The organism is Mesorhizobium sp. M6A.T.Cr.TU.014.01.1.1 (genome assembly GCF_004022765.1).
Taxonomy (GTDB): Bacteria; Pseudomonadota; Alphaproteobacteria; order Rhizobiales; family Rhizobiaceae; genus Mesorhizobium; species Mesorhizobium mediterraneum.
On the sequence record NZ_RZPG01000028.1, the window covers coordinates 1 to 95,454 of the forward strand.

At 62.3% G+C, this 95,454-nt stretch carries 101 protein-coding genes; 38 read left to right on the forward strand and 63 right to left on the reverse strand.

Annotated features, from left to right (window positions below; all coding sequences use genetic code 11):
* Positions 1-167: 167 nt before the first annotated feature.
* Positions 168-848, reverse strand: coding sequence for a response regulator transcription factor (locus tag EN885_RS26120; RefSeq protein ID WP_348627328.1), 681 nt, complete (start codon positions 846-848; stop codon positions 168-170).
* Positions 826-2,430, reverse strand: coding sequence for a HAMP domain-containing sensor histidine kinase (locus EN885_RS26125; RefSeq protein WP_128243226.1), 1,605 nt, complete (start codon positions 2,428-2,430; stop codon positions 826-828). Before EN885_RS26125 ends, EN885_RS26120 begins: the two co-directional genes overlap by 23 nt.
* Positions 2,431-2,708: 278 nt before the next feature.
* On the opposite strand from EN885_RS26125, the gene EN885_RS26130 reads away from it, so the two are divergent.
* Entirely contained in the window at positions 2,709-4,079 is a 1,371-nt protein-coding gene (locus tag EN885_RS26130; RefSeq protein WP_128243227.1) for an SLC13 family permease, read from the forward strand.
* 1 nt (position 4,080) lies between these two features.
* Entirely contained in the window at positions 4,081-5,271 is a 1,191-nt protein-coding gene (locus EN885_RS26135; protein ID WP_128243228.1) for a glycerate kinase, read from the forward strand.
* A 225-nt stretch (positions 5,272-5,496) separates the two neighbouring features.
* Here the strand turns inward: EN885_RS26135 and EN885_RS26140 are convergent, their stop codons facing one another.
* The 5 genes from EN885_RS26140 to EN885_RS26160 form a co-directional block, all read right to left on the reverse strand.
* Entirely contained in the window at positions 5,497-6,537 is a 1,041-nt protein-coding gene (locus tag EN885_RS26140) for an ABC transporter substrate-binding protein (protein ID WP_128243229.1), read from the reverse strand.
* 11 nt (positions 6,538-6,548) lie between these two features.
* On the reverse strand, positions 6,549-7,286 hold the full coding sequence (locus tag EN885_RS26145; protein ID WP_128243298.1) for an ABC transporter ATP-binding protein: 738 nt from the start codon (positions 7,284-7,286) through the stop codon (positions 6,549-6,551).
* The gene (locus tag EN885_RS26150; RefSeq protein ID WP_128243230.1) at positions 7,283-8,131 is read right to left on the reverse strand and encodes an ABC transporter permease; all 849 of its coding nucleotides are present in this window, start codon (positions 8,129-8,131) and stop codon (positions 7,283-7,285) included. The genes EN885_RS26145 and EN885_RS26150 overlap by 4 nt, the downstream gene beginning before the upstream one ends.
* Entirely contained in the window at positions 8,128-9,465 is a 1,338-nt protein-coding gene (locus EN885_RS26155; protein WP_128243231.1) for an LLM class flavin-dependent oxidoreductase, read from the reverse strand. The genes EN885_RS26150 and EN885_RS26155 overlap by 4 nt, the downstream gene beginning before the upstream one ends.
* 296 nt (positions 9,466-9,761) lie before the next feature.
* Positions 9,762-10,106, reverse strand: a complete 345-nt coding sequence (locus tag EN885_RS26160) for an anthrone oxygenase family protein (protein ID WP_348627605.1) — start codon at positions 10,104-10,106, stop codon at positions 9,762-9,764.
* A 266-nt stretch (positions 10,107-10,372) separates the two neighbouring features.
* On the opposite strand from EN885_RS26160, the gene EN885_RS26165 reads away from it, so the two are divergent.
* Positions 10,373-10,972 carry a TetR/AcrR family transcriptional regulator gene (locus EN885_RS26165; RefSeq protein WP_128243233.1) on the forward strand — a complete coding sequence of 200 codons (600 nt, stop codon included), beginning with the start codon at positions 10,373-10,375 and terminating at the stop codon, positions 10,970-10,972.
* Positions 10,973-11,054: 82 nt separating this feature from the next.
* Here EN885_RS26165 and EN885_RS26170 read toward each other — a convergent pair whose 3' ends face one another.
* Both EN885_RS26170 and EN885_RS26175 read right to left on the reverse strand, forming a co-directional pair.
* A complete protein-coding gene (locus tag EN885_RS26170) occupies positions 11,055-12,221 on the reverse strand; it encodes an FAD-dependent monooxygenase (RefSeq protein WP_128243234.1) in 1,167 nt (388 codons plus the stop codon).
* A gap of 171 nt (positions 12,222-12,392) precedes the next feature.
* On the reverse strand, positions 12,393-13,622 hold the full coding sequence (locus EN885_RS26175; protein ID WP_164897917.1) for an MFS transporter: 1,230 nt from the start codon (positions 13,620-13,622) through the stop codon (positions 12,393-12,395).
* 123 nt (positions 13,623-13,745) lie between these two features.
* Between EN885_RS26175 and EN885_RS26180 the strand changes: the two genes are divergently transcribed.
* The gene (locus EN885_RS26180; RefSeq protein WP_128243236.1) at positions 13,746-14,618 is read left to right on the forward strand and encodes a helix-turn-helix transcriptional regulator; all 873 of its coding nucleotides are present in this window, start codon (positions 13,746-13,748) and stop codon (positions 14,616-14,618) included.
* A gap of 86 nt (positions 14,619-14,704) precedes the next feature.
* On the opposite strand, the gene EN885_RS26185 is transcribed toward EN885_RS26180, so the two are convergent.
* From EN885_RS26185 to lgt, 6 genes are all read right to left on the reverse strand, one after another.
* Positions 14,705-15,640 carry a ribose-phosphate pyrophosphokinase gene (locus EN885_RS26185; protein ID WP_065011960.1) on the reverse strand — a complete coding sequence of 312 codons (936 nt, stop codon included), beginning with the start codon at positions 15,638-15,640 and terminating at the stop codon, positions 14,705-14,707.
* 155 nt (positions 15,641-15,795) lie between these two features.
* A complete protein-coding gene (locus EN885_RS26190; RefSeq protein WP_095488842.1) occupies positions 15,796-16,398 on the reverse strand; it encodes a hypothetical protein in 603 nt (200 codons plus the stop codon).
* A 55-nt stretch (positions 16,399-16,453) separates the two neighbouring features.
* Entirely contained in the window at positions 16,454-17,605 is a 1,152-nt protein-coding gene (locus EN885_RS26195; RefSeq protein WP_095488843.1) for a Xaa-Pro peptidase family protein, read from the reverse strand.
* Entirely contained in the window at positions 17,605-18,399 is a 795-nt protein-coding gene (pgeF, locus tag EN885_RS26200; protein WP_095488844.1) for a peptidoglycan editing factor PgeF, read from the reverse strand. Before pgeF ends, EN885_RS26195 begins: the two co-directional genes overlap by 1 nt.
* Entirely contained in the window at positions 18,393-19,604 is a 1,212-nt protein-coding gene (locus EN885_RS26205; protein WP_128243237.1) for a class I SAM-dependent methyltransferase, read from the reverse strand. The genes pgeF and EN885_RS26205 overlap by 7 nt, the downstream gene beginning before the upstream one ends.
* The gene (lgt, locus tag EN885_RS26210) at positions 19,601-20,455 is read right to left on the reverse strand and encodes a prolipoprotein diacylglyceryl transferase (protein ID WP_128243238.1); all 855 of its coding nucleotides are present in this window, start codon (positions 20,453-20,455) and stop codon (positions 19,601-19,603) included. Before lgt ends, EN885_RS26205 begins: the two co-directional genes overlap by 4 nt.
* A gap of 131 nt (positions 20,456-20,586) precedes the next feature.
* Here lgt and EN885_RS26215 point away from each other — a divergent pair, with 131 nt between their 5' ends.
* From EN885_RS26215 to EN885_RS26225, 3 genes are all read left to right on the forward strand, one after another.
* Positions 20,587-20,889, forward strand: a complete 303-nt coding sequence (locus tag EN885_RS26215) for an accessory factor UbiK family protein (protein ID WP_128243299.1) — start codon at positions 20,587-20,589, stop codon at positions 20,887-20,889.
* A 419-nt stretch (positions 20,890-21,308) separates the two neighbouring features.
* On the forward strand, positions 21,309-21,809 hold the full coding sequence (locus EN885_RS26220) for a YbjN domain-containing protein (protein ID WP_095488847.1): 501 nt from the start codon (positions 21,309-21,311) through the stop codon (positions 21,807-21,809).
* An 18-nt stretch (positions 21,810-21,827) separates the two neighbouring features.
* Entirely contained in the window at positions 21,828-22,187 is a 360-nt protein-coding gene (locus EN885_RS26225) for a tRNA-binding protein (RefSeq protein WP_095488848.1), read from the forward strand.
* 168 nt (positions 22,188-22,355) lie between these two features.
* Here EN885_RS26225 and EN885_RS26230 read toward each other — a convergent pair whose 3' ends face one another.
* The 4 genes from EN885_RS26230 to EN885_RS26245 form a co-directional block, all read right to left on the reverse strand.
* Positions 22,356-23,441 carry a glycosyltransferase family 1 protein gene (locus EN885_RS26230; RefSeq protein WP_245465667.1) on the reverse strand — a complete coding sequence of 362 codons (1,086 nt, stop codon included), beginning with the start codon at positions 23,439-23,441 and terminating at the stop codon, positions 22,356-22,358.
* Positions 23,442-23,722: 281 nt separating this feature from the next.
* Positions 23,723-25,135, reverse strand: a complete 1,413-nt coding sequence (locus tag EN885_RS26235; RefSeq protein WP_126105281.1) for an ATP-binding protein — start codon at positions 25,133-25,135, stop codon at positions 23,723-23,725.
* 131 nt (positions 25,136-25,266) lie between these two features.
* The gene (locus EN885_RS26240; protein ID WP_036261013.1) at positions 25,267-25,986 is read right to left on the reverse strand and encodes a response regulator transcription factor; all 720 of its coding nucleotides are present in this window, start codon (positions 25,984-25,986) and stop codon (positions 25,267-25,269) included.
* Positions 25,973-26,506, reverse strand: a complete 534-nt coding sequence (locus EN885_RS26245) for a MarR family transcriptional regulator (RefSeq protein WP_164547134.1) — start codon at positions 26,504-26,506, stop codon at positions 25,973-25,975. The genes EN885_RS26240 and EN885_RS26245 overlap by 14 nt, the downstream gene beginning before the upstream one ends.
* 248 nt (positions 26,507-26,754) lie before the next feature.
* Here EN885_RS26245 and EN885_RS26250 point away from each other — a divergent pair, with 248 nt between their 5' ends.
* The 3 genes from EN885_RS26250 (at position 26,755) to EN885_RS26260 (ending at position 28,876) form a co-directional block, all read left to right on the forward strand.
* Positions 26,755-27,648 carry a branched-chain amino acid aminotransferase gene (locus tag EN885_RS26250; protein ID WP_095488851.1) on the forward strand — a complete coding sequence of 298 codons (894 nt, stop codon included), beginning with the start codon at positions 26,755-26,757 and terminating at the stop codon, positions 27,646-27,648.
* A gap of 145 nt (positions 27,649-27,793) precedes the next feature.
* Positions 27,794-28,111: a hypothetical protein gene (locus tag EN885_RS26255; RefSeq protein ID WP_095488852.1), complete on the forward strand. Its 318-nt coding sequence runs from the start codon at positions 27,794-27,796 to the stop codon at positions 28,109-28,111.
* A gap of 123 nt (positions 28,112-28,234) precedes the next feature.
* Entirely contained in the window at positions 28,235-28,876 is a 642-nt protein-coding gene (locus EN885_RS26260) for an MBL fold metallo-hydrolase (RefSeq protein ID WP_095488853.1), read from the forward strand.
* A 222-nt stretch (positions 28,877-29,098) separates the two neighbouring features.
* Here EN885_RS26260 and EN885_RS26265 read toward each other — a convergent pair whose 3' ends face one another.
* From EN885_RS26265 to EN885_RS26275, 3 genes are all read right to left on the reverse strand, one after another.
* The gene (locus EN885_RS26265; RefSeq protein ID WP_095488854.1) at positions 29,099-29,521 is read right to left on the reverse strand and encodes a BA14K family protein; all 423 of its coding nucleotides are present in this window, start codon (positions 29,519-29,521) and stop codon (positions 29,099-29,101) included.
* 217 nt (positions 29,522-29,738) lie between these two features.
* Positions 29,739-29,951: a cold-shock protein gene (locus EN885_RS26270; RefSeq protein ID WP_006202521.1), complete on the reverse strand. Its 213-nt coding sequence runs from the start codon at positions 29,949-29,951 to the stop codon at positions 29,739-29,741.
* 255 nt (positions 29,952-30,206) lie between these two features.
* Entirely contained in the window at positions 30,207-30,419 is a 213-nt protein-coding gene (locus tag EN885_RS26275; RefSeq protein ID WP_023799871.1) for a cold-shock protein, read from the reverse strand.
* A gap of 526 nt (positions 30,420-30,945) precedes the next feature.
* Here EN885_RS26275 and EN885_RS26280 point away from each other — a divergent pair.
* On the forward strand, positions 30,946-31,350 hold the full coding sequence (locus EN885_RS26280) for a Kazal-type serine protease inhibitor (RefSeq protein ID WP_126105283.1): 405 nt from the start codon (positions 30,946-30,948) through the stop codon (positions 31,348-31,350).
* Positions 31,351-31,439: 89 nt separating this feature from the next.
* On the opposite strand, the gene EN885_RS26285 is transcribed toward EN885_RS26280, so the two are convergent.
* From EN885_RS26285 to EN885_RS26300, 5 genes are all read right to left on the reverse strand, one after another.
* Positions 31,440-32,993 (reverse strand): EAL domain-containing protein, encoded by a 1,554-nt coding sequence (locus EN885_RS26285; RefSeq protein WP_127294693.1) that lies wholly within the window; start codon positions 32,991-32,993, stop codon positions 31,440-31,442.
* Positions 32,994-33,275: 282 nt separating this feature from the next.
* Complete coding sequence (locus EN885_RS26290) at positions 33,276-33,500, reverse strand: hypothetical protein (protein ID WP_126105285.1); 225 nt, start codon at positions 33,498-33,500, stop codon at positions 33,276-33,278.
* Between the two features lie 94 nt (positions 33,501-33,594).
* Positions 33,595-33,732, reverse strand: a complete 138-nt coding sequence (locus EN885_RS33680; protein ID WP_164547135.1) for a hypothetical protein — start codon at positions 33,730-33,732, stop codon at positions 33,595-33,597.
* Positions 33,733-33,781: 49 nt separating this feature from the next.
* A complete protein-coding gene (locus tag EN885_RS26295; protein ID WP_095488858.1) occupies positions 33,782-34,030 on the reverse strand; it encodes a hypothetical protein in 249 nt (82 codons plus the stop codon).
* Complete coding sequence (locus EN885_RS26300) at positions 34,027-34,293, reverse strand: hypothetical protein (RefSeq protein WP_126105286.1); 267 nt, start codon at positions 34,291-34,293, stop codon at positions 34,027-34,029. Before EN885_RS26300 ends, EN885_RS26295 begins: the two co-directional genes overlap by 4 nt.
* A 377-nt stretch (positions 34,294-34,670) precedes the next feature.
* Here EN885_RS26300 and EN885_RS26305 point away from each other — a divergent pair, with 377 nt between their 5' ends.
* From EN885_RS26305 to EN885_RS26315, 3 genes are all read left to right on the forward strand, one after another.
* Positions 34,671-34,853: a hypothetical protein gene (locus tag EN885_RS26305; protein ID WP_095488860.1), complete on the forward strand. Its 183-nt coding sequence runs from the start codon at positions 34,671-34,673 to the stop codon at positions 34,851-34,853.
* A 36-nt stretch (positions 34,854-34,889) separates the two neighbouring features.
* A complete protein-coding gene (locus tag EN885_RS26310) occupies positions 34,890-35,153 on the forward strand; it encodes a DUF1488 domain-containing protein (RefSeq protein WP_095488861.1) in 264 nt (87 codons plus the stop codon).
* Between the two features lie 212 nt (positions 35,154-35,365).
* A complete protein-coding gene (locus EN885_RS26315) occupies positions 35,366-36,949 on the forward strand; it encodes a sulfotransferase (protein WP_245461495.1) in 1,584 nt (527 codons plus the stop codon).
* Positions 36,950-36,961: 12 nt separating this feature from the next.
* On the opposite strand, the gene EN885_RS26320 is transcribed toward EN885_RS26315, so the two are convergent.
* From EN885_RS26320 to EN885_RS26340, 6 genes are all read right to left on the reverse strand, one after another.
* Positions 36,962-37,315 (reverse strand): DUF1428 family protein, encoded by a 354-nt coding sequence (locus EN885_RS26320; protein WP_095488863.1) that lies wholly within the window; start codon positions 37,313-37,315, stop codon positions 36,962-36,964.
* Between the two features lie 64 nt (positions 37,316-37,379).
* Positions 37,380-37,808 carry a glyoxalase/bleomycin resistance/extradiol dioxygenase family protein gene (locus EN885_RS26325; RefSeq protein ID WP_095488864.1) on the reverse strand — a complete coding sequence of 143 codons (429 nt, stop codon included), beginning with the start codon at positions 37,806-37,808 and terminating at the stop codon, positions 37,380-37,382.
* Positions 37,809-37,935: 127 nt separating this feature from the next.
* A complete protein-coding gene (locus tag EN885_RS33685) occupies positions 37,936-38,109 on the reverse strand; it encodes a hypothetical protein (protein WP_164547136.1) in 174 nt (57 codons plus the stop codon).
* Between the two features lie 105 nt (positions 38,110-38,214).
* Positions 38,215-39,744: an ABC-F family ATP-binding cassette domain-containing protein gene (locus EN885_RS26330; protein WP_128243240.1), complete on the reverse strand. Its 1,530-nt coding sequence runs from the start codon at positions 39,742-39,744 to the stop codon at positions 38,215-38,217.
* Between the two features lie 463 nt (positions 39,745-40,207).
* A complete protein-coding gene (uvrB, locus tag EN885_RS26335; protein WP_128243241.1) occupies positions 40,208-43,465 on the reverse strand; it encodes an excinuclease ABC subunit UvrB in 3,258 nt (1,085 codons plus the stop codon).
* A 112-nt stretch (positions 43,466-43,577) separates the two neighbouring features.
* Complete coding sequence (locus tag EN885_RS26340; RefSeq protein WP_128243242.1) at positions 43,578-44,831, reverse strand: hypothetical protein; 1,254 nt, start codon at positions 44,829-44,831, stop codon at positions 43,578-43,580.
* A gap of 150 nt (positions 44,832-44,981) precedes the next feature.
* On the opposite strand from EN885_RS26340, the gene EN885_RS26345 reads away from it, so the two are divergent.
* Together EN885_RS26345 and EN885_RS26350 are read left to right on the forward strand one after the other, a co-directional pair.
* Complete coding sequence (locus EN885_RS26345) at positions 44,982-46,022, forward strand: CapA family protein (RefSeq protein ID WP_128243243.1); 1,041 nt, start codon at positions 44,982-44,984, stop codon at positions 46,020-46,022.
* Between the two features lie 126 nt (positions 46,023-46,148).
* Positions 46,149-47,120: a DUF3137 domain-containing protein gene (locus EN885_RS26350; protein ID WP_128243244.1), complete on the forward strand. Its 972-nt coding sequence runs from the start codon at positions 46,149-46,151 to the stop codon at positions 47,118-47,120.
* Here the strand turns inward: EN885_RS26350 and EN885_RS26355 are convergent.
* Positions 47,117-47,626 (reverse strand): hypothetical protein, encoded by a 510-nt coding sequence (locus EN885_RS26355; RefSeq protein ID WP_126105295.1) that lies wholly within the window; start codon positions 47,624-47,626, stop codon positions 47,117-47,119. The genes EN885_RS26350 and EN885_RS26355 overlap by 4 nt on opposite strands.
* 892 nt (positions 47,627-48,518) lie before the next feature.
* On the opposite strand from EN885_RS26355, the gene EN885_RS26360 reads away from it, so the two are divergent.
* The gene (locus EN885_RS26360; protein ID WP_128243245.1) at positions 48,519-49,457 is read left to right on the forward strand and encodes a diacylglycerol kinase family protein; all 939 of its coding nucleotides are present in this window, start codon (positions 48,519-48,521) and stop codon (positions 49,455-49,457) included.
* Positions 49,458-49,606: 149 nt separating this feature from the next.
* Here the strand turns inward: EN885_RS26360 and EN885_RS26365 are convergent, their stop codons facing one another.
* The 4 genes from EN885_RS26365 to EN885_RS26380 form a co-directional block, all read right to left on the reverse strand.
* Positions 49,607-50,818 carry a mandelate racemase/muconate lactonizing enzyme family protein gene (locus tag EN885_RS26365; RefSeq protein WP_095488872.1) on the reverse strand — a complete coding sequence of 404 codons (1,212 nt, stop codon included), beginning with the start codon at positions 50,816-50,818 and terminating at the stop codon, positions 49,607-49,609.
* Complete coding sequence (locus EN885_RS26370) at positions 50,815-52,431, reverse strand: GMC family oxidoreductase N-terminal domain-containing protein (protein ID WP_128243300.1); 1,617 nt, start codon at positions 52,429-52,431, stop codon at positions 50,815-50,817. Before EN885_RS26370 ends, EN885_RS26365 begins: the two co-directional genes overlap by 4 nt.
* A gap of 176 nt (positions 52,432-52,607) precedes the next feature.
* A complete protein-coding gene (locus EN885_RS26375) occupies positions 52,608-53,168 on the reverse strand; it encodes a GNAT family N-acetyltransferase (protein WP_206616850.1) in 561 nt (186 codons plus the stop codon).
* Between the two features lie 208 nt (positions 53,169-53,376).
* Positions 53,377-53,805 (reverse strand): nuclear transport factor 2 family protein, encoded by a 429-nt coding sequence (locus tag EN885_RS26380; protein WP_164759289.1) that lies wholly within the window; start codon positions 53,803-53,805, stop codon positions 53,377-53,379.
* 329 nt (positions 53,806-54,134) lie between these two features.
* Between EN885_RS26380 and EN885_RS26385 the strand changes: the two genes are divergently transcribed.
* Positions 54,135-54,530: an acyl-CoA thioesterase gene (locus EN885_RS26385; RefSeq protein ID WP_023761257.1), complete on the forward strand. Its 396-nt coding sequence runs from the start codon at positions 54,135-54,137 to the stop codon at positions 54,528-54,530.
* A gap of 484 nt (positions 54,531-55,014) precedes the next feature.
* On the opposite strand, the gene EN885_RS26395 is transcribed toward EN885_RS26385, so the two are convergent.
* Positions 55,015-55,383 carry a helix-turn-helix domain-containing protein gene (locus EN885_RS26395; protein ID WP_029350030.1) on the reverse strand — a complete coding sequence of 123 codons (369 nt, stop codon included), beginning with the start codon at positions 55,381-55,383 and terminating at the stop codon, positions 55,015-55,017.
* A 92-nt stretch (positions 55,384-55,475) separates the two neighbouring features.
* Here EN885_RS26395 and EN885_RS26400 point away from each other — a divergent pair, with 92 nt between their 5' ends.
* Entirely contained in the window at positions 55,476-56,081 is a 606-nt protein-coding gene (locus tag EN885_RS26400; protein ID WP_127294715.1) for an NADPH-dependent FMN reductase, read from the forward strand.
* A 62-nt stretch (positions 56,082-56,143) separates the two neighbouring features.
* On the opposite strand, the gene EN885_RS26405 is transcribed toward EN885_RS26400, so the two are convergent.
* Entirely contained in the window at positions 56,144-56,551 is a 408-nt protein-coding gene (locus EN885_RS26405; RefSeq protein WP_128243246.1) for a helix-turn-helix domain-containing protein, read from the reverse strand.
* Between the two features lie 97 nt (positions 56,552-56,648).
* Here EN885_RS26405 and EN885_RS26410 point away from each other — a divergent pair, with 97 nt between their 5' ends.
* The gene (locus EN885_RS26410; protein ID WP_126105304.1) at positions 56,649-57,629 is read left to right on the forward strand and encodes a zinc-binding dehydrogenase; all 981 of its coding nucleotides are present in this window, start codon (positions 56,649-56,651) and stop codon (positions 57,627-57,629) included.
* A 141-nt stretch (positions 57,630-57,770) separates the two neighbouring features.
* Here EN885_RS26410 and EN885_RS26415 read toward each other — a convergent pair whose 3' ends face one another.
* The 9 genes from EN885_RS26415 to EN885_RS26455 all read right to left on the reverse strand — a co-directional run bounded on the left by EN885_RS26415 (position 57,771) and on the right by EN885_RS26455 (position 65,812).
* Positions 57,771-58,412 carry a hypothetical protein gene (locus EN885_RS26415; RefSeq protein WP_128243247.1) on the reverse strand — a complete coding sequence of 214 codons (642 nt, stop codon included), beginning with the start codon at positions 58,410-58,412 and terminating at the stop codon, positions 57,771-57,773.
* Positions 58,413-58,533: 121 nt separating this feature from the next.
* Positions 58,534-58,974, reverse strand: coding sequence for a 4-oxalocrotonate tautomerase (locus tag EN885_RS26420; protein WP_348631651.1), 441 nt, complete (start codon positions 58,972-58,974; stop codon positions 58,534-58,536).
* Positions 58,975-59,032: 58 nt separating this feature from the next.
* Positions 59,033-59,635, reverse strand: a complete 603-nt coding sequence (locus tag EN885_RS26425) for a histidine phosphatase family protein (RefSeq protein ID WP_095488881.1) — start codon at positions 59,633-59,635, stop codon at positions 59,033-59,035.
* A gap of 219 nt (positions 59,636-59,854) precedes the next feature.
* Positions 59,855-60,511: a DUF1579 family protein gene (locus EN885_RS26430; protein ID WP_128243248.1), complete on the reverse strand. Its 657-nt coding sequence runs from the start codon at positions 60,509-60,511 to the stop codon at positions 59,855-59,857.
* Between the two features lie 122 nt (positions 60,512-60,633).
* Positions 60,634-61,377, reverse strand: coding sequence for an SDR family oxidoreductase (locus EN885_RS26435; protein ID WP_095488883.1), 744 nt, complete (start codon positions 61,375-61,377; stop codon positions 60,634-60,636).
* Positions 61,374-61,739 carry a putative quinol monooxygenase gene (locus tag EN885_RS26440; RefSeq protein ID WP_128243249.1) on the reverse strand — a complete coding sequence of 122 codons (366 nt, stop codon included), beginning with the start codon at positions 61,737-61,739 and terminating at the stop codon, positions 61,374-61,376. Before EN885_RS26440 ends, EN885_RS26435 begins: the two co-directional genes overlap by 4 nt.
* 282 nt (positions 61,740-62,021) lie before the next feature.
* A complete protein-coding gene (locus EN885_RS26445) occupies positions 62,022-62,963 on the reverse strand; it encodes an AraC family transcriptional regulator (RefSeq protein ID WP_206616851.1) in 942 nt (313 codons plus the stop codon).
* A 547-nt stretch (positions 62,964-63,510) separates the two neighbouring features.
* Positions 63,511-64,821, reverse strand: a complete 1,311-nt coding sequence (locus tag EN885_RS26450; protein ID WP_128243250.1) for a hemolysin family protein — start codon at positions 64,819-64,821, stop codon at positions 63,511-63,513.
* A gap of 76 nt (positions 64,822-64,897) precedes the next feature.
* A complete protein-coding gene (locus EN885_RS26455) occupies positions 64,898-65,812 on the reverse strand; it encodes a LysR family transcriptional regulator (protein ID WP_128243251.1) in 915 nt (304 codons plus the stop codon).
* A gap of 281 nt (positions 65,813-66,093) precedes the next feature.
* Here EN885_RS26455 and EN885_RS26460 point away from each other — a divergent pair, with 281 nt between their 5' ends.
* Entirely contained in the window at positions 66,094-67,206 is a 1,113-nt protein-coding gene (locus tag EN885_RS26460) for a Gfo/Idh/MocA family oxidoreductase (RefSeq protein ID WP_128243252.1), read from the forward strand.
* A 31-nt stretch (positions 67,207-67,237) separates the two neighbouring features.
* Here EN885_RS26460 and EN885_RS26465 read toward each other — a convergent pair whose 3' ends face one another.
* The 4 genes from EN885_RS26465 to EN885_RS26480 form a co-directional block, all read right to left on the reverse strand.
* The gene (locus tag EN885_RS26465) at positions 67,238-67,945 is read right to left on the reverse strand and encodes an LssY C-terminal domain-containing protein (RefSeq protein WP_128243253.1); all 708 of its coding nucleotides are present in this window, start codon (positions 67,943-67,945) and stop codon (positions 67,238-67,240) included.
* Between the two features lie 149 nt (positions 67,946-68,094).
* Complete coding sequence (locus tag EN885_RS26470; protein WP_128243254.1) at positions 68,095-68,895, reverse strand: extensin family protein; 801 nt, start codon at positions 68,893-68,895, stop codon at positions 68,095-68,097.
* 203 nt (positions 68,896-69,098) lie between these two features.
* Entirely contained in the window at positions 69,099-70,049 is a 951-nt protein-coding gene (locus EN885_RS26475; RefSeq protein WP_128243255.1) for an extensin family protein, read from the reverse strand.
* Positions 70,050-70,124: 75 nt separating this feature from the next.
* On the reverse strand, positions 70,125-70,550 hold the full coding sequence (locus EN885_RS26480; protein WP_128243256.1) for a DUF3775 domain-containing protein: 426 nt from the start codon (positions 70,548-70,550) through the stop codon (positions 70,125-70,127).
* Positions 70,551-70,755: 205 nt separating this feature from the next.
* On the opposite strand from EN885_RS26480, the gene EN885_RS26485 reads away from it, so the two are divergent.
* Together EN885_RS26485 and greA are read left to right on the forward strand one after the other, a co-directional pair.
* Entirely contained in the window at positions 70,756-71,286 is a 531-nt protein-coding gene (locus tag EN885_RS26485; protein ID WP_128243257.1) for a tetratricopeptide repeat protein, read from the forward strand.
* Between the two features lie 283 nt (positions 71,287-71,569).
* Positions 71,570-72,043, forward strand: a complete 474-nt coding sequence (gene greA, locus EN885_RS26490) for a transcription elongation factor GreA (protein ID WP_065012064.1) — start codon at positions 71,570-71,572, stop codon at positions 72,041-72,043.
* Positions 72,044-72,061: 18 nt separating this feature from the next.
* Here the strand turns inward: greA and waaC are convergent, their stop codons facing one another.
* Genes waaC through rfaD form a run of 3 tightly spaced genes read right to left on the reverse strand, consistent with a single transcriptional unit; the run spans position 72,062 to position 74,963 of the window.
* Complete coding sequence (waaC, locus tag EN885_RS26495) at positions 72,062-73,036, reverse strand: lipopolysaccharide heptosyltransferase I (RefSeq protein ID WP_128243258.1); 975 nt, start codon at positions 73,034-73,036, stop codon at positions 72,062-72,064.
* A complete protein-coding gene (gene waaF, locus EN885_RS26500) occupies positions 73,033-74,040 on the reverse strand; it encodes a lipopolysaccharide heptosyltransferase II (RefSeq protein ID WP_128243259.1) in 1,008 nt (335 codons plus the stop codon). The genes waaC and waaF overlap by 4 nt, the downstream gene beginning before the upstream one ends.
* The gene (rfaD, locus tag EN885_RS26505) at positions 74,013-74,963 is read right to left on the reverse strand and encodes an ADP-glyceromanno-heptose 6-epimerase (RefSeq protein WP_128243260.1); all 951 of its coding nucleotides are present in this window, start codon (positions 74,961-74,963) and stop codon (positions 74,013-74,015) included. The genes waaF and rfaD overlap by 28 nt, the downstream gene beginning before the upstream one ends.
* A gap of 165 nt (positions 74,964-75,128) precedes the next feature.
* Here rfaD and EN885_RS26510 point away from each other — a divergent pair, with 165 nt between their 5' ends.
* The 4 genes from EN885_RS26510 (at position 75,129) to EN885_RS26525 (ending at position 78,641) form a co-directional block, all read left to right on the forward strand.
* Positions 75,129-75,761 carry a LysE family translocator gene (locus tag EN885_RS26510; protein WP_128243261.1) on the forward strand — a complete coding sequence of 211 codons (633 nt, stop codon included), beginning with the start codon at positions 75,129-75,131 and terminating at the stop codon, positions 75,759-75,761.
* A gap of 151 nt (positions 75,762-75,912) precedes the next feature.
* Entirely contained in the window at positions 75,913-77,403 is a 1,491-nt protein-coding gene (gene rfaE1 / locus EN885_RS26515; protein WP_128243262.1) for a D-glycero-beta-D-manno-heptose-7-phosphate kinase, read from the forward strand.
* Between the two features lie 7 nt (positions 77,404-77,410).
* Positions 77,411-77,983 (forward strand): SIS domain-containing protein, encoded by a 573-nt coding sequence (locus tag EN885_RS26520; RefSeq protein WP_095488895.1) that lies wholly within the window; start codon positions 77,411-77,413, stop codon positions 77,981-77,983.
* Entirely contained in the window at positions 77,976-78,641 is a 666-nt protein-coding gene (locus EN885_RS26525) for an HAD family hydrolase (protein ID WP_128243263.1), read from the forward strand. The genes EN885_RS26520 and EN885_RS26525 overlap by 8 nt, the downstream gene beginning before the upstream one ends.
* On the opposite strand, the gene EN885_RS26530 is transcribed toward EN885_RS26525, so the two are convergent.
* Positions 78,638-79,123, reverse strand: a complete 486-nt coding sequence (locus tag EN885_RS26530) for an Lrp/AsnC family transcriptional regulator (RefSeq protein WP_127206373.1) — start codon at positions 79,121-79,123, stop codon at positions 78,638-78,640. The two genes, EN885_RS26525 and EN885_RS26530, sit on opposite strands and share 4 nt — an antisense overlap.
* Positions 79,124-79,382: 259 nt before the next feature.
* On the opposite strand from EN885_RS26530, the gene trxB reads away from it, so the two are divergent.
* Together trxB and EN885_RS26540 are read left to right on the forward strand one after the other, a co-directional pair.
* Positions 79,383-80,357, forward strand: a complete 975-nt coding sequence (trxB, locus tag EN885_RS26535; RefSeq protein ID WP_128243264.1) for a thioredoxin-disulfide reductase — start codon at positions 79,383-79,385, stop codon at positions 80,355-80,357.
* A gap of 73 nt (positions 80,358-80,430) precedes the next feature.
* The gene (locus EN885_RS26540) at positions 80,431-81,327 is read left to right on the forward strand and encodes a LysR family transcriptional regulator (RefSeq protein ID WP_126105318.1); all 897 of its coding nucleotides are present in this window, start codon (positions 80,431-80,433) and stop codon (positions 81,325-81,327) included.
* 46 nt (positions 81,328-81,373) lie between these two features.
* Here the strand turns inward: EN885_RS26540 and EN885_RS26545 are convergent, their stop codons facing one another.
* Both EN885_RS26545 and EN885_RS26550 read right to left on the reverse strand, forming a co-directional pair.
* Positions 81,374-81,874, reverse strand: coding sequence for an isoprenylcysteine carboxylmethyltransferase family protein (locus tag EN885_RS26545; protein WP_128243265.1), 501 nt, complete (start codon positions 81,872-81,874; stop codon positions 81,374-81,376).
* A gap of 834 nt (positions 81,875-82,708) precedes the next feature.
* On the reverse strand, positions 82,709-84,760 hold the full coding sequence (locus tag EN885_RS26550) for an elongation factor G (RefSeq protein ID WP_128243266.1): 2,052 nt from the start codon (positions 84,758-84,760) through the stop codon (positions 82,709-82,711).
* A 335-nt stretch (positions 84,761-85,095) separates the two neighbouring features.
* Here EN885_RS26550 and EN885_RS26555 point away from each other — a divergent pair, with 335 nt between their 5' ends.
* Positions 85,096-85,491, forward strand: a complete 396-nt coding sequence (locus tag EN885_RS26555; RefSeq protein WP_128243267.1) for a cupin domain-containing protein — start codon at positions 85,096-85,098, stop codon at positions 85,489-85,491.
* Between the two features lie 81 nt (positions 85,492-85,572).
* Positions 85,573-87,090 carry an MFS transporter gene (locus EN885_RS26560; protein WP_128243268.1) on the forward strand — a complete coding sequence of 506 codons (1,518 nt, stop codon included), beginning with the start codon at positions 85,573-85,575 and terminating at the stop codon, positions 87,088-87,090.
* A gap of 55 nt (positions 87,091-87,145) precedes the next feature.
* Here the strand turns inward: EN885_RS26560 and EN885_RS26565 are convergent, their stop codons facing one another.
* Positions 87,146-88,348 carry a pyridoxal phosphate-dependent aminotransferase gene (locus EN885_RS26565; protein ID WP_128243269.1) on the reverse strand — a complete coding sequence of 401 codons (1,203 nt, stop codon included), beginning with the start codon at positions 88,346-88,348 and terminating at the stop codon, positions 87,146-87,148.
* A gap of 205 nt (positions 88,349-88,553) precedes the next feature.
* Here EN885_RS26565 and EN885_RS26570 point away from each other — a divergent pair, with 205 nt between their 5' ends.
* From EN885_RS26570 to EN885_RS26580, 3 genes are all read left to right on the forward strand, one after another.
* Positions 88,554-89,447 carry an EAL domain-containing protein gene (locus tag EN885_RS26570; protein ID WP_128243270.1) on the forward strand — a complete coding sequence of 298 codons (894 nt, stop codon included), beginning with the start codon at positions 88,554-88,556 and terminating at the stop codon, positions 89,445-89,447.
* A complete protein-coding gene (locus EN885_RS26575; protein ID WP_128243271.1) occupies positions 89,444-90,298 on the forward strand; it encodes an EAL domain-containing protein in 855 nt (284 codons plus the stop codon). The genes EN885_RS26570 and EN885_RS26575 overlap by 4 nt, the downstream gene beginning before the upstream one ends.
* Before the next feature lie 103 nt (positions 90,299-90,401).
* A complete protein-coding gene (locus EN885_RS26580; RefSeq protein ID WP_128243272.1) occupies positions 90,402-91,013 on the forward strand; it encodes a glutathione S-transferase family protein in 612 nt (203 codons plus the stop codon).
* A gap of 355 nt (positions 91,014-91,368) precedes the next feature.
* On the opposite strand, the gene EN885_RS26585 is transcribed toward EN885_RS26580, so the two are convergent.
* Positions 91,369-91,581, reverse strand: coding sequence for a cold-shock protein (locus EN885_RS26585; protein WP_023678332.1), 213 nt, complete (start codon positions 91,579-91,581; stop codon positions 91,369-91,371).
* A gap of 331 nt (positions 91,582-91,912) precedes the next feature.
* Between EN885_RS26585 and EN885_RS26590 the strand changes: the two genes are divergently transcribed.
* A complete protein-coding gene (locus EN885_RS26590) occupies positions 91,913-92,239 on the forward strand; it encodes a hypothetical protein (protein WP_128243273.1) in 327 nt (108 codons plus the stop codon).
* 4 nt (positions 92,240-92,243) lie between these two features.
* On the opposite strand, the gene EN885_RS26595 is transcribed toward EN885_RS26590, so the two are convergent.
* Positions 92,244-92,813, reverse strand: a complete 570-nt coding sequence (locus tag EN885_RS26595) for a methylated-DNA--[protein]-cysteine S-methyltransferase (protein WP_128243274.1) — start codon at positions 92,811-92,813, stop codon at positions 92,244-92,246.
* Positions 92,814-92,993: 180 nt separating this feature from the next.
* Here EN885_RS26595 and EN885_RS26600 point away from each other — a divergent pair, with 180 nt between their 5' ends.
* Both EN885_RS26600 and EN885_RS26605 read left to right on the forward strand, forming a co-directional pair.
* Complete coding sequence (locus EN885_RS26600) at positions 92,994-93,851, forward strand: lytic transglycosylase domain-containing protein (RefSeq protein ID WP_128243275.1); 858 nt, start codon at positions 92,994-92,996, stop codon at positions 93,849-93,851.
* Positions 93,852-93,856: 5 nt separating this feature from the next.
* Positions 93,857-94,345: a GNAT family N-acetyltransferase gene (locus EN885_RS26605; RefSeq protein WP_127294772.1), complete on the forward strand. Its 489-nt coding sequence runs from the start codon at positions 93,857-93,859 to the stop codon at positions 94,343-94,345.
* A 30-nt stretch (positions 94,346-94,375) separates the two neighbouring features.
* Here EN885_RS26605 and EN885_RS26610 read toward each other — a convergent pair whose 3' ends face one another.
* The gene (locus EN885_RS26610; protein ID WP_095489224.1) at positions 94,376-94,720 is read right to left on the reverse strand and encodes a hypothetical protein; all 345 of its coding nucleotides are present in this window, start codon (positions 94,718-94,720) and stop codon (positions 94,376-94,378) included.
* Between the two features lie 199 nt (positions 94,721-94,919).
* On the opposite strand from EN885_RS26610, the gene EN885_RS26615 reads away from it, so the two are divergent.
* Complete coding sequence (locus EN885_RS26615) at positions 94,920-95,357, forward strand: lysozyme inhibitor LprI family protein (protein WP_127294774.1); 438 nt, start codon at positions 94,920-94,922, stop codon at positions 95,355-95,357.
* Positions 95,358-95,454 lie beyond the last annotated feature (97 nt).

Below are 95,454 nucleotides of genomic sequence, written 5' to 3' on the forward strand. Positions count from 1 at the left end.
GGTGCAAGCCGTTGGGGGTGGGCAGTCTCACCTGAACTTCGGCTTGGCACCAACTGCGGATATGCAAGCACTGACGAACCTGGCAGGTCGAGGCTGAAGGCCACGAACGAGGAGGCGGCGCAATGAAATTTCCGGCTTGGGCGGGCGAAAGAGGTTCGCTCTACCTTCTATGGCTTCCGCTCGACCAGCATGTAGCCGATCCCACGGACCGTCTGAATGCTAGCCGATGCATCCGGTCCGAGCTTGGCACGCAGATAGCGAATGTATACCTCCACGATCTTGGTCCCAGGTTCGAAGCTGTATGACCAGACGTTGTTGAGGATGCGCTGGCGGCTGACCACCTTCCCCGCATTGAGCATCAGGAAATGCAGAAGGTCGAATTCACGTCGGGTAAGGCGGATTTCCCGGTCGCCGTCCGTAGAACGGCGAGCACTCGTGTCGAGGTCGAGGCTGCCTACTCGAAGCAACTGCCCCTCCACTGCGCCCGGACGGCGTCGGCGTAGGGCGTCAATCCTGGCCACCAGCTCATCAAAGGCAAACGGTTTCGTCAGGTAATCGTCGGCGCCGCCCTTGAGCCCATCTACGCGATCTTGAATTGTCTCCTTGGCGGTCAGCATCAGGATGAGAACCGGCCACTGCTCCAATCGCACGATCCGGCACAGCTCAAGGCCGTCCAGATAGGGAAGCAGACGGTCCAGGATCACGAGATCGAATGGGTCCGTGCGAATAACGGCCAGCCCCTCGCGGCCGTCCTCCGCGATACTCACGTGAAAGCCTTCGGCCTCCAGCCCCCGGCGGAGAAAGTCGGAGACACGCCGGTCGTCTTCAACGATCAGGATTCGAATCATCGGTGTGTTTTACCAGCGGCAGTCTGATTCTGAGGAGGGTTCCTGAAGGCTCCATTCCTTCAAGGCCGATAGTGCCATCGTGCCTGTCTATGATCTCCTTGGCGATCGCGAGGCCAACACCAAGCCCCTCGGCCGTGGATCTCCCGCTGCCACGCCCGCGATAATAACGGTCGAACACGAAGGGGAGATCGTTGGCATCGATCCCTGAGCCGCTGTCGCTGATAACGATCTCAAGCATTCCATGGCGCTCAGTCATCTCGACTGCAATCGCCTGGTATGGCTTTGAATACTTTATGGCGTTATCGAAGCCGATCAGCAGCGCTTGCTTTAGGCGCTGCGCGTCACCCCGAATGAGGAGATGGTCTGGGTTGAGCGACAGATCGACGGATATCTGCTTGGGACCGGCGAGTACGGAAGCCTCCTGAACGGCCGCCTTCACAACCTCACCGGAATCGATGTTGTGCAAGGAAAACCGGAAATCTTCGGCTTCGGAGCGGGCGAATGCCAGAAGGTCCCCCAGGTTGCGAGCCATGTCTTCAGCATGATTGCGGATTCGGCTCAGAGCTTCGCGATAAGGTCCAACACGCGGTTGGCCGCGAAGGGCAACGTCCGCCTCTCCGCGGAGGATCGTCAGCGGCGTGCGGAGCTCGTGGCTTGCCTCCGCAAAGAATTGTGTGCGTCGGCTATTGAGAGCCCTCAGTTGCTCATTGGCTTTCCGCAGTTCGCTCGTGCGCAGCTGAACTTCCGCCTCCAGGCGGTCCTTTACCGAAATCAGAGCGGCACGTTCGATCTCAAGGGCCTCGGCCATGCTGTTGAAACTTCGCGACAAGGAAGCGAACTCGTCGCGTCCGGTCGCAGAGATGCGATGGTCGAGCTTACCTGCAGCGATGGCCTTGGCGCTCTCATTCAGCTCACGCATAGGTGTGGCGATTGACCGTCGCAGGACGAGGCCGGAGCCGAGACTGCCCAGCATGAGCAACGCAGAGAAGCCGCCGGTCAGTAGCAGCAGACGCCATTGCGCAGCACGGACGCGGGCGAGCTCCTCTCCAACCTCCCGGCGCTCATCGTGCAAGGCGGCTTCGATCATTTCTTCGAAATCGTTCTCTAGTCGATGCTCCACATCGTTGCGGAACGCGTCTACGATGCCGGTTGGCTCCGGCTTTGTTCGCTGACTGAACAGTCGCTGGGCAGCCAGATCGATCGCCTCAAACAGCGCCTTGATGCGGCCTACGAATCTGAGTTCGGTCTCCTCCTCGCGTCTATCGCTCCAATATTGGAGAACGCCGAGCTCCTCGCGCGTCGCGCCCTCCAGTTTGTGGAATCCGGATTTCAGTGCTCGTCGTGCCGCTTCGAAATCCGGCATCTGTTCGGGCCCAAGCAGCAAAACCTCGGCGAGTTGCTCGGTGTAATTGTTGGACTGCCCGTTGAGTTCGGCGAGCGCTTCGAACCGCCCGTGGACGCTGTCGATGCGGCGGACGAATTCCTCTGTCAGATGGAGCGTTGCGAACGCCAGTCCTGAAATCAGCCCGACAAGGGCGAGAATGACGATTTGAAATAGGAGGATGCGGCCTCGAACGGTCATGCGGTGATCCTGCCGGCGATCGGATAGCGTCTCTCACCAAATTCTAACCGGAGCTCTGCCGAGCGTCTAATCGGAACATCCTAAGTTCGAGCGCGGGGCCGTGTTGCGCCCCCGCCGCCACATCGGCGACGAGCTCGAAGAGGTTTCGGTTGGCACAAGTAGATTTTCAGACTGACATTGACGCCACGCTTCGGGACGCCGCTCCTCGGGAAAGGACACCGCCGGCGCTCTGGCCGATATGGCGAGCCGCACTGATCGGAACCTGTGTGTCCCTCTGCGTGGCCGTCATTGAATTCGGCCTCCCCGCGCTTCCGACCGACGCTCGGCGAGCGCTCGAGATCCTGCTTGTCGCGATCATCGGATGGACCTTGACGCCGTTAGACGACACCTTCGTTGCAATTGCCGCTGGACTGGCTATGGCGCTGCTTGTCAACCGTGATTCCGCGGCGCTGTTTCATGCGCTCGGGGATGAATTGATCTGGCTGTTGCTCGCCTCCTTCATGCTGGCGGCCGCCTTCAAGGCAAGTGGGGTCGCAGATCGCATCCTCGGCCTCGTGACGGGGCGCATGCGGTCGGTTCGCACAGTCGCCTATTCTTTGACGGCTGTGATGGTCGCCACAGCCTTCATCGTTCCGTCGACCTCGGGTCGCGCAGCTTTGATGATCCCTGCCTATCATGCGATCGCTGGGCGCTGTGGAAGTGCTCGGTTGCGAAGAGCGTTCGCGCTGCTGTTCCCCACTGTTATTCTGCTCTCGGCCATTGCGTCGCCCGTTGGCGCCGGTGCCCATCTGCTGGCGATCGAAATGGTCGGCCGCCTCTCGGGTGTGAAAGTAAGCTACCTGGAATGGATCGCTTTCGGCCTGCCGTTTGCGGTCGTGAGCACCTTCCTTTCGGTCGAATGCCTGCTCCGGCTTTTCCTGTCGCCGGTGGAACGGCGGATGGCACTTTTGCAGCCGACGACCATCAACAATGCTGGTGCCGGGTTGGCACGGCAGCCGATACTCTGGATCGCCGGCGGCGTTGTCATCGCATGGCTGACCGAACCTGTTCACGGGCTCGATGCCACCGTCATCGCTCTCGGCGGCGCTCTCTTGGCCACGCTTCCTCAGGTCGGCCCCGTGGCGTTTGGCGATGCGATCAAGAGCGCGGAGTGGAAGCTGCTCTTGTTCCTGGCAGCGACGATCTGCTTGGCAGACGGCCTGACGGCATCAGGCCTCCATCGGTGGTTGATCGAGACGATGGTCGATCCGCTGCGCGGCACTGGCTTGGGGCCGCTGGCCCTTGTCTCGTTGCTAGCCTTGCTAGGCCTTTTCAGTCATCTCGTGATCCACAGTCGCACGGCGCGCGTCTCGGTGCTGCTGCCCCCGGCGCTGATGCTTGCGTCGACAGTGCGGCTCGACCCGCTGCTTGCAACGCTTGTCCTCGTCTCGGCAACCGGCTTTTGCCAAACCCTCATGATCTGCGCGAAGCCGGTGGCGCTTTTCGGGGGCGTCGACGACGAAGGCTACGGCCCGAAAGACCTGGCCCTTCTGAGTTCCATCCTGCTGCCGGTGCAATTCATTCTCATCGTCGTGTTCGCAGTGGCCGCTTGGCCAACCATCGGAGCCCTGCTCACCACGCTCGATCCGCAACTTCCGGGAAGGCCTTAGAATGTCGAAAAAGAAAGCGTCGAAGAAAAGAAGACGGCTTCGAGTGTTGGTCGCACCCTCTGGCTTTAAAGAGAGCCTCGGCGTTCGTGACGTCATCGACGCATTGGCGCGGGGCGTCCGCAATGCCGTTCCGACAGCAAAGATCCTGGGCCTTCCGATGGTCGATGGAGGCGAGGATTTTACGCGGACTCTTGTTGAACTGTCCCATGGCGAGCTGCATTCCGTCACGGTGACGGGACCGGTGGGGCAACCCGTGGAGGCTACCGTCGGTTTTCTCGGGCGAGGAAAAAAGCGGACAGCCGTTCTGGAAATCGCGGCGGCTGCCGGGCTCCGGCTTGTCCCCACGGACATGCGGGATCCGACCCGCACCACAAGTTACGGGGTCGGCGAGTTGGTTCGTTTTGCGCTCGATCTTGGCGCGGAAAGAATTCTGATCGGCTGCGGTGACTCGGGCGTCAACGACGCGGGAACGGGCATGGCCCAAGCCTTAGGCGTGCGTCTGCTCGATGGCGGTGGCATTCCCATTTCGGGGAGCGGCTCGGCGCTTTCATCGCTTGCTCACGTCGATCTTTCCAGTCGTGACCATCGCCTTTTGAATGTTCGTATCGATGTCGCTGTGAACCCCTATAACATGTTGCTCGGTGAGAGAGGCGTCGCCCGGGTGTTCGGCCCGCAAAAGGGTGCAACACCTGATCAGGTGGCTTTGCTCGAGCAGGGTATGGAAAATCTCGCTCACGTCGTTCGCCGCGACCTCGGCATCGACGTGGCGCCGCTTGTCGGCGGAGGAGCTTCCGGTGGACTCGGCGCCGGACTTCACGCCTTTGCTGGGGCCCGGCTGCATCCGCGCTTCGATCTGATCCTGCGGTACATGGATCTCGATCATCGACTGGCAAACACCGACATCGTCATGACGGCCGAGGGTGGCCTGGATGGCCAGACGAGCTTTGGAAAGGTGCCAGCCGAGATCGCCCGGCGCGCGAAACGTCACAATCTGCCCGTCATCGCCTTAGCCGGAACCGTCGGAGCAGGCGCCGAGGCGACCCACGAAATCGGCATCGATGCCTTCTTCAGCATTCTGTGCCGACCGTGTTCCCTCGAAGACGCGATCCGTGACGCCGACACGCTGCTGGCGAACGCAGCCGAACAGGCATTCCGGCTGATGTGGGCAACGCGCGCATTTAAGTTCAGATAGTGGATCCCGTGCCAAGCAATGGCCCGTCAACGCGTGCAGCTGTTACGGATTGTGAGCCAATCCGTCGCCGCAAGGGCTGCTGGCGATCGACGGCTGCAGAGAGGAACGATAGGCAATTTCGGGTCAACCATGTCGGCGGCCGTTATAGGTATCATCGTTGGTCTTGCCGGGCTTGCAGCCGGAGGGCGGCGGCAGGGGCCGACCGCAACCGATTCGCCGCCCGGATCATCCATCCGTGTGCAGTTCGGTTGCTGACTTGCTTTTATCGCTCAAGCCGTCAAAGCGAAGATCGAACTCGTCCTCCGCCTTGAGCACTCTGCCCTTGAACTGACCAGCAGACTGCAGGAGATCGATCGTATCCTGCTGACGCGGAATGATCTCGGATTTCCAGTCCGGGATTCGGCTTTTGCCGGTCTCGGATTCGATCACCGACTTTGCGTCGGCCTCGCTCAGTCTCTGATCTTTTTGGAGATACTCACTTTTCCAGACATCGAGATGATCGTTCTTCCATAGGTGAGCCCGGTACCAGTGGACGACAAGGTCGCGGATAGCTGCGGCTTGCGCGGGATCGGCGAGCGCGGTCTTGCTCGCGTAGAGGATCTTCAGGTTCTTGTTGCTTTCCGGAGCGTTGTCTAGCTCGATGGCGTTTGTGCCTGCGACTGATTTGAGGTAGCGGGCACGATCGGGCTGCTTCAGGACGGCAACGTCGATCTGGTCGGCGCGCAACGCATCGGCGAATTCGGCAAGGCCCAGGTTGATAGGAACGATGTCGTTGGCGGTCAGTCCAACCGATCGCAGATTTCTAAAGACGATGGCCTGCTGTGCAGTGCCAGGATTGATGCCGATCTTCTTGCCCTTCAGGTCCTTGAGTTCCTTGATGCCTGATCCAGGAGCCGTCGCAATGATCGTTGTCGGTCCTTCGGTGACCACAACACCGACGATGACGACGTCAGCACCGGAATATTGCGCAAGGATGGGAGGCACATCTCCCACGGCTCCGACCTGCGCCGCGCCTGCCCGGATAGCCTCCAGTCTCAGCGGTCCGCTGGTAAAATTGGCGAAAGAGACGTCGGCGGCGAGCTTGTCATATTCTCCGGAGAGCTTCAGCAGGCTCGCCGCGTTGTTGGCGTCATCCGCCAGCACGATCTTGGCTCCTACCGGCACCTTGGTGGGCAAAGAGGCGTCCTGGGCCGAAGCGACGCCGGCAACGAGGGCTGCGAAAAGTGCGACGATGCCTGCACGAAATGCTTGACGACGATCTGTCATTGGTGGGCCTCTCAATGTCTGTCTATGGGTCTGGCTATGGGAAACGGCACGCCGAGCCGCTCCAAGATCTCGTTGCGGAGCTTTTCGGAGCGGTCGAGAGACGTGCGGGCGGCGGCAACCTCGTGGTTCGACGAGACGACGCCGTCGGATATGATCAGCACCCGGTCGGCCAACCTCAATGCCTCCTCCACATCGTGCGTAACGAAAAGAACGGACGGCTGGTGGCGCCTGCACAACTCCAGGAGAAGCCGCTGCATGCGGATCCTGGTCAGGGCGTCGAGTGCGCTGAACGGCTCGTCGGCGAGGAGAAGGTCGGGACTGCGCACGAGCGAACGCGCCAGTGCGACGCGCTGCTGCTCGCCCCCGGATAACGTCTTCGGCCAGGCGGAGATTCTGTGCTGAAGCTCGACTTCTCTCAGCGCGGATAGGGCCCGCTCGCGCACATCCGGCCCATCGAGGCCGAGCGTCACATTCTCGATGACGCTCTTCCATGGCAACAGCCGCGAATCCTGAAAGAGCACCGATCTGCGCGGCGGCACGGTGATCCGCCCCGCCCCGTCTGCTCCATCGTCGAGCCCGGCAAGAGCCCGCAGGATCGTGCTCTTTCCAGAGCCGCTCTTGCCGAGGAGAGCAACAAATTCGCCCCGGCGAATATCGAGGTCTACGCCGCGCAGAACATCATGACCGGAGAAACGCCGGACGAGCCCCTCCACTTTTACAACGGCGACGACCGGCAGTGACCGGCTCAATGATCGAGCGACTGACGCCACGAGAGCACCCTTCTTTCGATCAGACGCACGACGGCGTCGGACAGGAAACCAAGAAAACCGTAGACGATCAGTCCGAGCAGCACGACTTCGGTTTGTCCGTAAGTGCGAGCCTGGCCGATCATGTAGCCTATGCCGCTCGTCGCGTTGACCGTCTCTACGACGACGAGCGCCGTCCACGCGCCTGTGACCCCCAACCTAAGGCCGGTGAAGAAGCCAGGCAGCGAAGCCGGAACGACGATGTCGCGAATGAAACCTAGACGCGAGAGCGAGAGAGTCTGGCCGAGCTCCACATAGCGGCGGTCGATGCCCCTTAGAGCAGCGTGGGTGTTGATATAGATCGGCACCATAACACCAAGGGCGATCGTCATGACCTTCATCGTCTCTCCGATGCCGAGCCAGATGATGAAGAGCGGGATAAGCGCGAGGCTGGGGATCGCCCGCTTCACCTGGATATTGCCGTCGATGAGGGAGTCGCCCAGCCTGCTCAAACCAGCGAGGACTGCGAGGAGAAACCCCGAGAAGACACCAATGAGGAGACCGATCGACGCCCTTTGCAGCGACATCAGCATGTCGGAGGCGAGGACGCCGCTTCCTGCGAGCTCGAGGAAAGAATCGAACACTGCGGCGGGGCCAGGCAGCTTGGCTTGGGATATCCATCCTTGCGCAGAGGCGGCATACCAGACAAGCAGCACGAGAGCGGGGCCGAGAACCCTTTGCCCAGTGACCGATTTGCGCGGCAGCAGCCGCACGCCCGACCGCGCATCCGTTATTGCGGTTTCGGCGACACGGCCCCTAGAGGGGTTCGAGAATGAGACGAATGTCATTCCGCAGCCGCCGCGAAGGCGCGCGAGGCGCTCGGACGGTCCAGGCCAAGATGCTCCCTGAGCGTTGAACCTTCGTATTCGCTGCGGAACAGGCCTCTTCCCTGAAGAATCGGCACAATCTGGTCGACGAATGTCTCGAGCGACGAGGGAAGGGCTGGAGGGATCAGGTTGAATCCGTCCGCGGCCCCATTCTGAAACCATTCGACGATCGTGGCGGCGATCTGCTCCGGCGTGCCGGTTGCTATCCGGTGGCCCCGCCCTGCGCTTAGCCGCCTAAGGAGCTGCCGGAGGCTCAATGTCTCCGTGGACGTCAGCTTGTGGATGAGATCGTGACGGCTCTTATGGTCGATGGCGACATCTGCTCGCGGAGGAATTCTCACTGTGTCGTCCAGATCATGACCGGAGAGGTCGATGCCCGTCACGCGCGTGAGTTGCGCGAGGCCGTATGTGGGCAGCGTCAGATTTTCGAACGTGTCCTGCAGGCCATGCGCCTCCTCGTCGGTTCCGCCGATGAAGAAAGAGAGGCCCGGCAGGATGAGAACCTTCTCCGGATCGCGGCCATGAGCGAGCACCCGCGACTTGATTTCGGCGTAGAAGGCCTGAGCGTCCTCGATGACGGGCTGCGCCGTGAAGATGGCGTCAGCGTATCGCGAGGCAAGTTCCTTGCCCGGTTCCGACGACCCCGCTTGGAACACGACCGGACGCCCCTGGGGCGAGCGCGGCACCTCGAGAGGTCCTGCCACTTTGAAATGCTTCCCGCGATGGTCGATGCTGTGGATGCTGTTGGGATCGACGAAAATGCCTTTGTCCTTGTCGCCGAGCACGGCGTCGTCGTCCCAACTGTCCCAGAGCGCATTGACGACCTGCAGGAACTCGGTCGCCCTCTCGTACCGCGCGTCGGGATCTGGGTGGTGCTCGAAACCGAAGTTTGCAGCCGCGGCGGCATTTGCCGTGGTCACGGCGTTCCACGCTGCACGCCCCTTGCTGACATGGTCGAGCGTGGCGAACCGCCGCGCCAGCCCATAGGGATCGTTGTAGGTCGTCGAGGCTGTCGCCACCAGTCCGATGCGGCTGGTGACGCCCGACAGGGCCGCTATCAGCGTGAACGGGTCGAGCGCATCCCAGGGACGGTCCTGCGAGCGGTCCTTGAGGACAGGATGATCGGCAAAGAAGATCGCATCCAGCTTGCCTCTCTCGGCCACCGACGCGAGGTTGCGATAGTGATCGATGTCCGTGACTGAGGCGGTTCGGGTCTCCGGCAGTCGCCATGCGGCCTCGTGCTGGCCGACGTTCCTGAGAAAGGCATTGAGATGGATTTGACGGGGCTTGGGCATGGTCCCTCCTTTCTTGTAGTCTATATAGTTGACAGACTTAGTAGATATTACGAGGGAGGATTTTCGGAAATTCCGAAGCCCGTTAGGAAATGTCGCCAATTTCGTTGCTGCCGAAGAGAAAAGTGTGGCGTTCCTCGGAGTTCCGAGGCCAGGTATTGCACGCCTTGCAATCAACCCGCGAGCACGTAAGCTCAATCTGGCATTCGTCCGATTTCGCCGTGGGCGCCGGCGGCATTCCGCTCAAAGCGATGTAAGGCAGGAAGTCACCCGCCCGTCATCCGGGCCAGGCGATCCGGTCACAACCTCACCAGACCGAGGCCGGCAAAAACCAAGGCGATTCCTGAGGCGATGGTTCGGGCCTGGTTCCAGAACTGCCATCGTTGTGAATAATCCTGCCAGATATGGCGCGCAGTCTCGATATCGTCGGGAATGGCAGTTGCGGCCAATGCCTCGTTCATTGGCACGTTCACCGTCAATGTGAGGAAAAGGCCTGATGTCAGATAGACGAGCGCTGCCGCCGCGAACCAAAACGCAGGCGACTTGCGGCCATCGAAACGCATCGCGGCAGCCGTGAGCCCCAGGACGACCGGCGTCAGAAAGAATGCCGGAAAGAACACGGCGTTGCGAACCGACGCATTCATCGCTTGCATTGCCTCGATTGCCACGCGCGGATCAGTCTGATCGAGGCCCCACATTGTGGAGCAGACCCAAGCGTAGAAAAATCCAAAAATCGCTCCGCAAAAGATGATCGATGTGATCGACAGTCCTACCACTATCCCAGGCATCGCTGCTTCCACCAAACCGTATCGCCGTGTACGCTTTTACATATGCGTACAAACGTGTACGGTTTTGGTCAAGCAGTTTCGAAGCTTGGCAGTTTCGCAGATTGGCAGTTTCGGAGATTGGAATGCGCGAGGACACCAAGGCTGCGCGTCGAGCACAGATCGAGAGGGCAGCCTACAAGCTTCTCAAGGAGAGAGGCTATGGCGGGACTTCCATGCTTGGCATAGCCAAAGAGGCAAAGGCGTCAAACGAAACTCTCTATCGCTGGTATGGCGATAAGAAGGGCTTGTTCAAGACGATGGTCGAGAACAATGCAAGGACCACGAAAGCGGCACTGGATGCGGCAATCAGGGACGAAGCCGATCCTCTGGTAACCCTTGAGGATGTTGCTCCGATCCTCCTTTCGATGCTGCTTGGCGAGCGGGCAATTTCCCTTAACCGCGCGGCTGCTTCTGACGAAAGTGGCGAATTGGGTGCGACGATTGCCGCAGGTGGTCGCGATTCGGTATTCCCGCTGATCGAGAAACTGATCCAGCGCGGCTTGGAGAGCAGCGCGCTGACCGGCCCATCTGCGCGCATCGCGGCCGATTGGTTCTTGAACCTGCTGATTGGTGATCTGCAGATCCGGCGGGTCATTAGCACGCTGCCGGTTCCTTCAGACAAGGATGTCCATTCGAGAGTGGTTGCCGCGATCAGTGCATTTAGAAAGCTCTGCAGCACATGACGGCAAAATTGCTCGATCTGTGGTTATGCATAGGGCGAGCAGGAATAGGTCGGTTTCCAAGGCCATGCATGGAGGCTCGGCGCTACGCGGCGATCCTGACCGGCTCGAAGTCTATGTCGAGAACCGAATCCAACTGCCGGTCCATGAAACGCTCAGGGATGCTCTTCACCAGCAAGTTGCGGAGAGGGACGACAAGCGGGTTCCGCAATTGCGCAACTCCGGCGTAAAAACGCGATTCGGATGCAACGCGATGCGCCCTTTCGAGGCGACGCTTGTCATATTCGCGGATTGCCTGCCCGATCGGATGCCGTCCGAACAAAGCCGCAAGCACCGCCGCGTCTTCAATCGCGAGTCCCGCTCCCTGTCCCAGATCAGGGGTGACGGCATGGGCGGCATCGCCAAGCAGGACCACTCTGCCGCGGGTGAACGCAGGCATTGGATCGAGATCGAGAATGTCCGTCCAGATCATCGAGCCGGCAGGTGTCCGATCGAAGATTTCCGGAATCGGATCGTGGAAACCGGAAAACATTGCGCGCACCTCGGCAAGATCGGCCTGCGCCAGTTTGGGATCGCCGACGCGGTCGGCGCCGCTGCAGGCAAACCAGTAGACTCTTTCGCCGGGAATCGCCGCTAGGCCGATCCGTTTGCCGGCCCCCCAGCTCTCGGTCAGGCGGGTGGGGTCCATTCCTTGCGGAAGGCCGGGCGCGATTGCGCGCCAGCAGACATAACGCGCGAAGCGCTCCCTCGATTGCGGAAACAGCGCCTTGCGAACCACGGAGTGAATGCCATCGCAGGCGAGCACCAGATCGCTCTCCACGCTCTCCTCATTCGCGAAGCGTAGAACGATGCGATCACCCAAGTCACGTGCATCGACGCATTCCATATCGGTGTGAATTATCGAGTGGGGTAGCTGCGAAAGAAGGGCCTTGTGAAGGTCGCCTCGGTGCAGCACAGCCATGCTGAGATGACCGTATCGCTGGCTAAAGCGCTGAAAATCCGTCGATTGAAGAACCTGACCTTTGTCGTCAAGAAGGTCGAGCCGGTGTATCGCCTGCGCATTGGCCACAACCGCATCGTAAAGCCCAAGCGTGCGCAGAGCCCGAAGCGCGTTGGCGCTCAGGCTGAGACCTGCGCCCAAAGGCTTCAATTCGCTCGCCTGCTCGAAAATCTCGACCTCCCAGCCGAGGAGCCGAAGCCCCTTGGCAATCGAAAGTCCCGCAATCCCGGCGCCAACGATGACTGCCCGCATGACCTCCATCCCTGAGAATTCTGAGTAGCGCTGTGATTGGTGTATCCAATCCTGGCCTCGTTCTTAACGAGCGCCTTACCGCGCGAGTTCCCATCGAGTTGCCATTTCGCGCGGCCTGACTTGGGGGAAAGCCGAGGTCCAACCCAAGCTTCACCCGATCGTGGACTCGTCCTAGAGCTTCGTCGCTTCCTTCATGTTGGGAAGAAAAACCGTCAGCAGGCCGAGCAGCGGCAGATACGAGCAGACCTGGAAGACGAAATCGATGCCTTTCATGTCGGCGACGACGCCGAGCACGGCGGCGGCGATGCCGCCCATGCCGAAGGCGAAGCCGAAGAAGATGCCGGCGATCATGCCGACCCGGCCCGGCACGAGTTCCTGCGCGAAGACGACGATGTTCGAGAAGGCCGAGGACAGGATCAGGCCGATCAGCACGGTCAGCACCATCGTCCATTCGAAATTGGCGTAGGGCAGGGCCAGCGTGAAGGGCAGGACACCGACGATCGAGAACCAGATCATCGGCTTCTGTCCGTAGCGGTCGCCGAACGGGCCGCCGAGCAGGATGCCCAGCGCCGAGGCGCCGAGGAACAGGAACAGCATGACCTGCGACATCTGCACCGAAACGCCGAATTTATCGATGGCGTAGAAGGTGTAGTAGCTGGCGAGGCTGGCGACGTAGGCGTTCTTGGTCAGCACCAGCAAGGTCAGCACCGCCAGCGCGCTCATCACCTTGCGGCGCGGAAAGGGCGAGACGAAGGCTGCCGCCTTGCGGTTGGCGAGCGAGGCGCGAAGGCGGCTGTACCAGCCGCCGACCCGCCACAGCACGATGATGCCGATCAGCGAGCCGACGGCAAACCACGCTATGCTGGTCTGACCGAAAGGCACGACGATGAAGGCAGCCAGCAGCGGTCCCAAGGCCTGGCCGAAATTGCCGCCGACCTGGAACAACGACTGCGCCAGGCCGAACCTGCCGCCCGAGGCAAAGCGGGCGATGCGCGAGGATTCCGGGTGGAAGATCGCCGAACCGATGCCGATCAGCGATGCGCCGATCAGCAGCAGCGAATAATGCCCGGCATAGGCCAGCACGATCAGGCCGATCAGCGAGGCCGCCATGCCGTAAGGCAGCGAATAAGGCATCGGCCGCTTGTCGGTGACCATGCCGATCAGCGGCTGCAGCAATGAGGCCGTCACCTGGAAGGTGAAGGTCAAAAGGCCGATCTGCCAGAAATCGAGACCGTAATTATCCTTCAGCAGCGGATAGATGGCCGACAGCAGCGACTGCATGATGTCGTTGACACAATGGCAGAAGCTCACCGCAAGGATGACTGTGAAGGCCGTCGCTTGCGCAGAAGCGTGGCTGGCCGGCGCAGGCGTGGCGACGGTGGTGGCTGTCGTGTCGGTCAAGGCGTGCTCCGTGGCCTTTTTGGCGGGCGCTCCCGCAGGCGTAGCCGGTTGCCTTATAAGTCACTTGCCGGGCGACTTCTTTCGTGGTTTGGTCCAATAGTTTCGCGAGTGGGCCATTACCCAATGCCGCACGGCAATGAAATCTTCAAAGCTGGCGACACCGATCTCGGGCAGTTGCATGAGCGCCGCTGGCAGTGGCTGGAGCAGGCCGTCGGGCCGGCGGTGGCCCTGCCGACCGAATATCCCGACGGCTACCACGTGCCGCAGCACCGCCATAACCGCAGCCAGTTGCTGCATGCGCTTGTCGGCGTGGTGCTGGTGACGACGCGACATGGGCGCTGGATGGTGCCGCCCGATCATGCCATGTGGATTCCCGCCGGCACCGAGCATTCCGTCGAGATGCTTGGCGATGTCAGCATGCGTTCGGTCTATGTGATGCCGGAGGCGATCCCCGGGTTGCCTGAAGGGCTGCGGGTCGTCGGCGTCACCGACCTCATGCATAGCCTGATTGTGGAATCGGAAAAGCTGCCGCAAGGCGGCGAGTTGGAGGGGCGCGGCGGGTTGATCATGAGCCTCCTGCTGCATGAAATCCCGAACCTGCCGGAACGGCCGCTCGGCCTGCCTTTTCCTTCAGATCCAAAGCTTGCGGCGCTGTGCCGGCGCTTCGTCGCAGCACCCTCGCCGCATGCGACGATCGACGAATGGGCCGATATCGTCGGCATGAGCCGCCGTTCCTTTACGCGTGCCTTTCATCGCCAGACCGGATTGTCGCTATCGACGTGGCGCCAGCAGGCCTGCCTGTTCGCGGCCTTGCCGCGGCTGGCGGACGGCGAGCCGATCACCAGAGTGGCGCTCGATCTCGGCTATGACAGCGTGCCGGCCTTCATCACTATGTTCAAGCGCATGCTAGGAGCATCGCCGCGCGGCTATATGCGCGGCGCGCGGGATGCCGGCGAAGGCGTTCGCCGGCCCAATGTGCCGGCGCGGGTCCTGTAGCCTAGGAGTGGCGCGCCCGATGGTGGGCTTTGATACGTGCGAGAGCATCCCTATCGAGGGCTGAAAATCGTTTCGTGGTCGGTGCGCTAGTCGAACAGGCTCGACACCGATTCCTCGGTCGCCGTGCGCGAGATCGCCTCACCCATTAGGTCGGCGATGGAGATGACGCGGATGTTGCTGGCGTCGAGCACCGCCTGGGTCGGCTGGATGGAATCTGTAATGACCAGTTCCTGCAGCTTCGAGGCGCCGATGCGGGCGATGGCGCCGCCGGACAAAACGCCGTGGGTGGTATAGGCGGTGACGCTGGTGGCGCCGCCGGCAAGCAGCGCATCGGCCGCATTGCACAAGGTACCGCCCGAATCGATGATGTCGTCGATCAGCAGGCAATCCTTGCCGCGCACGTCGCCGATGACGTTCATGACTTCCGATTCACCGGGGCGCTCGCGACGCTTGTCGACGATGGCAAGCTGGGCATCGATGCGCTTGGCGAGCGCGCGGGCGCGGACCACGCCACCGACATCCGGCGACACGACCATGACATTGGCGAGCTGCTTGTATTTCGCCTTCACGTCGCGGGCCATGACCGGCACTGAGAAGAGATTGTCGGTCGGGATGTCGAAAAAGCCCTGGATCTGGCCGGCATGGAGATCCAGCGTCAAGACGCGGTCGACGCCCGCCCGCGTGATCATGTTGGCGACCAGCTTGGCCGAGATCGGCGTGCGGCCCGAGGCGCGGCGGTCTTGCCTGGCATAGCCGAAATAGGGAATGACCGCCGTGATGCGCTTGGCCGATGAGCGCATGAAAGCGTCGATCATGATGAGCAGTTCCATCAGGTGATCGTTGGTCGGGAACGAGGTGGACTGCAGGATGAAGACATCCTCGCCGCGCACATTTTCCTGGATCTCGACGAAGATCTCCTGATCGGCGAAGCGCCTGACGCTGGCTTTGCCCAGCGGGATGTTGAGATAGCGGGCGACCGCTTCGGCCAGCACTCTGTTGGAATTGCCCGCGAAAAGCTTCATGCACCGTTCCTGGTGAAGGATGGAGACTCTGGCAGACTCTCTTGAGCCTCTTAAGTCGGGCTTTTAGCGGCCCGTGCCGGTATTGCAAGCGTCGTGATCGGGAATCCGCCGGCTAATCTCAATAAACGTTTACGGCGAGGGCAGCCTGCAACGTGTCAGCCCGCCTGACCGCCAAGCCATGTGGCAAACTGGTCGATCGTCTGATCGGCGATCGCCTGCATGGTCTCCGGCGCGACAGCAGCCCAGCCTTCGCCACCATTAACCGACGGCGCCTTCTGCTGGCCGTTGATGCGATGCAGCCGGTTGCCTGCCGGGTCATAGACGTCCCAGACATAGATGACGGTGGTATCCTTACCTTCCGACATCGTCGAGAAATAGCCTTTCAGCACGTGCGTTGGGGTCTGCCCGGCGCTGCCTGCCAAGATGATGCCGCGCTGCTTGGCTCGCGTCTGAAGCTCCGCGGTCAACGGTGTGGCGGCTTCTACCGACGCGCCGACGATCGGCGCCACCTGCAGGCGGGTTCGTGCGATGACGGCGGCGCTTTTTGCGGGCGGCACGGTCGTGGTTGCGGGCTGTGCAGGGGCGGAAGGTTGTGCCGTCGCGGAAGGCTGCGGTGCTGCAGCCGTGCCGGCTGCGGGCACGGCCTGTGTCGACTGCGGGGCGATGGCCGAGGGTTCGAGAACGTCCTTCGCATTGGTGCAGGCGGCCAACGCCAGCGCCGCGAGCAATGACACGGTCGTCACATGCGATCGCCTCATTTGCCTCAAAACTCCTTGGCGATGAACGCCCCTTTGAATCCTTATCATTATGGATTCACTGCACGATCAAGTCGAGATCATGGCGGGACAGCGGCTTCGGCTGCGATTCGGTCGTCAGATAGGTGCGGCCAAGCGTCATTGCGGTCTCAGTTTCGGAGTCCATGATGATCATGTGGGCGAACAGCGTCATGTTTGGCGCGATGGGTTCGGGATTGCCCTGATAAAACATCGGCATGTCCATCCATGACGGAGTGAAGCGGGCGCCGAGCGAATAACCGCAGGCATTGAGACGGTGCTTGGTCAAATTGTGCGCCTCGAGCGTGCGGGCATGCGCGTCGAACACGTCGCCGAAAGTATTTCCGGGCGTCATCGCCTTTTCTACGGCCAGAAGCGCAGCGCGCGCCGCATCGAACAGTTCCTGGTGACGTTTCGACACTTTGCCGGTCAGCACCGTGCGCATCATCGCCGCATGATAGTGGTGGAAGACGCCGGCCCATTCGAGCGTCAGCTGGTCGTTTTTGGTCAGCTTGCGGCGGCCGGCCTTGTAGCGGCAAAGCAGCGCGTCCACCCCCGAGCCGATGATGAACTCGTTGGCCGGATAGTCGCCGCCACCGGCAAAGATCGCTCCCTGCATGGCGGCAAGGATCAAGGCTTCGTCGCCACCCTGCTTGATCAGTGGCAGGGCCGCGTCCAGCGCGTCGTCAGCGAGGCTCGCGGCCTTTTCCGCCTTGGCGATCTCGGCCGGGCTCTTGAACAGACGCAGCCGGCTCACGATGCCGGAAGCGTCGGCGATCTGGCCAAAGGTCTGCAATTGTTCGTCCAGGCGCCGGCCGTTGTAGGCGGTCAGGCCGTGGGTGTCGTATTCGACGCCGATGCGGGCGCCGAGCAGGTCGAGGTCGTTGAGCAAATTGCGCAGGTCAATCGCCGGATTGGCGCCGTCGCGGTCGGTCCACAGCACGATATTGTCGATGATTGAGGTGTGGCGCGCCTGGCGCAGATCGGCCGAGCGCGTCAGCAGGATCATCGAACCGTCTGCCTTCACCACCAGGCACTGGAAGAAGCAGAAGCCGAACGTATCGTAGCCGGTCAGCCAGTACATGCTCTCCTGCGCAAACAGCAGGACGGCATCGAGCTTCTTTTCGGCGATCTCGATCATCAGCCGATCGCGCCGCGCGTCAAATTCCGACCGTTCGAAATGCAGCGCCATTATTCTGTCTCCAAAACGATTGCCGAAATCTGCCGCCCGTAATCCGGCTCGTTGCGATGCGTGGTGCGCCGGTAGGAATAGAACAGATCCTCCTCGGCGTAGGTGCAGCGGCTAAGCCCGTCGGCGGTCACGCCAGCCCGGCTTAGCCGATCGACCGTATAGAGGTTCAGGTCGAACATTGCATGTCCCGACTTCGCCGACGGCGCGAAGTAGCGGATGTTGTTGGCATCGGCCTCGACGAAGCGGGCGACGAATTCCGCCCCGACCTCATAGTTTTCTGGGCCGATGGAAGGACCGAGAACGGCGACGATGCGCTCGCGCCGGGCGCCGAGGCCTTCCATCGCTGCAATGGTATTTTCCAGCACGCCTGACAAGGCGCCCTTCCAGCCGGCATGGGCCGCACCGATGATACGCGCCTCCACATCGGCGAACAGGACCGGTCCGCAATCGGCGGTCGAGGCGCCGACGGCGATGCCCGGCCGGTCGGTGACGATGGCGTCGGCCCTTGGCCGCTCGCCGGGAAAAGGCTCCCTGGCGATGACGACGTCGGGCGAATGGATTTGGTGGGCGGTCAAGAGATGGGTTGAAGGCACGCCCATCCAGTCGGCGACGCGGCGGCGGTTCTCGGCTACCTGCGTCTGGTCGTCGCTCGAGCCGGTGCCGATGTTGAGGCCCTGATAGATGCCGCTGGAGACGCCGCCGACGCGGGTGAAATAGCCGTGGCGAATGCCTTGCGCCCGCGCCTTCTCCAGCAAGTGCGACCGAACGGGATCCGGTTTGGTCTGATTCAGCATGGCGGCGTTGTTGTCCGTGTGGGCGATTTCGTCAAGCTACAGTCCAAAGATGGGCGAAAGTCCAAAGTTGGGCGACAGTCGGAAGTTGGGAGAGTGGGAGAGGCGGCAGCGAAAAGTCCATCCGCTGGTGCAAAGGGCGGAACGGCGATTTCGGCAGGCAGGACGGCAAGCACCTTGAAGAGGTCACCCATGGCTTGCGGGCCGGCGAGGCGCTCGACCTCGCCTGCAATCTTTTCGCGAGCCGCCTCATCGGCATTGGCGCCGAGTTGGCCGGCGCGTTCGAGAAGGCCCATTTCCACCAGGAATTCGCCTTGCGTGGAGAGATGGGCATCGAGGCCGTGCGCCCGCACAATCGCGGCAAGGGCGGCGAAATCGACATGGGCGGTGAGATCGGCTTCGCCCGGATTGGCCAGCACATCTTCGTGATCGTGCTTGCGCAAGGCCTGCAACGTGTCGCCGATCCCTGGCCGGAGATAGCCATAGTCGAGGAATAGGCCAGCGCCACCGAGCCCGGCCAATCGCTCAGCGATGGTCGCCATCAGCGCGGCTCGGGCCGGCGCGACCTCGACAATCGCGCCCTGTGGCGCATTTTCGGCATCGTTCGGCAACAGCGTCGGATCGACCGAGCCGGCGCCGGCGAAGAAGTGCAATTCGTCCGCGCCGTCGAGGCCGATCATCCGTTCGCGCCAGCCTGTTCCAGCGTGGACGAACTGTCGGATGGGCACTGCGTCAAACAATTCGTTGCCGACGATGAAAAGCGGGGTCTGCGGCAGCGTGCCGATGCTTTCGTGCCAACCGATCGTGGACGGCGTGGCGGCAAGCGTTTGCTTTTGGACATCTATCAGCCGCGGGCTGGTCTCGACCATGGCGAAGGATGCGCCGGCGGTCAGCGCCGGATCGAGCCGCGAAAGCGTGCGCAGCATGTCCTTCATCAGCGTGCCGCGGCCAGGGCCGATCTCGGCGATGGTGACCGGCATCGGCCGGCCGGTCGCCAGCCAGGCTTCGTAGAGCCAGACAGCGACCAGCTCGCCGAACATCTGGCTGATCTCCGGCGCGGTGACGAAGTCGCCGGCAGCCCCGAACGGCTCGCGCGTCGTATAGTAGCCGTCCTGCGGATCGAACAGGCAAAGCGCCATGTATTGGTTGACCGGGATCGGTCCCGCCGCACCGATCAGCTCGACGATGCGGGTTTTCAGCCGGGTCATACCGGCTGGGGTTGTGTTACCGGCTTTGCAGTCGCCATCGCCCAGACGCCGGCAAGCACCATTGGTAGCGACAGCACCATGCCCATGGTCAGCCAGCCGGTGCCGAGGAGGTAGCCGAGCTGCTGATCGGGCTCGCGGAAGAATTCGACGAAGGTGCGCGACAGACCGTAGCCGGCGATAAAGGCGCCGCCGACGAAGCGCGGCGTCTTCAGCTTGAGCCTGGAATGGGTGAGGAAGCGCAGGATCAGGAACAGCACCAGGCCTTCGAGCAGCGCCTCGTAGAGCTGGCTCGGATGGCGCGCAAATGGCCCGCCATTGGGGAATTCGACCGCCCATGGAACATCGGTCGGCCTGCCCCAGAGCTCGGAGTTGATGAAATTCGCCACGCGGACGAGACCAAGGCCGACCGGCACGCCAGCTGCAACCACGTCGAACAGCGACCATGTGCGGATGCCGCGCGACCAGGAAAACAGCGTCATGGCGAGAATGACGCCGAGCAGGCCGCCATGGAACGACATGCCGCCCTGCCAGACGGCAAGAATGTCGAGCGGGTGGGCGATGTAGCGCGGCAGGTCGTAGAACAGCACGTAGCCGGTGCGCCCGCCAAGCACCACGCCGATGGCCGCCCAGACGATGAAGTCGTCGAGATCCTCGGGCTTCATAGGCACGGTGCCGTCGGGCCAGAGCCTTGCATTGGTGACGAGCCGCTTGGCATACCACCAGGCGAAGAGAATGCCGACGATGTAGCCGACACCATACCAATGCACCGCCAGCGGCCCGATCCGGACGATGACCGGGTCGATGTTGGGGAAGGGCAGGGCCGCCAGCGGCAGCATAAGATACTCGCTCAACAGGATCTCCCGGTTGCGGATCACGTTCGGGCGCGACCATGCGGCAGGGTTTTGGCGGGGTCAAGGCGACGTGGCTGCTTGCATTCCGGGTCGCGCGCCACTACGTCAAATCGACCAAGCGAGGATTTGCCATGTCGACCGGACCGAACCGCATTCTCGATGAATTCGCCAAGCTGATGACCGACGCCGCGGGTGCCGCGCAAGGGGTGCGGCGCGAAGTGGAAACCGCTTTCAAGGGGCAGGCCGAGCGCGTTCTCAACTCGATGGACCTGGTGCAGCGCGAAGAATTCGAGGCCGCACGCGATATGGCGGCGAAGGCCAGGGAAGAAAACACCCGCCTTGCTGCGCGCCTCGAAGCGCTTGAGGCAAAGCTCGCCGAATTGACCGGGCAGGCCGCGCCTGCGGCCGCGGCAAAGCCCAGATCAAAAAAATAATCGTTAAACTTTTCCACAAAGCACAATCGCAAAAAGCGCTTTGTCGTGAATCGCTTACCGGCATTGCGTGAATCTTTGTGACAGCGGCTTTCCACATGCGAATGACGCGGTGCGAAAAATTGGGCTGGTCACGCGACTCCCGATCAATAGACTGAATTTGTTGCATGATTCGAAGCAGGGTCATGCGCCGGGCGGTGGGGTCCGGTCTGGGGTCTTTGCGTTGACGAAGTCCCGGCCGTCCGAGTTCTAGACAAGATTGTTCGTTGTGTGTGCCCCGCGGAGCGTGTGGCGCTCACTAGAGCGACGTGCGTCCACTTGGACGCACAAAGTACGCTCTAGAACTTTGAACGTTCGCATCGTGCTTTCCGAAAATCGAACCGATTTTCGGGCCGATGCGAAGGAACGACAGGAAGCATTCCATGGAACTTCTCGAACTCGACCTCTCTCGCGAAATCCATCCGGTGGATGTTATCGAGCAGGTGGCCCACAACAACGACTGGTCCTTCGAACGGGCCGGCGACGACGAGATTTCGATTTCGGTTGCCGGAAGCTGGACCGACTACCACGTCTCATTTTCCTGGATGGAGGATTTCGAGGCGCTGCATCTGGCCTGCGCTTTCGACATCAAGGTGCCGGAGGCGCGCGCGCTCGAAGTGATGCGGCTGCTTTCGCTGATCAACGAGCAGATGCTGTTCGGCCATTTCGACCTCTGGGAACAGGAAGGCGCGATCATGTTCCGCCAGTCGCTGCTGCTTGCCGGTGGGGTCGAGCCGTCGAGTCAGCAGGTCGAGGTGCTGCTGTCGTCGGCGCTGGAAGCCTGTGAGTGCTATTTCCAGGCGTTCCAGTTCGTCGTCTGGTCGGGAACCTCGGCCAAGGAAGCGCTGGCCGGCGTCCTGTTCGAGACCTATGGAAACGCCTGAGCCAGGTCCTGACCATCAATGAGCTCGAGCAGCCAGCGCAAGCCCGAGATCAGCTTCGCCGATTTCGACCGTGTCGATATCCGCGCCGGCACGATTATCGAAGCCGAGCCGTTTCCCGAGGCGCGAAAGCCTGCGATCAAGCTGAAGATCGATTTCGGCGCTGACATCGGTGTGAAGAAATCGTCGGCGCAGATCACCAAATATTATGCGCCCGAGACGCTGGTCGGCCGGCAGGTCTTCGCGGTGGTCAATTTTGCGCCGCGGCAGATCGGCCCCTTCATGTCGGAAGTGCTGACGCTTGGCTTTCCCGACGAGGAGGGCGCCGTCGTGCTTGGCGCGATCGAACGCAAGGTGCCGGATGGCGGCCGATTATTTTAGCTTCGTCATCCACGGGCGAAGCGGACGCGCAACCCCGAGAATCCATGCCGTAGCAGTGGTCGAAGAGTAGGACGGTCCAGAATCGCGTTGTTCTGGCCGCTCCTGTGGGGCAAGTGCGGCTCGTCGCCTCAACCCAACAAGTTCTTCACCGAAGGGGTCGCTCGCAGGTCACGGCATGGATCCTCGGGTCTGCGCGTCGGCTTCGCCGCCGCTTCGCCCGTGGATGACGAAAGGTGGTGTCAGTTTGCGCGTGGTGCCCAGCGCCTCTTCAACCGCCTCCAGGAACATTTCCGCGCAGGCTTTCCAGCTATAGCGCATTGCCCGTTCGCGCGCCTCGGCGCGGTCGACGTGGAGCGCGGCGAGCGCTGCCTCACGCAAATCATTCGACACCGCTCCGCCAACCCCGTCGCCGACAATGTCGATTGGCCCCGTCACCGGATAGGCTGCGACCGGCGTGCCGCTGGCCAGCGCCTCGATGATGACATTGCCGAATGTGTCGGTGCGGCTGGGGAAGACGAAGACATCGGCCGAGGCGTAGATCTCGGCCAGTTCGTCATTCGGGCGGTGGCCAAGGAAATGGGCAGCGGGGTATCTGGCCTTGAGCCTGGCCAACTCCGGCCCCTCGCCGACGATCACCTTGCTGCCGGGCAGGTCGAGATCGAGGAAGGCGGCTAGGTTCTTTTCGATCGCGACGCGGCCGACGCAGAGGAAGATCGGTCCCTTGAGCCCCAGTTCCTTCCTCTTGTCCGGCCGGAAATGGTCGGTGTCGACGCCGCGCGTCCATGGCCTCAGCTTGGTGAAGCCGCGTGCCGATAGATCGTCCGCCAGCGACTGGGTGGCGACCAGCGTGCCCTGTCCGGAATTGTGGAAATCGCGAAGCCAGCGGTAGGCCCAGGCCTCCGGTATAGGCAGCCGCGCGCTAAGATATTCCGGGAAGCGCGTGTGATAGCTCGTCGTGAACGGCCGGCCTGCCTTGCGACAATAGCGCCGCGCCATGATGCCGAGCGGGCCTTCGGTGACGATATGGATATGATCGGCATTGCGCGCTTCGATCAGGCGCGCGACATGGCCCGGCGTCGTCAGCGCCAGCCGGATGTCCGGATAGGTAGGCAGGGGCAAGGTGCGAAAGATGTTCGGGGTCAGGAAGTCCGTCTCGACGTCGAAGGATTTCAGGGTTTCCGAAAGCCGCTCCAGCGTGTGGACGACGCCGTTGACTTGCGGGCGCCAGGCGTCGGTGACCATCAGGATGCGCATAGCAGCCCTTTGCTTGAAATGTCGTCGGTTTCCTTGATGCGAGGCCGCAAGGCCGAATCAATCAGGATCGCACGCTTCATGCGCGCTCTTCAGCATGGTTTCATGACGGGCCGATGAAGGCGCAAACCGGCGGTCGTCCGCAGCTGCCAGAAAAGCAGCGCGTCGTCCCGAAAATCGAATTCGATTTTTGCTGCGCTGACCTTCGGTTCGGAAAGCACGGTGCGTAGGTTCAAAGTGTTAGAGCGTACTTTGTGCGTCCAACTGGACGCACGTCGCTCTAATCAGGCCGGAACCTTGATGACGGCGCGCAAGCCGCCGAGCGGGCTCTTGTCCAGCATGATATCGCCGCCATGGCTGCGGGCTATGTCGCGTGCGATGGCAAGGCCAAGGCCGGTGCCGCTGGCGTCGAGGTTGCGGGCCTCGTCAAGCCGCACGAAAGGCTTGAACACGTCCTCGCGCTTTTCGGGCGGAATGCCCGGACCGTCGTCGTCGATGGTGACGAGCAGCGAGCCGCGGCCATGATTGGCGTTGATTTCAACCGTCTTGGCGTAACGGAAGGCGTTGCCGACGATATTGGACAACAGCCGGGCAAAGGCGTGGGGCCGCACATGCACATTTGGATCGCCGGCGAGCGCGGTCGACAGTTTGCGCTTGCGCAGCGTGGCCTCCTCGCCCAGCTTTTCGAAATACGCTTCAAGATTGAAACGGCCGGCGTCTTCCGTTGCCTCGCCGCGAGCAAAGGCGAGATAGCCTTCCAGCATGGACTGCATGTCATCGATGTCCTGGCCGAGCGCCTCGGTGTCGGCCTTGGTCCCGGTCAGCGCAAGCTGCAGCTTGAAGCGAGTGAGGATGGTTCTCAAATCGTGGCTGACGCCGGTCAGCATAGCGGTGCGCTGTTCGAGCTGGCGTTCGATGCGTTCGCGCATCTGGATGAAGGCAAAGCCGGCGCGGCGGACCTCCTCGGCGCCGCGCGGACGGAAATCGCGCGGCATCGGCCGGCCCTTGCCGAAACTTTCGGCGGCCTCGGCCAGCGTCAGGATCGGCCGGATCTGGTTGCGCAGGAAAGGGATGGCGATCATCAGCAGCACCAGCGAGGTGCCGACCATCCAGATCAGGAAAATGTGCGTGTTCGAGGCATAGGCCTGGCTGCGGCGCACGAAGGCGCGCAGCACCTTGCCCTCGAGCTGGACGCGGACCTCGATGATATTGGAATTGCCGACCGTGTCGATCCAGAACGGCCGGTTGATCTGATGGGTGATCTCGGACGAGAGAATTTCGTCGAGGATCGAGAAGAACGGCTTTGGACCGGGCGCCGGCAGCGGATCGGGCGGAAGCAAGTCGATCTTCAGCTGCATGCGATCCTGCGCGATGCGGATGATATTGGCGTAGTCGGCGTCGTTCGGATAGGTTTCAACCAGGTCGACGATCGCGGCAATGTCGCGGACCGTGGCCTGCGACAGGCGCTGCGTCACGGTCTGCCAGTGGCGTTCCATGAAGACAAAGGCGAGGACCGATTGCAGCAGGATCATCGGTGCGATGACGATGATCAGCGAGCGGGCATAAAGCCGCTTCGGCATGTAAAGCGAAACGAGGCGCCAGAACCGTTTCCAGGCAAGCGGCACCGCCTTCAGCGCCCGCCTGGCGCGAGCGCTCAAGCCGCTATCTTCCGGCCGTTCCAGTTGCGTGGTCGCCATTCGCCCTTTTTGCCCATCTGCAGCTCAACAAGGGACCCGCAAGCGCAGTGCTGCGCTTGCAATTTTCGACTTTATGCATGTCGTCGTCCCAAAACCGCTTCGCACTTTTCGGCGACATGCATTGCGGCAGTCTATTCCACGCTGAGCCGATACCCAATACCACGCACGGTCTGCAGCCAGACCGGGTTGGACGGATCGCGTTCGATCTTGCGGCGCAGCCTGTTGATCTGGACGTCGATGGTGCGCTCGCCGACTTCGGACTCGTCGCCGACAAGTTCATGGCGCGGTATCGTTTCGCCGGCCCGCGCCGCGAAGATCGCCAGGATCTCCTGCTCGCGGTCCGTCAGCTTCAGAGCCTCGCCGCCGCGCTTGAGCTCCCGCCTGGCGATCTGGAAGGTGTAAGGGCCGAAGACCAGTTGCTCGACCTTGGGCGTCGTTGCCGGACCGCCGCGGCGCAGGATGTTGTTGATGCGCAGGATCAATTCGCGGGGATCGAAAGGCTTCGGCAGATAGTCGTCGGCGCCGGCCTCGAGCCCGGTGATCCGGCTGTCGGTCTCGGAAAGCGCGGTAAGCATCAGGATCGGCACGTTCTTGGTCGCCCGCAACGCCTTGGCGAGGTCGACGCCGGTTTCGCCCGGCATCATGATATCGAGCACGAGCAGGTCGAAATCGAGGCCGGCGAGCTTGCGCCGCGCTTCGCCGGAATTTCCGGCAACGGTGACGCGAAAGCCGTTTTCGGTCAGATATTGTTTGAGAAGATTGCGGATACGGGTATCGTCATCGATCACCAGCAGATGCGGCGCATCATCATCCGGTGCTGCCGGTTGATCAACCCTTTCAATGGTCTCCATGGCTTTTCCCTGACATTTTTGCGGGCACAATGTCGATCTGCGCCCTTAGTTCCGGATTGACCATCGCTTCCAGGAAGCGTTCGATCAAGGCGCGTTCGGTGGCTCCGAAATCTTCCAATGCAGCATGGATGCGGCGCGACTGTGGCCGTGCCAGCGCCAGCGCCAAGGCGCGGCCCTTGGCCGTCGGATAGAGTTCGCGCTGGCGGCGGTCGCGCGGGCCCTGCAACTGGACGACATGATCGGTGTCGATCAGTTGCTTGAGCACGCGTGCCAGGCTCTGCTTGGTGATCTTCAGCACGTCGAGGAGTTCGGCGACCGTCAGGCCCGGCCTGCGATTGACGAAATGCAGAACCCGGTGATGGGCGCGGCCGAAGCCATAATCGGACAGGATCTGGTCCGGATCGGAGGTAAAATCGCGATAGGCGAAGAAGAACAATTCGATGATGGCAAAGTCGATGCCGTCCTCGTCGGTGACCGCCGTCCTGATCGGTTTTCCGGCTGGGTGGCTGCGATCCGTCATCTTTTCTCCGTGCGAAAGGGAAATTATGTCAGTACTATTGACGTAATTTCCCGGCAATGGTAATTTTTGACAAGCTTTTCGGCGGATTGCGAACGAAAAGGCAAGGGAAAGCCGTTTTTCCGGAACTTCCTGTGTTTGCCAGACCTTATATATCCGCCTACGCTTCGAGATACCGGCCGCCCGGTGCGGCTGATAAGAAACGCGCAACGACACAACGATGTGCGGGCGGCCGCCCGCGGGAGGTTACCATGGCATCCGTTCCCTTTGACCAAATGGACGGCTTTATCTGGATGAACGGCGAGTTCGTCAAATGGGCCGACGCCAAGATCCACGTGTTGACCCATGGCCTGCACTACGCCAGCGCGGTGTTCGAGGGCGAGCGCGCCTATGGCGGCGAGATTTTCAAACTGACCGACCACAGCGAGCGCCTGCATGAATCGGCACGCCTGCTCGGCTTCAAGATTCCCTATTCGGTTGCCGAGATCGACGACGCCTGCCGCACGCTGTTGAAGAAGCAGGGCTTTCAGGATGCCTATGTCCGGCCGATCGCCTGGCGCGGCAGCGAACAAATGGGCGTTTCGGCGCAAAACAGCCGGATCAACTGCGCCATCGCCATCTGGCAGTGGCCGAGCTATTTCGATCCGGCACAGAAGCTGAAGGGCATCCGTCTCGATCTGGCCGAATGGCGCCGCCCCGATCCGCGCACTGCGCCGTCGAAATCGAAGGCTGCCGGCCTCTACATGATCTGCACCATGTCCAAGCATGCCGCCGAAGCCAAGGGCTATGCCGACGCCATGATGCTCGACTGGCGCGGCCAGGTTGCGGAAGCGACCGGCGCCAATATCTTCTTCGTCAAGGACGGCAAGATCCACACACCCACCCCCGACTGCTTCCTCGACGGCATCACCCGCCGTACAGTCATTGGTCTTGCCAAGGATCGCGGCTTTGAGGTGATCGAGCGCACCATTATGCCGGAAGAGCTCGAAGGCTTCCAGCAGTGCTTCCTCACCGGGACCGCGGCCGAGGTGACGCCCGTTTCAGAGATCGGTCAATACCGATTCGAGGTGGGTGAAATCGCCAAGACTCTGATGAACGACTATTCTGCGGCCGTTCAACCCAAGCATGCGATCGCCGCAGAATAACGAAAGTCACAGCTTTTTTAACAAGTAGGGGCAGTTTTCGGGCTGCCCCTTTTATTTAAGTACTTCTGCATTTGACTTTCGTCCAATTCGGCGTCTCATGATGGTGTCGGCCCGGGAGGCTGGCAGCTATGGAGGGACTGGTAACATGGACATGAACACGCTTCTTCCGATCATTATTCAGGTGATTACGGGTATCATCGGTGGTCAGGCGGTTGGCGCGGCGATCAAGACAGCGGCAATGGGTCAGCTTCCCAAAATTCTGGGCGGCGCCGTTGGCGGCGTCGGCGGCGCGGCGATCCTCGGCAGCCTGCTCGGCGGCGGTACGATCGATCCGGCTGCAGCCGCAGCGGCAACTAGCGGATTGGGCAGCGCGCTGAATCTGCAAAACATCGTCGGCGGTGCCGGTGGTGGCGCCATTCTGACGGCCATCATCGGCGCGGTCATGAATGCGATGAAGAAGTAAGCTTGGCGGTTTCGGGCTTTCGCATGGGCGGCTTCGGCCGCCCATTTCTTTTGTGTCCGTGCCAACGGTGGACGCCGTTTGCATGTGTCTCTACATCAGGGGCGACACAGCGAAAGGACGATCATGGGTCAGCTCAATGCCAGTATCGTGCCGGTCACGGCCTTCCAGCAAAACTGCACCATCCTCTTCGACATGGACGACAGACAAGGCGTCGTCGTCGATCCGGGCGGCGACATCGACAAGGTGCTGGCGGTGCTAAAGGATAACGCGATCAACGCCGGCGCGATCTGGATCACGCATGGTCATATCGACCATGCCGGCGGCGCCATGGAGCTGAAGGAGGCGCTCGGCGTCCAGATCATCGGCCCGCATGAGGCCGACCGTCCATTGCTTGCCAACCTCGAGAACCAGGCAAAACTCTACGGCATCACCGATCCGGTGCGCAATTGCATGCCCGACCGCTTTCTCAGCGAAGGCGATACCGTCTCGTTCGGCCAGCACGCGTTCGAGGTCTTTCATTGCCCGGGTCACGCGCCCGGCCATGTCGTCTACTACAATCGCGCTGCGAAGTTCGCCCATGTTGGCGACGTGCTGTTCCGTGGGTCTGTCGGGCGCACCGACCTGCCGGGCGGCGACCACGCCGCGCTGATCGCGTCGATCAAGGACAAGCTTTTGCCACTCGGCGACGACGTCGGCTTCATCTGCGGCCATGGTCCCGGCGGTCGCTTCGGTGAGGAGCGCCGGAGCAATCCATTCCTGATTTAAAGCGCGTCGCATCTGAGGCGCCTCATGCGATGCGCGTCAGGCCCTTGTCTTGCGCATGCCGACAACAAAAAAGCGCTGGCCATGCGGACAGCGCTTTTTTAGGGCTGGGGAGGCCTTAAAGCGCTTTGCGCTTTAAGGCCTTTGTCTTTGTGCATGTCGTTATCCCAAAACCGCTATGCACCCTGGGGTCAGGCCCGTGCGCATGCTTTTGGGCGACATGTATTAGTTGGCGGTGCAGAAATGCTGTTCGCCGTCATAGCCGGTGAACGTGCCGGTCCGGGAGTTGAACGAGCGATAGCGATCCGAACAATATTCATACCAGCCACGGGTCCATGGCTCGGCGTAACCATCATTATAGGCGACCCGCGGTTCCGCGTAGTAGCGGCGCACCGGGGCTGGCCGTGGATAACGCCCATAATCATCATAGCCGGGATCGTAATAGCTGGGCTGCGGGTTGTTGAGCGCACCAACGATCAGGGCGCCGGCCGCGAGGCCAAGGACGCCTGCCGCGATCGCGTCGCCATTGCCATTGCCACGATGGTGGTGCCGGTGGCGCCAGTCGCCGGCGCTGGCCGCGGGCAAGGTCGCGAGCGTGGTCGCGACAATCGCGGCGGACAGGATGGTGGTCTTGAAAATTCGGTTCATGTCGGTCTCCTTCGTGCCGGCCCGGATAATTTGGGGATGCGGTCCGGCTTATCGAAGACTAGTAGGCGACCGTGGCTGAACGGGGGCTGAACGAAATTGGCGGGCTGGGACCAGTCGACATTCATCGATCAGGCTTGGCGCGAGCCACAAATATCGCACGCTCAACAAGGAGCGGACTTGCCCTGCGGAATCCGTCCGATGCTGTCTCGATCCCGGCTCAGCCGATCGACAGGTTGACGGCTTTCGGACCCTTGCCGCGCTTGTCCGGCTCGGTGTCGAATGTTACCTTCTGCCCATCCTCAAGACCGGGAAGACCCGACGCCTGCACGGCCGAAATGTGGACGAAGACATCCTTCGCGCCATCATCCGGCGTGATGAAGCCGAAGCCTTTGGCATGATTGAAGAATTTGACGGTGCCGGTCTGCGGCATGGGAAGCTCCTTTGATCCCATCAAGTCCAGTCTCGGGCCGGCAAATGCCCGAGTGGAAATTTGTCGTTTATTTTAGCGTCATCGGCAAGAGAAAGTTTTGCGCGCATTGGCTTGCCCACCCGGGCACGAAAAAAGGCGCGACGAAAACCGCCGCGCCTTCGAAAACTCGGATCCGGCGCTGAAAGCCGGCACAAGGCCTGTGGAGACCTCAGGCACAGTCCCTGAGCACGTCCGAGCGGACGTGCGCGCGACGGTTCAGTCGGCGCGGAGATTGACCGCCTTCGGCCCCTTGCCCATCCGGTCCGGCTCGACATCGAAGGTGACCTTCTGGCCATCAACGAGCGTGCGCAGGCCCGAAGCCTCGATCGCGGAGATGTGGACGAACACGTCCTTGGCGCCGTCATCTGGCGTGATGAAGCCGAAGCCTTTGGTTGCGTTGAAGAACTTAACGGTGCCGGTCTGGGCCATTGGGGAAACTCCTTCACCCGTGTCAGTCTTGTGGTTTGCCCGCCGCCTGACGCCGTGGGCAAGTCCCGGTGGTTGCTTCGGCAGTCATGCATTGGCGCATGGTCAAAACCCCCCGCCGAAAAACGGGGCCGTCAGAGATTCACAGTATCGGGGAAAGGTCGTCCAAAACGTTCCGCTCTCCGGGTCGCAAATGCCCGAACACGAAATTTATCGCACGGAAAGGTGATCGTTGCAAGGTAGCGCCCGCGGGCCTCCCGACGGGCGCATTCCGACGCATGGCACCGATAGGCTGGGGTGCTCGTCCGGTCATCGGCCAGTGCCCGCCCACGCATGGTCCAGCGGGCTGAGAGCTTGCAAACAGGGGTTGCATTTGGCGGTGGAATGGCGAGGATCGGCTTGGAGTAGAGCGCGTTTTGCATTTTCTTGTGCATGTCGTTATCCCAAAACCGCTGCGCACCCTCGGATCAGGCCCGTGGGCATGCTTTGGGCGACATGCATTGGAGCGGGGCTTGAGGGAGGTATAGTCATGAAATTTCTTGCGGCAATCTTCTCGCGGCAGGGTTTTGCCATCCTGTTGCTGTCGGCAGTTCTTGCGGCCTGCACCGCGGTGGTGGTGGACGAAGGACCGGGGTACCGTCCGCCAAGGCCCGGGCCGCAATTCTGCACCAAGCAATATGATCCGGTCTGCGCCCGGCGTGGCGGCGACCGCCAGACCTTCGCCAATGCCTGCCTTGCCGAGCGAGCCGGGTATCGCATCATCCGCGACGGCCAGTGCCGTGACGGCGGTGGCGGTGGTGATGAGGAGCAGACATTCTGCACCCGCGAGTATGCCCCTGTCTGCGCACGCCGCCGTGGCGACCTGCGCACCTTCCCCAACGCATGCGAGGCCCGCGCCGCCGATTATCGCATCGTCGAAGACGGCCCCTGCTAAGGGCTGGTTTCCTCCCCGTCCGGCGACGGGGAGGGGCCCATCTATCAACTGGACATAGGCGGGCGAAGGGCAGCTGGCGCCACTTGCCTCTACGCCGACAGCCTCGCCTTGCGGCAATAGGCGATGAACTCGGCTGCGGGCATGGGTTTGGCAAACAGCCAGCCCTGACCATAGTCGACGTCGCGTTCCATCAGATAGTCGGCCTGTGCCTGCGTCTCCACGCCCTCGGCAATGATCTTCAGCTTCAGCGTCTTGGCCATGTCGATGATATGCGGCGTTACGGAACTGGTGGCGGAATCCGTGGCGATCGTGTCGATGAACGATTTGTCGATCTTCAGCGCATCGAGCGGCAGGCCTTCGAGGTGGGACAGGCTGGAATAGCCTGTGCCGAAGTCGTCGATTGCGACCGCGTGGCCAAGCTCGCGGGCGCGAATGACGGTCGAGCGCGCTGAATCGACGTCGACGAAACCGCGCTCCGTCGCCTCCAGCCAGATCTGCCGAGGCTGAATTCCGGTGTGCTGCAAGGCCTTTTCGATGACCGGAAGGACCCTTGCCGTTCTGACGTCGGCCGGGCTGAGATTGATCGCGATGTGGAGGGAAGGATTGGCGACAAGAAGCTTTTTCAGGTCCAAAACGACAAGGGCTATGACCTGATCGGTGATTGCCGCGATCAGGCCGCTCTCTTCTGCCAGCGGGATGAAAAGATCGGCCCGGACCAGCGAGCCGTCGGGCCGTCTCCAGCGAACCAGCGCTTCGGCCCCCACGCAATTGCCGGTCCTGAGCTCGACGATCGGCTGATAGTGGACGATGAATTCGTGCTTGCGAACGGCAATCTGCAATTCTCCCAGCGGCGACAGCCTCCGCCGCGACAACCAGGCAACCATGCCGATGATGAAGGCGGCAATGAAAACGCCGAGAGGAAGCAACAGCAATTGCCGGCTGCGTACGCTGTCCACGATCTGGCTTTCCGGTTCGGTGGCGACGGCGATCCAGTCCGTCCCGCGCGCCGTGGCAAACAGATGACCGTCATCCAGGCCTTTGCCCGGGGTGGCGATGATCTTGGCGATGCGGGCGGGATCAGGCCCGTTCAACGCGCTGAGCAGGACGCCGGTGTCGGTCGCGAGGGCAAGCTGAATGTCGGGATCGACGACAATGTCGACAAAGCGCAGAGGATCGACAAGGACATTATGGTGCTTGTAGTGCAGGGCCATCAGCGGATGGGCCTGGTCGGCCAGGGGCTGTATCCGGGCAGTGACGGCAACGCCGTCTGCGGTGGTGAAATCCGGTGCGGCTTGCGCAACGCGTCCTTCGGTCGAGCCCCAGGATGTGCATTTGAGCAGTCCGGTTTCGAAATAGCCCATCTCTTCGATCGAGCGGGTGTTGATGGTGAGCTGCCGCATGCGGGCAATGTGGCCCACCGAACAGCGGTCGCCGGTGAACCGGTCGATCTCACGCAATGCGTCGGTTGCATCCTTGAGCGATATGCTGGCCCTGGCGATCGCGCGGTTGGCGAACAGATCCAGCCGTTGATGTTCTTCTTGAACCGCCAGAACCCATGAAAAGTGGAACATCGCCGCGATAGGCACGATGGCGCCGAGCAAGGCCAACACCACCGCAGTCACGATGATGCGCGGCCTGTCCATGTGCGCCTCCCTGCCTTCGGCTGCGAGCGACGATTTCGTGCGCGGCCTGCCGGGCAGCCAACCGTGATCGGGCCCGGTTCCAGCGGACCTTATATGGCTTTTGACGTTACGTGATCTTTAATTGGATCCGCTAGAGCAATTCCAGGAAAAGGTGCGTGGCGGTTTTCCCGGGAAAAGCGCGTAGCGCTTTCCCTGGGGAATTGCGTAAGAACAAATACTTAGAGCGGTTCGGCGATTCTATCAAAAGCAGAACCGCTAGTGGCTGAATGAATGCAGTGTTGCTCATCCGTGCGCTGGATACGCTCCATCGGCCGGGCCGGCATAGAGCTCGCTGCCGTCTTCGTCGGAAATGCGCAGGCGGTCCGGGATCTGCGGCATCGCCAGCGAGCGGAACAGCTCGGTGGCGCCCTGCAGGGCGGCGCGCAGGTTCGGCGCCTCGAGTGATACCCTGTCGAGGATCGCTTCGTCGGCGTCGCGCGATCGATAGAACTCGACAACGAAGTTCAAGCACGCCTCCGTGTTGCGGCGACGCAGTCCTGCGGGTGCACCAAAGCCGCTCAGGTGCACAAGCATGGTGAGGCGCGCGCGGCGCTTCGGAGCGCTAGCCCTTGGACTTCGGCTTCAAACCGGCTTCCGCCTGCTTGACGGCCGAGCCGAAGGGCGAGGCCGGCTTTGCCGCCGCCTTGTCTTTCTTGGGCTTGCGTGTCTCGCGGTTGCTGCGCTGTTGACCCTTGGCCATTTCTTGGTCCTCGTGATTGATGAACGTGGTGGTGGCGGTCGACGAGGGCCTAGGCGCTCGGATTGTCGGCCACTTCGAGATTGTCTTCCGTGGTGACCCGCTCATGGGTCTCCTCGTCGCTGCGGATGCGGTATTGCGGCGAGCCGTCCTTGACCGGCAGCTTGCTCTTGATCTGGAACAGCTCCGCGGTCTTCTGGACAAGGCCGGTGCGGCTCTTCATGCGAACGGTCTGGCCGATTGCGAAAAGATGCGCGGGCGTATCGGTGCGCGGGCGCGCGTTCTGCTGGAAGCGGATCATGCGGCATTCTCCTGGTCGCGCCTCAGCGCGGTTTCGAGGTCGGCGAGGTCGATGGCGACCAATTGGCTGGTCTGGCTTTTCACCGTTCTCGCCGGCAGATGGATGAAGGTGGCGACACGGCGCCAGGCAAGCCATGACATGCCATCGATAAGCTCCTCATCGTGGTCGATGTCGTAGTCGCCGGCCGGCAACTTTCCCTCCAGGCCGCCAAGCATGAAGGGCGCCTCGAAATGCGCGATGGAATGGGTAGTTCGGCCAGACATTCTCGTGCCTCGAAGTCTCGTTCCTGGCGTGATTCCGATAAAGTAGTGCCCGCTTTGCGGCATCGGGACTTAAAGTATCGTGCGTCCCTGTATCGGCAATTTGGGTATCGGCGATCTGGAATGAGTTTGGCGGGTCGAGAACCTCTGACGCCGCGAGATGCCAAGCTTGGCCCAAAAAACGATCTCAATTCATTAATCCGAAATTGCGGTTTATTCAAGAAGATTCATGCCCGGTGCCGATCTTGCGGCGAAATTACTTTTCTAGTGATATTTGTAGAATGATGATACGGTCCAAACTCTTCACAAGAATTGTCTGAAATTGTGCTGGAAAATTTCATCCCGGTATTAATTTTTATTTATGTCTGAAAGGAAAATCCATGGTTTCCGTGAAAACGCCTGATGGCTCGACCGTAACAATCAAGCCGATCATCAAGCCCACAAAAGTCATATCCGCGCGGCTGACGATAAGAAGTGACGAGGCAGCAAGGCGCAGGATTGCCGACACCGACGGCACGGTGCGGCGGGCGCGTCAGCTCGCCGAAACCCACCGCCTGATCTGACATGGCCGGCTTTGCCACTAATCAAGGAGCTTGAGTGTGACGCTCAATTTTCCCAACCGCAGCCGCTCCTACGACGCGGCGGCCAAGCGCATTCGTTTCGTCGGCCATGACGGCATGTTCGAAGTGCCGTTCTTTGTGGAGATTGCAGCGCTTTCGGCGGCAACGGCCACGAGCGGAGCCGAAGCCGAGTATCTCAGCGCGTTCGATGCGGAGCGCTCGTCGATCCAGGATGTCGCGCGCGAAGCCTATTCGCATGGCCGCAGGAACATGTATGTATTGACCCGGGCCGATTTCCGGTAAGCTGGCCTGCGACCCCTTGAACCTGTCGCGCCGATGGCCTAGATCGCGGCAGGCGGACAAAACACGGCAGGTTTCCCATCAACAGAGATCCGAGAAGACCGGCAGGCGCGGGCGCCAATTTCGGCTCAGGCGGACAGCCGCCGCTGGGGCTCGACCAGCGTGTGCAGCAGGCGCTGCAATTGCATCAGGCGGGGCGCCGGCAGGAAGCCGAGATGCTCTACCGGCAGGTGCTGGCGCAAAAGGCCAACCACGCGGCGGCAGCGCATTTTCTAGGGCTTCTGCTGCACCAGACCGGTCGCAGCGCCGAAGGACTGGATCTCCTCGAACAGTCGGTGCGCCTGCAACCCAAGAATCCGGATTTCCTCAACAACCTCGGCACGGTGATGCGCGACCTCGGCCGAGTCAGTGCAGCCGTGGATTTCTTCCGTGGCGCGGTGGCGCTGCGCCCGGACCAGCTTGCGGCGCGCGACAATCTCGGCTCGTCGCTAAAGCAGATGGGACAGTTCGAGGGCGCAGAGGAGATCTATCGCGGCACCCTCGGTCGCAACCCGTTCCATGTTCGCGCCCGCATCGGGCTTGCCGAAACGCTGCAGGAGGCCGGGCGGCTCGATGAGGCGCTTGCCGTCTTTCGGGAAGCGCTGACGATCCGGCCTAAGGATGCCGACTTGCTGCACGGGCTGGGCGTCGGGCTGATGGAAAAGGGCAAGCTCGACGAAGCGACTGACTTGTTCCGCCAGGCGCTGACCGTCAATCCCGGCATGGCCCGGGCCTGGCTGATGCTGACGCAGGTCAAGCGCCAGAAGGAGCGCGACGCCGAGCTTGCCGGCATGGAGGCGCAGCATGCCAAGGCGCCGCAAGACAGCCTGGCGCGCATGCAGCTTGCCTTCGGCCTCGGCAAGGCCAATGACGACCTGAAAGATTACCCGCGCGCCTTTGATTATTTCGCCGAAGGTAATGCCATCCGCCGCAAGGGCATCGATTATGATCCGGTGAGGACGCGGGCCGAATTCGAGGCGATGAAATCGGTGTTCGATGCCAGCTTCTTCGAAAAGCATAAGCCAAGCGCAACCGCCGACGATGCGCCGATCTTCATCGTCGGCATGCCGCGTTCGGGCACGACGCTGGTCGAACAGATCATCGCCAGCCATCCCCAGGTCTATGGCGCCGGCGAGCTCAGTATTTTGAAGACGGTGGTCGGCAAGCAGTTTCCGTCAACCATGCCAGGTGGCTTTCCCTGGGGCGTATCCGATGTACCCGACACGGATTTTGCCGATGCCGGGCAGGCCTACCTCGATATGCTGCATGCCCGCTATCCGCATGTCCGCCATGTCACCGACAAAATGCCAGGCAACTTTCTGTTTATCGGCTTTATCCGTCTGATGCTGCCGAAGGCCAGGATCATCCATTGCGTGCGCGATGCGGCGGCGACCTGCCTGTCGATCTACAAGGTGCATTTCCGCGGCGACACTCACCGTTATGGCTACGATCTCGGCGAGCTCGCCGACTTCCACAATCTCTACACCGATATCATGGCGCATTGGCACGCCGTGCTGCCCGGTGTCGTGCACGATGTGCGCTATGAGGATTTCGTCGCCGACCAGGAAGGGCAGACGCGGGCGCTGATCGCTCATCTCGGCCTGCCGTGGGACGATAGAGTGCTGTCGTTCCACGAGACCGACCGTCCCGTGCGTACAGCCTCGGCGGCGCAAGTGCGCCAGCCGATGTACCAGGGCTCGGTCGATCTGTGGAAGCGCTACGGCGATCGGCTCAAGCCGCTGCTTGACCGGCTAGCGTAATGCGTTGCGGGCCTACAGCTCAATGAAGGGCTGAAAGCCGCCAAAGATCATGCGCTTGCTGTCGAAGGGCATCGCCGATAGCTCTCCGTTCAGGCGTGGGTCGGCCATTACCTTGGCCATCACCGCATCGCGGTTCTGCCGCGATTCATAGACGACCCATGAGAAGACGACGACCTCGTCGTCCTTGGCCTGCACGGCGCGCGGAAACGAGGTGACCTCGCCATAGGGCACGTCGTCGCCTATGCATTCGACATAGGCGAGCGCGCCATGCTCCTTCCAGACGGTGCCGCCGAGCTGCGCCATCTTCTTGTAGGCATCGAGATTTGCCTTCGGCACGGCGAGTACGAAGCCATCGACATAGGACATTGTGGTTCTCCTTGATTGTGGGATTTTCCTTCTCCCACAAGCAAGGGGAGAAGGAAGGAATGCGCTACGCTGCCTTCACCGGCGCGTTCATCGCCCACTCGACGCCGAAAGGATCAGTCAGCTGACCCCAGCGGTCGCCCCAGAACATCACCTGCAGCGGCGTACCGACCGTGCAGCCGGCGTCGACGGCGCGCTGCCACCAGGCGTCGATGTCGTCGCTGCCGAGATGCAGCTGCATTGTGAAGCCCTGCGGCTTCACCGCCGCCATTCCATGCTCGGGATAGAAATCGGAAATCATCAGCGTCGAACCGTTGATGTGGAGATGGATGTGCATCGTCCGGCCCTTCTCGTCCGGCGGGTAGAAGAAGACCTGCTCGGCGCCGAAGGCCTTCTGATAGAATTCTGAAGCCTTGAAGGCGCCGTCCAGCTGAAGGTAGGGCGTCAATCCACCGAGGACTTTCGCGGCAGGCTGGGTCTGGGGCTGATCGTTCATGTCTTGCTCCTCTTTGGTTAGGCGTTGCGAACCACAGGACGAATGCGGCAGCGGCGATCCTACATGGCCGACGCGCTTTTTTGGTGCCGACCGTGCGACGGCCGGCTCTTGTCAAGGAGCCCTCTTGTCAAGGCGCCAGGCCAATCCGCGGGCTGTTCTGTGCGTCGATGACGATCTCCGGCCAGCCGATGTCCTTGCGCAGTTCGATCGGCAACGAAAGGATGGCACGCTCGCTGCGGTAGCGGGCGCGCGCCGCTGAGTAACGGGTCGCTATGCGACCTACGGATGACAGAATGGACATGATGCTCTCTCCTCGATTGGCGCCGGCATCACCGTGTCGGCATCCCAAGGACGGGGCGCGCGGCGATGATCCGACAGACCGCTGGAATTTTTTTGCCGCAAGGCTTCAACCGCCCGTCTCGGCGACCTCCCGGAAGAAATCCTCCGGGCTGTCGACCTCGGCCAGCCGCCGCTTCTCTATCAGCCAGAAGCGGTTGCCGATCGCCCTGATGAAGGAGCGGTCGTGCGAGGCAAGCAGGCAGCTTGCCTGATGGGCGAGCAGTTCCGTTTCCAGCGCTTCCTGGCCGTCGATGTCGAGATGGTTGGTCGGCTCGTCGAGCAGGTAGAAGTTGGGATTGGCGAGCCTCAGCGCCAGCATCATCAGCCGCGCCTTCTGTCCGCCCGACAGCACGCCGATCCCGCGCTCCTGCATGTCGATGCCGACGCCTGCGCCCGCCAGCAGAGAGCGGGCGCGCTGCTCGCCGACATCGAATCTGCGCGAGAGCATCGCCAGCGGCGTGTCGTCGCCGCTGATGCCCGACAGCGCCTGGTCGCTGTAGCCGAGCACCGTCGACGGCGTCACTTTCACGCCTTGCACTGCCGTCTCCGGCTCGACGATGGCGTTCCTGATCAGGCTGATCAGCCGCGACTTGCCGACACCGTTGCGGCCGAGCAGGACGATGCGGTCGCCTTGGCAGATATGGCGCTTGCCGGTCCTGAACAGCAGCGTGCCGTCAGGCGTCTCGACCGCCACGTCGTCCAGCGTGATCAGCACCTTGGCATGGGTGCCGCGATTGCCGAGCTTTATCGCGCCGGCGGATTTCTCGCGGTGCGCCGGTGCTGCGACCTCCTCGAGGCGCTGGGCGCGCTGGTTGAGCTGCTTGGTCTTGACCGTCAGCAGATCGCTGCCCGAATTGATGCCGATGTTGTTGAGCTTGGCCGCCTGCCGGCGCAATTGCTGCGCCATCTTCATGTCGCGCTGGAACTTGCGTTCCGTCGAGGCGTCGACTTCGCTCAAAGTGTCGCGCGCCCGGGAATAGGGCAGCGCAAACACCGGCGACTGCTCAGGGCGCAGGAACAGCGTGCGGTTGGTCGTGGCGTCGAGGAAGGCGCGGTCGTGGCTGGCAATCACCACCGGCACCTCACGCGGCAGCGCGTTCAGCCAGGTTTCGAGCTGGCTGATCTTGGCGAGGTCGAGATGGTTGGTCGGCTCGTCGAGAAGCAGGACGTCCGGATCGGTGACCCAGACTCGGGCGATCAGCGCCAGCCTTTGCCAGCCGCCGCTCAGCGCCCGCATCGGCCGCTCGCGCATCGGCTCAGGCACGTCGAGGGAGTCGAGCACCACATCGACGCGCCATAGCTCGCTTTCGGCCTGCTCGGCCGGCAAGGCGTCGGCCACCACCTGCTGAAAGCCGCACTCGGCCAGTGCTGTGGGAACGGCTTGCTCGACATAGCCGACCCGGAGGCCGCGGGTGCGGGTGATGTCGCCTGATGTCGGCTCCATTTCGCCAGTCAGGCACTTCAGCAAGGTAGATTTGCCGCGGCCGTTGGCGGCGACGATGCCGAGCCGATCGCCGGTGCCGATGGTGAGATCGAGATTGGAGAAGAGCGGCGCACTCATGGTGACGCCGAGGGATTTGAGGCTGATCAGGGCCATGTGGATTTCTCTGGTCTGCCCGGAATAAAGGTCCGGTTCGATGCACTTTAACGGTGCGCAGGCTGGCCATCAGAACAGGCGTTGCGGCACCACGAAGGGCAGACCAAGAAAATCGAAGCGGGAGAACCCGGACCGTCTCTGGTCAGCCCTGCAAGCAAGCTCGCAGGGCAGCGACAGGGCCGCGCTGACGGTGGTGGTCGAAAGACACGCAGCCCTCCTTTCAAGACGTTCGAGTGTGCGGAGCGATTACACCAAAGGCGGGGCTGGTGGCAAGCGGACTGATTCAAGCGATGACAGTGGAGTCCTTCCCTTCTCCCCTTGTGGGAGAAGGTGGCCTCGCAAAGCGAGGTCGGATGAGGGGTGTTCCAGGGAACGCAAACGTCTCACTCCGCTGGAACACCCCTCAACCGTCTCGGCGCTGCGCGCCGATCCACCTTCTCCCACAGGGGGAGAAGGGAAGGCGCTACTTTCCCGGCCGCCCTGTCTTGCCCGGCCGGCGTTTTTCGCGGCGGGCGTCGGCGGGGTCTTCGTAGGAACCGATGCCAGCGCGCTGGCGAACGATCGGCTTGGCGGAATCGCCCCCCACTTGGGGGGAGATCGGTTGTGGCTTGGCCGGCACTTTTCCCTCGACCGGCTTTTCGGTGCGGCGCACTGTCATCTCGTCCAGCGAGTTCTTCTTGAACAGCGGCTTGGTCGGTTCACCCGGTATACCGAAATCCGAGCCGTGCGCCTCTTGTGCCGACTGTTTCTTGAACAGCGAACGCGACACCGCGCCTGACGGCGTCGGCATGTCGGTGCCAGGCCCCATATCGTCCAGCGACGGCTTGGCAAACAGCGGCTTCTTCACCGGCACGGCGCCGTCGGCGCCCATCTCGTCAAGATGAGGCCTGCGGAAGAGATTGGGCCGGGCAGCCTTGGCCGCCTCTTCGGCGGCACGTGCCGCGTCCAGTTTGCGGAAACGCTCTTGTTCCTCTGATGTACGATGTTTGGCCACGCCCTTGTTGTGCTTGCCCTTCTCGCGGCCCGAAACCGGGCTTTCCATGTCGGCATATTTGGCCAGCGGATCGTCGGAGATGGACAGCTCCATCTCGCGCAGTCGCTTGATCTCGTCGCGGATGCGGGCCGCCTTCTCGAAGTCGAGATTGGCGGCGGCGTCGCGCATCTGCTTGTCCATCGCGTCGAGATGGGCTTTCAGGTTGTTGCCCATCATCGCGCCGGCGCTGTCGGTGAACTGCGAGATGTCGGCGCGGACATGATCCTTCTCGTAGACCGAGTCCAGGATGTCGGAGATGCGCGACTTGACCGATTCCGGGGTGATGCCGTTGGCCGCGTTCCACTCCATCTGCTTTTCGCGACGGCGGTTGGTTTCCGCCATCGCCCGCTCCATCGAGCCGGTGACCTGGTCGGCGTAGAGGATGACCTTGCCGTCGACGTTTCTGGCGGCGCGGCCGATGGTCTGGATCAGCGAGGTTTCCGAGCGCAGGAAGCCCTCCTTGTCGGCATCGAGAATGGCGACGAAACCACATTCCGGGATGTCGAGGCCTTCGCGCAAAAGGTTGATGCCGACCAGCACGTCGAAGGCGCCGAGGCGCAAGTCGCGCAGGATCTCGATGCGCTCCAGCGTGTCGATGTCGGAGTGCATGTAGCGAACGCGGATGCCCTGCTCGTGCAGATATTCGGTGAGGTCCTCGGCCATGCGCTTGGTCAGCACTGTGACCAGCGTGCGGTAGCCGGCTTTTGTCGTGTCGCGGATTTCGCCGACGACGTCGTCGACCTGGGTCTTGGCCGGACGCACCTCGACCGGCGGATCGATCAGGCCGGTCGGGCGGATGACCTGCTCGGCGAAGACGCCACCGGACTGCTCCATTTCCCAGCCGCCGGGCGTCGCCGAAACCGCGACGGAGAGCGGGCGCATGGCGTCCCACTCCTCAAAGCGCAGCGGCCGGTTGTCCATGCAGGACGGCAGACGGAAGCCGTATTCGGCCAGCGTCGCCTTGCGGCGAAAGTCGCCGCGATACATGCCGCCGATCTGCGGCACGGTGACATGGCTTTCGTCGATGAAGACCAGCGCATTGTCAGGAATGTATTCGAACAGGGTCGGCGGCGGATCGCCCGGCTGGCGGCCGGTGAGATAGCGCGAATAGTTCTCGATGCCGGCGCAGGAGCCGGTGGCTTCCAGCATCTCCAGATCGAAGCGGCAGCGCTGCTCCAGCCGCTGCGCCTCGAGCAAGCGACCGGACCGTTCGAGTTCGACCAGCCGGTGCTTGAGCTCTTCCTTGATCGACTTGATGGCCTGATTGAGGGTCGGGCGCGGCGTGACATAGTGCGAATTGGCGTAGATCTTGACGCTCTTCAATTCGCCGGTCTTCTGGCCGGTCAGCGGGTCGAACTCAGTGATCGCCTCGATCTCGTCGCCGAACAGCGAAATGCGCCATGCGCGATCCTCAAGGTGAGCCGGAAAAATCTCGATCGTGTCACCGCGCACGCGGAACGAGCCGCGGACGAAGTTGATATCCTGGCGCTTGTATTGCTGGGCGACGAGATCGGCGAGCAGCGCGCGTTGGTCGAGCCGGTCGCCGATCTGCATCTGGAAAGTCATCGCCGTGTAGGTCTCGACCGAGCCGATACCGTAGATGCAGGACACCGAGGCGACGATGATGACGTCGTCGCGCTCCAGCAGCGAGCGCGTCGCCGAGTGGCGCATGCGGTCGATCTGTTCGTTGATCGACGATTCCTTCTCGATGAAGGTATCCGTCCGGGGCACATAGGCTTCCGGTTGGTAGTAGTCGTAGTAGGAGACGAAATACTCGACAGCGTTTTCCGGGAAGAATTTCTTGAACTCGGAATAGAGCTGTGCGGCCAGCGTCTTGTTGGGGGCGAGGATCAGAGCAGGACGCTGCGTCTCCTCGATCACCTTGGCCATGGTGAAGGTTTTTCCCGAGCCGGTGACGCCGAGCAGCACCTGGGTGCGGTCATTGTCGTTGACGCCTTCGACAAGATCCTTGATCGCCGTCGGCTGGTCGCCGGCCGGCTCGAAATCCGACACCATCTTGATGGCGATGCCGCCTTCGGATTTTTCGGGCCGGGCCGGGCGGTGCGGTGTCCACAGCACGCCGTCCTTGTGCAGCGGGTTGCCGGATTCGATCAGCGCCGACAGCGCGGCGACAGTGGCGGTGACACCGCCGGAGGCCATCGTCTCGGCTTCCTCCAAGGAAACATCGAGGCCGGCGACCGGATTGAGGCCGGCCGCGGTGCGCTCCCTGGCCGAAGCCGCGCCGCCCATTGAGGTGCCTCGCGCCGTGCGGCCGGGGGAGGAGGAGCGCTCGGGGATTTTTTTCGCCTTGGCGCCTTCCCTCCCCCTTGAGGGGAGGGTGGCGGCGGAGCCGCCGGGTGGGGTCGGTGCGTCCGGGCTCGGCGGTCCCTTGTGCTGAGCACTTCCTTTGCCGACCCCCTCTGTCGCCTTCGGCGACATCTCCCCCTCAAGGGGGGAGATTTGGCGCCCTTCCCTCTCGGCTTCCTGCTCTATCTGCTCGGCCCAATCGGCGATCGAGCCGGTCAGCGGCGTGCCTGAGAATTCGGCCTGCGGCGCCTCGGCGAAGCCGCCCTTGTGCAATGGCTCCGATGCATCGAGGAAATCGGTCAGCGGGCTGCGCCGCTTGGGCGGCGAAGCGCGATCATCACGCGCCGGCGGCGGCGTCTTTTTGTCAGGAAGTTTGGCCATGCCCCGAATATGGGAGGTATCGGCCGAAATGGAAAGAGCGGAGTGACGAGGGGCGCGGGACGAACTTAAGCTGCTGACACAAGGGTGTCAGGAGCGATGTTGAAACACGCCCTCAGTTAAACCACAGCGCAAACGTCAAAAACCCGGCGCCGCCGAACTGGCGCTGGATCTGGTCGAACTCCTCGCTGGTGAGGATCTTCCCGCTTTCGAGATAGGGTGCGATCGCCGGGCCGGTGATCGACAGCACCAGATCGAAGGGCTTCGGCTCGTCGAAGAAGCGCTTCATGTTGATGCCTTTGTCGGCGATGCGGAAATGCGGCAGCAAGGTGCGACCTTCGAGCAGATCCTCGGCCATATCAAGCGCGGCGTGCCAGGCTTGGACCTGCTCCTCGCCGACCTCCAGGCCGGTGAGCGGGCTGGCACCTTTCTGTTGCGGGCCGGGCAGCCATTCACGGTCGTTGTCGGTCTCGGCGCGGATCGCCTTCCAGTCCTCGCGCGACAGCCGGATCATCTCCATGAGATGGCGGCGTGCCGCCTGCCGGCGCTCCGGCTCGACCACCGGCCAGTTAACCAGATGCACCAACGAGATGAAATCGGCCAAGCGCCATTCGGACGATAACATGCTTCCGCCCATGCCGCTGTCCGGCGGAACGAGCGTGTCCTGCAGCGGCAGCTTGGCGCGTGGGAATAGCATGTGGAAGGAGCCGTCGAACATGGTCCTGAAGTCATGCGCCAGCCAGAAGTCCGCCTGCGCCATCAGGAACTCGGCATAGCCCTGCAGCCAGTAGCCGTCGGCGCGGTCGAAGCGGAAGGTGAGGGCAGGTGCGGCCGCGTCTGGCGCACCGCCGCCGCGTGACAGAGACGCCATGATCGCGGCGGCACTTTCGTTCGGCGCGATCTGGCCGTCCTCGTTGAGATCGATGCCGAGACGCGTGAGGTCGACCTCCATGCCGATATCGGCACCGGCAGGCACGGACCCAAGTGTGGCGGCGGATTTCTGCAGCCGGTCGCGGAAGGCGACCAGGATGGCGCGGAAGTCATCGTAGGTCAGCGGTTCGGGATTGGGATTGTCCGGCACCGGCAGCCGCATCAGCGGCAGCATGAACGATTGCGGGCTCTCGAAACCGTGGCGATGCAGGCCGCCGGCCAGGATCTCCAGCGCGGTGAAGAATTGGCCGGCGCCGGCGGCGTAAGCCGACGCGGGATCACCGGGCGCGGCGGCTTCGAGTGCGGTAAGCGTGCTGTTGCGGTCCGCTACGGTTTTTGCCTCGAACAGGGCGGCCGGTTCGGGGGATGCGGCATCAGCGGAAGCAACCGGCAGCAGCAGAATAAGGGCGAATGCCAGCAGGCTCGAAAATCGCGTCATCTTGGTCCTCCAGGGCTTCATGCCGACCATACATGCATTTCGCGTGTCGCGCCTGTCGCAGGCGCCTCGCCCATATGAATCCGAACGGAAGCGCTTCGCTATATCGGGCTCATCGTCTACCGTGGCCGTTCATTCCGGTGCAGGCTGCGCGTGTCGAACTATCCGCTTTCCTACAAATTGTCTTGGCTGCCACGTTTCCTGAAGCCGACGCTTAGTGGCGACGGCGATGGTTTTGCGCCAGCGGCAGGAACGATGATCGAGCCGCCACCGGCGCGAACGGTGCGGCTCGCCTTTGTCGGTGATATCTCGGCGGTGGCCAATCGAACAGCGCCGCAATGCGACCCGGCTATCAAGGCGCTGCTCGCCTCCGCTGACCTTGTGGTCGGCAATTGCGAAAGCCCGGTGGTGGAGCGACCGAGCGCGGCGATGGGCACGAAGCTTGGCACCCATCATGCCATGACCGAGCGGTTTCTCGCCGAGGCGCTGGCGGCCGCCGGCATCTCGCATGAGAAGCTGGTTTTGTCGCTCGCCAACAATCATGTGCTCGACCAGGGCGTCGAGGGTTTCGACAAGACCGTGGCGGCGCTGAATCGTCTCGGCATCCGCAGCATCGGCACCGCCGTCGCCGGTCCGGTCGAGCGCCTTGCGGTCGGGCCGCTGACAATAGGCTTTGCCGCTTTCACGCTGTGGCGTAATGCCGGCGCGGCTGCGTTCGCGGGCCGTGTGTCAATGCAAGGCGACCCGGCACAATGGCCACGCGGCAGCGATGTTGACCTCGCCTGCGCGGTGCCACATTGGGATTGGGAGTTCCGGCACTTTCCCCAGGCCGCAACGCGGGCACTGGCACAGCATTTGGCCGCGCAAGGCGTCGGGCTGATAGCCGGCCACCATGCCCACGTCTTGCAGCCGGTGGAGCGGATCGGCAAGGCGCTCGTCGCCTATGGGCTCGGCGATTTTCTTGGCACCGCCTTTGCGCGCCAGCCCTGGCCCGGCCGCATCGGGGGCATCCTGACCGTGGATATCAGCGCTGATGCTGACACGCGTGGCGCCATTGTCGCCTACCGGCTGCACCCCTTCATGCGGCTGCGCGCCGGCGACCATGAGCGGCTGGTTCCGGTCGAGGCGCTGGAGGGTGCATTAAGGCAAAAGGTTTTGGCGCGTCTGGATACGGTTTTTGGTAACGGGAATTGATGGCTGTGTTGACTGGTGGCTCAGACAAATCGTGCGGGCTCACCATCCCACCGCTGTAGTCGCGCGACTTTCGGCAAAATCAGCTATTGTCCGAGCTGGGTGATCGGTCTTTCGACGGGGATGGCGATGGAAGCAGCGGATTTCATGCCTGACGAAACTGACATCGCCGGCATCAAAAGGAATCTCGAGGCCTATGAGGCCAGGCGGGCTTCTGCCTACCGGCAGGTCCGCTGGCGGGTGCCGTTGTTCGTCGGCCTGGTGCTGGTGTTCGTGGCGCTTATGGCTTGGCTCTTCAATATGGTCGCCGATCCCTACGAGCGATGGTTCTCGACGCCGCATGTGCTGCTCTATGTCGTCGGGTTCGTGGCGGCGATCCTGCTCTATTTCCAGGCGGTCAAGCCGACGAGCACGTTGCAGCAATCGTTCCGCAAGACACTGCTGCCGATCATCTTCGGTTTCATCAGGGATATGCGCTACGAGCATGACGTGACACCGAATTCGTTCGATCGGCTGCCGCGCGAGACGATCGGCACGTTCAACAGCAAGCGCTTCGACGACGTCATATCCGGCCGCTACGAGGGATTTCCGTTCGAGCTTTACGAAGCGGATCTCCGGCAAGGCACGGGCAAGAGCGGAACGATAGCATTCAAGGGGGTCGTCGTCGCCTTCGAGACCGTCGTGCCGTTTCCCGGCATATTGGTGGCGGCGCGGCGGACTAATATGGCCGTCGGTTTCTTCCGCGGCATGTTCGCCAGCAAGATGCGAGAATTGTCATGCGGCATGCCCGAGCTTGATGCCGCCTATGATTTCCGCACCGACAATGTCGAGGCGGCGCAGCCGCTGGTAAGCGGCCGGCTGGCGCAGGCACTGACATGGCTCAGCGAGACATGGCCTGATGATCCGGCGCGGGTCGCGCTCAATGGCAGCGACGGTTTTCTGCTGTTGCCGCAGACCAAGGACTTCTTCGAGCTGCCTGATATTTCGGTGCCGCTCGACTACGCCAAGCATGTCGCGCCGATGATATCAGACATGGGGGCGATGCTGGCGACGGCGGCGCTGGTGCGCAAGATCGGCGCAAGGGACGAGGCGGCGGGTTAGCCGCTGGGCATCTTGGCCGCCAGCCAGTCAGCCGACCGCTTTGCTAAGCCGATCGTTGCGGATGCGGCGCGGCCGAGGTCGGTCTTGACCACGGCGTAGCCGGTCTTCGTGCGATAGAGCACGGCGCGACCGCCATCGACCGCCGCTTCGTAGGCAACCGGCCTGGCAGCCTCCGTTTCCATCGCCGTTGCCTGCGCCCCGACCGCAACGCTGGGGCGACGGCTCAATTCTGAGGGGAGCGGGTCGGTGGCGTTCTGCGTTGCCGTCGTCAACTCAGGCGTGGAGGCCGTCGTGGCAAGCTGTGACGACGGCGTCTGCGTCGTGCGGCAGATGCCGGAGACGAGCGGATAGTTGAAATTACGCTGGTGCAGCATCTGGCTTTTCATGGCCGCTTCGCAATCGGCGATGGTCGACCACTTGGCCGGCGTCTCACCGATATATTCGCAAAGCTTGGCGTCGCAGTCGCAACCGACGATGGTCATCGCGACAAGCGCGGTCTTGATCACGGTTTTATGCCTTTTGAGTTGCTCTGCCAAATATCACTGGGATCGTTCGCGTGGCCGAAAAGGACACGCGACGCTGAAAGCTCATCAATCGCTGTGGATCAAGGCGGGATTTGGCCGCGATTGTGGAATGAGCGTGACGGGCGCCACGCAATTTTTCACGGTCGCCGACTGTGGCCGAAAGGTCTCACCAATCGTAGACGTGTTCGAACCTGACGGCTGGTTCAAGTGAAGCAGACGGTCGGATAGCGACAGGAGTCCAGAGACAGTCGGCGCCGGGATTTCTCCCAGCGCCTCCCTGTCAGATCAGGACACGGTCGCGGCAGCAACTTCCGTAAAGACGTCGCGCCATGCCGGCCTTGATGTTGACGGTCCTGCCAGCCACTGCCCGAGGGCAGCGTCCGTTCGGGACCTCGCCAGTCTCTACCCTTGCGAGCTTCGTCCAGCGCGCCATCGAAGGTTTTTGCCGTCCTTCATGGCAGCATCGGTCCGCCGTAGGCGTTCGCACGCTTTCCGCGGCCCCGTAGGTCTCGGCATCCCTCCTCAAAACAGGCAAGCCTGCTTTCATTCGGGGCCGTACGGGCCTCAGGAAATCCGCCGTTTCGCCTTGCCTTTCGACTTGGCGATCGGTAGCCGCCTGAGATGGGTTTAATATACGGGGGATAAGCGTTCGGCGAAACAGCGACGAGCCTGTGAATAGCGGGATTATCGGGGACTGAGCTCGGCGGCGCAGCGTTTTTTTGGACGAGATGCAGGGGGGCCGGACACGCCCTGATCTGCGGCGAGCAGCATGATCAGACATTCGGCCCTTGCTCCACAGAGCGGCGCGGGCTTCAATGCCGGCAAAGGGCTTTTAGGACAGCAGTGTCGTTGCTGGCCTTTGGGGAGGACGTTCTTGAAGGTCGGGGTGGTTCTCAATCCGATTGCCGGCGGCGGCTGGCTCAAACGGCATTGGCCCGAGGTCAATGCTTCGCTCAAGAGACATTTCGGCGATTTCGAGCTGCGCGAAACACAGGCGACCGGCGACGCTGAACGGCTGGCGCTCGTCCTTGCCGTCAGCGGCTTCGACCTGGTGATCGCGGCGGGCGGCGACGGCACCGCCAGCGAAGTGGCCGACGGGCTGTTGCAGGCGTTCGCAGAAAGCGGCCGGACGGCCGAGCTCGGCCTGCTGCCTTGCGGCGCCGGCATCGATTTCGCCCGCGGGCTCGGCCTGCCTGCTGAGGTCGACCTGACGCTGAAGCGTATCGCCCAGGCCAAAGCTCGCAAGGTCGATGCGGGCCGCATCTCCTATGTCGACGATCATGGCGCGCTGGCCAGCCGCCATTTCATCAACATCGCCAGCCTCGGTCTTTCGGGCGCCACCGACCGCGCGGTCAACGCCGACAAGCGCAAGGGCAGGGTGTCGGCCAAGGCGCTGTTCTACTGGCGCACCGTGTGGGAATTCATGCGCTACCGGTTTCAAGACGTTGTGATCACCGTCGACGACGGCGTCCCGGTCGAGGCGCGGGTGGCGCTGGTGGCGGTGGCCAACGGAAGATTCTTCGGCGGCGGCATGATGATCGCGCCGGATGCCGAAATGGACGATGGACTATTCGACATCGTCATCCTGCGCGCGGCGGGCAAGCTGAAACTGATCTGGGACATCCGGCTGCTCTATGGCGGGCGGCATCGCGACCATCCGGCAATCACCATTTTGCGCGGCAAGAAAGTGGTTGTCGAACCGCTCGGCGATGTGCAAAAGAACGCCGCGCTGGTCGACATAGACGGTGAATCGCCGGGGCGCATACCGGCGACCTTCGAGATCCTGCCCGGCGCGCTAACGCTCAGATATTGAATCAACGTGTTGAGAGACTGATTCAAGTCCTCTCGGGCGTGATTCCGGCGATCCGGCCAACATGCTGGAATTGCGTGGCAATTACCTGATGGCAGAACTCGATCTTAGCCGGAAACCCGGCGTGCGATGAAGGCATAGCTCTCGCGCGATCACGGCATCAACGGCGTCTGCATCATCTGCAAATGCAGGTCCGTGCCGGTCCAGGGATGCGCCTCGCAGACGGCCTCGTCGAGCTCGACGCCAAGGCCTGGCTCCTTCGACGGAATGACGTTGCCGTCCTGCCATTCGATCTTCTTCTTCAGCAGCTTTTCGTGAAAACCGTCCCACTGCTTCAGCGACTCCAGGATGAGGAAGTTGGGCAAGGTCACGGCAAGCTGGATGTTGGCTGCACCGACGATCGGCCCGCAATAGCAGTGCGGCGCGATTTGGATGTGATAGGCCTCGGCCATGGCGGCGATCTTCTTGGTTTCGAGAATGCCGCCGGAGCGGCCGAGATCCGGCTGCAAAATGCTCGCGGCGCGGTTCTCGATGACACGGGCAAATTCGAACTTGGTCGTCAGCCGCTCGCCGGTGGCGATCGGGATCGACGTGCCGCGCGCCACCTGCGCCATCACTTCTGGCATATCGGGCGGCACCGGCTCCTCGAACCACAGGGGGTCGTAGGGCTCGATGGCGCGGGCCATGCGCAGCGCGCCCGATGCGGTGAACTGGCCGTGCGTGCCAAACAGGATGTCGGCCCTTGTGCCGACCGCCTTACGGATCGCTTTGACCATGCGGGCGGAGAGATCGATGTCGACGAGGCGCGGCTGATGACCGTCAAAGGCGGTGTAGGGGCCAGCCGGGTCGAGCTTGACGGCATTGAAGCCCTGCTCGACATATTCGAGCGCGCATTCGGCCGCCAGGTCGGGATCGTTGTAGACGTTCTTGCCGCGCGCATCCTCCGAATGGACGCTGCCGGTGTGCGGGTAGAGATAGGTGTAGGAACGCAGCGTCTCGTGCACCTGCCCGCCGAGCAGCTTGTAGACCGGCTTGCCGGCTTCCTTGCCGATAATGTCCCAGCAGGCCATTTCAAGCGCCGAGAAACAGCCCATGGCGGAAACGTCCGGACGCTGGGTGAAGCCGGAGGAATAGGCACGGCGGAAAAAGTTCTCGATGTCATGCGGATCGCGGCCGACGAGATAGCGCTCGGCCATATCCTCGACCATCCTGGCGGTGACATGCGCGGAGAAAGTGGCGTTGTAGGCCTCGCCATAGCCGACGACGCCGCCGTCGGTGGTGAGCTTGACGAAGATGAAATACTTGCCGCCGATGCCGGGCGGCGGATTGCCGACGACCCAGGTTTTGACGTCGGTGATTTTCATTTTTGATCCTCCAGAACCAGTTCGGCGCCCTTCCATCCGGTCATGATCGAGGCGGCGTTGGTGTTGCCGGTGATGTTATCGGGAAAGATCGAGGCGTCGACGACGCGCAAGCCGGCGAGGCCGTGAACCCGCAGGCGCGGGTCGACGACGGCGCGGGCAGCGTCCGGCCCCATGCGGCAGGTCGAGACCGGGTGGTAGACGGTGCCGGAGCGCTTCCTGAAATCCTGAATGAGATCCGCGTCGGAGGTGATTGACGGGCCCGGCAACACCTCTTCCTCGATGATGTCGGCCATCGCCGGCATCGAGGCGATCTTCCTCACGAACTTCACTGCCGCCAGCATTTCGGCCACGTCCGCCTCGGTCGAATAGGCGTTGGCGACGATCTTCGGATAGTCACGCGGATTGCTGGAGCGGATCATGATCTCGCCACGGCTCGACGGTCGGCAGTTGGACAGGCCGATGGAAAAGCCCGGCCACCGGTCGGGCGTCAGGATAGGGCGCTCACCGCTCTTCGGGATGACGGTCGAGAACGCCTGGAAGTAGAGCTGCATGTTGGGCCGTGCCGCCGCCGGGTCGGTGCGGAAGAAGCCGCCGGCATTGTTCATCGACAGCGACAGCGGGCCGGAGCGCATGAGGATGTATTGCATGCCGACCATGAGCTTGCCCCACCAAGGGCGCAGGATCTGGTTGAGCGTCGGCAGCCTGCCCTTGAAGGTGTAGTTGATGCCGACATGGTCCTGCAGGTTCGCCCCGACATTCTCATTGGCATGGACGACGGGAATGCCGACAGCACCGAGCAGGGCCGACGGGCCGACCCCGGAAAGCTGCAGCAATTGAGGCGAGTTGATCGAGCCACCCGACAGGATGACCTCGCGGCCGGCGCGGGCGGTCTTCGTTTCACCGTTCTGCAGGTACTCGATACCAACGGCGCGCTTGCCCTCGAATAGGATTTTGGTCGCCAGCGCATTCATCTCGATGCGGACATTTTTTCGCTTCATCGCCGGGCGTAGGAAGGCACGAGCGGCCGACATGCGGCGGCCGTTTTTGGTGGTGATCTGATAAATGCCGACGCCTTCCTGTGACGCGCCGTTGAAATCCGGGTTGAACGGCAGGCCGGCTTGGCTGGCAGCCGCGAGGTAGCGCTTGGTCAGCGGATGGACAGCCTTAGAGCAATCGGTGATGTGCAACGGACCGCCGACACCCCGCCACTGGTTGGCGCCGGCCTGATTGTCCTCGAGCGCCTTGAAGGCAGGCAGCAGGTCGTCGAAGCCCCAGCCGGGATTGCCGGCCGCCGCCCAAGCGTCGAAATCCTCGCGCGCGCCCCGGATCCAGACCATGGCGTTGATCGAGCTCGAACCGCCGAGCAGCCTGCCGCGCGGCCAGTGGTCGACATTGCCGGCGAGGCCCGGGTCCGGCTCGGCCTTGTAGTTCCAGTTGACGGCCGGGTCGAAGAAGGTCTTCCCGTAGCCGAGCGGCATCTGCACGTAGAAGCGCCGGTCGGTGCCGCCGGCCTCGAGCACCAGAACCGAGAAGCGGCCCGAGGCCGATAGTCTTTCGGCCAGAACCGAGCCGGCCGAGCCGGAGCCGACGACGATGAAATCATAGGTCTGCATGATGGATGCGGCCGGCTCCGAATTTTTGCTCAACCTAGACGCCGCAAGCCGCCGCGATCACCGGAGCTTCCGGCATCGCTTGTGAAAAAAGCGACCGGCACATCGTTTGCCTTCGGGGTCCTGGTCGAAGTCGCCTTTGCCTTGTGGACAAGCGGTCCAAGCATCACACGCCATCATCAAGCATTTTGCTTGAGATCATAACGCATGATCGGGCGGGCTGGCACCCTGTGGGCGACGACCCTGAACCCGGCGCGAGCGAAGGTGGAGGCGTATCCACAGCCGGAGGCGCTGGGCGATACATCGGCATCAAAAGGATAGGCTTCGAGCGCAGGGGCATTCGCACGCCTTGCAGCTTCCAGCGCCGCTGCGATCAGGTGTGACGTGACGCCATGCCGACGGTACCTTTTTCGCACGTAGAGGCAGGACAAGGACCAGACCGGCGCATCATCCACACGCTTCAGCTGCCACAGCCGATCGAGCCAGGGCACGGCATCTCGCGGTGTCACCTGGCACCAGCCGACGGCAGTATCGCCGTCGAAAGCAAGTATGCCTGGGGAGGGACCATTCTCGACGGCTTGCTGGAACGCGGCCCTGTTTTCCTCACCTGGTCGCTTTCGATAAGAACTGCCGATACGCCCGTACATACACCAACAGCGACTGCAGGCGGCACTCTCACCGAACAGGTCTTCGAGCGCGGGCCATAGATCTGATGTCAGAGGGTGAAAGGTAAGCTTCATGTCAGGTGCTTCACGATGAAACCACAGGTCTGCATGATGGACGCGGGCGGCTTCGGAATTCAGGCTCTACCATAGACGGCGCACGCCTCTGGCGTCACTGAGGCTTCCGGCTTCCCTTGTGAAAAAGGTGACTGGCCCTCAAGTCCTGTTGCTTTTAGGCGTGTAGAAACGACGTCAAAATCCCCTCTCGAACGTTGTTCCAGCGACGCTATGGGGTCAAGTCCAAGACTGCTGTCCGGCTCCGCATGTCGACGGGGAGGGAAACATGCTCGTGCGTGATCGTCCATCTGTCTCCAGATCGACGAAATGCATTGCTCACGCGCACCCAGTAGCCGACATTCGCGCCTGTTTTCAGGGCGCCATGCGCTCGGATAAGCATCCATGCGGCGGCAACCGCGTCGCCGGCCGCAACATCCAGTTGGCCAAGCTCCTGGCCAATCGGACCAGACCAGCGGGGAAACCAATCTAAGAACCGCTCGCGAAGGGCGTTGGATCCCACATAGCGAAGCGGCGGTACGAGGTCGAAATAGACTATGTCGTTGGAGTAAAGGGACATAAGCCACTCGATGTCTTTGGCGCCCATGGCGGCCGATCGACGCTCCAGCAGATCCCTAATCGCGGCTTCAACGCCTGGCATCGTCTCCTCCAATCTCATCGTTTCGCCCGCTTGCCGGCATGAGGCTGTCCTCCCAAATTGCCATCAAGGTAACCACCGATGGTGCTCCCCGACAACCGGCGTTCACCACTTGAAACAATCACGGAAATCATCCTGGCGGGCGACGCGCGAATCCGGTGGCACAAGCGCCGAGACCTCCCGCGGTCGGCTCCATCCGCTACGCGCTCATTGGCAACGGACGCCAATAGCCGAGCTTCAAACTGCGACATTGCCGGCTGGCGGCGCGTTGACGCACCGTTGCCATCCCGATACGGGATCGGGAGAAGATCGATATCGAGGAAATTTGGCGCATGGTGCATTATGCGGATGGACGGCCGATCGGCGATCTGACGCTCAGGACGTTGGCCATGCCTTCGGACGCCAATGCGGCGGGCGATATCTTCGGCGGCTGGGTGATGGCGCAGATGGACCTTGCCTGCGGCATCCGCGCCGCCGAGCGCGCCAAGGGCCGCGTGGTGACGGCAGCGGTGAAGGAAATGTCGTTCGCCAAAGCGATGAAGATCGGCGACACGCTGTGCATCTATACGCATGTCGAGCGCGTCGGCCGTACCTCGATGACGCTCAAGGTCGAGGCATGGGCGCAGCGCTACCTCTCCGACCTGATGGAGAAGGTCACCCATGCCGATTTCGTCATGGTGGCGCTGGACGGCGAAGGCAAGCCGAAGGCGGTTCCGGCGGAAGGCTGATCGGCTGGATGTAGTCAGCTGGAAGTCAACGGCACCGCCGCTGCCAGCCTCCCGCAAAGAGATGCGAATAGCGATGCTGTGTGATGCTTCGCGTTCGCACGTTTCCGTGACCATGTCCGGCAGGGCATGGGGGAAAAGACAATGCGTCAACGATTGCTGAACGGCGCATTGGCAGGCGCTTGCAGCCTTGTTCGGCCTGTTCGCCGCAACCGCCTGAACCGAGATCAAACGAGACGAGGCCGAAGCCAGTGGCGCCTCCGAAAACCACACTCTCAAGCGGCAAGTGATCAGGAGCGGAATCCGCGTTGCAACAACGTGGGACACCGGCGCGGTGACGGCAAAGAGGCGGCCTGCGCCATGCAGGGTGGTCAATCGGGCCCGAAGTCGAAACGCACCGAAAGCCGTCTGCGGGCCGGAATGCAGATGCAGCCGAAGAATTCGTCTGCGCTACGCGCCGCGCGCAAACCCTTGCAGCGCAAGAGTTTCAGGCATGAATCCCATCGAACCTCGCCCGCGCGGCCTTGACACGCTCGGTGTTCTTGCGCGCCCATTCGCCGAGCGCACCGACCGGCACAAGAAGCTCGTAGCCAAGATCGGTCAGCTCATAATCGACGCGCGGCGGAATGGTTGGAAACACGGTCCGGGTGACGAAGCCGTCGCGCTCCAGCCCGCGCAAGGTGGTGGTCAGCATCTTCTGCGAAATACCGCCAACGGCGCTGCGCAGCTCGTTGAAGCGCAGCGGCCCGTCACCGAGCTTGCCGACGACCAGCACGGTCCATTTGTCGCCGACGCGCTGCAGGATTTCCGAGATGGCGCGGCAGTCCTCGGTGCGGTGCGGGTGCCTTGGTAACAAAAAGGTGCCTCCTTGCGCGTCATCAGCTCGGTCACTCATATAGCTCAGGTATCTAAACGATACCAGAAATTTGCCTAAAGGAGAGCCCCTCTATGTCCAAGCCCAAAATCGCCATTGTCGTCGGTTCGACCCGCGCCGCACGATTTGCCGACGTTCCGACCCAGTGGATCGCCAAGATCGCCAAGTCGCATGCCGACATCGACGTGGAAGTAGTCGACCTGCGCGACTTCCCGCTGCCGTTCTTCGACGAGGTCGCATCGTCCGCCTGGGCGCCGTCGCAGAATGAAGTGGCGCAGCGCTGGCAGAAGAAGGTTGCGGAATTCGACGGTTTCATCTTCACCGCCGCCGAATACAATCATGGCCCGACTGCCGTGCTGAAGAACGCCATCGACTACGCTGCCAATGAATGGAACAAGAAGCCTGCCGGTTTCGTCGGTTATGGCAGCGTCGGTGGCTCGCGCGCAGTCGAGCAGCTCAGATTGTATGCCGTGGAATTGCAGATGGCGCCGGTCAAGTCCGCCGTCCACATTGCGTGGGGCGATTTCCTTGCCGTCAGGCAAGGTGAAAAGAAGCTCGAGGAACTAGAGCACCTGAATCAGGCGGCCACCGCGCTGGTCAACGACGTCGCATGGTGGGCCAAGGTACTGAAGGCGGCGCGCCAGGCCGATGCCGTGGCCGAGGAAGTCAAGGCGGCCTGAACCGCAGACCAGAACAATCCTCCCAAGGATTCCGGGGCGGCGCTTGCGTCGCCCCTTTTGATTCAGGCGATGGCCGGCTGCTGTGTCTGCCGTGGCCTGATGATGCAGTCGGCAAGGCGGTCTACCTCATTTAGCTCATCTGCATGGTGCTGGCCCCACTCACAGAGCGCTAGAAGGATAGGCTCGAGACTGAGGCCGAGGCTCGTCGCCGAATATTCGACGCGTGGGGGAATCTCGGCAAAGATCTCGCGTCTGACAAGTCCATGTTCTTCCATTTCGCGAAGCTGCTGGATCAGCACCTTCTGCGTGATGTTGGGCACCAGCGTCTTCAGCACCGACAGTCGCCTGGGGCTGTCGAAGAGATGGTAGAGAATGACAGCCTTCCATCGACCCGAGATCACTTTCAGGGCGCGTTCCGCCGGCAGCATCGGCAGTCTTTTGGTTGGCAGCTTCTTGGTCAGCTTGGCCATGGTCACCTTCTGGTCAGCAGCGGACAAATGAGTGTGTAGTCGCGATCAGGCAGATAGTGGCAAACAGCAGCCGATGCCATAGCGATGGGTGCATGCCATGAGAGCCATTCAACTGAATCGTTTCGGCGCTCCCGACGTCCTCGACGTCGTCGAAATGCCGAAGCCTGAGCCGCAACCAGGCGAGGTGCTGATCCGCGTTCATGCAGCCGGCGTGAATTTCTTCGAAGTGCTGATGCGCGCGGATCGCTATGCGGTGACACCGGACTTGCCGATGGTCCTCGGCGTCGAGGCTGCCGGGATCGTGGAGGCGGTCGGGCAAGGAGTGGACACGTCGCTGACCGGGAGACGCGTCGCGGCGCCGCTGTTCGCTTCAACGCGTCCCTTTGGCGGCTATGCCGACTATGTGACGATCGACGCAAAGCTGGCCGTGCCTCTGCCGGACACGCTCTCATTCGAAGCCGCGACGGCCTTGATGGTGCAGGGACTGACGGCCTTCCATCTGCTGCGGCAAAGCCCGCCAAAGGGCAAGTCGGTGCTGGTCCTTGCCGCCGCCGGCGGTGTTGGCTCGTTGCTGGTCCAACTGGCCAAGCGCCAAGGCGCCGGCGCAGTGATCGCTGCCGCCGGCAGCCGGGCCAAGCTCGATCTTGCCCTGTCGCTTGGAGCCGATGCGGGCATCGACTATTCCAGTGTGGATTGGGTAGCGCGGGTCCGGGAAGCAACAGGCGGCGCTGGCGTCGATATCGTCTACGATACTGTCGGCGGCTCGATGACGGCGGCAACGCTCGCCGCGCTTGCGCCTTGCGGCGAACTGGTGTTTGCCGCCCTGGGCAGATACGCGCTCGGCGCCTCCGATCTGGAGGCGATGATCAATCGAAACCAATCGCTGAGAGGGTTTGCCCTGCTGCCGCTGCTTTCTCCAGACGTGCTCCGCGGTAGCCTGTCAGAGCTTTTCCATCTAGCCGCCAGCGGAGAGCTTTTGGTGACGACAGGCAGCCGCTTCGCGCTCGACCAGGCCAGCGAAGCACACCGGGTTCTGGACAAGCGCCGCTCGACCGGCAAGGTCGTGTTGATACCTTAGTATCGTAGTCAATTAAATTGCCACACGTTGGAATTTGTCTATGTCGGCCGTAAAGATCAGCTTTGCTGATTCCTGGAAGCAGACAGCGCCGGTCACCGCGCTGGAAGTCGTGGTTGCGCCAATACTGCATTGACCTCCCGCTCAAAGAACGCTCTTTTCAGGGCCATAAGCTTTGGCGAGACGGACCATGCCTTTCGTTCGAAGGCGTTGGTACCAATAGAAAAGTATCATCAAGCCGGTTGTTGTGCCGGCACCAAGGCACAGTGCAGGCGCCAACGCTGATCCGATATATAGTGCTAGAAGGGTCACGCCCGCCGCCGCGACAATGCCATTTACGAAAGCGATCATCGTCGCGGCTGTGGTGAGATGCGCCAGGAGCGGCCCGGAACGCAGCGACGGTTCGGCGTCGTTTTCTGGCCAGCGGCCGAACTCTTTGGAAAACTGAAAAGCAGCATCGTCCCCCAGCGTTCGATAGTAGGCTCTGATCCGGGCGATACCGATATGGGCCTGCATGTTCTCGGCGGCTATATCGATCAACCTTAGGACGGTGAAGCTACCCAGCAAAAAGAGCGATGGCAGCACGGCTAGGAGAAACGGCTGAAGGAATTCAGGCGACTGCGCGACAAAGCCCGTCGCCACTAGAGCGCTCGATAGAGACATGATGTAGATGGTCGTTCGCGACGCCATTTCGCTGATGGTTGCGCCGATCGCCGATTGCTGCACGAAATGCTCTGTCGTGAGGGCCGTGAGAAGCGCGGTGTGGGGTGTTGTCGTGTCGGCCATTGCATATATCTCCTGTGGTGAGCATGCCGCCGCTGGCGCATCCTGAGCGACAGAGCCGTCGACACAGGCCTACGCGATTGTGCAGATGTTCAAAGAGTGTGCGTCAACTTGGGAATTCCGTTTAAATGGCGCCGGAGACACCATCAGCCCGCCCCAGGGACTGCAGGGAGCGGTCGCGCCTCGATGAAGCGCCGCTCCTGCGTGCTCCGCCGAAACCATAGGCATCGGCCCTGACCTCATGGACATGCACGTAACTTTCGTGATGGAGGGGTCCCAGCAGTTGGCCCATCGCCTCGAAAATGCCGGTTATGAAGCGCTCCCGCTCTTCTTTGGTGCTGGTGCCTTCAACGATCCGGATCTCTAGCCAGAAGCTCGCCAGCGCGTGCTCTGCAAGGCTGTTGCCAGCAATGAACCACCGAGATTGATCTACGGGCTCGGCGATGACGGCTGTCAGGTCAGCGCGCTTGCGCAAAAAGCTGGTGGATGCTGCCGACGCCGCACTGGCCACGTCCTCGGGTCTCACCTCGTGGCTTGTTGCGTATCGGACGGTGATGATTGGCATTGGACTGGTCTCCTCGATGGCGGCATATCTGGGCGGAAGTCAGCCACTGGACGCGATATCAGGGGCTAGGAATCCTCGACAGTACTTCCATTGGCTGCCAGCCGCCCAACGGTTTGCGCTTCTCAATTTCAAACTCAAACCAGCACCCGCCACCGCCCGGTCCCTGGTCGAACCGGCGATCAATGGCAAAGCCCGATAAGGCACAAAACAAGAGCGTGCCGATGCCGCCATGCCCGACGAACAGCACATCGCCTACCCCCGGGCTGGAGAGGCAGGTCTCGACCTCTTCCACAATCCTGCGCTGCGCATCCTGAGCCGTCTCCCAGCCGCGAACGCTTTGCGACGGGTTGGCAAAGAAGGCATCTGCGGTGTTCTCGAATTCTTCTGGAGGGAGGAAGCCGGTCGCGCTGCGGTCATTCTCGTGCATGCGAGGGCGCATTTCCAGATCAACGCCGAGAGCATTTGCAATCGGTTGCGCGGTCTCGATCGCCTTGGTTTCGTTGCTACAAACTACCCGCCGTGTCAGGGCGAGCAATCCAGGACGCGATGCCAAGGCGACGACCCGCCCCGCGCCGATCTCGTTCAGCGACCAGTTTGGCACGGTCTTCTCGGGCTCGATTCGAACCTGCGGATGGGTCAAATAGCGAACAGTCCTAGGCATGATGCATCCTGAGTTTAGATGTTGGTGAACCCCCCGCTCACACATTCTAAATCAGGGGTTCAGGACGTGAACCTGGACATTGCTGCCGGTTCGGCAATTATTGGCCTTGCGGGTATTTTGCCGCTATCTGCATACAAACTCTCGGCTCCATGGTTCAGACCCGGCGCCGTCAAGCACCGAGCGAGCTAATGAGACGCCGGGCCGCCCTCGAGCGGACGCTCACTCTTTCAGCCGTGTATAGACGCCGCGCGTGGCCAAGGCCTCTTGCTGTCCGGGACGTGTGAAATAGAGTTCGAAGACATGGCGATCGTTGTTCTCGATTTTGATTACTGTGCGCATGCCGACCCGCTTGCCTACCGTGTCTTCGCCCGCGACGCCTTGGTCGGTGAAGGCCCCCGACATGCTGATCGGCCTTTGATTTCCCGATCCGGCGGCGCCTTTGTAGTACATCATGGTTGTATTGACAGGATCGATCGTGATCCACTCGTATCGGTCGTCCATGATGCTGTAGCCGAGCCAGCCTTTGCGCCAGATTGGCGCTCCGTCCAGCGTCCCCTCCATCGTATCTTCGATATAACGCTCGCCTGCCAACCACTGCCGACGGCTCGTGAGATCGTCCGTCACGAGCGGCGGCTGATCGGGGCTGCGGCCGAGCGTGCCGTAGAAGCTCAACTGGACCCGCCAGGTGCCAACTAGTGGCGCCAAAACCTCATGCGCCTGACCCGGCAATCCGCGACTAAGCCATTTCGGCAACTCGGACTGCGTCGGGGGCGCGGCCGCGGCCGAGCCATCTTGAGCCAATGCGCCGAAAGGAACGGGCAGGGCGAACGCAACGACAAATAGGGCAACGTGTAGTGTCTCAATGATTCTTTTCATCTGCGGTCCATTTGTTTATTTGAAATGTCAGTAACGCGCTTGATTGATGGTCACCGTTGTGAACTTGCCGCATGAATCCGATGGATACTGATCTCTTAACCCCTGAGACTTAATCTGTTAGATCATTCGATGCTGACCAGTGTTTCGCCTCCTGACACTTCTAGAATAGCGCCGGTCACGAAATCATTAGTCATCAGGAAAAGTGCGGCCTTGCCGATATCGTCGACCTTTCCAACCCGACCCGCTGGGAAGCGCTCGCGTACCAACGCGAAAAACGCCTCGCGCTTGGTTTGCGGCATGCCGGCCCACATCTCACTGTCTATGACGCCTGGACGGATTGTGTTGACGCGGATCGGACCGAGTTCGAGCGCAAGGGCTCGTGTCAGCGCCTCCAGAGCAGCGAACGCGACCATCATCATCGAAGCGCCCATGCGAGGCCTGGTCACCAAGCCACCAGTAGTGAATGTGATCGAACCGCCTTTCCGCATCTTGGGCGCCGCGTGCCGCGCGCAAGACCAACTGCCCAGGAACTTGCCAGACAGAACGGCCTGCGCGTCGGCCATCGTTTGGAAGAGGAAGGTTCCTCCAGGACTCGGTGGAGTTGCGGTGATGAGAAGGTGGTCGAGCGCTCCCAGTGTTTCGAACGCTTGCTCGACCGCCGCATCATCGGTCATGTCCAGCGACTGGAACGTGATCGAACCGTGGGCGCTTTGCTCTGCAGACAATTTTGCCGACGGGCGCCGCCCGAGCGCAATGACCTCGGCGCCTGCTTGAGAGGCTGCCCGGGCCGCCCCCATACCCATGCCACTTGTGCCGCCAACGATCACGACGCGCTGATTCAGAAGAGGCTGCGCGTCACCGATCATCGCGGATCTCTGCCGCTGGCATATGGGCTCAGCATCTCGAGCCACTGCGTCTCCATGTCGCCAGGCTCATATTCGCCGGCATCGGCGACGAACCTCTGGACATAGGCCTCGCCGAAGTGACTTTTGAGTGCAGCGATACTGCGCCAGACTTCGTAGATGACGATGAGATCAGGGTCAGATCGATCACGATGGATGTGGAACTGTAGACAGCCCGTTTCTGATCTCGTCGCTTCGAGATCCTCAAGCATCCGGGTAACGAGCGCTTCGCCTTGACCAGGAGCGGCGCAATGCTTGGCGATAATGCAATAGGGCGTGTGTTCGCCAGTGGCTGGTGGGGGAAGATCAGGCAACACCAACGCCATATGAGTCTCCTTCTGGTAGCGGCCTAGGAGGTATTCTGCATTCACGCGTCATGCGTTCATGGCGCATGCGAGTGCCGGCTATTGCTCCTTCGATAATCCACCGCGACGGTCGTTGCTGGCTCGCGAATCGGTCGAAGTGGTTACGGCATTTGGGAATTTGCAGATCCTGGTGCGGCGCCGCTATGGCAGAAACGCTTGAATGTCTGGCCGTTTGTCGCGCCGATTACATCGGCTGTGGGTCGGATCAGGCGATATGCAGGACCGATGTCGTCTCTGTTATGCTCACCCGCGGCCGGAATCTCGGACCGCACCTGGCGAGACGCCTATGAAGCGTTTGAATGCCCTGCTGAAGGATGCATCGGACTCATATCCCAACTCCGACGCGACCTGTGACAGCGACATATATCCGTTCCGCAACCAGGATTCCGCCAGCCTAAGCCTCCATTGCAGGAGATAGCGGGCGGGGGATACGGATAATAGACTCTTGAATCGCTGCGAAAACCTCGATCGCGACAGCCCAGACAATGCCGCCAGGCGATCGACTGGCCAGTCTTCCCCGGGGGAGCGATGGATTCTTGCAAGCGCCGCCCCGATTTGTGGATCCTGCACGGCCGCCAGCCAACCGGTCAGATCGTTGGAACACGTCTCGACCCAGGTTCTGATTACCTGCGTCATGACAATATCGGCGAGGCGCGCCATTACCGTTGCCGAGCCGATTCTTTGCCCTTCAGCCTCGCGCGCCATCATCGCAACGAGGATTGGTAGGTCGGTATCGCCGTGCTCGGCATGACGGATATGCATCACCGGAGGCAGCAGTTCCAGCAGCGGATTTGCCGTCGGCCCCTCAAAGCCGATCGTGCAGCATGCGATCAACGATCGCGCACCGCTGCCGCCAGACTTCAACTCGTAAGTTCCGTTCCCAATCAACGCCGGTTTGACATCCGCAAGCGGCAAGGCTCGCCGTTTGGGCAGGTCGGACATGGTGTGCTCTGTTCCATGGGGCAGAAGAAGCACATCGCCCTTTTCGAGCAGCAGCGGCGGCAAGCTCTTGGCTTGTATCCAGCAATGACCTTCCAGCATCGCATGAAAACGTACACCCTCCCTGAACGGCACGGCGATGCCCCAGGGCGCCGTCAATTCGCTGCGGCCATATCGAGCATGGGCAAGACGCAAGTCGCGCAGAACTTCGCTCAGCAAGTCACTCTCGGCCGGCTGGTAGTCCATCGTTCCACGTCCAAGACCGGGCCGATTCATGGATCTAAGCGGATCGTCCATATGCATTCCTTTGCCTCGAACCTTTGCATACTCTTTATGCATCCCGTTAACTCTCGGTCGGCAAGCAGAAACTGCTGCGAATCGATCCTCTAGGGTCCTAAATCCAATAGGTCTGCATGATGCGGCTGCGCGACCACCGAATTTTCTCCGGCTCGCGCGTTCCCATGCCGAAGCGACGGCGCAATGTCCGGTATTTGGCAGGCTAGGTCGTGTGGCTGATCTGCTCGAACGGTAGAGTTTCAATCAAGTCCAGCTCTTTCGTGCGAGATATGGGAAGTCCGCAATGGAAAGTCCGCAACGGGACATCAGCGCTGGTTGCCGCGAATGTCGGTTATCCGATAGCAAAATGTGTTCATGAAGGTCGACTCGGGTCAAGATTAGGCCCGAGCCTGCGCCGAGCTGAATGTCTGCTCACTTACATCTCACACTAGAAGCTGCCTGTCCGCTATGCGGCCACAGAGCTGACACTCGAACAGGCCTACAATCGTGTTGATTGTTACCGCACGATCTCGCGGTGGCCGCCGGGCAGGCGCGTGGCGATGAGCTTGTCGATGCGGCGGCCGTCGAGGTCGACGACCTCGAAGCGCCAGCCCTGCGCATCGACGCATTCGCCGGTCGCCGGCAGATGGTGCATGTGCGACAACACGTAACCGGCGACGGTCTCGTAGTCGCGGTTCTCGGGCAGGTCGATGCCGAGAACGTCTGCCATCTCGTCGGCCTGCATGTATCCGGCGAGCAGCCATGAGCCGTCCTCGCGCTTGACGGCGTTCTCCTCGTCGCCGGCGTCGAGATCCGCCCGGAAGACGCCGGTGATGGCCTCCAGTATATCCGCCGGGGTGACGATGCCTTCGAAATGGCCGTATTCGTCATGGACCAGCGCCATCGGCACGTTGGATTCCTTGAGTGTCGAAAGGACATCCAGCGCGTCGGCCTGGTCATGGACGATGGGAGCGGTGCGCACGTGCCGGCGCGGGTCGAGCGCGCGACCGCCAAGCATCGCGGCCAGCACGTCGCGGGTCTGGACGACGCCGATCATGGCGTCGACGCTGCCATCGCCGGCTGGGAGGCGCGAATGCTGCGTCTCCATCAGGAGCTTGCGGGTCGCCGCGTCGTCGGACTGCAGGTTGATCCAGTCGACCTCGGTGCGCGGCGTCATCACCGCGCGGACGGCACGGTCGCCGAGCCGCATGACGCCGGCGATCATGCGCCGCTCGTCCGATTCGATGGTGCCGTGATGTTCGGCCTCGGCGACCAGCATCTTGATCTCCTCGTCGGTGACCTTCTCCTCGCTTTCACCGCGCTGGCCGAGCAGCCACAGCATGGCGCGGCCGGAGATGTCGAGCAGGAACACCAGCGGTGCCGAGACGGTGGCAAGGATGGTCATCGCCGGAGCAACCTTGGCGGCGACGCGCTCGGGATCGCGCAGCGCGATCTGCTTGGGCACCAGTTCGCCGATGATCAGCGAGAAGTAGGTGATGAGGGCGACGACGATGCCGACGCCGATCGGGTCGGCAAGGCTTTCGCGCACGCCCGTCGATTCCAGGAACACAGACAGCCGCTCGCCCAGCGTGGCGCCGGAAAACGCGCCTGATAAAACACCGACCAGGGTGATGCCGATCTGCACCGACGACAGGAATTTGCCGGGATTGGAGCCGAGCGCCAAGGCACGGCCGGCACCCGTGACGTTGCGGTCGATCATTGCCTTGAGACGGGCAGGCCGCGACGAGACAATGGCAAGCTCGGACATTGCCAGAAGGCCGTTCACGCAGATGAGGACGACCACGATAGCGATTTCAACGTAAAGCATGAGGGGTCAATAGCATTGCGGCGAGGTCTTCGAAAATAGATGGACGTCATTTTTCATGGCGGCGGGGGCAACCATCTCATGCGGCGTCCCATGTCGGCGACGAAAAATGCTCGATCAGGGCGTCGACGACGACACGGACCTTTGGCGTCAGGCTGCGTGTCACCGGCCAGACGGCATGCACCACGATGTCTTCGACGAGACAGTCCGACAGGACCGTCTCGAGTTCGCCGCTCTTGAGGCTGTCGGCCGCCAGCCAGGTCGGCAGAAAGACGATGCCGCAGCCGGCAAGGGCTGCATCCAGCATCGGTTCGCCGTGACCGAGGACAAGCCGCGCCCTTGGCACGAATTTTCCAACATGGCCGTCGGCATGCTTTACGGTCCAGGGCCGGACAACGCCGTCGCGGCCGTAGCCGATGACGCCGTGGTTTGCGAGATCATCAACCGATCGCGGCCTGCCGTGTTTTTCGAGATAGGAGGGGGCCGCGCAGATGGCCGAGCGCTGGGCGTAGATGCGGCGCGCGGCGAGCGACAGGCTGTCATCCAGGTCGCCCATTCGGACCGCCAGATCGATGCCTTCCTCGATCAGGTCGACGCGCCGGTCGTTGAACGAGATTTCGATCGTCAGATCCGGAAACCGCTTGGATATCTCGAAGAGCACGGGTGCCACGCATCTGCGGCCGAAGGCCAGGGGCACGTCGACGCGAAGCCGGCCGGAAGGCACCAGCCGACGTGCGGCAAGCAATGACTGGGCGGCTTCGATTTCGGACAGTGCCCTGACGCAGGCTTCATAATAGCCCAAGCCTTCACTGGTCGGGCTCAGGCTGCGGGTCGTGCGGTTGAGCAGGCGAACACCCAGTCGCTGTTCCAATTGCGCGATCGATTTTCCGACCGCCGATTTCGTCACATGCAGCCGTCTGCCGGCATCGGTGAAGCTGCCGGCCTCGACCACCTGAACGAATGCGAGAATGCCTTGCAGGCTGGCTGGTTCCAACGCCACTCTCCGTTTGTATATTTTTTCTCGTCAATCTGTTTCCAAAAATGCACTACCGGAGAGTTTTATTCCATAGCGAAACCGCATAGATATCCGGCGTAGTCACCAAACGCGGAGCACGGAACGAGATGAGCCTCGATATCAGCAGGTCCGGCATCAACAGATCCTGGCAGACGGGCGAATTCGGACTGTCCAGGTCGAAGCCTGTCCGGGGCAGGATTCCGGAACGGCCGGTCTCGCGATCCTAACGGCAAAGCCAAAGCTGCGTGAAGGAGAACACCATGCCAGGACAACGCTTCAGGGTCGGTATCGTCGGATTGCAACCGGGCAGGAGTTGGGCGGCACGGGCCCATATTCCTGCGCTCAATGCATTATCGGAGAGCTTCGAGATCGTCGGCGTCGCCAACACCAACTTGGCCAGCGCCGAGAAGGCGGCCGGCGCGACCGGACTGCCGCGGGCCTTCGCCACCGTTGCCGAGTTGATCGCGGCGCCGGAGATCGACATCGTCACTGTTACGGTGAAGGTGCCTCCTCACCTGGAGATCGTGAAAGCGGCGATCGGCGCGGGCAAACACGTCTACTGCGAATGGCCGCTTGGCAACGGGTTGGCCGAGGCTGAGGAACTCGCCGCGCTTGCCCGGGCCAAGGGTGTCCTGGGCGTGGTCGGAACCCAAGCGCGCGTTGCTCCCGAAATTGAGTATCTGCGACATCTGATCGCCGACGGGTTCGTCGGCGAGGTGCTGTCGACCACCCTGGTAGCGCGGGGCGGCGGCTGGGGAGGCTCCATCTCCGAAAAGAAGATCTACGCCTATCTGCTGGATCGCGCCAACGGCGCCACCATGCTGACGATCCCGGTGGGGCACACGCTGGCGGCGCTCAGGGATGTGCTCGGCGAAGTCGCGGAGGTATCCGCGGTGCTGGCCACGCGGCGGCCCACGGCGCTCGCCGTCGATACCGGGGAAACGCTGCCCGTGTCCGCCCCTGACCAGGTGCTGGTCAGCGGGGTCCTCGCCAGCGGCGCGCCCCTGTCCATCCATTATCGAGGCGGGGCAGCTCGATATGACGAAGGCCTGGTCTGGGAGATCAACGGCACGGAAGGCGATATCCTGATATCGGGTCCTTCCGGCCACACGCAGATGGTGCAGCTTTCCCTCAAAGGCGCGCGGAACGGGGAGAAGGTGTTCCGGCCGCTGGAGGTCCCCGCCTCATACCGTTCCGGCTGGCCGGAGGATGTGGAGCCGGGGAACGTCGCCCGCGTTTATGCCAGGATGGCCCAGGATCTGCGCGAGGGTACCCGCTCGGCGCCGAGCTTCGAGGATGCGGTCGCAGTGCATCGCATCATCGCCGCGATCGAAAGAGCAGCCGAAAGCGGAAGCCGCACCGCGCTGACGTGATCGGGCCGGCCAAGGATCGCCAGCGACGCGCCTACGGCAACTGCCTGAGCACGCCCACCACCGCCTTGCCGTCGGTGAAGTAAGGGTCGCCACCGCCATTGCGCCCAGCCTTTGTCGCACCGATGCCTGGTATCTCGCTGGTCGAGATCAGCATGCCTGCGGCAGACAGGTCGCGGATCAGGAAATCGCGCTCGGCGTCGATGTCGGGACCGATATGGTGAGTGATCGCGCCGGTGTCGTGGCTGAGCCCAACGCCGCGATCGAAGCTTGCCGAACCCAGCCAGAGCGGCCGGCCATCGTCTCCGGTCGCGTCGGTCTGCCAGAAGCGGACGTGATGACGGCGGTCGGCACTGTCGCCGACCGGCTTCTCGAAGGCCAGATCCTGGGCACGGCCTTCGAACAGCAACCGGCTGACCGGCGCGTCGGGATAGGGCCGATTGAACAGCACGCTCTCGCCGATCTCGATCGCGGTCTTCAGCGTGATGGCGTCGGCCGTGTCCCATCCGGCGACGGCGAACGCGTGGACCAGCTCTTTTTTGGTACCGACGAGGCCGACATTGATCGGATCGCCCGCAATGCCTTGCGGCGTGCGCGTCACCATCTCGAAGCGCTGCGAGCGGAAGTTGCGGTCTCTCAGGGTCCAGAATTCCGGCGCGGCGAAATAGGCGAGAACGAGATAGCCGGCGCAGAACGCCACCAGCCAGGTCGTTGCGCGTCGTCGAAGGCTTCGTCGGCTCACGAGATACCACCCAGGTGATATGGCATCACTTTTTGTGGCGTCATTCTACGCCGTGCCACAGACCTTGGGCAGTGGGCATGCGCTCGGTGTCATGTTGTTTGGAGCATCGGGTTATCCCAAAACCGGTATCCACTTTTGGGTCCGATGCTCTAGCGGCAGGCGCGGTAGCCGTTCTTGCGGTTCTTGATGTCGAAATGAAAATGGTTGCGGTGGTCGTAATTGTAGCCGGGACCAAGCACCGTGGTGAAATACTGACAGCCGTCGGCGCGCACAGTGTTGAGGAAGCCGCGCGTGCGGAAGGCGAACAACCCAGGCTTGCGCACGTCGATCTCCTTGCCATTGCTAAGCTCGATGCTCATGACGTCGAGGGCGTTGCCCTTGCCGTGCTCCGACAGCGTGCCTTCGCCGGCGATCCTGCGGCAGGAATAACTCGAGCCCTGGCGAATGGTCCTGACGCCGGAGAAATAACGCCAGCGGGCGGACGGAACCAGTTCATTCCTGGTCCAGCCGGCGAAGGTGGCGGCCATGTCGCAGGTCAGCGTCGCGGCTGGCTTCATCCCGATGCTGCCGATGGCCGAGACTTTGACCGGATAGTCGATGCCGCACTGGCCTTCGTGGATCGGCGCAAGGTCGGTGTAGACGACGCCCAGGCGTTTCAACTCCTTGCGGCAGTCGATCTCGCTGGCCGGCATCTGTTCGGTCGGCGCCATCGGCTCGTCCATGCGTGGATAGGCGGCGGTCATGTACGGGTTGGACGGGACGAGGCTCTGCATCCCGGCATATTTCGGGACAGCTGATGTCTGGCTGCCGACATCGACGGCCGGTTCCAGCGAAAGCACGCTGCCTGTGGTGCAGGCTGAGATCGCCGCGATCGCAAGCGCGCCGGCAATCATGCGCGCGCGTCTGGTTTGCCGCACGGCGACAAACGCGGCGCGAAATATCCCGGCCATCGACAAGATCCCTGTCTCAGAGCCTGATCCCGATCAGGCTCTGCCTAATTGTTTGATCCTGATCTTTCTCCGAAAACCGGATCCCACTTTTCGGGATCATGATCAGATGAGACAGAGCTTAACCGCCAAGAGTAAAGGAAAAATCAGCGGCCGCGTTTACGGCTGCGGCCAAATTGCGGCACGCATGCCGGTCCGGGATCATGTCACTGGCAGAAGGTGCCGCCGTTGCGGCGCGGTGCAAGGTCGAGATGGAGATGCAGCGAGTGATCCGCATCGCTGCCCGGGCCGAGCACGGTTTTGAACGGTCCGCAGGCTGCCTTGCGCACCGCATTCAGGAATTTCGCGTCCTTCTCCGGTAGCGCTGGGCCGACGTCGATTTTTCTGCCGCTCGAAAGCGTGAAGCTGGCGATGTCGAGCGCGTTGCCGAAAGCATGTTCCGACAGTTTCCCTCCGCCATGGCGCGGCCGGCAGACAAAGGCGGATGCCTGGCTAAGCGACTTGAGATTGGCGCCGAGCTCGGCCTTGGCCGCCGGCTGGATGATATCGATGGCGAAGCGCGCGGCGGCCTCGGCCATCTGGCAGTTCAGCTCGGTTTCGGGGCCGATGGCAACGGATCTGCCCAACGTCTTCAGCGCGATCGGATAGGGGATCGAGCAGCCGACCGCCGCATCGTGCTCGGCCTTGCGTTCCTCGAAGTCGACGCCCAACGACTTTAGCCGCCTGCGGCAGGCAAGTTCCTCCTCCGGCATTTTTTCCTGCGGCACAGAGGCCGAGCGCGGGTCGGGAGGGATTTCTTTCCCCTGCGCTTGCGTCGGCTTCTCCGGCGGTTTCGGGGCGGTGGCCGGCGGTTCCGCCTCGGCGGGCTTTTGGCTTGGCGCTGGAGCGATTGCCGGTGGCTCCGGCCGGGTTTCCTTAGGCTGGTCCTGCTGGTTCAGCGTGTCGGTCGCGGGAGGCTTTGGCACATCAGGGCGCGGCTCGGGAACCGGCACGTCGGCAGGTGCGGCTTCTTGCGCCGATTGCGATCGATTGAACTCCGGGACGGGCACGGTTTCAGGCAATTCCGGAGCTTGGGCCAGCGCCGTTCCTGCGAACAGTATCGCCGCCGCCAAAGGCAGCGCCAATCTGAGCAATCCGGGAAGGGTGAGCGCCGCCATTCGATCTTAACGGCGGGCGAATGCGGAAGTTGCCCTGAATGAGGGTTTGGCCGATCACGAACGGTAACCGCGGCGTTACGCACCGATCGCTTCCAGCCCTTCCTCCAGCCAGTCGGCCAGCAGCGGCATGCCGAGCAGATATTTCGCCGTGCGCTTGTTGGCGCGCTCGCGCGCGGCCGCCAGCGCGTCCGCCCATTCCGAGGCGTCATAGTCGCCGCGGCCAACCCAGGCGAGTGCTACGAGTTCGGCTGCCTCGTCGACATTGAGATCGTTGATCAGCTCGCGCAGTTCTTCTTCGGTGAGGTTTTCGGAGCTTTCCTCGACGAGACCGTCATGGTGGTGGTTGTCGTGCGCCTGGCCGTCGAGCTCTACCTCGTGCTCGGCGCCATCGGCATAGTCTTCGTTGACGGCGGCGCTCAGCGCCTTCGCCTTGAGGATGAACAGGCGCACCGTGTCGGGACCGATCGAAAGCTCCCATTCCTTTTCAAGAGGCCGCCGCACTGGCATTCTCCGTATACTCCGTTTGCCGTTTGCCGTATGTTGGATGATAGCGAATTTGCAGCGCTCGTCACGTCATGTTCGGCTCTTCAATTTTTGCGGCCGGCACGGACCGTTTCCAAAGGTTTCAGCGGCCACGACTTTTTCCGGGATGAAACGGCTTTTGCCCGGCGTTAGTCCTGCATTGTCATGCTTCAAGGAGGCTTCGATGCGCAGACGATTGCTGATCCAGGTTCTGGCGGTTGCCGCCCTGCCGCTGTTTGCGGTTCCGGTGTTTTCGGCGGGCGAAGGTGGCGGCGGCAACGAGACCACGCAGTGTAAGAAAGGCATGGTCTGGGACAAGAAGCTGAAGAAGTGCGTCGCACCCAAGCAAGGCATGCTGGACGACGACAACATCTATGAAGCCGGCCACGCGCTGGCGATGGCCGGACGTTATGATGAGGCGATCGCCGTGCTCAGCCTGGCCGCCGACAAGCAGGACCCGCGCATCCTCAACTATCTCGGCTACTCGCATCGCCATTCCGGACGCGTCACCGTCGGCCTCGGCTATTACGAGGAGGCGCTGCGCATCGATCCTGACTACACGCTGGTACGCGAATATCTCGGCGAGGCGCATCTCCAGATCGGTGACCTCGCCGGTGCCCAGGAACAGCTCCGCGAGATCGAGAAGCGCACCGGCAAGGAATCTCGTGAATACGGCATGCTGTCTGTGCAGATAGACCATTTCATGAAGAGCTGATTCGACTTCAAAACGCTCTCATACCGGCTGCGAGCAATCGCAGCCGGTTTTTTGTTACCGCTCGCCCTGCCGGCCGCGCTGCCGTGACGGCATTTCCACAAATGGCGGGTGAATTTTTAAAAACCGATTTTTTTGGCGTGAAAAACCCGCGAAGATTGCTATATTGGGGGAAATTGCGGTGAGACGGTTCCGTTAGCCCGAGGCTGCCGGACCGTTTTCTTTTTGTACTCATCGACAAGGTCGCTCCCGGAATGCGGGGGCGGCGGCAGGAAAGGTCAGGCATATGAACAAGGTCCCGATGACAGGCGAGGGGTTCGCGTCATTGAAGGAAGAACTGCGCTGGCGGCAGCAGGAAGAACGGCCGCGCATCATCGAAGCGATCTCCGAAGCGCGCTCACATGGCGATCTTTCCGAAAACGCCGAATACCACGCGGCGAAAGAGGCGCAGAGCCTCAATGAAGGCCGCGTCAACGAGCTTGAGGACTTCATCGCGCGTGCCGAAGTGATCGACGTCACCAAGCTCAGCGGCGAAAAGGTCAAGTTCGGCGCGACCGTGGTGCTGGTCGACGAGGACACGGAAGAGAAGAAGACCTACCAGATCGTCGGCGACCAGGAAGCGGACGTGAAGTCCGGCCGCATCTCGATCTCCTCGCCGATCGCGCGGGCGCTGATCGGCAAGGAAGTCGGCGATGCGATCGAGGTCAATGCGCCGGGCGGTGCGCGGGGCTACGAGATCGTCCAGGTGCAGTTCATCTAGGATTTTTTCTGAAAGGTCCTATGTCGCGGCCTGCGACTTGAGTGCCAGCAGCCTCTCTGCCTCTGCCACCACTTTCGCAGGCATGACGCGACTGCCGGGCGGGGCCAGTAGCGTTGACGAGAACGGTCCGCGCGGGCCGGTCAGGCCGGGTTCTGTCGCCAGAAACACGGCGACGGTCGGCAGGCCGAAGGCACTGGCGAGGTGGGTGAGGCCGGTGTCGGCGCCGATGACCAGCACCGATCGGCCGATGATCGCGGCGATCTCGGCAAGCGGTGATTTCGGCACCAGCACTGTTTGCGGAACGGCCTGGACGATCGCTTCGGCAACCGCCTTTTCTCTGTCGTTCGACCAGGTGGTGACCGGCGTCATTCCTCTCTCCGCGAGAAGCCGGGCAGTCTCGATCCAGTCGCCGGCCGACCATTTCTTGTCCTCGCGGCTGGTGCCGTGCAGCAGGAAGGCGGTTTTTCCGCCGACAAAGGTCGAAACGCTGGCCGGCGGCACGATGCCGGACTCAAGCCTGGAAAAATCCGGTTCATAGCCGAGCGCCAGCCCGAACAACCGCCTTGTGCGTTCGATGGCGTGCAGATCGCGCGGCACGGCATAGCGGCGGTCGTAGAACAAAGTCGCCGAAGGCTCGCGGGCGCTCGAGCGGTCGAAGCCGGCGATCGGCGCCGCGGCCAGTTTCGCCACCAGGGCCGATTTCAGCAATCCTTGGGCATCGATGACGAGATCGTAGCGGCAATCGCGCAAGGCGCGACGCAATCTTGCCGCCTCGCGCCATGTGCTGCGGCCGAGCGGACGCGTGCGCCAGCGCCGGATCGCCACAGTGTGGATGGTTGCGATCGCCGGATGTAGGGCCACGATGCCGGCAAAGGCTTCTTCCACGCACCAGTCGAACGATACGTCCGGCCGGTTGCGGCGAGCATCCTCGAGGGCCGGAAACGTGTGGATGACGTCACCCATCGACGATGTCTTGACGATGAGCACCCTCATGCGGCGGCCGGCATTTCCAGCAGCCGTTCCGCTGCCGCTGCGACCTGCGCCACCTCGAGCGTCTTCAGGCAATTGAGATGGCCGAGCGGGCAGATTTTCCGATGGCAGGGCGAACAGGACAGGCCGAGCCAGACCAGTTCGCGCTGCTCGGCAAGCGGCGGCGTGTTCTGCGGCGAGGTCGAGCCGTAGACGGCAACGATCGGCGTGCCGACCGCGGCGGCGACATGCATCAGTCCGCTGTCGTTCGACACCGCAAGCCTGGCCGCGGCGATCAGGTCGATGGCGTCCTCCAGCCGCGTCTGGCCGGCGAGGTCGACAACGCCTGGTGCAAGCGTAGCGATTTCCGCCGTCACCTCGGCGTCGTTCTTCGATCCGAACATCGCGACCGCAAAACCTTTCGCCATCATGTCGCGGGCAAGGCCGGCATAGCGTTCACTCGGCCAGCGTTTGGCCGGCCCGAACTCGGCGCCGGGCATCAGCGCGACGAATTTTTTCGCCTCCAGCCCGAAGCGGCCCAGCAATGTCGCCTCGTTTTCTGTATCGACAGCGAGCTTGGGAGCGCGGAACGTGCCCCCTTGCGCGAGGCCGAAATAGGCCTGCGCCGTGCGCCGTTTCACATGGTCGGGCAAGGGGACGATATCGGTCAGCAGCCCGTAGCGCATCTCCTTGAGATGGCCGATGCGGCGCGGAATGCGGGCAAAGAACGGGACCAGCGCCGACTTCCAGCTTCCAGGCATGATATAGGCGATGTCGTAGTGGCCGCGCAGCAGGCGGCCGAAGCGCCTTCGGGTGCGGAATTCCAGCGCGCCGGATTTCAGCGGCAGTTCGACCTGCTGGCGTATTTCGGGCATGCGCTTGACCAGTGGCGCCGCCCATGCCGGTGCCAGCACGTCGATCGCGGCGTTCGGGTGAAGCTCTTTCAGCGCCGAGAACAGGCACTGCGCCATCACCATGTCGCCCACCCAGCGTGGGCCGATCACGAGGATCGTTGGGCTTTCAGCCATTCGACATAGTCTCTGACGCCGGTTTCCACTGTGCGAAACTGACCATTGTAGCCGGCGGCGCGCAACCGGGACATATCAGCTTGCGTAAAGCTCTGGTAGCTGCCCTTGAGGTGGTCGGGGAAGTCGATGAACTCGATCTCGCCTTTGCCCAGCGCGCCGATTACCGTTTCGGCAATGGCGCGGAACGGCTGGGCAAGGCCGGTGCCGCAGTTGAAGATGCCGCTTGAGCCGCGTTTCCACAGCCACAGATTGACGTCGGCGACATCGCCGACATGGATGAAGTCGCGGCTCTGCTCGCCGGGTCCGAAACCGTCATAGGCGCCGAACAGCTTCGGGTTTTGGCCTTGCTCGACCTGATTGAACAAGTGGAAGGCGACCGAGGCCATGGCGCCCTTATGCGCCTCGCGCGGTCCGTAGACGTTGAAATAGCGCAGGCCCGCTACCGGCGAATGATCGGTATCGAAGACGGTGCGGCGGACATAGTCGTCGAACAGCTTCTTTGAATAGGCATAGACATTGAGCGGGCGTTCGCATTCCGGCTCCTCGCGAAACTCGGCGCCACCGCCGTAGACCGACGCGGAGGAGGCGTAGAGGAAGGGCACCCGCAGCGCGAGGCAGGCATGCAGCAGCCGCTTCGAATAGGCGTAGTTGACCTCCATCATGAACCTGCCGTTCCACTCGGTGGTGGTCGAGCAGGCGCCCTGGTGGAAGACGGCCTCGATGCGGCCAAGGTCCCCCGCCTCCATCCGCGGCAGGAAATCGTCCTTGTCGAGATAATCGGCGATCTGCAGATCGGCGAGATTGGCGATCTTGTGGCCGTCGGTCAGGTCGTCGACGACGAGGATGTCGCTAATCCCTTCGGCGTTGAGGGCGGCAACGATGTTGGAGCCGATCATGCCGGCGCCGCCCGTGACGATGATCATGAAAGCCTCTGGTATCTTGTGCCGATTCCGGCCCTTATAGGGGAGGCTGGCGAGGCTGTCGATAAAGCAGGTCGCAATCCGGCGGCTGGGTGAGCGTCACAGTGCCGCCGCAAAGCAATCGCTTCAGTCGGCGACTCACCGGCGAAGCGCGACAGGAGCAAGGCAATGCCGTCGACCGAACTGCTTATCGCCTTCTTCGCCACCACGGCGATCTTTGCCTACATTCCCGGTCCGGCGATGCTTTACGCTGCTGCGCAAACCATGGCGCGCGGCCGCTGGTCCGGCCTGACGGCGGCGCTGGGCATTCATCTTGGCGGCTACGTGCATGTCATCGCCGCTGCTGCCGGGCTGTCCGTGCTTTTCCACGCGGTGCCGACGCTCTACGTGGCGGTCAAGCTGGCCGGCGCGCTCTATCTGATCTGGCTGGGTGTCTCGCTGTTCCGCGCCAAGGCGCAAGACGATGCCGTCATCCCGGGCATTGTGCCGAAATCGGCCCGCCGCGCCTTTTTCGAGAGCATCACCGTCGAGGTGCTCAATCCCAAGACGGCGATCTTCTTCATGGCGTTCCTGCCGCAATTCATCGACGCGTCGGCGACATTTCCCGTCTGGCTCCAATTCCTCGTTCTCGGGACGATCGTCAATCTGATGTTCTCCTCGGCGGATGTCATCTGCGTGGTGCTGGCAGGCGCGCTGATCACCAGGCTGCGGCGCTCGAGCCACGCGCAGCGCCTCATGCGGCGTGCGGGCGGTGCGGTGCTCGTCGGATTGGGCGTTCATGTGGCTTTGCAGAAAAGCTGATCCGCCAACCGGCGTTGACTCTGATCCGCTCGGCGCCCGCCGTTGCGTTGGGCCGAATTGCGGTATATCGGCTTCGCCATGAACGACCAGCCCTGCCAGTCCAGTGCTTTCGCAGCACCGGGACCGGTTCCCATTGCACGTCGCGGATGACATGAGCGAGCAATACCTGCCTTCTCCCGAACCCCTTCACCGCGCCATCTCGCGGTTCAGCGGCGTCACCGTGCTGGTGGTCGGCGACTTCATCCTCGACCGTTTCGTCAACGGCGTCATCGAGCGGATTTCGCCTGAAGCGCCTATTCCGGTGCTGCGCGGGCGCGGCGAAACGTCGGCGATGGGCGGCGCCGGCAATGTCGTCTCCAACATCGTCTCGCTCGGCGCTGCCGCGATACCAGTCTCGGTGATCGGCGACGATCAGGCCGGCGACAATCTCATGCGCATGCTCGCCGAGCTTGGTGTCGACACCGGCGGCCTCGCACAGGACGCGAACCGCATGACGTCTTCGAAAAGCCGGTTCAGCGCGCTCAACCAGCAGGTGCTGCGCTTCGACGAAGAGGAAATCAAGCCGCTGGGCGACGCAGAGCGGGCGACACTGGTCCGGTATTTCCGCACCGCGCTCGTGCAAGCCGACATCGTCATCCTGTCCGACTACGGCAAGGGCATGTTGCTCGACGGCGTCGCCGCCGAACTGATCTCGATCTGCCGCGAAGCGGGAAAGCCGGTGCTGGTCGATCCCAAGGGCCGCGACTATGCGTGTTATGCCGGAGCGACGGCGATCACGCCCAATCGCAAGGAACTTGGCGAAGCGGTCGGACGCGCGGTGTTCGCCGATGACGAGATCGTGGCCGCGGCACGTGAGCTGATCTCAGCGCATGGCTTCGATTTCGTGCTCGCGACGCGCAGCGAAAAAGGCATGAGCGTCGTCGGCCCGGACGATGCCCGCCACATCGCTACGCAGGCGCGGGAAGTGTTCGACGTTTCCGGCGCCGGCGACACCGTCATCGCGACGTTTGCGTTGGCTCTCGCCGCGGGCGCCGACCGCATCATGGCCGCCGCCATCGCCAATGCGGCGGGTGGCGTGGTGGTGGGAAAGCGCGGTACCGCGCGGCTGACGGTCGAAGAGCTCACCGGCGCGCTGTTTCGCTCGCACGGACCGATTGCCCATAAGGATGCAATCCTCGATGCCGCTGCCGCCGCAAGGCTGGCGGCGACGTGGAAGGACGAAGGCCTGAGCGTCGGTTTCACCAACGGCTGCTTCGATATCCTTCATGCCGGCCATGTCAGCCTTTTGCATGCGGCGCGAAGCCAGTGCGACCGGCTGGTTCTCGGTCTCAACAGCGATGCCTCGGTGCGCCGGCTGAAAGGGCCGGGGCGCCCGGTCAACGACGAGCATGATCGCGCCTGCGTGCTGGCGGCGCTTGCCTCGGTCGATGCGGTCGTCGTCTTCGAGGAGGACACGCCGCTCGCGCTGATCGAGGCGCTCAAGCCCGACATACTGGTCAAGGGCGCCGACTATACGATCGATCAGGTGGTCGGCGCCGAGGTGGTGCAGAAGGCGGGCGGCCGTGTCGTGCTGGTCGATCTCGTCGCCGGCAAAAGCACCACCGGCACCATCGGCAAGTTGCGCGCCGGCAGTACAAACTGAGGATTTCATGTCCGAACTGAACGATTACCTGGTCCGCTCGGCGGCCGCGATCACCGCGATGGTCGAGCGCGACCTCAGCAGCGAGATGGAGCGGGCGGTTACCGCTGTCGTCGCCGCACTTTCGCAAGGGAAGGCGCTGCTGATCTGCGGCAATGGCGGCTCGGCGAGCGACGCAATCCACATCGCCGGCGAACTGGTCGGCCGCTTCCTGAAGGAACGCAAGGCCTACAACGTCATCGCGCTGCCGGCCAATGCGGCGGTGCTGACCGCCTGGGGCAATGATTACGGCTTCGACACGGTGTTTTCACGCCAGGTCGAGGCGCATGGCGCGGCGGGTGCTGTGCTGCTCGCCATCTCGACCAGCGGCAATTCGGCCAGCATCCTCGCCGCCGCCGAACAGGCGCGCATGATGGACATGACGGTGATCAGCCTGACCGGCGACACCGGCGGCAAGCTCAAGCCGCTCTCCGACATCCTGCTCAACGTGCCCTCGACCTCGACGCCGATCATCCAGCAGGGGCATCTGTGCCTCTATCATCATCTGTGCGAAATGGTCGAAGCGCGCCTCTGCGATGGCTGACATCGGCCCTGTGGTAAGGTCGAATCCGTACCCGCTCGAAGAGCCGGGCCTGTGGGTCGAGCGGATCGATACCTCGGTCTTTCCAGCCGGCACGCCGGCGCTGTTCCTCGATCGTGACGGCACCATCAATGTCGATAGCGGCTATCCCAGCGATCCGGCTGACATCGTGCTGCGGCCGGAGATGCTGCCGGTGATCCGAACGGCCAACATTGCAGGCCTTCCTGCGATCGTGGTCTCCAACCAGTCGGGCATAGCTCGCGGTTATTTCGGCTGGCCGGATTTCGCCGCCGTCAATGCTCGGCTGCTGGCGCTTCTCGAAGCACAGGGTTGCCGGATCGATCTGGTGCTCGCCTGCGCCTACCATTCGAGCGGGACGGGTGAACTGGCAGCAGGTGACCATCCGATGCGCAAGCCAAATCCGGGCATGCTTCTGCGTGCCCGCGATCTGCTGGGCGTGGATATCAGCCGATCAATCATCGTCGGCGACAAGGCCGATGACATGGAAGCCGGACGGCGAGCCGGGCTTCGCGAGGGCTGGTTGGTGCGCGGCAAATTCAATCGAGTCGCTGGCGATAGTACGTTCACGACGCGCAAACTGACGACCGGTAACGATCACAGCAAACTCTGCGACGCCATCGCCGAACTCGGCCGGGATTAAGTTCTCACTTCGCTGAAAGCCACCAGGCCCTCGTCCTTGACGCGGCGGATGGTCAGGGCCGTCCGCACCGTGTCGACATTCGGCGCCGAGGCCAGCTCCTCGATGACGAATGTCTGGAAGGCGCCGAGGTCGCTCGCCACGCAATGCAGCAGGAAGTCGGATTCGCCCGACACCATCCAGGCGTCGCGCACGATCGGCCAACCGCGGGTGCGTTCGGCGAAGGTTTTGAGCTCGGCGTCGGCCTGGTGATGCAGGCCGATGAGGCAGAAGGCGACGACGTCCAGGCCGAGCGCCGGCGCATTGAGCAAGGCGCGGTAGCCGCGGATGATCCCGGTCTCTTCCAGCCGCCTGACACGGCGCAGGCATGGCGGCGCCGAAATGCCGACGCGGCCGGACAGCTCGACATTGGTCATGCGGCCGTCGTGCTGAAGCTCGCGCAGGATCTTCCAGTCGATGGCGTCGAGATCGGCTTTGAGCGGCATGGATACCTTCGGCGCTTCACGCAAGAATCTTTCGTGATTTTGTAATTAAACGACTTCGGTGTCCATTCCATCCCTTCAGCCGGTGATTTTCGGACAGTCACTGCGTAAGATGTTCATGGATCGTCTGTTTGTGAGGAAGCTTTCCGGGGACGAACGCCAGGTCGTCTTGCTGGCGTCGCCTGCAACACCTAGATTAGGGCCGGTATCGATCCCTTTGCCGGACGCTTCATTCGCGTCCGGTTGTTGTGAAAGCCCTGCTATGACCACCAAGCATGCACCCGTTCTCATCATCGGCTCCGGCCCCGCCGGCTATACGGCGGCAATCTACGCCGCCCGTGCCATGCTGAAGCCGATGCTGGTCGCCGGTCTGCAGCAGGGCGGTCAGTTGATGATCACCACCGATGTCGAAAACTATCCGGGATTCGCCGATCCGATCCAGGGTCCGTGGCTGATGGAACAAATGTTGAAACAGGCCGAGCATGTCGGCACCGACGTCATCAACGACATCATCACCGAGGTCGACCTCAATGTGCGGCCGTTCCGCGCCAAGGGCGATTCCGGCACCACCTATACCGCCGACGCCCTGATCATCGCCACCGGCGCGCAGGCGAAATGGCTGGGCATCCCGAGCGAACAGACCTTCATGGGCTTTGGTGTGTCGGCCTGCGCCACCTGCGACGGCTTCTTCTATCGCGGCAAGGATGTCGCGGTGATCGGCGGCGGCAATTCGGCGGTGGAGGAGGCGCTCTATCTGTCCAACCTGGCAAAGAGCGTGACGGTCATCCATCGGCGCAGCGACTTCCGCTCCGAGCGCATCCTGAGTGAGCGGCTGTTCAAGAAGGACAATGTCCGCGTCATCTGGGACACCGTCGTCGACGAGATCACCGGCCAGTCCGGCAAGATGCCGCTGCCGCCGTCGGTGGAAGGGCTGAAGCTGCGCAATGTGGTGACCGGCCAGGAGATGCATCTGACGGTCGACGGCGTGTTCGTGGCGATCGGCCATGCGCCGGCGGTCGAGCTGTTCGCCGGCAAGCTGAAGCAGAAGCCGAACGGCTATCTGTGGACGGCGCCGGATTCGACCTGCACCGACGTGCCGGGCGTGTTTGCCGCCGGCGACGTGACCGACGACATCTACCGCCAGGCGGTGACGGCGGCGGGGCTCGGCTGCATGGCGGCGCTCGAGGCGGAAAAGTACCTTGCCGGGATCGAAGTTCACCGCGAAGCAGCGGAGTAAGGAAGCGGCCGAGAAAAGCCGCGCAAAAGCCTGATTTTTCATTCAGACGCCAAAAAACAGAACGAGGGGCATCATGGCGTTGGACTGGGACAAGCTACGCGTGTTTCACGCTGCCGCGGAAGCTGGGTCATTTACCCATGCCGCCGAGACACTGCATCTGTCGCAATCGGCGATTTCACGGCAGGTCAGCGCGCTCGAACATGATGTCGGCGTGCCGCTGTTCAATCGTCATGCCCGCGGCTTGGTGCTGACCGAGCAGGGTGAAATGCTGTTCCGCACGGCTCATGACGTGCTGATGAAGCTGGAGACGATCAAGTCGCGGCTGACCGAGGCCAAGGACCGGCCCTCCGGAGTGCTCAGGGTGACGACCACGGTGGGGCTCGGTGCCGGCTGGCTGACCGAGCGCGTGCAGGAATTCATCGAGCTCTATCCCGAGATCAGCCTGCAGTTGATCCTGGCAAACGAGGAACTCGACCTCACCATGCGCCGGGCGGACTGCGCGATCCGGCTGCGCCAGCCGCAGCAGCCTGATCTCATCCAGCGCCGCCTGTTCACCGTGCATTTCCATCTCTACGCGGCGCCCTCCTACGTCAACAAGTATGGCAAGCCGGCGTCGATCGCCGAGTTGAAGGCCCATCGCATCGTCACCTTCGGCGTGCCGGTGCCGGCGCATCTGTCGGAATTGAACTGGCTGGAAACGGTTGGCGATTTCGAAGGCGGGCAAAGGGTGCCGACGCTGCAGATCAACGACATATTGTCGATCAAGCGCGCGGTACAGGGCGGCGCCGGCATCGCCATGCTGCCCGACTATGTGGTCAGCAAGGACTCAGGGTTGGTGCAGTTGCTGCCGGAGACCGAAGTGCCGTCCTTCGACACCTATTTCGCCTATCCCGATGCGATGAAGAACCAGGCGAAACTCCACGTCTTCCGCGATTTCATTATCGCCAAGGCGCGCAGCTGGTCGTTCTAACCCTTCTGCACGTCGCTTCCTGCCTTGCACCGCGGACGATCATCTCTTACTGGCCGCGCCATGGCGTCAGGCGGGGCAGCCAGCCTGGAACGGCATGGCGGTAGGCCTCGTAGTCGGCGCCATAGCGGCGGGCAAGCGTCGGTTCCTCGTAGAGCTTCACGAACGAGACCATGGCGATGGCGGCGATAGCGGCATAGGCGATGAGAGTCCAACTCGAAAACAGCAGTGCCTGGCCAAGGATGATCGACAGCACCGCCAGATAGATCGGGTTGCGGACATGGCGGTAGATGCCGCCGATAACCAGTTGCTCGGTCGGCGCGACCGGGGCGGGCGTGCCCAGGCCTTCGAAGGCAAAACGGGCGAAGGCATGAAGCAGCAAGGCCGCTGCGACGACAATCAGGACCCAGCCGACCGGCACCAAGCCGGGCAGGGTAGACCATGGCAGACGATAGCGATCGGTCAACAGCCAGGGCAGCAATCCCGCGACCACGCCGGGCGCTGCAATGAAGAATAACGCGCTGCCGGCGATCGCCTGATGTGTCCTCATTGAGCTTCCTTCTAGAGTGGAGTGCTTCCACTTGGACGCATAAAGTACACTCTAGCGCTTGGAGTCTACGCGTCGTGCGTTTCGAACCGAAGGTCAGCGCAGCGAAAAATCGATTCCAATTTCGGGCCGATACGCGGCTGCTGCAAAAATAAACGCATGCTGCCTGATTCGACGTCATTCGTTGTCTTCTGCATTTGGAGCGGAAATCGGCTCTGATTCGCTATATCGCGTTGATTTTTTCCTGGCTGTGCATCGCATTTCGACGATTTTGCTGGTCCTACGAGGGCAAGGAATGGATTAGACCACAGCCTGTGTCATTTTGCATGCGTGTGTTGCAAAATAGATGCTTGTTTCTTGGGCATGATGAGCACATATATAGATCATCTCCTGGGCGCGTTCTCCTCCCATTAGCGCCCTCGAGTGTTCCCCTCTGGAGGTTAGCCCTAACAGGCACTTCCAATCAAACTCAGCCGGATCTTCATTGATCCGGCTTTTTTGTTGCCCGAAACCTGCTGGCGCTGAGGGAAAGCCGACCGAAATTGTCACGTAACAGTGACATGTAACCTCAGGTAACCTGTCACAGGCGCCCAGCATCGACTAAGCAGATCATAGGACGCGGTGTGGTTCGTGCGGGAGATGGGGGCATCACTCGGACGATCCGGGCTCAGGCGGCTACCGCGTCCGAACCATTCTTCCGCTGAGGCCGTCAGGCGCTGGCGGCATGTGCGGCGGACCTGCCGTTTCGCCTCCCACGAAGACGGTCCGCAAGAGAGCGGCGTCCGGATCATTCCGGACGCCGTTTCCTTGTGTTCAGCAGCCTGCGATACTCCAGTATCAGGCGGCCTTGCCATTGGCGTTCAACGCCTCGTCGGCCAGGCGACCGGTGAGTTCGGCCATATGGTCGAAGGCGGCACGATAGCTGGCCACGCCTGCGGTGGCCGAACGCAGCTCGATGATCAGGTCGCCGATCTCGGCCTGCGGCATGGTCGCCTCGACCACATCCCATCCCGGCCAGCCAGGCCGCGCATCGTAGCCGAGAATCTGGCCGCGCCGTTGCGGGATCAGGGCGATAATCCTCGACGTCGCGTCGGACGGCGTGACGATCTCGACCTTCATGACCGGTTCGAGCAGCACTGGCGAGCAGGCCGCCATGCCTTCCTTCATTGCCAGCTTCGCCGCCATCTGGAAGGCCATGTCTGATGAATCGACGGCGTGATAGGAGCCGTCGGACAGATTGACGGCGACATCGACCACCGGAAAGCCGAGCGGGCCGGATTTCAGATAATCACGCACGCCGGTCTCGACGGACTGGATATAGGTTTTCGGCACGGCGCCGCCGGTGATGGTGTCGGTGAACTGGAAGCCGGAGCCGCGCGGCAGCGGCTTGATCTCGATCACGACGTCGCCGAACTGGCCATGGCCGCCCGACTGCTTCTTGTGGCGGCCACGCTGCTGCGCCGTTTTGCGGATCGTCTCGCGATAAGGCACGGCCGGCGGATGGCCTTCGATCGGGATCTGGTTCTTGCCTTCCAGCCGCTCGCGCACGACGCGCAGATGCATCTCGCCATGGCCCGACAGCACGGTTTCGGCCGAATCCTGATTGTGGCGCAGGCTGAGTGAGGGGTCTTCCTCGGCAAGGCGCTGGATGGCCGCCGACATCTTCACCTCGTCCTTGCGTTCCTTCGGGCGCAGCGCGAAGGCAAAGACCGGTTGCGGCGGCGCCAGCGTCACCAGCGGCTTGATGCCGCCTTTGGCCGAGCTCAGCGTCTGGCCGGTCGTGACGTCGTCCAGCTTGCCGAGCGCGACCGTGTCGCCGGCCTTGGCCGAGGTGAGCTTGGACTGATCCTTGCCGAGCATTCTGTAGATGCCGGAGACTTTTGCCGTGGCGCCATTCGAAAGGAAGAGTTCGGAGGCGTCGGCAAGCTGGCCGGAAAGGATGCGCGAGACCGACAGCTTGCCGCCATGCGCGGTGTGAATGGTTTTCATCACCTGGACCACGGTCGCATTTCCGTCTGGTGCGCCAAAGCGCTTGCGGGTCGCCTCGATGTCGGGCGCATCGTGGCGGATCGTCTTCAACAGGCGCAGTACGCCGTTGCCCTTCTCGGCAGTGCCGATCAGCACGGGGGTGACCGCGCCGTCACGCAGGTCGGCGGCGAGATCGTCGAAGATCGCGTCCTTCGGCGGCTCAATCTCTTCGAGGAGCTGCTCCATCAACTGGTCATCATGATCGGCGAGCGTCTCCAGCATGGAAAAGCGAGCCTCCAACTCGCGCGCCTTGTCGTCGCCCGGAATCTCGGCGACCTCGCTTTCGGCATATTCGCGATAGATGTAGGCGCGCTCCAGAGCGAGATCGATCGAGCCGATGACGACGCCGTTCTTGCGCAGCGGAACCTGGCGAAGCAGCAACGGCACCGAGCTTGCCGGCTGCAGCATCTTCAGCGTGTCGCGCACGCCTGATATCGCCTTATCGACCTTGTTGAGGAACATGATGCGCGGCACGCCGAGATCGTCGAGCTTGCGCATGATCAGCTGCAGGGCAGGAATCTTCTTCTCGTCGGCCTCGGCGACGACCACCGCGATGTCGCAGGCGGCAAGCACCGGCTCTGCCTCGAAGGAGAATTCGATGGAGCCGGGACAATCGACGAAAGTGAGTTGCTCGCCCATGAATTCGGTGGTGGCAAAGGTTGCCTCGACGCTCATGGCGTGGGCGCGTGCCTCGGGCGAATGGTCGGAAACGGTGTTTCCCGAGGAAACGGGATTCTGGCGGGGAATGGCGCCCGTGCGGGCCAATATGGCTTCGAGAAGTGTCGTCTTACCGCTTGCAAAGGGACCGACTATGGCAATGCATTTCGGTCCCGTGCGTCGTCCTCCGGCGCGAGTTCCCATGACTGACCTCCACTCAGGCGTTTCCCTGGGAGCGGCGGCCGGCCTGTCGACCGTCGCGGGCGGGGCTTTTTTCAGTTCGCCACCTGCCCAAAAGCATCGTCCCACGGGTTAGCCGGGAGGGCAAGGGATTTGAGGGCTGCCTGACGTCGCGGATGCTGAGCGTGCCGACGGGTGCGAGCCTAGGTTCCCCATCAAATCCCGCGACCGAGCCGTCGCCGAACAGCCGCAAAAGCGGTTGCGCCATGATGGTTATCGGACGAAAGTGCCCGTTTCTTGCGACAAAAAAGGAACGGCCGTCGCCGACCGGTCCGCCATCAGCTTGAGGATTCGCGACGATGAAGATCATTGCCTGCGGCAGCGTGCCGACCGTCATTGCGCCGGAAAAGTACTTCACCGGCCGTGTGTTGCAGACGCCGATCATCGAGAAGGAAGCCCCGGCGCGTCTGCGCGCCATCATGGTCAGTTTCGAGCCCGGCGCGCGTACCTACTGGCACACGCATCCGCTTGGGCAGACGCTGTACGTCGTATTTGGCGCCGGCCTCGCACAAAGCTGGGGCGGGCCGATACAGGAGATCCGGGCCGGCGACGTTATCTCGTTTGCGCCTGATGAAAAGCATTGGCACGGCGCTGCCCCGAAATCGGCGATGGAGCATATCGCCATGCAGGAGGCGCTCGACGGCGTCCATGCCGACTGGCTGGAGAAGGTGACGGACGAGCAGTATGGCGGCTGAGCCGGGCGCTTTTGATCGGTCCTAAAAGCGCGTCGCGTCTGATCATTATAGGTGATTTCAACACTCAGGTTTGGAGTCGTCATGTCGAATCGTCGCTTGCCTCTTGTTGCCGCCGTCTATCTCGGCACATTCGTCGCGCTGCTCGACATCAGCATCGTCAATGTCGCCCTGCCAACGATCCAGATTGCGCTCGGCATCGACTTCGCCGGGCTGCAATGGGTGATCGACGCCTACACGCTTTGCCTGTCTGCCTTCATGCTGTCGGCAGGCCTGATCGGTGACCGCTACGGGCGCAAGCGCTCCTGGCTGGCAGGCATCGGTATCTTCGTGGCTGGTTCTGCCATCTGTGCAATCGCGCCCAACCTGCCGGTGCTGCTGGCAGGCCGGGTGGTGCAGGGGATCGCCGGATCGCTGATCATTCCGGGCGCGCTGTCGATCCTGACGCAGGCGTTTCCCGATGCCCGCGAGCGCGCCGGCGTCATTGGCGGCTGGGCGTCGTTTGCCGCCATCTCGCTGCTCGCCGGCCCCGTCGTCGGCGGCATCCTGGTCGAAGCCGCCGGATGGCAGAGCATTTTCCTGATCAACCTGCCGCTCGGCCTGGCCAGGATCGTGCTGGGTGCAGCTTCGATCGTAGAGACTTCCCATCCCGAGCATGCTCATCTCGACCTTGTCGGCCTGGCGCTCAGCATTCTGTGGCTGGGCGCGCTGACCTTTGGCCTGATATCGGCAGGTGAAAACGGTTGGGGCGATCCGCGGACGGTCATGGCCGTTGTTGCCGGCCTGGCCGGCTTTGCAGTCTTCCTTGCCTTCGAGGCGCGCACGCCGCGGCCGATGCTGCCGCTTGGCCTGTTCCGCGACATTCGCTTTGCCGTCGCCAATGTCGCATCGTTCGCGCTCGGCCTCACCTCCTACACCGGCGTCTTCCTTTATTCGATGTTCCTGCAGCAGGCACAGGGCTGGTCGCCGACACAGACCGGCTTGCGCATGGCGCCGCTGTTCCTTGTCCAGATGGTCGTGTCGCCGGCGATCGGCAGGCTCAGTCAGCGCTACGGACATTCGGCGCTGATGGCCGCCGGCTATCTTTCGAGCGGGTTTTCCATGCTGGGCATGTGCTGGGTTGGAGCCTCAAGCCCCTATGTGACGATCGGCCTGCTGTTTGCCGTCGGCGGCCTCGGCAACGCGCTGTCGATCCCGACCGGCAGCGCCGCCGCGATGTCGTTTGCGCCGCGCGAGCGGTCGGGCATGGTGTCGGCGGTGATCAACGCAACCCGCCAGGGCGGTACCGCCATCGGCATCGCGCTGCTCGGCGCCCTGATGAGCATGCGGGCAACAACCCTGCTGACGGCGCATCTTGAAAATGCTGGGGTCGCCAATGCTGGAGCGGTGGCCCGCGCCGCCGTTTCAAGACACGATTTCGCAGCCGATGCGGCGATGGGCGAGGACGGCCTGCGCGCTCTGTTCGCAGCCGCCTATGCCGGCGGCTTCCATGCGGCGATGCTGACGGCGGCCATCGTCTCGTTCGTCACGGCCGGGCTTCTGGTCACGGTTCTGGCGCCGGCCGAGGCGCGTTCGGCGCGCGAAACCAGTCGGCAGGGATGAGGCTGGTGCCACCAAAACCCGGCTCGCGGCCGGGTTTTGGTGTTCGGACGCCTGATCAGGTCAGCGAGGCGGTGAAGCGCTGGATGCGCGTGCAGGCCTCTTCGAGCAATGCCTCGGATGTGGCGTAGGAGATGCGGAAGTTCGGGCCGAGGCCAAAAGCCGAGCCGAACACGACCGCCACGCCCTCGGCCTCGAGCAGCTCCGAGGAGAAGGCTTCGTCGCTGTCGATCACCTTGCCGGCTTTGGTCTTCTTGCCGATCAGCTTGGCGCAGGACGGATAGACATAGAAGGCGCCTTCGGGCGATGGGCATGTGATGCCGCGCGCCTGGTTGAGCATCGACACGACGAGATCGCGCCGCGCCTGGAAGATCGCCTTGTTTTTCGCAATGAAATCCTGCGGACCGTTCAGCGCCTCGACCGACGCCCACTGCGCGATGGTGCAGGCGCCGGACGTCTGCTGGCCCTGGATCATGTCCATCGCCTTGATCAGCGCCACCGGCCCGGCCGCATAGCCGATGCGCCAGCCGGTCATGGCATAGGCCTTCGACACGCCGTTCATGGTCAGCGTGCGCTCATAAAGCTTCGGCTCGACCTCGGCGATGGTCTTGAAGACAAAGTCGCCGTAGATCAGGTGCTCGTACATGTCGTCGGTCAGCACCCAGACATGCGGATGCTTCAACAGCACGTCGGCCAGATCGCGCAATTCAGCCTCGGTATAGGCGGCGCCCGAAGGGTTCGACGGCGAGTTCATCAACAGCCATTTGGTGCGCGGTGTGATCGCCTTTTCCAGCGCCGCCGCCGTCAGCTTGAAGCCGTTGTCGATGGAGGTGTCGGCAAAAGCCGAGGTGCCGCCGCAGATCGCCACCATCTCGGGATAGCTGACCCAATACGGCCTCGGGATGATGACCTCGTCGCCGGGATTCAGCGTCGCCATGAAGGCGTTGAACAGGATCTGCTTGCCGCCGGTGCCGACAATGGTCTGCTCCGGCCGGTAGTCGAGATTGTTCTCGCGCTTGAATTTTTTCGCGATCGCCTCGCGCAGCGGCACGATACCGGAAACCGGCGGATATTTCGTTTCGCCGCGGCGGATGGCCTCGATCGCAGCGTTCTTGATGTTGTCCGGCGTGTCGAAGTCAGGTTCGCCGGCACCCAACCCGATCACGTCACGGCCGGCGTTTTTCAGCTCGCGCGCTTTCTGCGTCACTGCGATGGTCGCGGAAGGCTTAACGCGGGAAAGGACGTCGGCAAGAAAGGCCATGACGATATTGTCTCCTTTGGGATGCAGGCGGTCCATCCACCGCGGCGCATCTCATGTCGCATCATTCCGCCAAGCGCAAGCACTGTCGGATGAGCCAGATCTCAAATCCCCGGCGAATCCGGCAACAATAAATTCACTTACCGGCGGTAAAACCCCGAGTGGCTGGATCACGACCCATTCCGCCAGTCTCGCAAAGCGAGGAACCGTGTCGCGCAGCATCGGGCATGCCCACATCATCCGTCATGATGACGGCACCGCCAGCGGTGTCTGGAGCATCTATACGCTGCAGAGCGCTTTCCAGCCGATCTTCGCCTTCAGCAACGGCAAATTGTCGGTCACCGCATTCGAGGGGCTGATCCGGCCATTCCGCGACGGCGAGCCACAGTCGCCGATGAGTTTTTTCAACACCTGTCCGACGGTCGACCGCCTGCATATCGAGGCGCTGACAAGGACGCTGCACCTTCTGAACGCCGGTGCCAGCCTGCCGCCAGAGGCGTCCATCTTCATCAATTTCGACCCGTCCGTGTTCACCGATCGCAGCATCGCCGACAAGGCGCTGCGCGACATGCGGCTGGTGCTGCATGAGGCTGATATCGATGCGAACCGCGTCGTCTGCGAGGTGACCGAGCAGAAATCGGCGTCGCAGGAAACCCTCTACAATTTCGTCGAGGCGCTCAGGGCCAATGGGTTTCGCATCGCCGTCGACGACTATGGTGCCGATGAGTCCGACATCAACCGCATCAAGGAGCTCAGGCCTGATATCGTCAAGTTCGACGCACGCTGGATCATGCAACTGATGGAGTCCGGCGCCGGCTTCGCGCTGCTGACCGCCATGGTGGCAAGTTTCGAAGAGCAAGGCATCCGCACGGTGTTCGAGGGCATCGAGGAGGGCTGGCAGCTTGAATTGGCCGAGAAATCGGGAGCCTCGATGGTGCAGGGATTCGCGCTGGCGCGCCCGGAGCTTGCGCCGACCAGCTTTCACGTTTTCGGCAAGGACAGGCAGATGCCCGCGGCAGTGTCCAATGCCGGCGATGCGCCTGCGATTGTATCGTCCTCGCTGCGGCCGAAACGGGCTTTCGGCCGCAAGGTGGCGCCATGACCGGACGGCACGACAGGCGGCGCAATGTCGGCGAGGCGATCTTCGCCGACGAAGTCGGGATCGAATATGGCGTCTATGGCGCGTTCCGGCTGAGGAGCGCCTACCAGCCGATTTTTGCGCCACGCGGCAGGTTTTTGACGGCCGTAGCGGTCGAAGGCCTGATTGAGCCGCACCGCGCCGGCAGGTCGGTCGCACCACCCGTGTTTTTCGAGGGCGTGCCCCTGCCGGATCGCCTGTTCGTCGAGACGATGTGCCGGGTGCTGCATCTCCGGAACTTCCGCAACATCGGCGTCGACGGGATCGACCTGTTCTTCAACTACAATCCGCTGATCAACGATGACCCCGGGCGGGCGCTGGCTGAGATCAGGCTGATGACCAGGCATCTCGCCGAGTTCGACCTGCACCCCGGCATGCTGGTCTGCGAAATCACCGAGCAGGCGGCCGACGACAAGGTGCTCGTCAGCCTGGTGCGCGAGATGCGGCGCGACGGCATTCGCATCGCCATCGACGATTTCGGCACCGGGCATTCGACGGAAGAACGGGTCGCCCTTGTCCAGCCTGACATCGTCAAGATCGACGGCACCTGGTTTGCGGAATTCTGTCGCCATGCCGCCGCCGAACGATTTTTCCGACCGCTGGTCTCCGCGCTGCACGACCGTGGCACCAAGGTGCTGGTCGAAGGAATCGAGAATGCCACTCGTTTGCGCGTCGCGCTGGACGGCGGCGTCGACCTTTTGCAGGGTTACCATCTGGCGCGGCCAGCGTTGGCCGGCACGGTCTTCGACGAGGAGCCGCTGCCCATCGACCGGCTGCTTGGCATGGACAACAACGTCGTGCCGTTGTTTGGGTGATCTATCAGCGGCGCTGATGGTTGCGCCAAAACAAATCACTGGATCAAGTCGTTGACACCGGGATAGAGCCTGGGCTGTCGTTGCACGAGCGATGGGAGCAAAGATGACCATACTTTATGGAATGATCGACAGCGGCAATTGCTACAAACCGCGCCTTCTGATGGCCAAGCTCGGCATGGCCTTCACCAATGTCGAGGTCAGCTCGCATACCGGCGACACGCGCAAGCCCGACTACGTCGCCAAGAACCCGAACGCCATGGTGCCGCTGCTCGAGCTCGACGACGGCAGGCGGCTTGCCGAATCCAACGCCATCCTGCTCTATCTCGCCGAAGACACGCGGTTCCTGCCCGCCGACAAATACGAGCGCGCACTGGCCTATCAGTGGCTGTTCTTCGAGCAGTACAGCCACGAGCCCTATATCGCAGTGCGCAAGGCGCTGCTGACCTTTCCCGAACGGGCCAAGGACGCGACTCCGGAGCGGCTGGCGGTGACGCTGGAGCGCGGCAACAAGGCGCTCGGCGTGATGAACAAGCATCTGGCGGGCAGTGCGTTCTTTGCTGGTGATACATTGAGCGTCGCCGATATCGCGCTCTACGCCTATACGCATACGGCCGAGATGGGCGGTTTTCAGCTCGACGCCTATCCGGCGGTGGCCGCCTGGCTGAAACGGGTCGAGGCCGATCCGGGGCATGTGCCGATGGAATGGCTGGGATAGTTATCCATCGAGATGCTGCTCGCCGATTTTCCTGAGCAAGATTGGCGATTGGCGAAAAGCGTCCTTCTCCCCGTATAGTGACGGGGAGAAGGATGCCGCATCGCCGGTTTCGCCAATTGTCGACGACTGGAACGCAAGCAAACAAACTAAAATCCAGACAGCAAAAAGGCGGGACAAAATCCCGCCTTCCCATGCTTGGTAGCCTGATCGGGAGCGTTCGGTCCGGGCCGGCAGCAATCTGCTGCTTCGGCTTGTCGGGGTCTTTCCGCTCCGGTGCGCTTCTCGCGCGACCGTCAGTACATCCGTGACTTGCCGCGCGCCCCGAGCTGTTGCCCGGCGCGCGCCATTCGCAAAATCAGGCTGCCTTGCTCAGAGACCCAGCGGACGACTTGCCAGTGCGGCGGTCCTGCTCGATCTCGAAGTTGATCTTCTGGCCTTCGACCAGGGTCGACAGCCCAGCGCGCTCGACTGCGGAGATGTGCACGAAAACGTCCGCGCCGCCGCTGTCAGGCTGGATGAAGCCGAAACCCTTGGTGGAGTTAAACCACTTGACCGTACCTGTTGCCATTTCGATAGTCCTTATACGTTTGCTTTAGCTTGACCGAACCGAAGTCCAGCCGGTTTGTATCGAGATTTTGGAGATAGACGTCAGCAAACGCGAATATCGCGAGGCCCGGATCGATCGGCCGAAATATCAATGGACCTCATATAGTCCGCTTCTCCGCAAAAAACAAGACTTCGCAAAAAAAGGCGCTGACGCGGCGCTGCCCAACGGCCGCCCCAATCGCGTGAAAGCCTTGTAACGTCGCGCGTTGCGGAGGATCGTATCGCTTATCGCGCACGCTGCGGGGAAGGATCGTGCCGCCTTCGAGCGTCCGGTCCTGTTTTGGGAGAGGACCATGAAAACTGTTCTGCTTGCCGCCTGCCTGATGCTGGTGGCCGCCGAGGCGCAGGCGATCTCGCGCTATGACCCGAGCCGCATGAGCTGCGACGGGGTGCAGGCGACGATTGCGCGGGAAGGTGCCGTCATCCTGCGTTACCAGTCGACGCGGACGCCGGGGCTGCCGCTATACGACCGCTATGTGCGGAGTCAGCGTTTCTGCAACATGGGTGAGGTCAGGGCACGGGCGTCGGTACCGAGCGCCGATACGAGGTCCTGCATCGTCTACAAGTGCAAGCGGGTGGACACAGACCGGCGTTTCCGCCGGCGCATCTTTCCGAACTAACACCCTAGAAGCCGAATGAGACCTGCGCCGGCGGCGGCGGGCCGACACGCACGCCTTCCATCGCCAGCATCTTTTCCTTGGTGGTCGAGCCGCCCGGCGCGGAAAAACCGCCGATCTTGCCGCCGGCGGCAAGAATGCGGTGGCAAGGGATGACCAGCGGCACCGGGTTGGCGCCGAGTGCTGCGCCCGTCTCACGCGCCAGCCCGGCATGGCCGGCGCGCTTGGCCAGCTCGCCATAGGTGGTGGTCTCGCCAAAGGCGAGCTTGCGCGCCGCGTCGTAGATGGCGAGGCGGAAATCGTCGACGCCGGTGAGATCGACCGGCACACCGGAGAAATCGACGTCTTCGCCGGCTGCATAGGCCTTTATCGATGCGATCAGCTCGGCAACCCATTGCGGTTGGGCGCTTGAAGCGGCGCTGCCGGCATGATGCAAGAGCCGGCATTCCACCGCGTCGCGGTTGCGCTGGGGCAGGCAGAGCCTTGTCAGTCCGGCTTCGCTCCAGGCGATGCCCATGAAGCCCATCACGGTGTCGAAGACCGCGTGGCCGGCGGTGGCTTGAGAGGTGCTTTCCATGATGTGCTCCTTTCCGAAGAAACGGACGGCAATCCAGTACATATCGAGAACGAGATATCGCATTTTCAGGTTGCTGTTGCCACCCGAAAACCATCCGAAGTCCACAACAGGCTGCGGATTGCCGGGGCAAAGGCGCTGGTGTAAGGATTTTCTTAACAGAGAACCGGACCCGAGCGCGGCTTGCCAGCAAAAATCATCTTTCCCGCGATCGGCGTGATGCTCGCTGCGGCCGGCCTCAGCGGCTGCACCTCGACCTCGCAGACGAAGCCGGTGCCTTCCCTGACTGAAACTGCCGCCGCGGGCGCTGACGCCGGCTTTACGCTGGTGCTGCCCGACACGGTTTCGGTGCTGCCGGAATCATCCGGCGTCGCGCCTGTCCAGACGGCGGCGCTGGACCCCGCCGCGACGCCTGCCCAGCCGGTTGCCTTTGCAGGCCCGACCCCGCTGGCCGCAACTGCACCTGCAGCCATGGCGGCCGATGCCGCGCCCGCCAGCGCAGCACCTGTCCATGCGACGGCCGCTGTGGCCATGCCGGTCACTGGCGAAACAAGCAAGACGATGCCCGGCGTGCAGCAGGCCGCCTATGTCGTGCCTGAAGATCCGTCCGCCCTGCTTTCGACCAGCCCTGCCAAGGAGTACGTGACGGGACCGCGCGGCGAGATCGAGCGACTGATCGAGAAATATGCCGCCCTTTATGAGGTGCCGGTCGATCTGGTGCGCCGCGTCGTCAAGCGCGAGAGCACCTTCAATCCCAAAGCCTACAATCGCGGCCATTGGGGGCTGATGCAGATCAAGCATGCGACGGCGCGCGGCATGGGCTATGTCGGGCCGGCGAGCGGGCTGTTCGACGCCGAGACCAATCTGAAATATGCGGTGAAATACCTGCGCGGCGCCTGGCTGGTGGCCGGCGGCAACGCCAACCGCGCCGACCGGCTCTACCAGAGCGGCTATTATTACGACGCCAAGCGCAAGGGCATGCTGGAAGAAACCGGCCTTGGCCGCGACCGCGCTCGGCGTCGCCTGCAGCCCGATGCCTGACCACCATGCCTGAGCCGCGCCCGCCGGCGCCAAACGACATAAGGCTGCGCAAGATCCTCGACGACACGCTTGCTCCACCGCGCTGGCCGGAAGGCTTCGTCATGCGCGGCTTCGAGGCCGCCGACGCGCTCGCTTTGCATGCGCTGCTGACCACCGTGTTCGACGATGGCGCCGATGGGCCGTTCGACGAATGGTGGCCGCGCATTTCAAGCGACGCGGAATTCGACCCCGCTTTGTGTTTCCTGGTCATCGACAGCAAGGGTCGGCTGGCGGGCGCGGCACTATGCTGGACGAGGGCGTTCGTGAAAGACCTTGCCGTCCACCCCGAGGCGCGCGGCCGAGGCATCGCCGAAGCGCTGATGTGGCACGTCTTCGCCGCCTTTCACGCACGGGACGCTGCGCATGTCGATCTCAAAACCAACACGGTTGAGAATGCCGCCGCCGTCAGGCTCTACGAGCGGCTGGGGATGTTCGAAGTCGACTGGGAAGGCTAGAGCCCGAGACGAACCTGCTTTGTTTGCCGTTCAGATGTCGGGCGCGTTGCCGATCTTCTGCTTGACGCCGAGCGCCCAGGCGCGGCCCTCGTCGCCACCCCATAAAAGCCAGGCAATATAGCCGGCCGACGGATCCTGCTCATTGCCGGAATTGCGGCCGTTCTTGTCGACCTTATGGCGAGCGAAGTAGCTGACCATGCGCCGGACGGTGGAGGGCGAAAGCTTTTGCCGGTTCTTGAGCTGGGTGGCCCGCGCCACGCCGATCTCGGTCCCGCCGCGGCCAAATATGCCGCGCAGCCTGAGGCCCATGGCGGCGTTGTCTGCGACGATCTGCGGGCAGCGCAGGTCGATTTCGTCATTGTCGGCTTCGCGCATGGTTTTCTCCGATATGGACTTATAGTCCTGAACGAAGAATGCAGTGAGATGCATCCCGTCCCCGCAACACTATTGCTTCGCAGCCGTCGGAGCCGGCCTGAAAGGAACTGTCCACCAAGGCGACAGACTGCGTCTTGCCTGTATTCGTCTCACGATTAAGCTTTGTTACAGCGGGAGCTTTCGAAATCGGAGAAACACGATGCGGCTTTTGCATTCCAAAACGGGTCTGGCCAAAACCGGTCTCGCCACCTTGATCCTCGCCGTTCCGCTGCTTGCCAACGCGGCGCGTGCCGACGATTGCGCCAACGCGCAGGACCAGGCGACCATGAACGAATGCGCCGGCAAGTCGTTCACCGAAGCCGACAAGAAGCTCAACCACGCCTACAGGCAGATCGAGGAGCGGCTGAAGGACGATGCGGCGACGAAGAAGCTGCTGGTTGGCGCGCAGCGCGCCTGGGTCGCCTTCCGCGATTCCGAATGCGCTTTCCAGGGCGGCCCGCCCGATATGGCCGGCAGCATGTATCCGATGGTGGTCGCCGGTTGCAAGGAGAGCCTCACCAACGACCGGCTGAAGGACTTCCAGGGCTATCTCAGCTGCCAGGAGGGCGACACGAGCTGCCCGGTGCCGCCGCAGTAGCTTCGTTTGTCCCGCTATCTATCCAATGCGAGGTCCCCCTCATCCGGCCGCTTCGCGGCCACCTTCTCCCCGGCGGGGAGAAGAGGCTGGCATCAAC

What these genes read in the sequence shown, in the direction of transcription:
- EN885_RS26295 (WP_095488858.1), bottom strand. Translation starts at nt 34,030, where the DNA reads ATGATCCGCTTCCAGCAGAACGCGCGCCCGCGCACCGATACGCCCGCG.
- EN885_RS26530 (WP_127206373.1), bottom strand. Translation starts at nt 79,123, where the DNA reads ATGCCGCTCAAAGCCGATCTCGACGCCATCGACTGGAAGATCCTGCGC.
- EN885_RS26225 (WP_095488848.1), top strand. Translation starts at nt 21,828, where the DNA reads ATGAGCTCGAGCAGCCAGCGCAAGCCCGAGATCAGCTTCGCCGATTTC.
- EN885_RS33685 (WP_164547136.1), bottom strand. Translation starts at nt 38,109, where the DNA reads ATGTCCATTCTGTCATCCGTAGGTCGCATAGCGACCCGTTACTCAGCG.
- EN885_RS26470 (WP_128243254.1), bottom strand. Translation starts at nt 68,895, where the DNA reads ATGGCCGGGATATTTCGCGCCGCGTTTGTCGCCGTGCGGCAAACCAGA.
- EN885_RS26140 (WP_128243229.1), bottom strand. Translation starts at nt 6,537, where the DNA reads ATGACAGATCGTCGTCAAGCATTTCGTGCAGGCATCGTCGCACTTTTC.
- EN885_RS26255 (WP_095488852.1), top strand. Translation starts at nt 27,794, where the DNA reads ATGGACATGAACACGCTTCTTCCGATCATTATTCAGGTGATTACGGGT.
- EN885_RS26195 (WP_095488843.1), bottom strand. Translation starts at nt 17,605, where the DNA reads ATGGCGCTGCATTTCGAACGGTCGGAATTTGACGCGCGGCGCGATCGG.
- EN885_RS26445 (WP_206616851.1), bottom strand. Translation starts at nt 62,963, where the DNA reads ATGGACTACCAGCCGGCCGAGAGTGACTTGCTGAGCGAAGTTCTGCGC.
- EN885_RS26190 (WP_095488842.1), bottom strand. Translation starts at nt 16,398, where the DNA reads ATGAGGCGATCGCATGTGACGACCGTGTCATTGCTCGCGGCGCTGGCG.
- EN885_RS26260 (WP_095488853.1), top strand. Translation starts at nt 28,235, where the DNA reads ATGGGTCAGCTCAATGCCAGTATCGTGCCGGTCACGGCCTTCCAGCAA.
- rfaD (WP_128243260.1), bottom strand. Translation starts at nt 74,963, where the DNA reads ATGATCATCGTCACGGGCGGCGCCGGCATGATCGGCTCCAACATCGTT.
- EN885_RS26595 (WP_128243274.1), bottom strand. Translation starts at nt 92,813, where the DNA reads ATGGAAAGCACCTCTCAAGCCACCGCCGGCCACGCGGTCTTCGACACC.
- EN885_RS26325 (WP_095488864.1), bottom strand. Translation starts at nt 37,808, where the DNA reads ATGAACGATCAGCCCCAGACCCAGCCTGCCGCGAAAGTCCTCGGTGGA.
- EN885_RS26215 (WP_128243299.1), top strand. Translation starts at nt 20,587, where the DNA reads ATGTCGACCGGACCGAACCGCATTCTCGATGAATTCGCCAAGCTGATG.
- EN885_RS26425 (WP_095488881.1), bottom strand. Translation starts at nt 59,635, where the DNA reads ATGCCTAGGACTGTTCGCTATTTGACCCATCCGCAGGTTCGAATCGAG.
- EN885_RS26510 (WP_128243261.1), top strand. Translation starts at nt 75,129, where the DNA reads ATGCCGTCGACCGAACTGCTTATCGCCTTCTTCGCCACCACGGCGATC.
- EN885_RS26375 (WP_206616850.1), bottom strand. Translation starts at nt 53,168, where the DNA reads ATGAAGCTTACCTTTCACCCTCTGACATCAGATCTATGGCCCGCGCTC.
- EN885_RS26365 (WP_095488872.1), bottom strand. Translation starts at nt 50,818, where the DNA reads ATGAAAATCACCGACGTCAAAACCTGGGTCGTCGGCAATCCGCCGCCC.
- EN885_RS26250 (WP_095488851.1), top strand. Translation starts at nt 26,755, where the DNA reads ATGGCATCCGTTCCCTTTGACCAAATGGACGGCTTTATCTGGATGAAC.
- pgeF (WP_095488844.1), bottom strand. Translation starts at nt 18,399, where the DNA reads ATGCTGAATCAGACCAAACCGGATCCCGTTCGGTCGCACTTGCTGGAG.
- EN885_RS26415 (WP_128243247.1), bottom strand. Translation starts at nt 58,412, where the DNA reads ATGGCCGACACGACAACACCCCACACCGCGCTTCTCACGGCCCTCACG.
- EN885_RS26155 (WP_128243231.1), bottom strand. Translation starts at nt 9,465, where the DNA reads ATGCCCAAGCCCCGTCAAATCCATCTCAATGCCTTTCTCAGGAACGTC.
- EN885_RS26300 (WP_126105286.1), bottom strand. Translation starts at nt 34,293, where the DNA reads ATGTCTGGCCGAACTACCCATTCCATCGCGCATTTCGAGGCGCCCTTC.
- EN885_RS26575 (WP_128243271.1), top strand. Translation starts at nt 89,444, where the DNA reads ATGACCGGACGGCACGACAGGCGGCGCAATGTCGGCGAGGCGATCTTC.
- EN885_RS26270 (WP_006202521.1), bottom strand. Translation starts at nt 29,951, where the DNA reads ATGCCGCAGACCGGCACCGTCAAATTCTTCAATCATGCCAAAGGCTTC.
- EN885_RS26385 (WP_023761257.1), top strand. Translation starts at nt 54,135, where the DNA reads ATGGTGCATTATGCGGATGGACGGCCGATCGGCGATCTGACGCTCAGG.
- EN885_RS26170 (WP_128243234.1), bottom strand. Translation starts at nt 12,221, where the DNA reads ATGCGGGCAGTCATCGTTGGCGCCGGGATTGCGGGACTTTCGATTGCC.
- EN885_RS26545 (WP_128243265.1), bottom strand. Translation starts at nt 81,874, where the DNA reads ATGAGGACACATCAGGCGATCGCCGGCAGCGCGTTATTCTTCATTGCA.
- waaC (WP_128243258.1), bottom strand. Translation starts at nt 73,036, where the DNA reads ATGAGGGTGCTCATCGTCAAGACATCGTCGATGGGTGACGTCATCCAC.
- EN885_RS26380 (WP_164759289.1), bottom strand. Translation starts at nt 53,805, where the DNA reads ATGCCAGGCGTTGAAGCCGCGATTAGGGATCTGCTGGAGCGTCGATCG.
- EN885_RS26475 (WP_128243255.1), bottom strand. Translation starts at nt 70,049, where the DNA reads ATGGCGGCGCTCACCCTTCCCGGATTGCTCAGATTGGCGCTGCCTTTG.
- EN885_RS26330 (WP_128243240.1), bottom strand. Translation starts at nt 39,744, where the DNA reads ATGGCCCTGATCAGCCTCAAATCCCTCGGCGTCACCATGAGTGCGCCG.
- EN885_RS26205 (WP_128243237.1), bottom strand. Translation starts at nt 19,604, where the DNA reads ATGACCCGGCTGAAAACCCGCATCGTCGAGCTGATCGGTGCGGCGGGA.
- EN885_RS26125 (WP_128243226.1), bottom strand. Translation starts at nt 2,430, where the DNA reads ATGACCGTTCGAGGCCGCATCCTCCTATTTCAAATCGTCATTCTCGCC.
- EN885_RS33680 (WP_164547135.1), bottom strand. Translation starts at nt 33,732, where the DNA reads ATGGCCAAGGGTCAACAGCGCAGCAACCGCGAGACACGCAAGCCCAAG.
- EN885_RS26235 (WP_126105281.1), bottom strand. Translation starts at nt 25,135, where the DNA reads ATGGCGACCACGCAACTGGAACGGCCGGAAGATAGCGGCTTGAGCGCT.
- EN885_RS26180 (WP_128243236.1), top strand. Translation starts at nt 13,746, where the DNA reads ATGCCGCACGGCAATGAAATCTTCAAAGCTGGCGACACCGATCTCGGG.
- EN885_RS26560 (WP_128243268.1), top strand. Translation starts at nt 85,573, where the DNA reads ATGTCGAATCGTCGCTTGCCTCTTGTTGCCGCCGTCTATCTCGGCACA.
- EN885_RS26240 (WP_036261013.1), bottom strand. Translation starts at nt 25,986, where the DNA reads ATGGAGACCATTGAAAGGGTTGATCAACCGGCAGCACCGGATGATGAT.
- EN885_RS26615 (WP_127294774.1), top strand. Translation starts at nt 94,920, where the DNA reads ATGCGGCTTTTGCATTCCAAAACGGGTCTGGCCAAAACCGGTCTCGCC.
- EN885_RS26150 (WP_128243230.1), bottom strand. Translation starts at nt 8,131, where the DNA reads ATGACATTCGTCTCATTCTCGAACCCCTCTAGGGGCCGTGTCGCCGAA.
- EN885_RS26340 (WP_128243242.1), bottom strand. Translation starts at nt 44,831, where the DNA reads ATGACGCGATTTTCGAGCCTGCTGGCATTCGCCCTTATTCTGCTGCTG.
- EN885_RS26580 (WP_128243272.1), top strand. Translation starts at nt 90,402, where the DNA reads ATGACCATACTTTATGGAATGATCGACAGCGGCAATTGCTACAAACCG.
- EN885_RS26320 (WP_095488863.1), bottom strand. Translation starts at nt 37,315, where the DNA reads ATGTCCTATGTCGATGGCTTCGTACTCGCCGTGCCGAAGGCAAATCTC.
- waaF (WP_128243259.1), bottom strand. Translation starts at nt 74,040, where the DNA reads ATGGCTGAAAGCCCAACGATCCTCGTGATCGGCCCACGCTGGGTGGGC.
- EN885_RS26280 (WP_126105283.1), top strand. Translation starts at nt 30,946, where the DNA reads ATGAAATTTCTTGCGGCAATCTTCTCGCGGCAGGGTTTTGCCATCCTG.
- EN885_RS26400 (WP_127294715.1), top strand. Translation starts at nt 55,476, where the DNA reads ATGTCCAAGCCCAAAATCGCCATTGTCGTCGGTTCGACCCGCGCCGCA.
- rfaE1 (WP_128243262.1), top strand. Translation starts at nt 75,913, where the DNA reads ATGAGCGAGCAATACCTGCCTTCTCCCGAACCCCTTCACCGCGCCATC.
- EN885_RS26350 (WP_128243244.1), top strand. Translation starts at nt 46,149, where the DNA reads ATGGAAGCAGCGGATTTCATGCCTGACGAAACTGACATCGCCGGCATC.
- uvrB (WP_128243241.1), bottom strand. Translation starts at nt 43,465, where the DNA reads ATGGCCAAACTTCCTGACAAAAAGACGCCGCCGCCGGCGCGTGATGAT.
- EN885_RS26265 (WP_095488854.1), bottom strand. Translation starts at nt 29,521, where the DNA reads ATGAACCGAATTTTCAAGACCACCATCCTGTCCGCCGCGATTGTCGCG.
- EN885_RS26120 (WP_348627328.1), bottom strand. Translation starts at nt 848, where the DNA reads ATGATTCGAATCCTGATCGTTGAAGACGACCGGCGTGTCTCCGACTTT.
- EN885_RS26410 (WP_126105304.1), top strand. Translation starts at nt 56,649, where the DNA reads ATGAGAGCCATTCAACTGAATCGTTTCGGCGCTCCCGACGTCCTCGAC.
- EN885_RS26590 (WP_128243273.1), top strand. Translation starts at nt 91,913, where the DNA reads ATGAAAACTGTTCTGCTTGCCGCCTGCCTGATGCTGGTGGCCGCCGAG.
- EN885_RS26420 (WP_348631651.1), bottom strand. Translation starts at nt 58,974, where the DNA reads ATGCCAATCATCACCGTCCGATACGCAACAAGCCACGAGGTGAGACCC.
- EN885_RS26370 (WP_128243300.1), bottom strand. Translation starts at nt 52,431, where the DNA reads ATGCAGACCTATGATTTCATCGTCGTCGGCTCCGGCTCGGCCGGCTCG.
- EN885_RS26285 (WP_127294693.1), bottom strand. Translation starts at nt 32,993, where the DNA reads ATGGACAGGCCGCGCATCATCGTGACTGCGGTGGTGTTGGCCTTGCTC.
- EN885_RS26565 (WP_128243269.1), bottom strand. Translation starts at nt 88,348, where the DNA reads ATGGCCTTTCTTGCCGACGTCCTTTCCCGCGTTAAGCCTTCCGCGACC.
- EN885_RS26315 (WP_245461495.1), top strand. Translation starts at nt 35,366, where the DNA reads ATGCTCTACCGGCAGGTGCTGGCGCAAAAGGCCAACCACGCGGCGGCA.
- EN885_RS26230 (WP_245465667.1), bottom strand. Translation starts at nt 23,441, where the DNA reads ATGCGCATCCTGATGGTCACCGACGCCTGGCGCCCGCAAGTCAACGGC.
- EN885_RS26540 (WP_126105318.1), top strand. Translation starts at nt 80,431, where the DNA reads ATGGCGTTGGACTGGGACAAGCTACGCGTGTTTCACGCTGCCGCGGAA.
- trxB (WP_128243264.1), top strand. Translation starts at nt 79,383, where the DNA reads ATGACCACCAAGCATGCACCCGTTCTCATCATCGGCTCCGGCCCCGCC.
- EN885_RS26135 (WP_128243228.1), top strand. Translation starts at nt 4,081, where the DNA reads ATGTCGAAAAAGAAAGCGTCGAAGAAAAGAAGACGGCTTCGAGTGTTG.
- EN885_RS26435 (WP_095488883.1), bottom strand. Translation starts at nt 61,377, where the DNA reads ATGATCGGTGACGCGCAGCCTCTTCTGAATCAGCGCGTCGTGATCGTT.
- EN885_RS26460 (WP_128243252.1), top strand. Translation starts at nt 66,094, where the DNA reads ATGCCAGGACAACGCTTCAGGGTCGGTATCGTCGGATTGCAACCGGGC.
- EN885_RS26525 (WP_128243263.1), top strand. Translation starts at nt 77,976, where the DNA reads ATGGCTGACATCGGCCCTGTGGTAAGGTCGAATCCGTACCCGCTCGAA.
- EN885_RS26440 (WP_128243249.1), bottom strand. Translation starts at nt 61,739, where the DNA reads ATGGCGTTGGTGTTGCCTGATCTTCCCCCACCAGCCACTGGCGAACAC.
- EN885_RS26405 (WP_128243246.1), bottom strand. Translation starts at nt 56,551, where the DNA reads ATGGCCAAGCTGACCAAGAAGCTGCCAACCAAAAGACTGCCGATGCTG.
- EN885_RS26305 (WP_095488860.1), top strand. Translation starts at nt 34,671, where the DNA reads ATGGTTTCCGTGAAAACGCCTGATGGCTCGACCGTAACAATCAAGCCG.
- EN885_RS26275 (WP_023799871.1), bottom strand. Translation starts at nt 30,419, where the DNA reads ATGGCCCAGACCGGCACCGTTAAGTTCTTCAACGCAACCAAAGGCTTC.
- EN885_RS26605 (WP_127294772.1), top strand. Translation starts at nt 93,857, where the DNA reads ATGCCTGAGCCGCGCCCGCCGGCGCCAAACGACATAAGGCTGCGCAAG.
- EN885_RS26160 (WP_348627605.1), bottom strand. Translation starts at nt 10,106, where the DNA reads ATGAATGCGTCGGTTCGCAACGCCGTGTTCTTTCCGGCATTCTTTCTG.
- EN885_RS26450 (WP_128243250.1), bottom strand. Translation starts at nt 64,821, where the DNA reads ATGCTTTACGTTGAAATCGCTATCGTGGTCGTCCTCATCTGCGTGAAC.
- EN885_RS26555 (WP_128243267.1), top strand. Translation starts at nt 85,096, where the DNA reads ATGAAGATCATTGCCTGCGGCAGCGTGCCGACCGTCATTGCGCCGGAA.
- EN885_RS26610 (WP_095489224.1), bottom strand. Translation starts at nt 94,720, where the DNA reads ATGCGCGAAGCCGACAATGACGAAATCGACCTGCGCTGCCCGCAGATC.
- EN885_RS26585 (WP_023678332.1), bottom strand. Translation starts at nt 91,581, where the DNA reads ATGGCAACAGGTACGGTCAAGTGGTTTAACTCCACCAAGGGTTTCGGC.
- greA (WP_065012064.1), top strand. Translation starts at nt 71,570, where the DNA reads ATGAACAAGGTCCCGATGACAGGCGAGGGGTTCGCGTCATTGAAGGAA.
- EN885_RS26550 (WP_128243266.1), bottom strand. Translation starts at nt 84,760, where the DNA reads ATGGGAACTCGCGCCGGAGGACGACGCACGGGACCGAAATGCATTGCC.
- EN885_RS26220 (WP_095488847.1), top strand. Translation starts at nt 21,309, where the DNA reads ATGGAACTTCTCGAACTCGACCTCTCTCGCGAAATCCATCCGGTGGAT.
- EN885_RS26245 (WP_164547134.1), bottom strand. Translation starts at nt 26,506, where the DNA reads ATGACGGATCGCAGCCACCCAGCCGGAAAACCGATCAGGACGGCGGTC.
- EN885_RS26485 (WP_128243257.1), top strand. Translation starts at nt 70,756, where the DNA reads ATGCGCAGACGATTGCTGATCCAGGTTCTGGCGGTTGCCGCCCTGCCG.
- EN885_RS26520 (WP_095488895.1), top strand. Translation starts at nt 77,411, where the DNA reads ATGTCCGAACTGAACGATTACCTGGTCCGCTCGGCGGCCGCGATCACC.
- EN885_RS26185 (WP_065011960.1), bottom strand. Translation starts at nt 15,640, where the DNA reads ATGAAGCTTTTCGCGGGCAATTCCAACAGAGTGCTGGCCGAAGCGGTC.
- EN885_RS26430 (WP_128243248.1), bottom strand. Translation starts at nt 60,511, where the DNA reads ATGAAAAGAATCATTGAGACACTACACGTTGCCCTATTTGTCGTTGCG.
- EN885_RS26165 (WP_128243233.1), top strand. Translation starts at nt 10,373, where the DNA reads ATGCGCGAGGACACCAAGGCTGCGCGTCGAGCACAGATCGAGAGGGCA.